This window comes from Bacillus sp. HMA207 (assembly GCF_003402455.1).
Taxonomy (GTDB): domain Bacteria; phylum Bacillota; class Bacilli; order Bacillales; family Bacillaceae_G; genus Bacillus_A; species Bacillus_A cereus.
In genome coordinates, this window is the sequence record NZ_BEZT01000001.1 from 677,433 (window position 1) to 791,346 (window position 113,914).

A 113,914-nucleotide genomic window follows, 5' to 3' on the forward strand; every position below is an offset into this window, starting at 1 on the left:
AGGGGAATGAAAAGAATGAACTTAGATTTTTCAGCGATTACGCCTTCGATACCATATATACTAAAAGGTTTAGAAGTTACTTTGAAAATTGTAGCAGTATCAGCTTTAGCAGGATTTATTTTAGGAACGCTATTAGCACTTTGTAAAATTGCTAGAATACGAGCATTAAATATAGCAGCAGATTTTTATACATCAATTTTTCGTGGTACACCCCTTGTATTGCAATTAATGATTATTTATTTCGGCGTCCCACAAATAATTGGTTATGAAATACCAGCATTCTTAGCTGCTGTACTTGCATTTAGCTTGAATTCAGGTGCATACATGTCAGAAGTAATTCGTGCTGGTATTCAAGCGGTTGATAAAGGACAAACAGAAGCAGCAATGGCTTTAGGGGTACCATACGGAAAAATGATGAGAAATATTATTTTCCCTCAAGCATTAAAAAATATATTACCAGCGCTTGTGAATGAATTTGCGACACTTACAAAAGAATCGGCTGTAGTAACGGTAATAGGCGCGACTGATTTAATGCGTCGTGCTTACATTGTAGGCGGTGAGACATTTAAATATCTTGAACCATTACTTTTTGTTGGACTGATTTATTATATGTTAGTCATTATTCTTACATTAGTCGGGAAGGCAATTGAAGGGAGAATGAAGAAAAGTGATTAAAATTGAAAACCTTCATAAATCATTTGGTAAAAACGAAGTATTAAAAGGAATTACAACAACGATTGAAAAAGGGGAAGTAGTTGCAATTATAGGACCTTCTGGATCAGGAAAATCAACATTTTTACGTTGTATGAATATGTTAGAAGCATCAACGGATGGTCACATTTGGATTGGAACGGAAGAAGTAACGAATCCGAAAACGAATGTTATGCATGTTCGTGAAAATGTCGGTATGGTATTTCAACATTTTCACTTATTTCCTCATATGACTGTATTAGAAAATATTACGTATGCTCCTATCAATGTAAAAGGGATAACGAAGCAAGAAGCTGAAAAGAAAGCTGAGAAACTTTTAGAAAAGGTTGGATTAGTAGATAAAAAAGATACGTATCCAAATCGTCTTTCGGGAGGACAAAAGCAACGTGTAGCAATTGCAAGAGCGTTAGCAATGGAACCGGAAGTTATGTTATTTGATGAACCGACATCGGCGCTAGATCCAGAGATGGTGAAAGAAGTGTTAGAAGTTATGAAATCGTTAGTTACGACAGGAATGACGATGGCTATCGTTACACATGAAATGGGCTTTGCAAAAGAAGTGGCAGATCGTGTTCTTTTCTTGGACGGAGGAAAGCTTGTAGAAGATAGTGCACCAGAAGAATTTTTTGCAGCGCCGAAAAGTGAACGTGCGCAACAATTTTTACAAAAAATATTGTAATATGAAAAGGTTATGTGAATAATAAGTAGAAAAGGATGACATTGTGTCATCCTTTTTTTATACTAGCTGTAAATACGTTTATACATATAGGAGTAATGATATGTTTAAAATTGGATATCGTACAGTAAAAACAGCAATAGGGACAGGTGCGGCAGTTTTTATTGCTCAGTTATTAGGGTTGGAATTTTATAGTTCAGCAGGTATTTTAGTTATTTTATGTGTACAAAATACGAAGCGCAAATCGCTTCAAGTGTCGTTACATCGTTTTCTAGCTTGTGTATTATCAATGGTATTCGCGTTTTGTATTTTTGAAACGATCGGCTATACACCACTTGCAATTAGCATATTGTTACTTACATTTATTCCGACTGCAGTAATGCTTAAAATTCAAGAAGGTATTGTCACGAGTTCAGTTATTGTTATGCATCTATATTCATTGAAGCAAATTACATGGCTTATAGTTGGAAATGAAATTGCTATATTAACGATAGGGATTAGTGTGGCGTTATTAGTAAATATGTATATGCCGAGTAGTGAAAATAAGCTAAAAGAGTATCAGGATAAAATAGAGAGTAATTTTAAAACGATTTTGTTTGAAATGGTTGTGTATTTACGAAATCGAGAAAGTAGTTGGAGTGGAGCAGAACTCATTGAAACCGAGAATATGTTAAATGAAGCAAGAGATTTATCGTTTAAAAAACTTGAGAATGCATTTATGCGAGAAGATGATTATTACTACCGTTATTTTAATATGCGTATGCAACAATTCGAAATTTTAGAGCGAATGATACCACTAGCAGCTTCTTTATCGTGGACATATGAACAAGCTGATATGATTGCAGATGTTGTTGAAAACATTGGTAATGCTATTAGCCCTGAGAGTACTGGCGTTATTTCCTTAAGGCAGCTTCAAGAAATGAGGGAATTATTTAGAGACATGCCATTGCCAGCTACACGCGAAGAATTTGAGATACGTGCGAAACTTGTTCAACTTGTGTATGAAATGGAACAATATTTACTCATTAAAAGTCGCTTTAAGGGAAAGGATAATATAAAAGAACTTATATAGAAGGTAGGAATTATCTATGCCGTATCTTCTCTCTATCATATTATGTCTTTCTTTATCGCCGATTTGGCCTCTTGGGGATAATCCACGTGCCGGAGATCCTTTTATTATTGTAAATAAAGCAACGAATAAATTAGCTTACATTGACGATGGAAAGATTCAAAAGGTTTTTCCAGTAGCGACAGGGAAAACGAATGAATTAACTCCAGAAGGAACTTTTGATGTTGTAATGAAAGCGAAGGATCCGTATTATATTGCGAAGGATATTCCAGGTGGGTCGCCAAAAAATCCACTTGGGTCAAGGTGGATTGGATTTAATGCAAGAGGAACTGATGGAAGTAAATATGGAATACATGGAACAAACCAACCGAGTTCAATTGGAAAGTATATTTCACAAGGGTGTATAAGAATGAAGAAAAACGATGTGGAATATTTGTTTGATCGCATTCCAATTGGAACGAAAGTATGGATTGTGAAATCGAAAAAATCATTTCAGCAATTGGCAAAAGAAAAAGGAGCCGTTGCATATGAAAAAGCCAACGAAAAGGTTGGCTTTTTCTATTATAATAAGTTGTCTTGACATGTGTACATAACCGTGCGTTAATGAGAATATAGAAAGATAAAATTAGATAAAGGGGTTGCTCATATGTACTTGAATCCAAAACTTTCGTATATGCAGTTTTTTATGGGATTTCTATTTGTTATTACATTCATATTGGCAACTTTTAATATATGTTCTTATCTTGTAGCGATTGTATGTATGGCATTACTTAATCTAACTTTTGTTATTGGAGCATTTCAGCAGAAACAATATACAAGTTTTGTAATAGCACTTGTAATGTCATTTTCCTTTAGTATTGTAGCGATTGTGTTTTATATAAAATAAACCATCTCGATGTCGAGATGGTTTATTTTGTCATGTGTAAAAAGTAAAAAAAGGACGAACACATCGCCCTTTTTACCAAAACATACTCGCGCCAGCAAGTAATGTTGTTACAAGCATAGAAATCAGCATCACATAAACCATAACTTTTTGAGCTTTTTTATGCATCGTTATACCTCCTTGCAAATCAGTACAATTTCATTGTAACGAGAAATGAAATTATGGACAAGGGGAGAGTGAGGACAAAATTCGGGAGGGGATTGCAAAATATAACAGGAAATTTGAGTGTGTATAGAGAATATAGTAAAAGGGTATATTGTTAATTTTTAGTTGGGCAAGCTGAAGAATGGAGATACGATGATGAAAATATACGAAACAGATCGTTTATACTTAAGGGAAATTGATGAGTCGTATGCTGAAACAGTTCTTCAATATTACGACAGAAATCGTGAATTTTTAAAAGCTTGGGAAGAGTATAGACCGGATGATTTTTTTACGCTAGATTATCAAAAGAAAAAGTTGCAAAAGGATAGAAAAGAGTTCGAAGAAGGGAAAATCATCAGACTATGGATTTTTAAAAAGGGTGATGATACGAAAGTAATTGGGTGTATTTCATTTAATTTAATCGTTCGTGGCATTTATCAATCTTGTGTACTCAGTTATAAATTAGATAAAGCAGAGTTAAACAAAGGGTATACGACAGAAGCGCTTAGAAAAGCAATTCAAGTTGCTTTTGGGGAATTTCAGTTACATCGTATAGAAGCTCCGATTATGCCTCGTAATTTAGCATCTATACAAGTAGTAACGAAGATAGGTTTTCAATATGAAGGCGTGTCTAGGAAGATGTTAATGGTAAATGGCGTGTGGGAAGATCATATGCGCTGGGTATTGTTAAATGAGTAATAGAAAGCAGATGGTTATCTAGACATGTAAACCATCTGTTTTTTGTCTTGTATTTCGAAACTTTTGCGAAATTCTGTTATAATTAATAGTGTTACATACATAATGGTAGTGCAGGAGGCGCAGTCTTATGATTAATCAAGAACGTTTAGTAAATGAATTTATGGAATTAGTACAAGTAGATTCTGAAACGAAATTTGAAGCAGAAATCTGCAAAGTATTAACGAAGAAATTTACAGATTTAGGTGTAGAAGTATTTGAAGATGACACAATGGCTGTAACTGGTCATGGTGCAGGTAACTTAATTTGTACTTTACCAGCAACAAAAGATGGTGTTGATACAATTTATTTTACTTCTCATATGGATACAGTAGTTCCTGGTAATGGAATTAAGCCTTCTATTAAAGATGGATATATCGTATCAGATGGTACAACAATTTTAGGTGCGGATGATAAAGCTGGATTAGCATCAATGTTCGAAGCAATCCGTGTTTTAAAAGAGAAAAATATCCCTCATGGTAAAATAGAATTTATTATTACAGTCGGAGAAGAATCAGGTCTTGTTGGTGCAAAAGCATTAGACCGTGAGCGTATTACAGCGAAATATGGCTACGCATTAGATAGCGATGGAAAAGTTGGTGAAATCGTTGTTGCAGCTCCAACACAAGCGAAAGTGAACGCAATTATTCGCGGGAAAACAGCTCACGCTGGTGTAGCGCCGGAGAAAGGTGTATCTGCAATTACTATCGCAGCGAAAGCAATTGCGAAGATGCCACTTGGTCGCATTGACTCTGAAACGACTGCAAATATTGGACGTTTTGAAGGTGGTACACAAACGAATATCGTTTGCGATCATGTACAAATCTTTGCAGAAGCTCGTTCTTTAATTAATGAGAAAATGGAAGCACAAGTTGCGAAAATGAAAGAAGCATTTGAAACAACTGCAAAAGAAATGGGAGGTCATGCAGACGTTGAAGTAAACGTTATGTACCCAGGATTTAAATTTGCTGATGGCGATCACGTTGTAGAAGTTGCAAAACGTGCAGCTGAAAAAATTGGTCGTACACCTTCTCTTCACCAAAGTGGTGGCGGAAGTGATGCAAACGTAATTGCAGGACATGGTATCCCAACAGTTAACTTAGCGGTTGGTTATGAAGAAATTCATACAACAAACGAGAAGATTCCTGTTGAAGAATTAGCAAAAACAGCAGAATTAGTTGTTGCAATTATTGAAGAAGTAGCGAAGTAATGGAAAATAAAAAGCGTGTAAATCAATTATGATTTACACGCTTTTTATTTTGATTCGATTGCTTTGACAAGACGTATAAGCGAATATAAGAAAAACTATGGAAGTATATACGTTGTTGCTACATGTACTAGACGAGGGAATAACCCTAACGTATTCATATTGAAAATCGGAAGTAGTAAATAATTAATTGCAATGATTAATATAACTACAAGGAATGTATAGTTGAGTTTATCCCGCTATTTGCCGGACAGTAAGACCCCTACCTCAAAATTCAGCGAAAGTAAAGAAGTTAGGTGGGGGCCCTGCTGCCCGTAAAAGTCCGATTAGTGAGAGTTGATTAAAGTTTCGATTTATATCGATTATAAAAAAGAACAAGTAATTATTATAACTATTGTGCAAAATTTGATATAATAAAAGAACGAACGTTCTGATTAGGGAGTGAGTACTATGCGAGAAATGTATCCGAAAAATGGTCGCGTTATTTTACATGTAGATATGAATTGCTTTTTCGCATCTGTTGAAATTGCTCATGATCCATCATTACAAGGAAAGCCATTAGCGGTTGCTGGAAATGAAAAAGAGAGAAAAGGAATTATTATAACATGTAGTTATGAGGCGAGGGAATACGGAATACGTACGACGATGCCCCTTTGGGAAGCGAAAAGGTTATGCCCGCAATTAGTTGTAAGGCGTCCTAATTTCACATTATATCGCGAAGCTTCATTTCAAATGTTTCAAGTCCTTTCTCGTTTTACAGAAAAGATACAACCAGTCTCAATAGATGAAGGATATTTAGATATTACAGATTGCTACGCACTTGGTTCGCCTCTTGAAATAGCAAAGATGATTCAACAAGCACTATTAACAGAGTTGCAGCTTCCGTGTAGTATCGGAATCGCTCCAAATCTTTTCCTAGCAAAAACAGCTTCTGATATGAAAAAACCTCTCGGTATTACCGTACTTCGAAAACGTGATATTCCAGAAATGATTTGGCCACTTTCAGTTGAAGCAATGCATGGGATTGGAGAAAAAACAGCTGAAAAATTAAATGAAATTCATATACATACAATTGAACAGTTAGCGAAGGGAGACGAGCATATCATTCGCGCTAAAATTGGCAAGCACGGTATTGATTTACAAAAGCGTGCAAAAGGTACGGATGATAGGGAAGTGGATCCGAGTCAAATGGGCCAACATAAAAGTGTCGGTAACTCGATGACTTTTTCAAAGGATATGGATGAAGAGAAAGAATTACTTGATATGTTAGAACGGTTATCAAAATCAGTGAGTAAAAGATTACAAAAGCGAACCCTTGTTAGTTATAATATTCAAATTATGATTAAATACCATGATAGGCGAACAGTAACACGGAGTAAGCAATTGAAAAATGCAATTTGGGAAGAACGCGATATTTTTCAAGCAGCATCCCGTTTATGGAAGCAACATTGGGATGGTGATTCCGTTCGTTTACTAGGTGTTACAGCTACTGAAATAGAGTGGAAGACAGAATCGGTGAAACAATTAGATTTATTTTCATTTGAAGAGGATGCGAAAAAAGAACCACTACTTGCTGTCATTGATCAAATTAACGATAAGTATGGAACACCGATTTTACAACGAGGTAGTCAACTACTACGTAAGCAAGAGAAGTCGTTTCAACAAAAGTTAGAAAATAAGTTTATGTAGAAGGTGTCATGAAGTAGTAAAATCATGACACCTTTCCTAGTTAACTCGCTTCTAAATTTAAAGAAGTCTTCCATCCAGCTCCAGTAACGCCAGATTCTAATAGCATTCTACTTACTATTTTTTCAATTAAGATAGCCGCATTTGTCTTGCAATGTAATGTAGCCTGTATACACACCTTTTGATTAGAATCTACGTCTTCACTATACAACTCTTTTAAACCGATTCCTTCTGTACTTACCATATGCATAAGTAAAAAACGAATATGTGCTTCATTTTCTTCTGAACAAGTAAGGGAAAGTAAGTAGTTCGTTTGTTCTGGTGATTCTTCTTTTGATTTTTTATTCATAAAAAGAGCAATTGGGCGAAGAAGTATATTTGCTAGTAACACGCCGGCTGCACCTAATATAGCTGCAACGAGGAAACCGGCGCCTGTAAGAGTACCGACAGCAGCTGCACACCATAAAGTAGCTGCTGTATTTAGCCCTCTAATACTAAAACCATCGCGGATAATAACGCCACCCCCTAAAAATCCAATACCACTAACGACTTGAGCAGCAATGCGGGATGGGCTAGCATCATGATCAAGCATGACGGATAATAAAACAAATATACAGGCACCAAGTGATACGAGAGCATTTGTCCGTAACCCAGCCATTCGGTGTCTCCATTGTCTTTCCATTCCAATGCAAGCTCCTACAATAATTGCTATAACTAACCTGAATACAATGTCGTACCATACCATCATGGTCACCTCCATATATAATATGTGTTATGTTTTTTAGAATGAGCGGGGGATACTCATTCTTATTTTTACAACCAGCTATGAAACTTTTTAATATAAAGCTTTTTCAGGAATTGTGTTAAAAAAGCGTAGCCTAATAGTATTCCTACTAACCAAGGGAAATAGTTAAGTGGCAATGCTTGTAAACCAACGGCTGCACCAAGTGGTGAGAATGGAATATAAATCCCGATTGCCATAATAAGAGCGGTTAATAAAACGACTGGTGTTGATGCAGTGCTTTGAATAAATGGAATATTTTGTGTTCTTATCATGTGAACAATTAAAGTTTGTGTTAACAATCCAACGACAAACCAACCGGACTGGAATAATGATTGCTCGCTCGATGTATTTGCACCAAATACATTCCACATGACTACGTATGTGATAATATCAAATATAGAACTAATTGGGCCGATACAAATAATGAAGTTTCGTAAGTTTGCAGTATCCCATTTTCGTGGTTTTTCTAGAAACTCTTTATCCATTTTGTCCCATGGAATAGAAAGTTGTGAAATATCATAAAGTAAGTTTTGAATTAAAAGATGAATGGCAAGCATCGGTAAAAAAGGAATGAAAGCACTTGCTACTAACATGCTAAACACATTACCGAAGTTAGAGCTAGCTGTCATCTTAATATATTTTAAAATATTTCCGAATGTAGTACGTCCTTCTAAAATCCCTGCTTCTAATATAGTTAAACTTTTTTCGAGTAGAATAATATCGGAAGCTTCTTTCGCAATATCAGTAGCAGTATCAACAGATATTCCGACATCAGCTTCACGTAATGCTACAGCATCGTTAATGCCGTCTCCCATGTAACCTACAGTGTGTCCATTTCCTTGTAATGCGTGTATAATACGAGATTTTTGCATTGGATTAAGCTTCGCAAATACAGTCGTTTCTTCGGCAAGTCTTGCTAATGCTTTATCTGGTAAAGAATCAATCTCGTAACCGAGGATTGGTTCGCAGATATCTAATCCAACTTCTTTACAAACCTTTCTTGTAACAATTTCGTTATCGCCAGTTAAAATTTTCACTTGTACACCATGTTTTTGTAATGCTTGAATTGCAGCTGCTGCAGATGGTTTCGGTGGATCTAAAAAGCCGATATATCCAGCGAGAATCATATCAGTTTCGTCTTTTACTGCGTACTCTGTATCATTTATTCTTCTATCTTTTTTATAAGCCACAGCAATAACCCGCATACCCTCACTATTTAGTGTCTCACTTAGTTTTTTGACATTTGAACGTATTTCCTCGGTGAGTGGAACGATTTTTTCATCCACTTCAGTGTAGTTACAAATTGATAAAATTTCTTCTACGGCACCTTTACAAACCATTGTATGTTCACCTGAAATATCCTTTACGATGACTGACATACGCCGGCGGGCGAAATCGAATGGAATTTCATCTAGCTTTTGAAAAGCTGATGGATTAAATGTATTGTTTTCCTCTGTATGCTTAATAACAGCTTTATCTATTAAATTTTTCAATCCAGTTTGATAGAAACTATTTAAATAGGCAAATTGCAAGACGCGATTGCATTCATTTCCCTTGGGATCTAAGTGACGAACAAGGACAACTTTATCTTCTGTTAAAGTTCCGGTTTTATCTGTACAAAGAATGTTCATAGCACCTAAGTTTTGAATAGAATTTAGCTGTTTTACAATTACTTTTTGTTTAGACATGTTAACGGCACCTTTAGCTAAATTAGCAGTTACAATCATCGGTAACATTTCAGGTGTAAGGCCGACAGCGACGGCAATAGCGAAGAAGAAAGCTTCTTGCCAATCACCTTTTGTGAATCCATTAATGAGAAGGACAATAGGTGCCATAATAAGCATGAATGTAATTAAGAGCCAGCTTACTTTGTTTACACCTTTATCAAAGCTTGTTTCTACACGCTTTCCAATTACCTTATTGGCTAAAGAGCCGAAATACGTATCGGTACTTGTTGAGATGACAACAGCTTTTGCGCTACCACTTACAATATTTGTTCCCATGAAACAAAGGTTTTCCATATCGAGTGGATTGTAATTTTTTTTCATGTTTGTCGGTAAGATATGCTTATTTTCTGTATGGTAGCAGTGTTCGTATTTTTCTACAGGAAGTGCTTCCCCTGTTAAAGAAGATTGATTAACAAATAAATCTTTAGCGGATACAATACGCACATCAGCTGGAACGATATCACCGGCTGAAAGGGAAATGATATCGCCAGGTACAAGTTCCTCAATTGGAATTTCTGTTGTGTAATTTCGATTTAAATTCGTTACATTTTTTGTTTCATGTACAAATCCATTTATTCTAAATACGCTCGCAGTTGTTCGAACCATAGCCTTTAACTTATCGGCAGCTTTTTGAGAACGAAATTCTTGGGAAAACCGAATTGTTGCACTAAGTAGTACCATTGCAGATACGACAATTGTTCCTTGCATATCATCCGTGAAAAAGGAGAGTGCTCCAAGAGCTAATAAAACGAAAATAAATGGATTTTTAAATGCCGACAGAAATTGAATGTACCACGGCGCCATTTTATTATGAGCTATTTCGTTCGGACCACATAAAGAAAGTCTACGAGACGCTTCTTGTTTAGATAATCCATCTTGTGTTGTTTCTAAAAGTTTTAACGCAGAGCTTACATCTTGTGTTGCAACCTCCACTAATAATTCGTTATTTGTTTTCATGCTATCTTGCTCATAAGCATGCTTTGTTTCTTGTCTTTGTAAATTAAACATCGGTAGTTCCTCCTCTGTCATGAAGGAGGAAACAATCTGTTACCTAACTATTTGAAATGGTGAGGAACAGTTTCTTTCCTACCTACATGATGAAATATGAATGTAAAACGTATGGGTATATGGGCCGAATCATCAATTGCCAACTGTTCCTCACCTCCGTACAATTTAGTAGTTTCTGAATATGCTATGTTTGTTTCATAGTAAGGTGCATATAGACGTAAAAAGACCTTTACTCAAAACGAGTAAAGGTCTGAATTCGCAGTTAAAAGAGTCCACAACAAAGACTGTTAGTAGACATAAATAAAAACAGTTTTTGTGTATGACAAAATACATGCACCTCTCCCTCGTTGAGTTTTAGCACTGTATAGCATAGGTACTGAAACCAGCTACATTAAAAAAGGCCTTCATTCCGACCTTTCCTGTTGACCCATTGGCGTCTCTCGACATTTTTGGGCAGCAGCGTTTCTCTATACAGGAGCCTCACCTAACAGAGACCATATTCAATTACATGTTGAATGTTAGCACTGTAAAATTGTAGTGTCAATATCTTTTTTATCTGTGTTTTTAAAATATTAAACGGATTTATAATAGATATGTGGGATGAAATGTATGATATTGATTATAAATAATATGAAAAATAAATATTTTTATAAAAGGGGAATTTGTAATGGTACCACAAAATTTTATTATAAATATTGAGAATCAAAAGTGGTTGTTTAATGAGCAGGAAGATTTATGTTCTCACGGGGAAATTTATTTAAATGTGGATGGAACGATTATTACACAAACAGGTATGGATGAGGAATGGGGAATAAGTGAATCAGCTTTAGCTCTGTTACGAACTTTAGATAAAGAATATATTTGTGATATTGAAAATGAAGAGGGGCTTATTTTGCACGGATGTGGCACTATGCTCATGTTAGGATGCCCAATTTCAATTCATTGGACTATAAACCATATAGGTGAAAATGTGGTTTTAAAGGATTTTGTCAAAGTTATTTCTACTGATCAAAAGGCTATATACTATGAAGGGCTTCATATAGAAGTAAATGAAAATGAATATAGAAAACAAATTGTTTCTTTTGCGCTACAGGCAAAAGAATTATTCAATAAATCAAGTGAAAAGATAATTTTAAATGAGTTTGAGCGAAGTATGTATACCGACTTTTGGATGGAATATGATCATTTGTTAAATAAGTATAAATAAAAAAGCACTGTAACCAGTGCTTTTTTATTATAGATTACGAGATTGTAGGGTTTTCAAAAATAACAATCTCTGAACTGTTTGTAGTTGAAACGCGTTGGGCGTAATATGTTAAAGCTGAAGAAATATATGCTGGTAACGTATCATTTGTATGTGATGTTGTATATTCATGGATTAATTCCTTTAAAGTTGTCCATTCTAATTGTGCTGGGTGATCAGACACGAAAGAACTTACCCAGCGATCAAATGAAGATGAAAAATCAGTTTGTAAACGAAATACTTCTTTCATAATAAAACGCTCCCTTAAAATGTAGTATAATTATTTTAACACAAAACACGAACGATAGCTAAATTTTTTGAGTATAACGTTCGTGTTATATAGTTGTCTAGATGTTTGGTTATGTAAATTCAATTTGCCATTTGAAATAACATTCCGTAAGATGAGAGATAGAGTATATTTAGAGCTGGAGGAAAGAAAGTGGAATTTGTATTTTTAGGAACTGGTGCAGGTGTTCCTTCAAAAGGAAGGAACGTTTCAGCAATTGCTTTACAATTGTTAGAAGAACGAGGACAAACTTGGTTATTTGATTGTGGTGAGGCCACGCAACATCAAATATTACATACATCTGTACGTCCGCGCCGCATTGAAAAAATATTTATTACGCATTTACATGGCGATCATATTTTTGGATTGCCTGGTTTATTAGGTAGCCGTTCATTTCAAGGAGGAACTACGCCTTTAAAGGTGTATGGACCGAAAGGAATTAAACAATTTATTGAAGTGGCATTATCGGTAAGTACGACACATGTGAAATATCCACTTGAAGTTGTGGAGATAACAGAAGAAGGTACCGTATTTGAAGATAATGAATTTTATGTAGAAACGAAAAGATTGTCACACGGTATAGAATGCTTTGGATATCGTATTGTAGAGAAAGATATACAAGGTGCTCTTTTAGTTGATAAGTTGCTTGAGATGGGTGTGAAACCAGGTCCAATCTTTAAACGTTTAAAAGATGGTGAAGTAGTTGAATTAGAGGATGGCACGATATTAAATGGAAATGAGTTTATCGGCCCACCTCAAAAAGGAAGAATTATTACTATCTTAGGTGATACGCGATATTGCGAAGCGAGTAGGGAGCTTGCGCAAGATGCAGATGTACTTGTCCATGAAGCGACTTTCGCAGCAGAAGATGAGCAACAAGCGTATGATTATTTTCATTCTACATCTAAGCAAGCTGCGAGCATTGCACTTCAGGCAAATGCGAAGCGACTAATATTAACTCACATTAGTTCTCGCTATCAAGGAGATACATATAAGGAATTATTGAAAGAGGCTAGAGAGTTGTTTTCTAATACAGAAATAGCGACAGATTTGAAATCATTCCCAGTAGAAAAATAATTATTTTGTAAAAAATGGTAACAGCGGGTTACCATTTTTTTATGTCTAAAAAAATTTAAAAATAAAACTGTTATTATTTTATACTTATACTTGGATGATACAGAAAATTAGGATGGTTTGAATATATAGGATAAAAATACGAAATAATGATTATTTAGAAAAACTGTTATATAAGTCAGATGACATACAAGTGATACAAATAGCAGAAATGGACTTTTATTCAGAACTTTTAAAATTCAACAAAAGTAAGCGTTTTATAAAAAACAAGCTATAATGAGGGCAGATTATAATTTATGATAAGCCGCATGTATTTTAGTCATTATCGTAACAAGTGAAGTTGACTAAATCATGAGAGAGTAACACGAGAATTATAATAGGAAAGATATTACTATTATTTGTCATAAGTCTTTTTCACTTTTTAGCTAAACGATATGATTAGCAAGTGTAGCTATTGCGAGTTCCTTAGTAGAAGCTTTTTATTAATAAGGTAGTGGAGATTTAATTGGTACACCACTCTTTAAAAGAGTTCAGAACATCAGCAGGTAGTCTAGGCGGAATAGCGGGTGCAAATTTAGTTGCATTAGCAATGGTTATATCACTTGTTTATGCTATGCTTGCAATGGCTTCTGTGTTAAACTTTGGATTGCTACCAGACTTTATTCTGGATTATCTTGTATCATTTTTAAATGAAAATAATGCTAAGATTCTTATGTATTATGATAACTGGTATTATTTCAGGTTATATTGGATTACTTTTATTCAAAAACTATCCAATTCGTACAGCAGAACAAATTCGTGGTACAACTGGAAAAGCGACAGATGTAGCAGCTTAATAGAATAGTAGAACAAATTTTTTCATAGAGGTTTAGGGGGAGTTATGATGAAGTATCGCTCAGTATTTGATATTATCGGTCCAGTTATGATTGGACCATCAAGTTCACATACAGCAGGCGCAGCAAGAATGGGGCAAGTTGCTCGCCAGCTGTTTCGTCATGAACCAGAAAGAGTAAGCATTTCGTTATATGGATCATTTGCAAAGACGTATCGAGGGCATGGTACGGATGTAGCACTAATCGGTGGAATATTAGGATTTGAAACAGATGACTTACGTATTCCAGAGGCGCTAGAAATAGCAAAAGAGCGCGAAATTGAAGTGGAATTCATTGAAGAAGATGCCAATGCACCTCACCCAAATACAGCGAGAATTCGTTTGTATAAAGGTGAAGATGAAATTGAAGTTGTTGCTTGCTCAATTGGTGGCGGTAAAATTGAAGTTGTAGAATTAAACGGATTCGATCTTCAATTATCAGGCACGAGCCCAGCACTACTTATTGTAAATAACGATCGCTTCGGTGCTATTGCAGCGGTAGCTTCAATCCTTGCGAAACATGAGATTAACATTAGCACAATGAGTGTTTCTCGTAAAGAAAAAGGAAGAAGAGCGCTTATGGTCATTGAAACAGATGAATTATTAGCAGATGAAGTAATTGAAGAAATAAAAGCGCAACAAAATATTTGTCAAGTAACTATTATGGAATAATTGCAGGGGGGACACACCATGTTTCGGAACGCAGCGGAACTAGTGGCGCAAGCTAAAGAACAAAATGTAAAAATCGCAGAAATTATGATTCAATGTGAAATGGAAACAAGAAGTATTTCACGTGAAGAAGTAATTGCTGGTATGGAAAAGAACTTAGTCGTGATGGAGCAAGCAGTAGAACGTGGTATTCGCGGCGTGAAATCACCAACTGGTTTAACTGGTGGAGATGCTGTAAAAGTTCAAGCGTATATGAAGAGTGGAAAAGGCTTATCTGGAGATACGATTTTGGATGCAGTAAGCAAAGCTGTTGCAACAAATGAAGTAAACGCAGCGATGGGAATTATTTGTGCAACACCAACAGCAGGTTCTGCTGGAACAGTGCCAGGTGTACTATTTGCACTAAGAGAAAAATTGCAGCCTACACGTGAAGAAATGATTGAATTCTTATTTACAGCAGGAGCTTTCGGTATGGTTGTTGCGAATAACGCTTGTATTTCTGGTGCAGCGGGAGGATGCCAAGCTGAAGTTGGTTCAGCAAGTGGAATGGCGGCTGCAGCTGCAGTTGAGATGGCTGGTGGAACACAAGATCAAGCAGCTACAGCGATGGCAATTTCATTAAAGAACATGCTTGGTTTAGTGTGTGATCCTGTTGCAGGACTTGTAGAAGTACCTTGTGTAAAACGTAATGCAGCAGGAGCTGCGAATGCGATGATTTCAGCAGATTTAGCATTAGCTGGTGTAACGAGTACAATTCCATGTGATGAAGTAATTGAGGCAATGTTTAGAATCGGACAAACGATGCCAGTAGCACTTCGTGAAACAGCAGAAGGTGGACTTGCAGCAACGCCGACTGGTCGTCGCCTGCAAGAAGAGATTTTTGGGAAGAACAATAACTAAGTGTAATTATAGAAAAAGGAGCTCAAATAAACTTGAGCTCCTTTTTCTATTTTTCTTTTGTTAGTTGTTCTAATGTTTTTCCAAGATTATGTGATCGTTTCGTTGCCTGTGTAATACAAGAAATAAGTGCTTGTTGAAATTTATGTTCTTGTAATACTTCAATACCTGCTTCGGTAGTTCCACCAGGAGAAGTAATTTCCTTTCTCAAAATAGAAGGGTGTTTGTCACTTACTTTTAGCATTTCAGCAGCACCAATCATCGTTTGAAGAATAAGTGATTTTGCAACATCTTCTTTTAAACCAATTTTTTTTGCAGCTTCTTCCATAGCTTCCACTACGTAATAAATATAAGCAGGTCCACTTCCGGATAATGCAGTGACAGCATGCATGTCTTCTTCCTCTACAACAGAGACGAGACCAATCGTTTCAAATAAAGATGTTGCAGTGCGAATATGCTCCGCTGTTGCATGTTTTGAAGGGGAGATAGCGGTAGCTGATTTTAAAATGGCTGCGGAGGTATTTGGCATTGCACGAATAATTGGAACGTCTTTTTGAAGTAGTTTTCTAATTGAGTCAGTAGAAACACCTGCTAGTAATGAAATAATAAGCACGTTATTATTTATGTATTCTTTAAAAGGGGTAAGCGCCTCTGCAACATCCTTTGGTTTCATTGCTAGAAAAAGAATATTTGCATCAGTAAGTAATTCTTTTTTATTATGAGTACCTTTGACACCGTATTTTTTATGTAGCTCTTGTAATCTTGTCTCGTTAGAACGATTACTTACAGTAATTTGTTCACCTTTAACGACATTTGCATGTAACAAGCCACCAATAATAGCTTCGGCAATAGAGCCTGCACCGAGAAAGGAAATGTTTTGAATAGACATGATGTTCCTCCTTTAATTTTGGTTAGAAATTCTTATAAATGTACATACATTCGTTTTTTTATAGGAAACACCTCTTTTTATCTGAAAATAATGACAAATATATATAGAAGTTGTAAACTGAAGAAGTATTCATTTTTGAACCGGAAAGAGACAGGGGGGCTAAGCATGACGGCGATTCACCGAATGGAGATTCCTGTACCATTTGCAGTGGAAACTGTGAATGTGTTTTTAGTTGAGGGGGAGACATTAACATTAATTGATACAGGGACGAATACAGAAGAGGCAAGGAATGCGTTAGAAAGTCAATTAGGTGCATTAGGACATACGATAGAAGATATTGAAACAGTAGTCATTACGCATCATCATGCAGATCATTGTGGACTTTTAAATATATTTTCTGAGAAGACGAATATTATTGGACATCCTTGGAATGAGCCTTGGATTACACAAAATCCAGAATTTTTAAAGCGGTATCATGAATTTTTTAGAGAGACGGCCTTACAGTTTGGTGTGCCAGCAGCATTTTTGAAAGACGAGTCGTTATTGACGACGAGGACACTTAAATATTCTTGTAATAGATCGTTAACGCATACTGTGAGAGAAGGAGATCGTATTGATTCTTTGCCTGGATTTACAGTACTTGAAACACCAGGTCATGCTTCTACTCATATTTCTTTATATAGAGAATCTGATGGAATATTAATTGGTGGAGATGCTCTCATTAGTCATATTTCTTCGAATCCAATACTAGAACCGCCATATGAAGGGCAAACAGAGCGGGCACGCCCATTACTACAATATAATCAAACATTACAGCGTTTAAGCGAAATGAATATTTCACGCATTTTATCAGGGCATGGGGAAGATGTTCTAAATGTGAAACAACTTATTGAAACGAGATTACAAAAGCAAGAAACACGTGCTTTTAAAGTGCTTGAGTTATTAAAGGAAAAACCAATGACAGCATTTGAAGTATGTGTAAAACTATTTCCGGTATTATATAAAGAACAATTACCACTTACTATTTCAGAAACGGTTGGACAATTGGACTATTTAGCATATAATCAACAAGTGATGATTGATGAGTCATCGCAACAATTGATTTATTATGCAAAGTAGGTGACAGCAATGACAGGACGTTTACAAAATAAAGTAATCGTCATTACAGGTGCTTCTAGTGGGATTGGTGAGCAAGTTGCAATGCAAGTTGCAGCACAGGGAGCGACTCCAGTATTAATGGCTCGAACAGAAGAGAAACTACAAGCGTTAGTAGACAAAATTAAAGAAACTTATAATACGCCTTGCTATTATTATGTATTAGATGTAAGTGAAGAGATGGAAGTACAGTCTGTTTTTTCAAAGGTATTACAAGAAGTGGGACGTATTGATATATTAGTAAACAATGCGGGATTTGGTATTTTTAAAACGTTTGAAGATGCGTCAATGGGTGAAGTAAAAGATATGTTCCAAGTAAATGTATTTGGATTAGTAGCATGTACGAAAGCGGTACTACCTTATATGGTAAACAAGAACGAAGGACATATTATTAATATTGCTTCACTTGCCGGAAAAATTGCAACTCCGAAATCAAGTGCGTATGCAGCAACGAAACATGCTGTATTAGGATTTACGAATAGTTTACGCATGGAATTAGCGAATACAGATATTTATGTTACAGCAATTAATCCAGGTCCGATAGATACAAACTTTTTTGAAATAGCGGATCAATCTGGTACATATGTAAAGAATATGGGACGTTACATGTTAAAACCAACATACGTAGCAGAACAAATCGTAAAGTCGATGCACACGAAAAAACGTGAAGTAAACTTACCGAAGTGGATGGGAATTGGTCCAAAACTTTATGCTTTATTCCCAGGTTTATTTGAACGTGTAGCAGGTAAATCATTAAGTAAAAAATAGGAGATTTCCACATGGAAATCTCCTATTTTTTATTGTTTTCCAGTCACATAATCATAAACAATATCCTCAATCTCCTCGTATAAATCAATTTCAATATTTGAATGAGTCACCGTTTGAATATGTTTCACTAGCATTTCCTGATCTTCTTTTGATATTGGACTGCATTGATATTGCTGAAAACTTTTTATAATCATTTTCTCAATTAATTTTTCGTTCATATTTTTTCCCGCCTGTATGTACGTATGTATTGTTTTATTGTACTTGAAGTGAAATAAAAAAACTACTATGCACTATTTTTGTATAAAAATTCGGTTGAGTATATTATTTTTCTAATAAAATTAAGTTTTTTTAGATTTAAAAATTTATAAATATTTAATTGACTCTATAAATATACAATATTATAATCATACTTAATTTAAAGAATCGATTTGAGGAGGAACTTATGAAAGTCGCAATTATTGGAGCCACTGGATATGGGGGCATTGAATTAATTCGTTTATTAGAACAACATCCATATTTTTCTATAGCATCTCTTCATTCTTTTTCGCAAGTTGGTGAGTGTATAACAAATGTATATCCGCATCTTCGAAATGTCCTTTTTCATACGTTACAAGAAATTGATGTGAAGACAATAGGGAAAGAAGCAGAAATCGTATTTCTAGCAACACCAGCAGGAGTATCAGCGGAGTTAACTCCCAAGTTAGTAGCAGAAGGTTTAAAAGTAATTGACCTATCTGGAGACTTTCGTATGATAGATCCTTCGTCATATGAACTGTGGTATAAAAGGCCAGCAGCGAAAGAAGAAATTCTTAGAAAAGCAGTGTATGGGTTAAGTGAATGGAAAAGGACTGAGATTCAAAAGGCAAATTTAATTGCAAACCCAGGATGTTTTGCTACAGCCACATTGCTAGCGATAGCGCCGTTAATACGTAGCGGCATGATTGAAGAAGATTCGATTATTATTGATGCGAAATCTGGGGTATCAGGAGCAGGAAAAACACCAACAACAATGACTCATTTTCCTGAGCTATACGATAACTTACATATCTATAAAGTAAACCAGCATCAGCACGTTCCAGAGATTGAGCAAATGCTTACAGAATGGAATAGTGAATCACAGCCAATTACATTTAGCACACATTTAATACCGATATCACGAGGAATTATGATTACACTTTATGCAAAAGTAAAACAAAAGATGGAAATAAAGCAACTTCAAAAATTGTATGAAGAAACGTATGAACAATCTCCTTTCATCCGAATTTGTACGCAAGGGAAATTTCCAAGTCCAAAAGAAGTGAGAGGCTCAAATTATTGTGATATTGGCATAGCTTACGATGAAAGAACTGAAAGAGTTACGGTCGTTTCTGTTATAGACAATATGATGAAAGGTGCGGCTGGGCAAGCGATTCAAAATGCAAACATAATAGCGGGACTAGAAGAGACAACAGGTTTACAACATATGCCGCTTTATCTATAAGGGGGACATGATGATTAAAGTAGCGTCTATTACAAAATTAGAAAATGGTTCAATTGTAACGCCAAAAGGCTTTTCGGCAATTGGTACTGTAAATGGTCTGAAAAAGGAGAAAAAGGATTTAGGGGCAATCGTTTGTGACGTACCAGCATCATGTGCCGCTGTGTATACAACGAATCAAATACAAGCAGCCCCTTTGCAAGTAACGAAGGATAGTATAACGGCAGAAGGGAAGTTACAAGCAATTATCGTTAATAGTGGAAATGCAAATGCTTGTACTGGAATGCAAGGATTACAAGACGCATACGAGATGCGCGCGTTAGGGGCGGAACATTTTGGAGTGAAAGAAAATTACGTTGCAGTAGCTTCAACAGGTGTAATTGGTGTTCCACTGCCGATGGATATAATCCGAAAGGGGATTGCAACTCTTATACCGACGAAGGAAGAAAGTGAAGCATATTCTTTTTCTGAAGCAATTTTAACGACAGATCTTATCACGAAAGAAACTTGCTATGAAATGATTATTGATGGGAAGAAAGTGGCGATTGCGGGTGTTGCAAAGGGTTCAGGGATGATTCATCCGAATATGGCAACGATGCTTAGTTTTATTACGACAGATGCTCATATAGAGCATGACGTATTGCAAACAGCATTATCCCAAATTACGAATCATACATTTAATCAAATTACGGTAGATGGAGATACTTCTACGAATGATATGGTCATCGTTATGGCAAGTGGATTATCAGAAACAAGCCCGATAAATATGGAACATACAGATTGGGAAACTTTCGTATGTACTTTACAGAAGGTATGTGAAGATTTAGCAAAAAAAATTGCGCAAGATGGTGAAGGCGCTACGAAGTTAATAGAAGTAAATGTGCTAGGAGCTCAAACGAATGAAGAGGCAAAAAAAATTGCAAAGCAAATAGTCGGTTCGAGTCTTGTGAAAACAGCAATACATGGTGAAGACCCAAACTGGGGGCGAATTATTAGCAGTATTGGACAAAGTGAAGTAGCTATTAATCCGAACACAATTGACATTACTCTTCAATCTATATCGGTATTAAAAAATAGTGAGCCTCAAATATTTTCTGAAGAAAAAATGAAAGAGAGATTACAAGAAGATGAAATAGTCATTAATGTGTACTTACACTTAGGTGAAGAGACAGGATCAGCTTGGGGCTGTGACTTAAGCTATGAATATGTGAAAATAAACGCTTGTTATCGTACATAAGGAGAGAGAAGATGAGCGATTATATTGTAGTGAAATGCGGCGGTAGTATGTTGAATCAATTAAATGATGTGTTTTTTGATTGTATAAAGAAATTACAGCACAAGTATAAAGTAGTGATTGTCCATGGTGGTGGACCAGAAATTGATGCCAAATTAAAAGATTGTAACATCAACGTAGAAAAAAGAGATGGATTACGGATAACACCAAAAGAAGTTATGGATGTTGTTCAAATGGTGCTATGCGGAAGTACGAATAAAAAACTCGTAATGAATTTACAAAAGCATAATTTACTTGCGGTAGGTTGTTCAGGGTGTGACGGCAATTTACTTCAAGTTCAACCTGTCAGCGAGGAGATAGGATATGTAGGGGAAGTAAGTTATGTAGAAACAGCCTTATTAAAAGGATTAATAAATATGGGGTATATTCCTGTTATTGCTCCAATCGGGGTAAATGGTAATGAAATTTATAACATAAATGCGGACAATGCTGCAGCTGGGATTGCGGCCGCGTTAGGGGCAAAAGAGCTGATTTTTATTACGGATGTAGATGGAATATTACATGAAGGGAATTTGGTAAAGGAAACGGATGAGTCTGAAATTGCTACTTTTATAGAAACAGGTGTTATTACAGGTGGGATGATTCCGAAAGTACAGGCGGCACTAGCATCATTAAAAATGGGAGTGCAAAAGATAAGTATTGTGAATGGTACAAAAGATTTTACTGAGGTTACGGGAGAGTGTATTGGAACGACGGTAACGAAAGGCGTGAGTATTGCATGACGAGTCATCTTTTTCAAACGTATGGCAGAAGAACTATTGAGTTTGTAAAAGGAACTGGAACGAAAGTTATTGATAATAACGGTAAGGAATATTTAGATTTCACATCAGGAATTGGCGTATGTAATTTAGGACATTGTCACCCTACTGTTCTCAAAGGTGTACAAGAGCAACTTGATGATATATGGCATATATCTAACCTGTTTACAAACAGCTTACAAGAAGAAGTTGCGTCATTATTAACAGAAAATAGAGCATTAGATTATGTGTTTTTCTGTAATAGTGGGGCAGAGGCAAATGAAGCGGCTTTAAAGTTAGCACGTAAGCATACTGGAAAATCTCTCGTCGTAACATGCCAGCAGTCTTTTCACGGTAGAACATTTGGAACGATGAGTGCAACGGGCCAAGATAAGGTGAAAGAAGGATTTGGTCCATTACTTCCATCTTTTTTACATATCCCTTTTAACGATATTAAAGCATTAGAGGAAGTAATGAATGAAGAAGTTGCGGCGGTAATGGTAGAAGTTGTTCAAGGAGAGGGAGGAGTAATACCTGCTGATCTATCTTTTTTGAAAGAGATTGAAACATTATGTAATAAGTTCGGTTCCTTATTTATTATAGACGAAGTACAAACGGGGATAGGAAGAACTGGAACACTATTCGCTTATGAACAAGTGCGAATAGAGCCTGATATCGTTACCGTTGCAAAGGCACTTGGGAATGGAGTTCCTGTCGGAGCGATGCTTGGCCGGAAAGAGCTAGGAACATCGTTTACTGCAGGATCACACGGTTCAACTTTTGGCGGGAATTACATCGCGATGGCTGCAGCGAAAGAAGTATTGCAAGTGAGTAAAAAAACATCGTTTTTAAAAGAAGTACAAGAAAAAGGCGAGTACGTATTAGAGAAGTTGCAAGAGGAATTACAGCATGTCGAATGTATTCAAAATATACGTGGTAAGGGGCTTATGATTGGGATTGAGTGTAAGCATGAAGTTGCAAGTTTTATAGAACAACTAGAAAACGAAGGACTTCTCGTATTACAAGCAGGTCCTAATGTGATAAGACTATTACCGCCACTCATTGTCATGAATGAAGAGTTAGAACAGGCAGTATATATAATAAAAAAAGTAGTTTGTACAAAAAACGTATCAATCATATAAGGGGGAAGTTTCATGTCAACTGTACAAGTACCGAAATTAAATACGAAAGATCTTTTAACACTAGAAGAATTAACGAAAGAAGAAATTATTTCTTTAATTGAGTTCGCTATATATTTAAAAAAGAATAAGCAAGAGCCTTTATTACAAGGCAAAATATTAGGGCTTATTTTTGATAAGCATTCAACTCGTACTCGTGTATCTTTTGAAGCAGGAATGGTACAGCTCGGGGGACATGGTATGTTTTTAAGTGGGAAAGAGATGCAAATGGGAAGAGGAGAAAGCGTTTCAGATACTGCGAAAGTATTATCGCAGTATATTGACGGGATCATGATACGTACATTCTCACACGCGGATGTAGAAGAGCTTGCAAAAGAATCGAGTATTCCTGTTATTAACGGTTTAACGGATGATCATCATCCTTGTCAAGCATTGGCAGACCTTATGACGATATACGAAGAAACAAATACATTTAAAGGAATAAAATTGGCTTACGTAGGTGACGGAAATAATGTATGTCATTCATTGTTGCTAGCGAGTGCAAAAGTTGGAATGCATATGACTGTGGCAACGCCTGTAGGGTATGAACCGAATGAAGAGATTGTAAAAAAAGCGTTAGCAATTGCCAAGGAAACAGGAGCTGAAATTGAAGTTTTGCATGATCCTGAATTAGCGGTGAATGAAGCAGATTTCATTTATACTGACGTTTGGATGAGCATGGGGCAAGAGGGCGAAGAAGAGAAGTATACTTTATTTCAACCTTACCAAATCAATAACGAACTTGTTAAGCATGCGAAGCAAACATATCGTTTCTTACACTGTTTACCTGCCCATCGTGAAGAAGAAGTAACAGGAGAAATTATAGATGGACCGCAGTCTATCGTCTTTGAGCAAGCTGGTAATCGATTGCATGCTCAAAAAGCGTTATTAGTGAGTTTATTTAGAAATGTAGAAGAGCCTTCCTAAAAGGGAGGTTTTTTTATATTAAAATGTCGGATGTATATTTGGTTAACCATTTCGATATCATTTATAATAAAAGAGAAAACTAAATTTGTTTTTCAGAGTGTGTAAGGACATACTACATATAAAAATATAGTTAAAGAGATGATGAGGGTGAAAACAACTAAGAAAACATATTCGTTTTTTCAGCGGATGTGGAGAATATTAAAGTTTCAATATTATAAGTTGCTTCGATCGCCAGAAGGCGCAAAGAAAGTATCGTTAGGGTTTGCTATAGGATTCGGCTTAGAAATGTTAGTCATTTATACGGCATCGCTCGTATATGTAATATTTTATCCAATCGTCAGGTTAGCAAAGGGATCTTTTCCTGCGGCAGTTATTGGCAATATTATTGGGAAAATATCGTTTCTCCCAGTATTTTTATTTCCGCTTGCGTATGCGCTAGGAAAAATGATTTATCCATTTCATGTACAGAAAATTCATCATGAACCATTTAAGATATCGGACTTGTTTTCAAGTCACATCTTTACGATATTAAAGAGCTTATTACAAAGTGAAGTGTATGTATTAATTGGAATGACGATTTTAGGAGTTGTGTTTGGTCTCATTTCATATTTCGTTGTGCATTATTTATACGAAAAGAACCGTAAGTTACGCTTGAAGAAAAGGAAGAAACGAGTGAGAGAACCACTTGTACAATTATAAACAATGTCACATTCATTTTCTCCTTTGAATATGTTTAAGAAAAAGGAGGAGAGGATAATGTATTATTATTACGTACCTCAAGTATATCCATATGTAAATTATTATCCGGTTTATGATACGAGTAGACAATACGAATTATATCGGCAACAACAATTACAGCAATTATCACAAATACCACAAATACCACAACAACAGCCTACACAGGAAAAAAAACCATATTTAACAACATGGCCATATTCCAATGTATACTATGGTAACTATTACGAATCATAAAGCTGCTTCTATTTAGAAGCAGCTTTATACGTTTGTTTTCAAAATTAAATTTTGAATGGTTTGAAGAGAATGAATGAGCTTTTCGCGCTCTTCCTCAGATAATGTTTGGAAATTTTCTTTTAGTTTGTCTAAAATGAATTGCTGATACTGATTTACTAATAATTTCCCTTCAGCTGTTAGGGAAATTAAAATGACCCGTCGATCTTTTTCGCTATAATGACGCTCTATTAGTTCTTCTTGAATAAGTTTGTTTAATAGAGGTGTCATGTTAGGCCGTGAAATCGCTAGCCGCTTGCCGATTTCGGAAACTGCTAATGTGCCGTTTTCATGCAAAAGCAGTAATACTTGTGTATGTGATGGCGGCATATGTCTTTGAGAAGAAAATTCTCCAGGAAGCATAAATTTGCGATAAAAAAGAGGCACTAGCGAAAGAAGATGATCAACAATACGTTCCCACTCGCGTGATTCCATATAAAGGCCCCCTTCCACTATCATTGTAACAAAAAAGACATGTTATAAAAATAGAATTGTTTCATGGTCGCTTTAATATTTGTAGGATAACACTTGCTTTGTAAATGTATTGGCAATAATTGCATAGCCGTTATCATTTGGGTGTACTTGGTCAAATAATAACTCTTTTTTATCATTCGATATTAATTTGCGAATTGGTAAAACGATAGATGGTTGATTTGCTTTGGAAATGGAATAAACAGATTCATTCCAGCCATCTAAAAACATATCTGCATAACTTGCGATGGAGTCATCGAGTTGTAACGGGTTATAGAGTTCTGAGAGAATGAGTAAAGCGTCCGGATTTTGATCTCGAACTGTCTTTACAATACTTTTTATATCCGCTTCAAAATGGGCTTTTTCTTTATTTAACATTTTTATACCATCTATAACACCAACATCACGATTTAAACGAAATAAATTATTTCCTCCAATATTAATTGTAATTATATTTGCTGCTCTAATTTTTTCCTTTACATCTTCTGATTGAACTTTTTTAGCGAGACGATCTGTTGTAAGACCGTTTACCCCAAGGTTTTCTACTGTAATTGGTTTATGAATTTGTGCTTCTATTTGCTTAGAAGCTAATTCGGCAAATCCACCTTGTGTCGATCCATATCCTTTAGCGAGTGAATCACCTAATACAAGATGATAAAAAGATTCGTTTGTTTGCTTATCAATCCAATTTGGGGCAGATGTTTTTTCTGTTTTTTCTTCAGATTCATTTTGTTTTGTCTCGTCGTTCTTTTCAAAATAAGAATAAGAAATGATCAGAAGGAGGAGACAAACAATTGTTAAGATGACTTTTTTCATAAATTCATCCTCCTTGTAATTGGTAATTGTATCATATTCAGCAGTATTAGCAATGTAAGGGCATATTATATGTTTATGAAAAGTTTATAATAACTTTACAGAAAATTTGTTGAAGTTTGTCAAAAAATATTGACGATAGGAAAGAACTTTATATATGATAATGTCAGATAAGGTGAAACTTTAATGAGTGGGAGCTTTATTTCCTATTAATTAATAGTCTTCATCAATCGGGCGTTTAAGGGGACTACTCGTTAGCGCAGGGTGAAATGAAAATTGTGTCTCTAATAGAAGAAAAAAGGTATGTGGTTAGAGACAGATAGGGATTCATTTCATTATTTCTGGTAATTGTATAAGGGGGATTTTTTGTGAAAAAGTCAAAAAAAATGCTAGCTGGAGCAACTCTTGCGATTGGTGTTATAGCACCGCAAGTAATGCCAACAACAGCTCATGCAGATGAGAACACTGGGGAGAGTACAGTTAACTTACGAATTCTAGAAACATCAGATATTCACGTTAACTTAATGAATTACGATTATTATCAAACGAAAACAGATAATAAAGTAGGTCTCGTGCAAACTGCAACACTCGTTAATAAAGCGCGTGAAGAAGCGAAAAACTCTGTCCTATTTGATGATGGAGATGCATTACAAGGGACACCGCTTGGAGATTATGTAGCAAATAAAATAAAAGATCCGAAGAATCCTGTGGATCCTAGTTATACACATCCATTATATCGTGTAATGAATTTAATGAAGTATGACGTCATCTCTCTTGGGAATCATGAATTTAACTACGGCTTAGATTATTTAAACAAAGTGATTGAAAAAACGGATTTCCCGGTTATTAACTCGAATGTATATAAAGATGACCATGATGATAAGGAAGAGAACGATGAAAATTATTTTAAACCATATCATATTTTAAAGAAAGAAGTAGTGGATGAAGCAGGCCAAAAACAAATAGTGAAAATTGGTGTAATGGGATTTGTTCCACCACAAATCATGAACTGGGATAAAGCGAACTTAGAAGGAAAAGTAAAAGCGAAAGACATCGTCGCAACAGCAAGAATAATGGTGAAGAAAATGCAAGATGAGGGTGCAGATATTATCGTTGCATTGGCTCATTCAGGGGTCGATAAGAGCGAATATAAAGAAGCGAATAAAATGGAAAATGCATCATATCATTTAGCAACACAAGTTCCTGGCGTAGATGCAGTATTAATGGGACATTCACATACTGAAGTGAAGGACGTATTTAATGGTGTTCCGGTTGTAATGCCTGGTGTTTTTGGTAGTAACTTAGGTATTATTGATATGCAATTGAAAAAGGTAAACGGAAAATGGGAAGTACAAAAAGATCAATCTAAGCCGCAACTTCGTCCGATTGCTAATAGTAAAGGTACCCCATTAGTAGAATCTGATCAAAAATTAGTTAATGAAATTAAAGATGAGCATCAAGCGACAATCGACTATGTAAATACACCTGTAGGTGAAACGAAAGCACCAATTAATAGTTATTTTTCATTAGTACAAGATGATCCTTCCGTACAAATTGTGACAAATGCGCAAAAATGGTATGTAGAACAAGAACTTAAAAAACCAGAGTACGAAAAGATTAAAGATATTCCGGTTTTATCTGCAGGTGCACCATTTAAAGCAGGTGGCCGAAACGGTGCTACATATTATACGGATATTCCAGCTGGAACGTTAGCAATTAAAAACGTTGCAGATTTATACGTGTATCCAAATACGTTATATGCTGTAAAAGTAAATGGGGCACAAGTGAAAGAATGGCTTGAAATGTCTGCAGGTCAGTTTAATCAAATTGATCCAACGAAAACAGAAGAACAGCCGTTAGTAAATATAGGCTATCCTACATATAACTTCGATATTTTAGATGGCTTAAAATACGAAATTGATGTAACACAACCGGCGAAATACGATAAAGATGGAAAAGTTGTAAATGCAAATGCTAATCGTATTGTAAATATGACATATGAAGGTAAGCCAGTAGCTGACAATCAAGAGTTCATCGTTGCTACAAATAATTATCGCGGTAGCAGTAAAACGTTCCCTGGTGTAAGTGAAGGAGAAGTTATTTACCAATCACAAGATGAAACACGTCAAATCATAGTGAAATATATGCAAGAAACACCGGTTATTAATCCGACAGCAGATAAAAATTGGACATTTAAACCGATTGTTGCAGATAAGTTAATTACAACATTTGATTCTTCACCAAATGCACAAAATTATATAAAGAAAGATGGGAAGATATCATATGTTGGACCATCTGAAAATGAATTTGCTAAATATGCAATTGATATAACGAAGAAGAATGATGATAAAGAAACTGGTGGAGAAAATCCAACGACACCGCCAACAGGTGGTGGAGAAAATCCGACGACACCGCCAACAGGTAATGGAGAAAACCCAACACCACCAACAGAAGAAGGTAATAATGGTAATGAACCAAAGCAAGATGGAAACAATACTGGATCTGGACAAACTACAACAGATGATCAAAATACAAAAGAAACAACAACAACTGTAAGTGAAAATAAAGAAGCTGAAAAAGATGAACGTGATTTACCGAAAACAGGTGCAAGTATTGCTTCTACAATTGGAGCTGGTCTTGCGTTTGTTGGAGCGGGATTACTTATGTTATTTAGAAGAAAGAAAGCGAATAGATAGTCGAGAAATATAAAAAGGATTACCGATTTGGTAATCCTTTTTGTTATATTATGAAACTGGTACTGCTTTTTCTTTTTTCCATGAAAGACCGAATCCAGTAAAGCCGACGATAATGGTTACGACTGGACACGCTAAACAGAAGATTGCGTATGGCAAGTAATCGAATGTTGGAACGCTAAGAACGTTTGTTAAGAATACGCCACTGACACCCCATGGTACGAGTGGATTAATTACTGTACCAGCATCTTCTAATACTCGTGATAAATTACGACGTTCTAAACCGACTTCATCGTATTTATTAGCGAATGCTTGTCCTGTTAAAACGATAGATAAGTATTGCTCACCAAGTAAGAAGTTTACACCAATTGCAGTTGAAGCAGTAGAAATAATTAAGCGTGTACTAGTTTTTACGAAGCTAGAGATAATATTCATCAGCTGCGCTATAATACCCATTCCTTGTAATAATCCTCCCATACAAAGAGCTAGGAAAATAAGAGCAATTGACATCATCATACTTTGCAGGCCACCGCGAGATAATAAGCTGTCAATGTCTTTGATACCAGTTTTAGAAACGTAACCGTCTTGCATAATTTTTATTAAATCAGCTAAAGAAGTGCTAGGTTTAAAAATAAAGAGAATAATAATCCCTACCACAATTCCTGCAAGTAATGTTGGAACTGCGGGTACCTTTTTAAATGCGAATAGGAACAGTAATAAAATAGGAATCAGTGTAACGATAGAAATCGTTGCATTTTTTTCTAGTGTGTTAATAAATGCTGAGAAATCAACGTTTCCACCAGATCCGCTTCCTAAAATGAAAAATGCGATAAAAGCAATAATGAAAGCTGGCACTGTTGTCCAAAGCATGTTACGAATATGTTCAAATAAATCTACACCTGTTACAGCAGGCGCTAAGTTTGTTGTATCAGATAAAGGAGACATTTTATCTCCGAAGAATGCACCAGAAATAATTGCACCAGCAATAAGAGCTGGATCGTATCCAAGGGCAGTACCCATTCCCATAAAGGCAAGTCCTACAGTTGCAGCAGTTGTAAATGCACTACCGATACTCGTTCCAACAATTGCACAAACAACAAAAACAGTTGGAACGAAAATTTTTGGAGATACAAGTTGGAAGCCGTATACCATTAAAGTGGGAATAGTTCCAGCTGCGATCCAAACGCTAATTAATACGCCTACAAGTAAGAAAATAAATATAGATGGAATGCCAGCTGAAATACTACTAATCATCCCTTTCTCCATAGTAGACCAAGAGATTTTCTTCAAGAATCCAAATGCTAATAAAAGAACGATACCAAATAAAATTGGGATGTGTGGTGAAACTTCTAATTGAATAACACTAAAACCAATACAGAAAAAGATAAAAATTGTTAAAAGAACAGACTCAATTTTTGAAACCATTGTTTTCCCCTCCTAAGTAATGTGAAATAGCTCTTTTTTATATAAAATTCGCCAATATTGTATATTTCCTTCTAAAATTTAGAATTTTGTGACAAATTACCGGTAATTGTTAGTCCTTCTATATGATACGGAAATGATTGGATAAAAAAACGTCCCTGCATATAATTATGCAGGGACGAAGAAATCGCGGTACCACCCTAGCTTGTGAAATGAATGTATCACAAAATAAAGGGTCATATGATATGCGCTTATAAAATAAAAACGCCCCTGCAATATATGCAGGGACGAAAAATTCGCGGTACCACCCTAAATTGTGAAACAGTTTCGTTTCACCACTCTTTAGACATAACGGTCTATAACCGTCTTTCACTACTCCTTACGTTTCGTAAAAGAAGCTCCAGGGGGTAATTCATAATTCGCTCTGTACTGGTTCGCACCGACCACCAGCTCTCTGAAATCAGAAATCGAAATACTACTAAATCCTATCAACGCCGATTCATATGATGTTAGTTAAATTTTTATCATATATTCATCATACATGTCAATAAAAATATGTGATATTTTTTTAGGGAAATAAAGGAGATAGGTTTTAACACTAAAAAATGTGCGTTATAATGAATTTGAAAGGGGAGGAAAGAGTGAAGAAAAAAATAATTCTTTTTACCACCTTACTAGTCATTGGCGGAAGTGCTGGCATTTACACAGCTTTTGCAGCTGAATCAGAGCAAGCGAAGCAAAAGCAAGTACAGCAGTCAGAAGTGAAGAAAGCGAAAGAAGCGGAAGAGAAGAAGTCGATGGAGAAAGCAGCTACGAAACTAGGGGTTTCTAGTGATGGAAAAACAAAAGAAGAAATTACGAAAGAAGTAAATAAGGCTAGATTTGAGCAGCGTCATGATTTATTAATTGAGCATGCGAAGCAGCTTGGAATTAATACAGAGGGAAAAAAAGATGAAGAAATTATTTTAGAAATTGGAAAGATACAGCATGGAAAGTAGAACAACTTATCGTATGATAAGTTGTTCTTTTTTAAGAACTATTTGATTTTAAAATAATTGACAGTCATTCAGATTTAATGTTAACTTTATTTGTAAACAAGTTAACATTAGGGGTGACAATTGTGACAATAAATAGTAAAACGATTGAAAAATCATCTTATACATATGAAGAATTAGCAGAGAAAAATAAAGCTTACGTATGGCACCCATTTACACAAATGAAAGATTATTTAGAAGAAGATCCTGTCATTATTGAACGTGGAGAGGGAAGAAAGCTATACGATGTAAATGGTAATGAATATTGGGATGGTGTTTCATCTATATGGTTAAATGTTCACGGACATCAAGTACCGGAATTAGATGAAGCAATTCGTGAGCAATTAAATAAAATTGCTCATTCTACTATGCTAGGACTTGCTAACGTTCCATCTATTTTATTAGCAGAAAAAATTATTGAGGTTGTACCAGATGGATTGAAGAAGGTATTCTATTCTGATTCAGGTTCTACCGCTGTTGAAATTGCAATTAAGATGGCTTTCCAATATTGGCAGCATAAAGGGAAACCAAAGAAACAAAGATTCGTTACATTAAAAGAAGCATATCACGGTGATACAATTGGAGCTGTTTCAGTAGGAGCAATAGACTTGTTTCACCAAGTGTATAGTTCGCTCTTATTTGATGCGATTAAAATGCCGTATCCATATACATATCGTTCTCCTTACGGAAATAATAAGGAGGAAATTGTAAAAAGCCATTTAGAAGAAATGGAAGAATTGTTGAAAGAAAAGCATGAAGAAGTAGCTGCCATCATTGTAGAGCCATTAATGCAAGGTGCTGGCGGGATGATTACAATGCCAAAAGGATATTTAAAAGGACTGCGCGATTTATGTACTAAGTACAATGTATTATTTATTACAGATGAGGTAGCAACTGGATTTGGGCGTACAGGGAAAATGTTTGCTTGTGAACATGAAAATGTGACGCCAGACATTTTAACTGCTGGGAAAGGTTTAACAGGTGGATATTTACCAATTGCAGTTACGGTAACGACAGATGAAATATATAATGCCTTCTTAGGAGAATATGAAGAACAAAAAACATTTTTCCATGGACATAGCTACACAGGCAATCCGTTAGGGTGTGCCGTAGCAATCGCGAATCTAGAACTATATGAAAAAACAAATTTAATAGAAGAAGTGGCACGTAAAACGGATTATGTGGCAGCGCAATTAGAAAAGCTCTTTGCTTATAAACATGTAGGTGATATTCGTCAGTGCGGATTAATGGTTGGTATTGAGCTTGTGAAGAATAAGGAAACGAAAGAAGCGTTTGACTGGACAGAGAGAGTCGGTGTTCAAGTATGTAAACGCTCAAGAGAGCTGGGTATGATTTTACGACCGCTAGGTAACACGATTGTATTTATGCCGCCACTTGCTTCTACTTTTGAAGAGATTGATGATATGTTACGCATTTTATATAAGGCAATCTCGGATGTTACGGAGGGAGAATAATGAGTGGTTTTTTCATAACAGCAACTGATACTGAAGTTGGAAAAACAGTAGTTGCAGGTGCTATAGCAGGTGTATTTAGAGAATTAGGATATAACGTAGGGGTATATAAACCGTTGCAAAGTGGGCATGTTGCATCAAACCCTGAGGGAGATGCGGCAAGGTTAAAATCATTATCAGGTGTACCGACACAAGAAAATGAAATTTGCCCTTATTCTATTGAAGAACCACTTGCTCCGAGACTTGCCATGAAAAGAGCTGGAAGAGTAGTAAAGTTAAAAGAAATTACTGATTACTATAATGGACTATTAAAAGAGTTTAATAGCTTATTTGTAGAAGGAGCAGGTGGGCTTGCTGTCCCATATACAGAAGATGCTTTAGTAATTGATTTTGCAAAAGAATTACAGTTGCCTCTTATTGTAGTAGCTCGTCCTACATTAGGAACAGTAAATCATACAGTGTTAACGATTGCTTACGCAAAGGCGCATGGCTTAACCGTAGCGGGTGTCATTTTATCAGGTTGCAAAGAATGTGAAATGGAAAGAGTGCAAGAAAATAAAGAGATGATTGAAGAGCTGAGCGGGGTACCAGTTTTAGGATTATTACCATTCTTTGCAGGTGAGTTTACGAAAGAAGAAGTATTAGAATCTGCAAAAGAACATATTATGATTTCAAAATTAGAGGAGTTTATCCAAAATGAATCAAACGTGGCGGGCGCACCTTCAATGTAAATTACAACAATTACATGAGCAAGGGCAGTATCGTGATTTGCATGTAACAGAGAAGGCAGAAGAGACTTGGCTTATTCGAGATAAAAAAAGGATGTTAAATTTAGCGTCAAATAATTATTTAGGGTTAGCTGGAGATGAAAGGTTAAAAGAAGCTGCTATTGCCTGTACAAAAAGATATGGAACTGGAGCGACTGCCTCTCGTCTCGTTGTAGGAAATCATCTATTATATGAAGAGGTTGAGAGAAGCATATGTGACTGGAAAGGTACTGAAAGAGCTTTAATTGTAAATAGTGGGTATACGGCAAATATAGGTGCCATATCTTCTTTAGCCTCTCGGCACGATATTGTTTTTAGTGATAAGTTAAATCACGCAAGTATTGTTGATGGAATCATATTAAGCGGGGCAGAGCATAAAAGGTATCGTCATAATGATTTGGATCATTTAGAGAAGTTGTTGAAAATGGCTTCGCCTGAAAAAAGGAAATTAATCGTAACAGATACCGTTTTTAGTATGGACGGTGATACTGCGTATTTGAGAGATTTAGTACAGCTGAAAGAGAAATACGGGGCAATCATTATAGTCGATGAAGCACATGCGAGTGGAATATATGGAATCGGCGGAGCTGGGTTATCTCATATAGAAAAAAATCTTTCTCAAAAAATTGATATACATATGGGGACGTTTAGCAAGGCTTTAGGGTGTTATGGTGCGTATTTGACAGGTGATGAAATTTATATAGAGTATTTACAAAATATGATGAGAAGCTTTATTTTTACTACAGCCTTACCACCAAGTACGTTAGGAGCAGTGCAAAAAGCAATTGAAATTGTAAAAGAAGATAACGAAAGAAGAGAGAACCTTATAGCAAACGGAGAATACTTCAGAACTAAATTAAGGGATGCTGGTTTTGATATTGGAAATAGTTCAACTCATATTGTACCGATTGTAGTCGGTTCAAATGAACATGCTTTACGGTTTAGTAAAAGGTTGCAAGGGGCAGGGATTGCGGCTATTGCAATTCGTCCGCCAACTGTGCCGGTTCATAGTTCTCGAATTCGCTTTGCAGTTACATCGCAACATACAATAGCTGATTTAAAATGGGCTATTGACCGAATTATCCACATTGCGAAAGAAGAGGAGCTTTTCGTATGAATGAGCTAAAGATTATTTTTATCCCCGGATGGGGAATGGAAGAGAATATTTGGGATTTAGTACTTCCGTATTTTAAAGGATATTCTGTTCAATGCATAGATTGGCGTAATGTGAAAGAACGAAGTGAATTTGCGGAACGAATTATAGATGTAGCGCATAATGACAACGTAATATTGGTTGGATGGTCACTAGGAGCGTTAGCAGCAGTTGAAGCTTATAAAAAGATTCAGGCAAAAGGCATCGTATTAATTGGTGGTACTGCTAAATTTACAAATACGAGCGATTACAGTAACGGATGGAATGCTTTGCATGTAGAACGGCTGAAAAGGAATTTGGCGAGAAGGAAAGAAGATACGCTCAAGCGGTTTTATGAAAATATGTTTACGAAAGATGAGCTAAAAGAGAATAAAAACTTTGAAGACATTGTAGACCGTTTTAAAGGTGATTCTATTCAGTCTTTACAACTAGGTTTAGATTATTTAATAGAAACAGATATGAGAGAAGAACTAAAAGAAATTAAAGTACCTATACTACTTATTCACGGAGAACAGGATGTAATATGCCCATTGTCTGCGGCACGTAGTATGACGGAAAATAGCAGCAGCGAGCTGAAAGTAGTAAGTGAAGCAGGGCATGCATTATGTGTGACGAATTTTGAATATTGCGCAAATGAAATAATTCAATTTGTAGAGGGGATACGACATGATCAACAAAACGTTACTACAAAAACGGTTTAATGGGGCAGCCGTATCTTACGATCGATATGCAAATGTACAAAAAAAGATGGCACATTCATTACTTTCAATCTTAAAGGAACGATATAGTGAAACGGCATCAATACGTATTTTAGAACTAGGATGCGGGACGGGGTATGTAACAGAGCAATTATCAAAGTTATTTCCGAAATCACATATTACAGCAGTTGATTTTGCTGAAAGTATGATTGCGATTGCGCAAACTAGACAAAATGTAAAAAATGTAACGTTTCACTGTGAAGATATTGAGCGATTACGATTAAAAGAATCATATGATGTCATTATTTCAAATGCTACATTTCAATGGTTAAATAATTTACAACAAGTGTTAAGAAATTTATTTCAACATTTGTCTATAGATGGGATATTACTCTTTTCAACGTTTGGACATGAAACATTTCAAGAATTGCATGCTTCGTTCCAACGTGCGAAAGAAGAAAGAAATATAAAAAATGAAACATCGATTGGTCAACGTTTTTATTCAAAAGATCAGTTGCTTCATATATGTAAGATAGAAACAGGAGATGTGCATGTTTCTGAAACATGTTACATAGAGAGTTTTACAGAAGTTAAGGAGTTTCTGCATTCTATTCGAAAAGTAGGAGCAACTAATAGCAATGAAGGATCATATTGTCAAAGTCCCTCACTCTTTCGTGCGATGCTACGCATATACGAAAGAGACTTCACGGGAAATGAAGGGATAATGGCAACGTATCATGCTTTATTTATACATATAACAAAAGAGGGGAAGAGATGAAATGAAACAAGTACAAACAAAAAGGGATTGGAAAAAACTTGCATACGACGTAGTGGAAGAGAAAATGATTACGAAAGAAGATGCAATAGCGATATTAGAAGCTGATGATACAGAAGTTTTAGAAATTATGAATGCAGCTTACATTATTCGCCATCATCACTTTGGTAAGAAAGTAAAATTGAATATGATTATTAATACGAAATCTGGATTATGTCCTGAAGATTGTGGATATTGCTCACAGTCTATTATTTCAGAAGCACCGATTGATAAATATGCATGGTTAACGCAGGAGAAGATTGTAGAAGGGGCACATGAAGCAATACGCCGTAAAGCAGGTACATATTGTATTGTAGCGTCTGGTCGTCGTCCGACGGATAAAGAGGTAAATCACGTAATTGGAGCAGTTAAGGAAATTCGTGAAACGACAGACTTGAAGATTTGTTGTTGTTTAGGTTTCTTAAATGAAGATCAAGCAGGACGTTTAGCGGAAGCAGGCGTGCACCGTTATAACCACAACTTAAATACACATGCAAATAATTACGATAGTATTTGTTCAACTCATACGTATGATGATCGTGTTGATACAGTTCAAAAAGCAAAACAAGCGGGCATTTCCCCATGCTCTGGAGCGATTTTTGGCATGGGAGAAACAATTGAAGAGCGTGCTGAAATTGCATTTGAATTACAACGTATAGATGCAGATTCTATCCCTTGTAATTTCCTTGTTGCTGTAAAGGGGACACCTCTTGAAGGGCAAAAAGAGTTAACGCCAGTAGAATGTTTAAAAGTACTGGCAATGATGCGTTTTGTAAACCCAACAAAAGAAATTCGTATTTCAGGAGGGCGTGAAATCAATTTACGTTCTGTACAGCCAATCGGTTTATTTGCAGCAAATTCTATTTTTGTCGGGGACTACTTAACGACAGCTGGACAAGAGCCGACTGCAGACTGGGGTATGATTGCAGATTTAGGATTTGAGATTGAAGAGTGTGCATTATAAGATAGATGAAAAAGCAAACTTGTAAAAGGGTTTGCTTTTTTTGTAAATAAAATGTAATAAATAGTTGTGAACGCCTGTTACTATTGGTTTTTGAACGAAAAAAAGAATTTTTGTGGACGAATTTTCCAAGCCCTAGTTGTACATAGTAAATATGTAATTTATATTGGGTTGGAGGATTTTACATGTACAAATACATATTAGCGATTATGACTTGTTTAATTTTAATAAAAGCAATAAGTTCTGATCCAGTTAAGGCTGCTGAAAATCCTGAACAAAAAGAGATGCAACAAAGAATCGAACAACACTTTCGAACGAAAGCTGAACATTTTGGATTGAAAACGGAAGGAAAAGATTTAAAGGAAGTTAGAAAAGAAATTACTATTATAGAAGAAGCAAAAAAAAGAGAGAATGTATGGAGAACAGCACAAGCTCTTCATATAAAAACAGAAGGAAAAACGATGAATGAATTAATAAAAGATGTACAAAAAAAGGTGAAAAAATAAAAAGAGGCCGTAGCCTCTTTTTTTATGCCCATTGTTTTGATAAGTGAGCCATTTCAATTGCAGCAACAGCTGATTCATATCCTTTATTACCAGCTTTCGTACCTGCGCGTTCAATCGCTTGTTCAATTGTTTCTGTCGTTAATACGCCGAAAATAACTGGGATGTCCATTTGTAGTGATAAAGACGCAACACCTTTTGCTACTTCATTACAAACGTAATCGTAGTGAGTTGTAGCACCTCGGATTACAGTACCTAATGTAATAACAGCATCATACTTTCCGCTACTAGCCATCTTTTTAGCGATTAAAGGAATTTCAAATGCACCAGGAACCCAAGCAACATCAATATCACTTTCTTCTACACCGTGACGCTTTAATCCGTCTAAAGCGCCGCCAAGTAACTTACTTGTAATAAATTCGTTAAAACGTCCAACAACAACTCCAACTTTTAATCCTGTACCAACTAAATGACCTTCGAATACCATAATAAATCTCTCCTTTAATTATAAGTTTAGTAAGTGTCCTAATTTGTTTACTTTCGTTTGTAAATACGATTTATTCTCTTCTTTTGCTGGCATTTGCAACGGTACACGCTCGATTACTTCTAAATCGTAACCTTGTAAGCCAGCAATTTTTCTTGGGTTATTCGTTAATAATCGTAAACTCTGTAAACCTAAATCTTTTAATATTTGAGCACCGATACCGTAATCACGAAGATCAGCAGGGAAGCCGAGTTTTTCATTTGCTTCTACAGTATCGAATCCTTCTTCTTGTAATTTATAAGCACGAAGCTTATTAAGAAGCCCAATGCCTCTTCCTTCTTGCCTCATATAAAGAAGAACACCTTTTCCTTCACGCTCAATTTGAGCAAGTGCTGCATGGAGTTGTGGTCCGCAATCGCAGCGATGTGAACCGAATACATCTCCTGTTAAGCATTCAGAATGAACACGCACAAGTACCGGTTCACCTGTTGAAATATCACCTTTTACAAGTGCGATATGTTCTTTCGTATCTAATGAGTTAGAATAGCCAATTGCGTGGAAAGTACCGAAATCTGTAGGTAATGTAATTTCCACTTCTCTCGTCACAAGTGTTTCATGATGGCGGCGGTAAGCAATTAAATCTTCTATTGTAATCATTTTTATATCAAATTGTTTTGCGCATTCTATTAAATCAGGTACACGTGCCATCGTGCCGTCCTCATTTATAATCTCGCAAATAACTCCAGCTGGTTCGGCACCGCATAGCTTTGCTAAATCAACAGCAGCTTCTGTATGACCTGCACGACGCAGGACACCGCCTTCTTTCGCAATTAATGGAAAGATATGTCCAGGTCGATTGAAATCAGCGCCTTTTGATGCGGGGTTTAACAATTCTTGTATCGTAGTTGCACGTTCGTGAGCGCTAATCCCTGTTGTTGTAGAGACATGGTCAATGCTCACTGTAAACGCAGTATGATGTGAATCTGTATTATGAGATACCATTGGTTCTAATTGTAGACGTTCTGCGTACCCTTCCGTAATCGGTACACAAACGAGACCACGGCCATGTGTAATCATAAAATTAATTGTTTCTGGTGTAATGTACTCTGCTAAAGCAATAAAATCGCCTTCATTTTCTCGGTTTTCATCATCACATACGATAACGACTTTACCTTTTTTTAAATCTTCTAGAGCTTCTTCAATACGATGAAACATTGTGCTTCCCCCTTATAGAAATCCGTTTTCTTGTAAAAAGCTTTCGGTCATTGAACCTACTCGTTTTGTAGGTTTAGTAATAAAGCGTTCGATATATTTACCAATCATGTCACACTCAATGTTTACGATATCTCCGGCATTTTTTTCTCCAATGACAGATTCGCTTACTGTGTGCGGGATGAGTGAAATCGTTATGGAAGATTCGTCTATATCAAATATCGTTAAACTCGTTCCATCAACAGCAATGGACCCTTTCTGCAAACAATAGCGCAGCAGGTCATCAGAAATTGCTATTTTGTAATAGACGGCATTGTAATGTTGTTTTTTATTTAAAATCGTTCCGATTCCATCAATATGTCCTGAAACGAAATGTCCACCGAATCGTCCGTTTGCAGCCATTGCTCGCTCTAAATTTACTTTAGAGTGCGGTTTAAGCATGCGAAGTGATGTCGACTGCATCGTTTCAGGCATTGCATCAACTGTAAATGAAGTAGTTGTAAAGTTTGTTACAGTTAAGCAAATACCGTTAACCGCGATACTATCACCTAAGTGAACATCTGATAAAATTTTCTTTGCATGAATCGTTAATTTCATCGCTTCTCCGCTTTGTTGCATGTTTGCTATCGTTCCTAATTCTTCTACAATTCCTGTAAACATTTCGTCACCTCGTTTCGGGCATTCGCAACGATTTTTATATCATCACCAATTTGTTTCATCTCTTGAATTTTCAAGGAAAGCGCATCTTGTAATTTTGAAAAACCATTTCCTCCAAATAAAGTAGGAGCATCTTTCCCACCAATTAATTTCGGGCTTATATAGGTTACAATTTCATTAAAATTGTTTGTTTTTAAGAAACTTGCATGAATCGATTGGCCACCTTCAACGAATAGAGAAAGAATTTGTTTCTCTCCAAGAAAGGAAAGAAGGTCCTCGATTTCTATATGCTTCGTTTCCATTTGGAATATAGCTATATTTTTAGATTCATAAGAAGATATCTTCTCTTTCTTTACATCCTTACCGACAATAATCCATGTCGGTGCTAAACCATCTGTTATAACATGAGAAGATGGTGGCGTTCGTAAATGGGTATCTAAAACAACGCGAATAGGATGTTTCCCACCATTTGGAATTCTTGTTGTTAAATGAGGATTATCAGCTATAACTGTATTCACTCCAACAAGAATTGCATCATGTGTATGGCGATATTGGTGAACATCAGCACGTGCTTCTTCACCTGTAATCCACTTACTTTCACCAGTTACAGTTGCTGTTTTTCCATCTAAGCTCATCGCTGTTTTGATTGTTACAAAAGGGCGCTTCGTTTTCATGTAGTGAAAAAAGTAGCGATTTAATAAAACTGCTTCTGCTTCAAGAACACCGGTAGTTACTTCAATTCTAGCTTCCTCTAATCTTCTTTTTCCGTTACCAGAAACGAGCGGATTACAATCGAGAGTAGCAATTACAACACGCTTAACTCCTTTTTCGATGAGCAATTCACAACAAGGTGGTGTTTTTCCAAAGTGGCTACACGGTTCCAGTGTTACATAAACGGTAGCGTCTTTGGCGTTCTGACCAGCCATTTGAAGGGCATGAACTTCTGCGTGTTCTTCACCAGCTCGTAAATGAGCCCCCATACCAACGATGTTTCCATCTTTTACAACAACAGCACCAACCATAGGATTTGGACTTGTTTGTCCTGATGTCCCTTCTGCTAACTGCAGGGCAATCCTCATATATTCTTGATCTGTCATTTTCTTCACCTCTCCTAAAAAAATCAAAAAACCCCAAGGATTTAATATCCTTGGGGTTTGGGAGACGTGATTTCTAGAAATATAGTTTGAATACGAAAGCATAGGAAAGAAACCTAACGATAATTGATATTTCTGCATAAGGAAAAAACCTAGCAAAATATCGAATTTTTAAACGCTAGTTGTCTCTTTTTATTTCAGTATAAAAAATAAGTATAGAAAATTAAACATATATAAAGAATCAAAATGAATCTTTAAAAATATGCATACTGAAATAAAAGTGTATTCACTATATAAAAAACTAGAAACATATCCTTCTCCCATCCAGACTATACTGTCGGCCCTAGAGTTTCACTAGATCCACCGTTTTCGAGTTGAAAACGGGTCACGGACTTAGAAGTTTTCACTTCATCACCGCCGGTTGGGAATTTCACCCGACCCCGAAGGATGCTGTTTGCTCAAATTATAGCACAAAAAAAATAAAAGGCTAGTAAAAAATATTCGAATGTGAAGAATTGTGTGAAAATATATGCAGGCTGGAATGGAAATAAAAGTATTAGAAATGTTGTAAGGAGAAGGGATATAACGGAGTTGCTAAAAAGAAAAAACATGCACAAAAAAATGTGCATGTCACATGTAAAATTATTCTGCCTCTGGTGCTCTAACAACAGACTCGAATTTACCTTTATGCGAAGCGTCGCAATAAGGCATATTTTTTGATAAACCACAACGGCATAAAGAAAATGCCGGTTTTGCTGGGAATACATTCCCTTGTGAGTCGACTAATTCCACGTCCCCTGTAACGCGAAAAGAGCCATTATCATTTACTTTAATTTGTACTTTTGCCAACGTTATCCCTCCTTCCCAAACGCTTAATTTCATCATATAATCAAGGGAAGTGCTTGACAATATAAAAAGAGCACTTTGTTTGAGAAAGAAGAGAGTGTTATAATAGTTTTCATAACTGACTAGAGTAAGGTGACGAGAGATGGATAAACAATTACATACATTACGAAACATTGCAAATGAGCGCACGTGGGCATCATTTTTGAATGATAATCATCCATATAGTTTGTTACATTGGTCCATTGCAGGTGTAGGGCAAGAGGCAAAGGATGTTTGGTTACTTCAAGATGAAGTAACATTTCAAACGACAGAATTCCCAACGTTAGATGATGCAATGCAATGGATTTCTGAAAATATGGAACAAGTTACAGACGTTTTAGCGCAATAAAAAACAGGCTTATGCAAGCCTGTTTTTTGTTTCTTTCACATATGTGTTTAAAAATTGATCGACGGCTGCTTCGTACTCTTCTTTATTTTCGTTATAAGAGCAAGCGTGTGCACCGTGTTCTGCAATATAAAGCTGCTTATTATTTTCTTTCGCTTCATATAACGCTTTTGTCATATCAGCTAAAATATAGTCGTCATCTTTACTATGAATAAAGAGAACGGGATTGTTAATGTTTTTTATACAGTCGATTGGTGAAACTTCACGAATTGTATAACCGTCACGAACTTTTAAAAATGCGTTTGCTAAAGGTAATAAAGGCCATTTTGGTAGATGGAATTCAACCTTTAAACGGTGCTGTAATTGTCCGTGAAAATCAGAGAAAGGACAATCTGCAATATAGAAATCAGCACCATCTTCTACAAGTCCTGCGTATTGAAGAAGTGTTGCAGCTCCCATAGATTCACCATGAATACCAAGTGTAATATTGGTGCCAAAACGGTTTTTTAGCCAGTCAACTACGGATTTTAAATCATGTTTTTCATAGTATCCATAGCTTGTTGTTTTTCCGCCAGTTTTACCATGACGACGATGATCGTAAATGAGGACGTTATATCCCCTTTTTAAGAATAAGTTTGCATATTTTACAGAGTTTATTTTATTTACAGTTACACCGTGGCAAAAAACCATAAACTTATTGGTGGAATGACCAGCAGGAATGTAATATCCGTGAAGGTCGTATCCGAATTGTGAAGGGATATGAATTTCTTCTTTATGAAGAGCATCAAAATCCTCTATACGAAAATGTTTTTTCGTTTCTCTTTCGAGTACTTCTTCCTCTGTTTTTTTCTTTAAGTACATCACTTTATTTGTAAAGAAAATCCCAAGGGCAGTTATTGCACCTAGTATAGTAAACAATGCTGCAAAAAAACGTTTCATACTTTACCTCATCCTCCAAATACCGTTACATGTGATACACTTATATTGTATCACAATGATATAAAAGGGGAGAAATAGGAAATGCTGCATATACAAAAAATTACGCCAGCGATGAAAGAAACAATCCGAATGTTTATGTGTGAGAACTGGGGAAGTTCATTGATGGTTTCACGTGGTAAGGGACATCAGTTAGAAGAGTTGCCAGGATTTGTTGCGCTCTCAGATGACAGAATAATCGGAATTATAACGTATGAAGTGACCGGAAATATATGCGAAATTGTATCGCTAGATAGCTTTGAAGAAAGAAAAGGAATAGGGACGAAACTTGTGGATTGTGTATTACAAGTTGCAGAAGAAGAACGGTGCAGACAGGTTTTGCTTATTACAACAAATGATAATATGAATGCGTTACGATTTTACCAAAAACGTAATTTTGTAATGACTAATTTATATGTGAATGCGGTAGAGGAGGCACGAAAAATAAAGAAAGAAATTCCACGTATGGGATATGATAATATCCCAATTTTACATGAAATTCAGTTGGAGTATCGTTTAGTGAAATGATGTAACAATTTTCAGAAATGTGAGTTATTAATCTTGACGGATAGTGTAATTTAGGTTACCGTAAAATTGTAATCTATTACCATATTAAGGGGTGACGATGTGGCAACTATACGTGATGTTGCAAAATTGGCAGGTGTTTCAGTCGCAACCGTTTCACGAGTTATTAATGAAAAAGGATACGTTCATGAGGACACAGTAAAACAAGTAAAGGAAGCAATTGAAGAATTACGTTATAGGCCAAACAGTGCAGCGAAGCCACTATTTAAAGAGAATTCAACGATAATTGCATTACTTGTAGATAATTTATGTAACCAATCAAACATCACTTTGCTACATTGTATTGAGGAAATAGCATATAAAGAAGGCTATCAAATCATTATTTGTAATATAGAGAATAAAGATAGATACATACATATGCTGAAGCAAAATAACATTGCAGGTGTTATTTTGACGAGAGCAGTTTTTAAAAGTGTAGGAGAAATTCCATTTCCGTTTGTTGTGATCGATGAGCAACAATCACATGGAAATTATTATGAAAGTGGACAGAGAGCTGTTTCTTTATTAAAAGAGAAAGGGTGTCATTTTCTTGCATATTTCGGTGAGGGAGAAGAAAGTGAAGAAATGGAAGATCATATAGCAGGGTTTTTAGACGCTGTTTGGGATGAAGGAATCTCTTATCGAGAAGAATGTGTACAAGGGTATACAAATAAACAATTTATTACATTATTGCAAAACAATCCGTATATAGATGGAATTGTAGCCTCAAGTGATCAGATTGCTATTGAGTTAATTCGGTCAGCGAGATTTCTAAATATACATATACCAGATAAATTAAAAATTGTTGGACCGAATGGGAGTATAGAGTGTGAATGGATAGGTTCATCACTACCGACAATTGAAAGCTATGTCAAAGATAACGGAAAAGTAGCTTTTCAACAATTAAAAGGAAAAATAAAAAAGTAAAAGGTGCGTTTTATACGCACCTTTTTATAATGTAATTGCGGCAATAAAGCCAAATATAAGTAACGGTATATTGTAATGTAGAAAAGTGGGTACACATGTATCCCATATATGATGGTGCTGACCATCAGCATTTAAACCGGATGTTGGTCCAAGGGTACTATCCGATGCTGGAGATCCTGCGTCACCTAGTGCTCCGGCTGTACCGATAATTGCAATTGTGGCCATTGGACTAAATCCAAGCTGAATGCAAAGAGGTACAAAAATGGTTGTTAAGATAGGGATGGTTGAAAAGGATGAACCAATTCCCATCGTAACGAGAAGTCCAATAACGAGCATAAGAAATGCAGCGAGTGGTTTGTTATTTCCAATTATATGTGCACTCGTTTGCACCAGAGATTCAACATGTCCTGTTTTTCGAAGAACAGCGCCGAATCCAGCGGCAGCAATCATAACAAAGCCAATAAAGGACATCATACGCATTCCGCTTGTTAATATCGCATCTGCTTCTTTAAGTGGTAGACTGCCACTAACTGATAAGACGATAATACCTGCTAAAGCACCGAAAATCATTGATTCTGTTGTTAATTGAACAGTTAATGTAGCAATGATAGATAATAACCCGAAAGTAATGCTACGTTTTGTATAGGGAACGATTTCATTTTCGGTAGTATGAATTTGTTCTGTTTCATACGTACGAGGTTTTCGGTACGTAATGAATACCGCTACACATAATCCAATAATCATACCAATTGCTGGAATAGTCATTGCTTTTGGAATAAGTGTGACATCAAATGTAAGGCCGCTTTGCGCAGCGTTGGTTTGTAATACGTCATGATAAATTTTTCCGAATCCTGCAGGGATCCACATATAAGGAGTAATCAATCCAAATGTAATAATACATGTGACAAGTCTGCGATCCACTTTCAGCTCATTTAATACTTTTAAAAGTGCTGGAATTAAGATGGGGATGAAAGCAATGTGAACAGGAATCACATTTTGTGAGAAACAAGCCATCGTTAAAATAATGAATAAAATAAGTATTTTAGAATAAACTTGTTTTTTCGTGTCTTGTTCATGGCCAATCCATTTTAATGCAGTTTGAATCATAGCATCTGGAAGTCCTGTTTTGGAAAGGGAAATAGCGAAACCACCAAGCATTGCATAACTTAAAGCGATTGGAGCACTGTTTCCAAGACCAGTTGTAAAAGTGTTAATCGTTTCTGAAATACCGAGTCCGCCGATAAGTCCGCCTGTTAAAGCTCCAACAATGATGGCGACAATGACCTGGACACGTAACAAACTAAGCAATAGCATAATTGCTACTGCGACGAGTACAGCGTTCATAATAAATGTAATCTCCCTAAATTTTTATTCTGTTAAGACAAGTAAATATGAAACATTTTGCTATGTTTATACATGCTTGCGACATATTATTATAAAATGTTTTCTATGAAATGTAAAAGAGCCTTTTGTTACTAATGCTGAAAAGCTAGCTCTTGTTTAATTGATTGTAAAGAATTAGCGAATAATTCTGGTTCTTCTAAATCAGGAGAATGTGCTGAATTTGGGAACCAAATCATCTTTTTTATAGGCGCTTCAATAATATCGCAATATTCCTGAACGAGTGCATAAGGAGTTTGATAATCATAGCGACCAGAACAAAAATAAACTGGAATAGATAAACTTGAAATAGAAGAAAAGAAATCGATTGTCAGCATTTCTTCCCATAAAACACCAGATTTTAAATTTCCTGCGAGAAACTTGAACCAATCTAATAGCGTATATTCAGGAGAAAAGAAACCTTTTCGTATGAAAGAAAAGGAAGATCCGTTTTGGATTGCGCCTCCAAATGTGCCAAGCCACTTTCTTTGAATAATGAGACGTCTCGTATCTAAAAATGGTGGTTTGCCTAATTTTAAAAGGGAAGCTAATGCTTTTTTATGATCATGTTTTTTTGCAGAATGAATTAAATGTTGATATAGCAATTCTTCATTTTGTTTCATATGTACAATTTGCCCAATACCGATGTAAGCCTCGATATACTTTGGATATTGATGTGCTATGTTAAGCCCAATAATACTTCCCCAAGAATGACCAGCGAGAAATAGTTTTTGTTTGTTGAACTTTTTAAGTACATATTGAATCACTTCTTTTGCATCGGAAACGAATTGTTCGATTGTGAAATTTGCTCCGAAATCTTTCATTGAAAAGGATTTACCAGCCCCGCGCTGATCCCAATTAATAACAATAAATTGCTTCTCTAATTCTTTTTGAAAATGGCGAATAAATCCGATTTGTGCCATCCCAGGTCCGCCGTGACAGCATAATAAAATAGGTTGCTCTACGTTTTGTCCACGCATAAGGAGAGTTTGTTTTCGATTATTAATCATAACGCTTTCTATCGTAGCGATACTATTAGGAATGAGTTGTTTGTTTTCGTTATAGAACTGAGGGGTGTAGCTACGAAAAAGCATATTGAAAACCTCCTTTTGTGAAATCGTATGAATCGCACAGGCTATTCATTTTGCATATACTGTTAGAAAATCATTGTAACATACCATACTAGTGTCATTTCAACACGGGAGGAGGGAAATTGTGACGATTGGAGAAATTATAGATGGTTTAAATAGACGTGAATCCATCGCTATTATAGCAAAACGTCTTGAAATAAGCCCGTATACATTATCGAAGAAATTAAGATTGATTGGATACGAATATGATGGAGAGCAGAAGAAACGTATTTTTGTAGGAGATGGAGAAGAACCACGTCACTTACAACTCCAAGAAGCGACCGCCCTTCAATATGAGAAAACAGATTATCAATTATTAATTTATGAGCAATTACAAAGCATTTATGAGTTATTAAGAAAAAGAGAAGAAGTAATTGCACCAATTGTGAGTAAAAGTACAGAGAAAAAGAGACGGACCTTTTCTATTAATACAGAAATATTAGCAAGATTGGACCTTATATCAGAATCGAAAGGAATTCAAAAATCTAAACTTGTAGAAGAGGCGTTGCAACAATTTTTACAGCAATATGAAGTTGACAAAACATCACATTTTGATAACTAAAGAAAAGGATACTGTGTTCATTAGAAGAACGAGTATCCTTTTTATGATGTATATTACGTATAAAATAGAGGATCAGTACAAATCCTTTATGCGTGAAAAATGAAATTTATTATTAGAGAAACACTTAATTTACTTTTTGAATTCTTCCATCAATAACTGGCTGAATTGGTTCTTTTAATTGTTTTACGTAATTGACTAACGCTTCAAAGTCGTTTGGCCCAGTTTCTGCATTTTTACCATTTTTAAATGATACGAATCCATCACCGCCAGAAGCTAAGAAGGCATTTGCAACTACGCTATACGTTGTAGATGGAGATAATTCTTCTCCGTTTGTTAAACGTATATTTGTAACTTTTTCACCGTTTGGTTTATTTGCATCCCACGTATATTGAATACCTGAAATTTGAAGCATTCTTGTTGTTCCCTTTTGCCATTGCTGATTTAAAATATCGCGAATGTCTTGACCTGTTAAATTTACTTTAATCAATTGATTTCCAAAAGGTTGAATGCCGTATAACTCACCCCACGTAATATCACCAGCATCTAAGTCATTACGAATGCCACCAGGATTCATGAGGGAGATTTGAGTTTGCATCGTTTGACGCTGAGCATCGGCAACTAAATTTCCAAGAGTGGACTCACCAGCATCATTTTGTTTACGGTCGATAGGTGCTGTAGATTTTCCGACCACTTCATTTACAAGTGGTGCGATTTTTTCTTTATATTGATCTAGTTTTTTCTTTACTTGTTTATCAGGTTCTACACCTTCATGATACGTTGTAACAACTTCAGCTTTTTTCTTTACAATATCCTTTGTTTTACGATCAATTGTTACATCGACGTCTGAGAAAGCCATTCCGTATGAATTTGCTTGGACAATTAGTTTATTATTTACTGTACCATTTACATACGTATGACTATGTCCACCGAAGATAACATCAACTTCTGGGTCTGTTTCATTTGCAATTCGAGTAAGGTCGCCATTTGTTACCCCAGACTCATCGGTTGTTCCACCGACATGAGCAAGAACGACGATAGATTTAACGCCGAGGCGTTTTAATTGTTGTGTTGATTTATTAATTGCTTCTACTTCATCAGTAATTTGTACATTGTTAAGCATCGTAGGCATAACAACATTTGGTGTATCAGTTGTAACAACCCCAATGAATCCTACAGGAACACCATCTACCATTTTTACAGTAAATGGTGGTAAAAATAAGCGGCCAGTTGATTTGTTATAGAAATTAGCAGCTACATAGGGGAAGTTAGCCCCTTTGAAATTTCCTGTTTTTTCATGATATCCACCGTAAATGAGGCGTTTCATTTCATCAATGCCTTCATCAAATTCATGGTTCCCGATTGTACCGACATCAAATTTTAAGTCATTTAAAAATTCAATCGTCGGTTCATCTTGTAATAATGCTGAAACTGGTGGACTAGCTCCGACGATATCACCAGCATGTACGAGAAGTGTATTAGGGTTTTGTTTTTTATGTTCTTTTAAATAAGTAGCTAAGTAATCAGCGCCACCAGCTTCTTTATTATTGATTTTTTTAACAGTATCTAGTTGTCCATGGAGATCATTAATACCAAGCATTTGTACGTCTATGTAGCGGTTTTGTTCAGCTGGATTCTGAGATGGGGGAGCGGCAAATACGCTTGAAAAAGTAATGGTGCTTAAAACAGCAACGGCAGGAATAATTTTTTTCCACATAATATAATTCTCCTTTTTTATAATCTGACATCATACGACATAATTTTAATAGATTCATAGGATTATAGCTACATAAAAATTTAGTCTTTTCGAAAAATTAACATATTTACAAAAAGTGAATAATAGAGTAAAGACCCTTTTTTATTGTCGATTTCATTGTGTATCTACTATAATGGAGAAAAAAGTAAAAGGTGAGTAGCATGAAGAAAAAGAAACAAAGACAAATGCAAAGACAATCACAAGTGAATCAACCAAAGAAAGAAACACTTACATTAGGCGATCAATTAAATGATTCACTCATGCAACAATTAAAGAGTAAGAAGAAAGAGTTGCAAGTGAGGGAAGAGGAAAAAGAGGCAGCTGAACTGGAAAGAAAGCGCCAAGAACAAAAAGAACGTGAAAAGAATAAATCATTTGAAGAACTGCTAAGTGAAAGTAACCTTACTTGGAAAGACTTTAAATAATAAAAAAATGATCAGTGAAATACCACTGATCATTTTTTGACGAGCTTGTAAGAAAAGGGGAGTTAGAATGAGAAAAATTGTCGTTGTTCCACATGAAAACCATTGGAGTGAAAAATTTCAAATGGAGGCTAAAAGATTAAAATCAGCGATGCCAGAAACGGTAAAAATTCATCATATTGGAAGTACGTCAGTTCCCGGACTGGCAGCTAAACCTATCATTGATATGATCATGGAAGTAGAAAATATCGAAAGAGTAGATGGGTGGAATGAACGATTTATAGAGCTTGGTTACATCGTAAAAGGGGAAAATGGTATTTCAAGACGCCGATATTTTATTCATGGAACTGAAGAAAAACGCTCGTATCATTTACACGTGTTTGAAAAAGGAAATCCAGAGATAGTAAGGCATTTAGCATTTCGTGATTATATGATGGCTCATTGTGAAGAAGCAGAGGCATATGCAACCTTAAAGAAAGAATTAGCCGAAAAGTATACATATGATGGCGCGTTATATACGGAAGGAAAAAATGAGTTTGTGCGCAATGTGGATGAAAAAGCGAAAGAATGGAGAAAAAATAACGTGAATGAATGAGTTCACGCTATTTTTTAGCTATATAAAAGTGTTATGTAAACTGTACGTATGTTTTGACTTTTGGGATGAATCTTGTTGAAATAAAATTGTGGCTTATAAAAAATGTAACAATGAAAGGGAGACGACTGTGCATATTCCAACAACTACACTTCATAATGGCGTGAAAATGCCGATGATTGGTCTAGGCGTATATAAAGCGAAAGAAGGAGACGAAGTAAAGCAAGCAGTAAAAACAGCGTTAGAAGTTGGATACCGTTCGATTGATACAGCAACTGTATATGAAAATGAAAGCGGTGTCGGAGAGGCGATACGTGAATCAGGAATTCCAAGAGAAGATATATTTATTACAACAAAAGTATGGAACGACGATCAAGGATATGAGGAGACACTCGAGGCGTTTGAAAAGAGCTTGAAAAAATTACAAATGGACTATGTAGATTTATATTTAATACATTGGCCGGTAAGAGGGAAGTATGTTGATACGTACCGAGCTTTAGAGAAATTGTATGAAGAAGGTAAAGTGCGTGCGATTGGTGTTTCTAATTTTCATAAACATCATTTAGAACTATTATTACCAAATTGCAAAGTGAAGCCGATGGTAAACCAAGTGGAACTTCATCCGATGTTGACGCAATTTGAGTTGCGAAATTATTGTCAAGATGAGCAAATTCAAATGGAAGCATGGAGTCCGTTAATGAGGGGCGGAGAAGTATTCCAGCATCCAATCATTCAGGCTATTGCTAACAAATATGAAAAAACACCTGCACAAGTTATATTAAGGTGGGATATTCAAAGCGGGATTGTTACAATTCCTAAATCTGTTACACCATCTCGTATTAAAGAAAACTTTACTATTTTTGATTTTGCACTAACTGAAGAAGAGATACGTCAAATTAACACGTTGAATCGTGATTTACATGTAGGAACGAATCCTGATAAATATGATACGTTATAAAAAAGACTGTCTCCTAATACTGGAGACAGTCTTCTGTTTTATCGGTAATTCGATATTTTTAACGATGCAAAGCATATGTGTCATATTTAACAATCTTTTGAAGTTGTATATATTCTTCTTTCGTTAAAGGTAACTGTTGACTAGCTCGTATATTTTCCTGTAATTGTTGAAGAGAGCTTGCACCAGGTATAATAGCTGCAACAGTCTTATTATGTAAGCAATATTGAATAGCTGTTCCTGTTAAAGAGCGTTCTCCAATTATTTCTTTTACACTTGCTAGAGTTGCATGTAATTCATCGTAAGAATAAGAGAGATAATCCTTTTCCTTTACTCTTTCTATCTTTCTTGCATTATTGTCAGTTAAAATTCCTTTTGCAAGTGGCCCGCGGGCAATGACGCTAATTTGGTGTTCATTTAGAAGGGGGAACCATTCTTCTGGACGACGATTTAAAAGGTTATATTCCATTAGTACACTAACGATGTTTGAGCGTTTTGCATATTCACGAACGACATTTGGGCGTATAGAAGAAATACCGTAATGGCGAATAATACCTTCCTTTTTCAATTCTTCAAAAGCTTCAATTGTTTCATCTATTGGATCTTCAATTGTTCCGCCATGAAGTTGGTAAAGGTCAATATAATCAGTTTGAAGTCTACGTAAACTTTCCTTTACTTCAGTCTTTATGTAAGCTTTAGAAGGATCCCAAGACCAGCCATTTTTTTCTTCTGTCCAACGATTTCCAACCTTCGTTGTAAGTACAATTTGGTCTCTTCTTCCCTTCAAGGCTTTTCCAACAAATTCTTCATTTAATCCGTAATCATATAAATCTGCTGTATCAAAAAAATTAATTCCTAAATCGATCGCTTCATCGATAATATGCATAGCTTCTGTTTCAGATGTACCGAGAGACATACAGCCAAGGCCCATTTCTGTAACAAACAAATCTGAGTTTCCTAATTGACGTTTTTTCATAGGTCAACCTCCTTACCTTTATTGTACGAGAGGGAAAAGAGGTTGACAAACGTTTACTTTCCGCTTCGCATTAACTGCCCGTAAAAGCATGATTAATGTTTCACTTTATTTGCTGTAATCCACTCTTGTACAGTTGTATACTCTTTGCTATATTGCTTTAGCTTATGGCGAATTTGCCATGCTTTTCCGACTAAAGTGACGCGATTTGGTAAAATATAAACTTTCATTTCTATCACGCTCCTTTCAATGTGGTAAAATGTATGAGGAAAGAATAGGAAATAGAACAGGGAGATGAAGTAGTATGAGTAATCTTGCAGAGAGAACAGTAAAAACTGAGCCAATTTTTGATGGTAGAGTTATAAAAGTTCGTGTTGATGATGTAGTATTACCAAATGGAGCAATGAGTAAACGTGAAATTGTAAATCACCCTGGTGCAGTTGCTATTATTGCTATTACTGATGAGGGGAAAATTGTGCTTGTTGAGCAGTATCGTAAAGCACTTGAAAAGGCGATTATAGAAATTCCGGCTGGCAAGTTAGAACCTGGTGAAAAACCTGAGGTAACAGCAGTTCGTGAATTAGAAGAGGAAACAGGATATGTATGTGAAAATATGGAGCTCATTACTTCTTTCTATACATCTCCAGGATTCGCAGATGAAATTTTATATGTATATAAAGCGACAGGTTTGACAAGAAAAGAAAATAAAGCTGAGTTAGATGAAGATGAGTTTGTGGAATTAATGGAAGTATCGTTAGAAGAAGCGATTACTCTTATGAAAGATCTTCGTATTCATGATGCGAAGACGATGTTTGCAGTACAATATTTACAACTACAAAAATAAACACTCGCCAAAGGCGAGTGTTTTTTAATTGATTTTTGCATATACACGTGCATCACGTAAGCTACCATCTGGTGCTAGGAAATCATTTTCCATTGTCCCTTCTAGAATGAATTCTAGACGTTCTGCTAAGCTACATGCATTTATATTTGTTGCATCAGTACGAATTTCAATTCTTCTAGCGCCTAGTTTATCAAAGGCGAACTGAATTGCACCTTTAACAGCTTCGGTCATATAGCCTTGTTTTGTATAGGCACTATGTAGCCAGAAGTGAAGTGAAAACTTTGGAATATCCCAGTTTTCAGGCTTTAGTGTAATTGCTCCGATGAATGTACCAGATACTTTATCGTATAAGTGAAAATCAAGTGTTTCACGAAGTAAAAACTGTCCGTGAGCTTCGCGAACAATTTCTTCAGCACTCTCTTCTGTTTCAGCGTTAATTGGTATCCACGGTACTAAGTCTTCTAGAGAAGCTTGGATTGCTTCATATACTTCTGCACCATCACCTGGAAATGGTTTACGAACTTGCAAGCGTTCAGTTTGAAATAATGTTGGAAAATCTAATAATAATGGTTTCAAGAGAAATCCCTCCTATTCTCTACTTTTTAGTTTAGCAAAGTAGAGCGGAATTTCAATGTTAATTCGTCATACTTTTTTCTTTCTTTCATACATTTTTAATAAGAGTGTGAACGGAGGGAAGAAAAATGTGGCGAAAAAATTGGCAAGACCGTGTAATGTCTCACATACAGGAAAACTCTTCATTATATATATTTAACGCTGTTTTATTATTGATGGGAGTAATATTCGGAGCCATTCTCGTGAATAGTTTACAAATCAATCAAAAACAAGATTTATCATTTTATTTACAACGTTTTTTTGGACAAGTCTCTAAAGGAGAATTTGCCATTGCGGGCGAAATGTTTCGAGAAAGTTACTTTTCGCAATTAAAATACATCGGATTTATTTGGATTTTAGGAATTTCAATTATTGGATTACCACTTATTTTTATTTTATTATTTGTAAAAGGAGTTGTCGTTGGATTTACAGTTGGTTTTTTAGTAAGTCAGCATGGATGGAATGGACTATTATTAGCATTTGTATCTGTTTTGCCACAAAATTTAATTATCATTCCAGTCTTTCTCGTTATGACAACCATTGCTGCAAGTTTTTCTTTACGGATGATTAGGCATCAATTTATTAGAAAAATAACCGAGCCACTATTACCATTATTAATCCGTTATACATGCTTCTTTCTCGTAATTGGAGTGGTGTTAGCACTTGCTTCTAGTGTGGAGGCTTACGCATCACCAGTTTTAATGAAAGAAGTCGTTGAGGCTATTAATAAAAAATAAATACTTTTTGAGAATAATTATCAATTTGTTTTTATTGTTTTTTCTTTTGACAGAAGCCCTTCTTCTGATATAATGGTGTAAGAGTGGCGAGGAGGGAGTAGTACCGAATGGAAGAAAGAATTGAACGAATTAAGAAGCAATTACATGCAGCGAGCTACAAATTAACACCGCAACGTGAAGCAACAGTTCGTGTGCTGCTAGAAAATGAAGAAGATCATTTAAGCGCAGAAGATGTTTACCTCCTTGTAAAAGAAAAGTCGCCAGAGATCGGATTAGCAACCGTCTATCGAACTTTAGAACTATTATCTGAGTTAAAAGTTGTCGATAAGATTAACTTCGGAGACGGTGTTTCACGCTATGACTTACGCCAAGAAGGTGCGCAGCGTTTCCACCATCATTTGATTTGTACACAATGTGGTGCTGTACAAGAAATACAAGAAGATTTACTTGGTGAAGTGGAAAGGAAAGTAGAACGAGACTGGAGCTTTAAGGTGAAAGATCATCGTTTAACATTCCATGGGATTTGTAAAAATTGTCAAGAAAATGAAACGGATGAAAAATAACCTTTTCCTATTTATCTAGGAAGAGGTTTTTTATTTGAATAAGGTATAAATTGGTGAAAGCTTGGCATATGTTGTAATAACTTATATTTTGGAGGAATTTACAATGCGCCGAGCTTTAAAATTAACTTTTGATGGAATAAAAGTATTTTTATTATTTACAAGTTGTACGATTTTGTTTTATTTCGCTATACTATGGATAAATGAAGAATATGAAAGCTATCATCGTTATGAAAAACCTAAAGAAGAGACTGTAGAAAAAGTATCAGGGAATGAAGAACCGGCAAAGGATGCTTTCGTAAATAGAATGATGTTTTTCTATGAAAATGGGGAGTAGTGTAGAGTGGAAGATCAATTAAAAGATTTTATTCATTATATGGTTGTCGAAAAAGGATTAGCAAAGAATACAGTAGTATCGTATGAACGGGATTTAAAAAGCTACGTAAAGTATTTGCAAAATGTGGAACAGACGAAAACTTTTCATGAAGTGACCCGTTTACACATTGTTAACTTTTTGCAGTATTTAAAAGAGAACGGAAAATCTTCGAAAACATTGGCGCGTCATATCGCATCAATTCGTTCGTTCCACCAATTTTTACTTCGTGAACGAGCGGTAGAACACGACCCATCCGTACATATTGAAACGCCACAAGGGGAACGGAAATTACCAAAAGTATTATCAGTTGATGAAGTAGAGGCGTTACTTCAAACACCAAAAATGACAAGTGCTTTTGGTATTCGTGATAAGGCGATGCTAGAGTTACTGTATGCGACAGGACTTCGTGTTTCAGAATTGATTGCACTCAATTTAGAAGATGTACATTTAACGATGGGATTTGTTCGTTGCATAGGGAAAGGGAATAAAGAAAGAATTATTCCACTAGGAAGTTTAGCAACGGAAGCGATTCAAAAGTATATTGAAAAAGGAAGAAGAGAATTAATGGGGAAAAAAGTAGTAGATGCACTCTTTTTAAACCATCATGGTAATCGATTATCAAGACAAGGATTTTGGAAAATATTAAAACGATTAGCGAAAGAAGCAAACATTGAAAAAGAGCTTACACCTCATACGTTGCGTCATTCGTTTGCTACGCACTTATTAGAAAATGGAGCAGATTTACGTGCTGTACAAGAAATGCTTGGACATGCAGATATTTCAACGACGCAAATCTATACGCACGTTTCAAAAACTAGATTAAAAGATGTATATAAACAGTTTCATCCGAGAGCATAGTTACTATGCTCTTTTTTTCATAGATTAAGAGGGAAAGACAGTTTCACAGAAACTTCACAAACATTTCGTATATTGTTTTCAGCAGAAGACTGGAATATTACAATGTATTTCCTCTATACTAAATAAAGTATAAAGGAGGAAATGATGATGAAAAAACTGATTATAACTTTATTTATCGCGATGCTAGCGTTGACTGGCTGTAATACAAACAAAGAAGAACCGAAAAAAGAACAGAAACTTGAAGCTGTAAAAGTAGCAGTCCAAACAAATCCGAAAGAAATTAAACCAGGTGAAAAAACAGAAGTACAAGCACTTGTTACACAAGGGAAAGAAAAAGTAACGGATGCCGATGATGTAAAGTTTGAAATTTGGAAAGATGGCGACGAAAAGCACGAGATGTTAGATGGTAAGCATAAAGGAAAAGGTGTTTATGCAGTAGAGAAAACATTCGAAACGGATGGAGTATACCATATTATCGCTCACACAAATGCACGTGAAATGCACGTTATGCCAGAAGTGAAAGTTGCTGTAGGAAATGCGAAAGTAGAAGATGCGAAAAAAGAAAATAGTGATCACAGTGCAGGACATGGAGATCATAAAAGTGACACAATGATCCATCTTATGGCTGGAGACATAAAGGCAAATGCTGAATCTACAATGAAAGTTCATTTAAAACAAAAAGAAGAAGCCCTAACTGGTGCTGAAGTACAACTAGAGATTTGGAAAGATGGTGTTGAAAAACACGAATTTATTCCAGCGAAAGAAGGGAATAAAGGAGAGTATGAAACGAAACATACTTTCAAAGAGAACGGTGCTTACAAAGTGAAAGTACATGTAAGAAAAGGCGAATTGCATGAACATAAAGAGGAAACAATAGAAGTAAAATAAAAAGTAGCTCTTTAGAGCTACTTTTTATTTTTTATGAAGAAATAAATCATAAAAAAATTAGCACTTCGTTGCAGAATGGATTACAATAGAAGTGTGAAGAAAATGAGAAATTCTACGAAAATGTATTAAAAAGAAAGCGTAAACATGTTATGATATCAGTATCAGATGTCTGACATCTGACTTAGAAAAAACTAGAAATGTTTTTGAATCGTTTCAAGTAAACGAAATAGGTTAGAAAATGATTTAAAGAAGTACTGTTTGACAATGAGAATTCTTTTGGATAACAGTTTCACTTTATAGCGTTTTGAACATACTACAAGAAGTAGAACTGAACTTATAGGAGGTCGCAGTTATGAATAAATATAAACGTATATTCCTAGTCGTAATGGACTCTGTGGGAATCGGTGAAGCACCAGATGCTGAGCAATTTGGTGATTTAGGATCTGACACAATTGGTCACATTGCTGAACATATGAATGGGTTACAAATGCCTAACATGGTGAAATTAGGTCTTGGTAACATTCGAGAAATGAAAGGTATCTCTAAAGTAGAGAAACCACTTGGATATTACACAAAAATGCAAGAGAAATCTACTGGTAAAGATACAATGACAGGTCACTGGGAAATCATGGGCCTTTACATTGATACACCATTCCAAGTGTTCCCGGAAGGATTCCCGAAAGAATTACTTGATGAATTAGAAGAAAAAACAGGCCGTAAAATTATCGGTAATAAGCCAGCTTCTGGAACTGAGATTCTTGATGAACTTGGTCAAGAGCAAATGGAAACAGGTTCTTTAATCGTTTATACTTCTGCTGATAGCGTATTGCAAATTGCAGCACACGAAGAAGTAGTGCCACTTGATGAGTTATATAAAATCTGTAAAATTGCACGTGAATTAACATTAGATGAGAAATACATGGTAGGTCGTGTTATTGCTCGTCCATTCGTTGGTGAACCTGGAAACTTTACACGTACACCAAATCGTCATGACTATGCATTAAAACCATTCGGCCGTACAGTAATGAACGAATTAAAAGATAGTGACTACGATGTAATTGCTATCGGTAAAATCTCTGATATTTATGATGGCGAAGGGGTAACGGAATCACTTCGTACGAAGTCTAACATGGATGGAATGGATAAGCTTGTAGATACATTAAATATGGACTTTACAGGTCTTAGCTTCTTAAACTTAGTTGACTTTGATGCATTATTCGGCCACCGCCGTGATCCACAAGGATACGGAGAAGCTCTGCAAGAATATGATGCACGTCTTCCAGAAGTATTCGCAAAACTAAAAGAAGATGATCTATTATTAATTACAGCAGACCACGGTAATGATCCAATTCACCCTGGTACTGACCATACACGTGAATATGTACCATTATTAGCATATAGCCCAAGCATGAAAGAAGGCGGACAAGAGTTACCACTTCGTCAAACATTTGCTGATATTGGTGCAACAGTAGCAGAAAACTTCGGTGTGAAAATGCCAGAATACGGAACAAGCTTCTTAAATGAGCTAAAGAAATAGGGGGATAAACAAATGAATCGTGAACTTATTACAAAATCAGCTTCATACTTAAAAGAGAAATTTCAAGAGACACCACAAGTAGGACTAATCCTTGGATCAGGACTAGGTGTATTAGCAGACGAAATTGAGAACGCAGTAACAGTACCGTACAGTGAAATCCCTGAATTCCCAGTATCAACTGTAGAAGGCCATGCAGGTCAACTAGTATTTGGTACACTTCAAGGTGTAACAGTAGTAGCAATGCAAGGACGTTTCCACTTCTATGAAGGATACGACATGCAAAAAGTAACATTCCCAGTTCGTGTTATGAAAGAACTAGGTGTAGAAACAGTAGTTGTAACAAACGCAGCTGGTGGTGTAAATACATCATTTGAGCCAGGCGATCTTATGTTAATTTCAGACCACATTAACTTCATGGGTACGAATCCATTAATCGGACCGAATGATTCTGAAATGGGCGTACGTTTCCCTGATATGTCTACATCATATACAGTAGAACTTCGCGAAATGGCGAAACAAGTTGCAGCAGACTTAAATATTAAAGTACAAGAAGGTGTATACGTGGGAATGACAGGTCCTGTATATGAAACACCTGCTGAAATTCGTATGCTTCGTACACTTGGCGGAGATGCAGTTGGTATGTCAACAGTACCTGAAGTAATTGTAGCGCGTCATGCTGGTATGAAAGTATTAGGTATTTCTTGTATTTCAAATATGGCAGCTGGTATTTTAGATCAACCACTTCATCACGATGAAGTAATTGAAACGACAGAACGTGTTAAAGCTAACTTCTTAGCATTAGTAAAAGCAATCGTAAAACAAATGAAGGGGTGACTTCACAATGAGAATGGTGGACCTAATTGCAAAAAAACGTGACGGACATGCATTAACGACAGAAGAAATTAACTTTATTGTTGAAGGATATACGAATGGTGATATTCCTGATTATCAAGTAAGTTCACTTGCAATGGCAATTTTCTTCCAAGATATGAACGATCAAGAGCGTGCTGATTTAACGATGGCAATGGTAAATAGCGGTGATACAATCGACTTATCGGCTATTGAAGGTGTAAAAGTAGATAAGCATTCAACAGGTGGTGTTGGTGATACAACGACACTTGTATTAGGTCCATTAGTAGCTGCTTTAGATGTACCAGTAGCGAAAATGTCTGGACGCGGTTTAGGACATACTGGTGGTACAATAGATAAATTAGAAGCAGTCCCAGGATTCCATGTGGAAATTGAAAACGATGAATTCATGCGTCTTGTAAATGAAAACAAAATCGCTGTTATCGGCCAAAGTGGTAACTTAACACCTGCTGATAAAAAGCTATATGCACTTCGTGATGTAACAGCAACAGTAAACTCAATTCCGCTTATTGCAAGTTCGATTATGAGTAAAAAAATTGCTGCTGGTGCAGATGCAATTGTTCTTGATGTAAAAACTGGAGCAGGTGCATTTATGAAAACGGATGAAGATGCAAAACGTTTAGCAGAAGCAATGGTACGTATCGGTAATAACGTTGGTCGTAATACGATGGCAGTTATTTCTGATATGAGTCAACCACTCGGTGAAGCTATCGGTAACGCATTAGAAGTTCAAGAAGCAATTGATACATTACAAGGTAAAGGGCCGAAAGATTTAGAAGAGCTATGTTTAACACTTGGAAGTCAAATGGTGTACCTTGCTGGACAAGCTTCATCTTTAGAAGATGCACGTGAAAAGCTAATTGAAGTAATGAACAACGGAAAAGCGCTAGAATCATTTAAAACGTTCTTATCAGCGCAAGGCGGTGACGCATCTGTTGTTGATGACCCTTCTAAATTGCCACAAGCACAATTTAAAATTGAAGTGGAAGCGAAAGAAGACGGATATGTATCAGAAATCGTTGCAGACGAAATCGGAACAGCAGCAATGCTTTTAGGAGCAGGACGTGCAACGAAAGAGTCTGAAATTGATTTAGCAGTTGGTCTAATGCTGCGCAAAAAAGTAGGCGATAGCGTGAAGCAAGGTGAATCTCTCGTTACAATTTACGCAAACCGCGAAAATGTTGAAGATGTAAAAGCGAAAATTTATGAGAACATGAAGATCTCTAAAGAACACGTAGATGCACCAACTTTAGTACACGGTATCGTAACGAAGTAATAAAAAAAGCTGAGGAGGTTTCTCCTTGGCTTTTTTTACTATTTTTTGTTTATAATAATAATGGGTGAAATTATGATTAGAATTTGTGCAGTAACAAAAACAGATGAAGTATTATATGATGTTTCTCTAGAAGAAACAAAGAAAGACCATATTGTATGGTATTGGCTAGATTTATATAAGCCAACGAAAGAAGAGTATACATATATTCTGCAAGACCATTTTAAGTTCCATCCCCTTGCAATTGAAGACTGTATAGAATACGTACAGAGGCCAAAAGTTGATTTTTATGATGGATATAACTTTTTAGTTCTTCATGCATTTGGGGAAGATGGACTAGAACCGCACGAAATCGATTTATTTATTAGTGATCGTTATATTGTTTCTTTCCACTTTTCTCATAACAATGCAATCGAAAGAGTATGGAAAACACTTGGAGAAAAGAAGCGTATTAAAAATAGTCCTTTACACGTAGCTCATACAATTATTGACCAAATTGTAGATGACTATTTTGCGCCTGTATATTACATTGAGGATCATTTAAATGCAATTGATGATAATTTAACCGGGGAGACAGCAGGAAGCGTATTAGAAGAGGTATTTGATATACGTGCAGATTTATCAAAGCTAAGGCGTACAATCATTCCAATGCGTGATTTATTATATCGTATTTTAAATTCGACTCGTTTTTATGGTATAAGCGATCATGAAATTTACTTTAAAGATATACATGATCATTTGCTTAAACTAACAGAAATGATTGAGGCAAGTCGGGAGTTAACAGCAGATATTCGGGATAGTTATTTTTCATTAAACTCACATCATATGAATAACATTATGAAAACATTAACTGTATTCTCGACTATTTTCATGCCATTAACATTTATTGCGGGAGTATATGGAATGAACTTTACGCATATGCCAGAGCTTGGTGGACAATATAGTTATTTTATTTGTCTACTTATCATGGCACTAATTGGCGGCGGAATGATGGCCTGGTTTTATAAAAAAGGATGGTTTAAGTAAAAAAACACCGAGGATTTCCTCGGTGTTTTTTTAACCAATAGCATGTAATACAAACATAGCTAAGAATAAGCATGTAATGATATACATAGATGGTGCGACTTCTTTACGCTTTCCAAGAGCAACTTTTAAGATAGGGTAAGCGATAAATCCGAACGCAATGCCATCAGCGATACTATATGTGAGCGGGATCATAACGATAATTAAGAATGCTGGAAATCCTTCTGAAAAGTCATTCAGAGGAATTTGTTGGATGCTTGTAATCATCAGCCCGCCAATAATAATTAAGATTGGTGCAATGGCACTATCAGGAATTAATTTGACAAATGGAAGAGCAAACAGTGATGCAAAGAATAGCAACCCAGTAACGATAGACGTCAGACCTGTCTTTCCGCCTGCAGTAATACCTGCGGCACTTTCTACTGTTGATACGGTAGGGCTTGTGCCAAATAGACCACATGTCATTGCTGAAATTGCATTGGCTTGGTAAGCACGTGGGAATTTACGGTCATCTTCTAATAAACCGTGCAGAAGTCCCATGTTCTCAAAAATAAGCACCATGCTTAAGGAGAATGTTGCAATCCAAAACGGTAAGGAAGAAAGTTTCCCAAATGACATAGCTCCAAACACATCACCGTAATTAGCGAATGAGAATGAACTATTTCCCACTTGACTCGTATCCACAAGACCAAATAACCATGCGATACCAGTTCCTATTGCAATCGTCCATAAAAAGTTTCCACGTACGTTACGAATAAATAATACAAGTGCAATGATAAGAGTAAGTAATGTCGCAAGAACGACAGAATTACTTAATTTCCCCATTGCCACAGCAGTATTTGGGTTCGAAACGACTAAACCACCTTTTTGCAATCCGATAAACGCTAAAAATAATCCGATGCCGACAGTAATCGCTTCCTTTAATGACTTTGGAATTGATACTGATAGCACGCGAGCGATTGGTGTAAAAGCGGCAATTGCAAAAATAATACCAGAGATAAAGACAGCAGCCAATGCTTCTTGCCAAGTTAGTCCAAGCGTATGCACAGCTGTGTACGTGAAGAATGCATTTACACCCATACCTGGGACAAGAATAGCAGGTGCATTTGCCCAAAATGCCATGAGTAGACATCCGACAAATGAACTAAAAACAGTTGCTAAAATTCCAGCTTCAAGAGGAATGCCAGCATCTGATAAGATTGACGCATTTACAATCATAATATATACGATTGTGAAAAATGACGTAACTCCAGCTAAAACTTCTTGTTTTGGTGATGTTTCGTGTAAACCTAATTTAAATGTTCTTTCAAGTATTCCTTTCATGTTAAACCTTCTTTTTCATATCCCTCTCCCACCCGTGATATCTCTTTTGTAAGAGCTCACCGTTCTTTATTATATCAGAACATCATGTTTTTACAACAAGTAAAATGATAACGTTTACTTGTAAAGAGAATTCGTTATAAATACGTAAAAATAGCCCGTATGGATGAAATGATTTCTAATTCACCCGATTGAATAGGCGGGGCTGCTTGTGCATGTAAAGTAGCATAAGACGTAACCTCCCTTGGTAATTGGGCAGATTCTTCAACGAATGAGAGGGGAACAGGATTAATATTTAAATTATATGTACTCGCAATAGCACGAGCTTTTTCTACTGCTTGGTGCAGAGCTTGAATGAGAGCTTGCTCATAATATTTATTTGGATGAGATACTCGGAAACGTAAACCTTTTGCTACATTTGCACCATTTGAAACGGCTATATCATATACTTCCCCAGCTTTTTGTACATTTAAAACGGTAATTTCATACAAATGCTCCACGCGGTATCCTTGTAGCAATGCTTTATCATTTACATATTCGTATTGAGGAGTGATCGTATAAGAAATCGTTTCTATATCTTTATCGGCAATACCAAGCTGTTTAAGTGCATCCAGCAATTGTTTGGATTGCACTGCGTTTTCTTCTTGAGCCTGTTTTACATTTTTATCATCTGTTCGAATGCCAAGCGTTAATATAACAACATTCGGTTTTGCTTTAACGACGCCTTCCCCTTGTACAGTAATAGTAGCTTCTTTACCAGTATTAGCTGTGCGTACGTTGTGTAAATAAGGATTCATTCCACCCTGCATTTTCCATCACCATCCTTTTTATATGTATATGTGTGAACAAAAAAGAAATTTATATGAAAAAAGTTACATAAATGAGAATGTTGAGGAAAGAAAGCATATACAACATAGGTATTTATAGATTATAATATGTGTAAATATGATAAAAAAGGGACGAGGCTATTGAACGAAAAAAGAGAAACACTGATTTTAGATTTATCTGCATCATTTCGAAAAATGATACGTTTATTACAAAATGATATTAATACACGTTTTGCAGAACATATGCCATATAATGAATTTTCTGTATTACGTGCGTTATTTTTAAAGAGTCCACAGATGGCTTCGCAAATTGCGAGTGAAGTAAACGTAACCTCCAGTCATATTACAGCTGTTACAGATCGTCTCGTACGAAAAGGATTAGTAGAAAGAAAACGTTCTAATTCAGATCGTCGAATCGTGTACTTAGAAATTACAGAGCACGGAAGAGAAGTAACTGAAAAACTTGAAGCTGTGCGTAAAGAATATTATAAAGAGAGATTTAAAGGTTGGAGCGACCAAGAAATAGAAATGGTCTTAGAACTATTTGGCCGCGTATTATAATAAATGAGGATAGGAAGCGAAAGCATTCCTATCCTTTTTCTTTTGAATAAAAATATTTTGAAACTCCGATACTTTAATTAAAAGATCGGAGGAAAGATTATGAAATATATTGCTGCACTTACCATTTTATTTGGTGGTTTTTTCTGTTTTCAAACATTCACGTACGCAAATACGCCTATCCAAGTGGTGCGAAAAGAAGTGAAGTACATTGAAAATGATAATACAGTCTTATATTCGAAATTATGGGTTCGTTCTATGCAAAACGCAGTATTATTCCACCATAGCGATAATATTCGTAATCAGGACACATTACGTAATGTAACAAGTTCATCGCTTGTTAAAGCGAAGCAACTATCTTTTCAGAAAGCAGCACTCTATATACCGAGACTATCGCAATACGTATCAAAAATAGGAAAAGAAAATATTCAAGTGTACTACATTGCGATTCACTATAATGTAAAAAAAGAAAATGCATATCAATTAGATGGCATGAACTATTTTCTACAAGTATTCGTAAAAGAGCGTGGGGAATGGAAAATTGCTGAAAGTGTAGTTGCACCGACAGAGCAAATTGTGCAAAATGGTGATGGATTTGGGATGAAAGAAGAGATGGTGTATGGGGATAGGAGAGAGAATGTGAAATAACCTCCTTTAAAAGGAGGTTATTTCACACGCCAAGAAAATTTGAATTTTAATAAGCGAGATAATAGTAGGTAGACTATCGTACTGGTCCCTATAAAACCAATATAATAATTTACGATAGAATGACTTCCTCCCGCTGCCATTCCTCCAAACATTCCAATAAAGATTACACAACATATCATACATAGTGTTTTGAGTTTTGGATATAATAGGAAGTTTCCGTTTTGTTCATTAGGTGATCTTGTATATAAGTACATTCCTAAAGGTAATAAAATAAGTATATTTGCGATTGGACCAATAAGTTTTGTTGCTGAAGGAATGTACGTAAAATTAGGTTCATTATGACGTACGCCTTGTTGATCAGTATAAGCACGTTGAGGATCGTAATTAAAATTAATATTGAATCCGCGAACAGGCGCTAAAATACTCACTTTTTCTATTACTGAACCGTAACGATCTACATTTTCCTCCGTATAGACGGGATGATTGGAAATAAGTCCAACCGTATGAATAGAAATAGTCCCGGCAATTAGAGTCGGCAAAATAAAAGGGAATCCAAGTATAGCAACACTGAAAAATCCTTGTGAAATCATATTACCAGCAATTGTTCCTATGCATAATGCAAGTGTATATATAGCAATTAAGATAATAACCATGTATAAGAAGTAAGTATGAAATGGTGAAAATATTTGATACTTATTATGAAAGGTTGTCTTTTTCATAATAGCAAAAAGTCCCCAATTTAGTATAACGATAGCTACAATATTACACACACCAAAAAGCCATTTCGTTATGAAGAGATGTGTTCGTTTAAATGGCATAGACCATAAAATGTCACTTGATTGATTTTGACGTTCCCATCCAATAAGAATACAGGCTAATATAATAAGGAGTCCTCCTTGAACCATAATAGCATCGGGAAGTGAAAGTTGATAATTATATCGGTATATATATTTCCATTCATTATGTTTATGAAAATATTTTAATTGCTCGGCAGCTGCTAAATAGTATTTATATGATAGTACATAAAAACTTACTAACCAAAATAGCCAAACAATATATTTACTTTGTTTGTAGGTATGCACCCATAATGCTTTTTGAAACATAGGATCTCTCCTTTAAAAAACTTTATAGTTTGTAAGACGTGATAATATAAAATAAGTGACGATTCCAAATAAAAAGAATCCAACATAGTAACTAAATAATAAATCAAAACGTTTTAACATTTGCCCACCTATTAATGCAAAATAAAAGGTAGTACCCCACATCCAGAGTGAGTTGTATTTTGGAAAAAGGAAAATTTTCTTATTATGTTCATTAGGTGATCGTGCATAAAGAAACATACCAATTAGTAAGCTGGAAATAGTATAGAAGATAGGAACAAGTATTACTTTTGCAGAGTAGTAACTATGAAAAGTGGGTCCCCTTTGTATTACTTTTCCATGATCTTCATCTGATTGGACAGTAGGGTGGTAATTATAACTAATTGAAAAGTCTAATATAGCGCTTGAAATGTTGGTCTTTTTATTGAATTTATAAATGTTTTCGAAATTCGTATAACTTTTATTCCCCTGTATTGCCTCAGCGTGAGCTGTAAAGAAAAGGAGTAAGAGTGAAAAGATTCCCATTCCCATTATGCAAAAAGTAATGCTGAAGATGCTTTGTGAAATAATACTGCCAGTAAATGTACCTATACATAAAGAGACAGTATAGATAGCGATATATGTGAAAATTGCGTACAGGAAATATCGATGAAATGGTTCGAAAGATTGATATTCAAAGTGAATCGTAGATTTATAAATAAAATACATAAGACCCCAATTGATTAGAAATGATAGTAAAATGAAAAATCCACCGAAAACCCATTTCGATAAGAACATATCACGTCTTTTAAATGGAAATGTCATAAGTGAATCTCCATTTTGATTACTTCGCTCCCAGCCAATTAATATACAGGATAGGATAATTGTAATAATACCTAACCAAAAGCTATTAGAAGAATAAAAAGAATAATGATAGTAGAACTTTTCTTCACCTATTTTTTCTGGATGGAGAAAGAGAGACTGTTGAGTTTCTGCTGCTTGATAGTATTCGAAAGATAAAAAATAAAGTGAACTGAAGAGAAAAAGTAACGCAGCATATTTCCCACGCTTCCAATTCCACATCCACAACGCTTTATGAAACATACCCATCCTCCTCCAGTGTCGTAACGAAGACATCTTCAAGTGACATTGTTAATTCTTCAATAAGTATAGGTTGCTCTTTGTAAAACTTCTCCAGTGTTGTAGCCACATTTCCTTCGATTAAGATTGTATATACTTTTCCTGTTTGATTTAATATTTTAATATTGCTTAAGTTTTCTAGTTTTTGAGGTAGTGAACGTTCATAAGCAACTTGTATTTTAACAAATCGTGATTTTGCATCGTCTAGTGATGTAATAGACGAGATAGTACGGCCTTTTAATATAATAATTGTATCTGCAATTTGTTCTACTTCATCTAAATGGTGAGTGGAGATGAAAATGGTAATCTCTTTTTCTGCAACTTCTCCAACGAGAAACTGTAAAATTTTCCTTTTCACGATAGGATCAAGTCCATTTGTCGGTTCATCTAAAATGATATATTCTGCCTTTGTAGAAACGGCTAAAATGATGGCGAGCAGTGCTTTCATTCCTTTTGAATAACTACGAATTCGTTTATTTGGTAAGTTGAAATGTTCTAGTAGTTCATAGAAATATGGTTCATCAAATGCTGTATAAACTGATTTATAAAACTTCACGATTTCTTTTACTGTATAACCGTTCAGCATGTTAGTAGAATCCGGAACATATACGATTTTTTGTTTCGTTTCAGGATTTTTATGGATGTCGATATCCTCATATGTAACAGTTCCCTCGTCTGGGTCTAAAATACCGACCATCGTTCGCAATAAAGTTGTTTTTCCCGCGCCATTTCTTCCGAGTAATCCGATGATACTCCCTCTTTGCAATGTGAAAGAAACATCGTCTAAAATTGTTTGATTATCAATTGTTTTCTTCAAGCTTGTCACTTTCAACATCCGTATTCCCTCCAATCTCTTTATAGTATGAATCTATCCAATCATGAATTTTATCTTTCGTAATACCAAGATAAGAGGCTTCTAATAGTAATTGATGAAATTGCTTTTCAACCATAGCGATTTTCCTTTCGTCTAATGTTGGGGTAATCGATTGGGATACAAATGTTCCTTTTCCTCGTAACGTTTCAATAATTCCTTGTCGCTCTAACTCTTGATACGCTTTACTCACTGTATTTGGATTTATAACGAGTAAAGAAGCGAGTTCGCGTACAGAAGGAAGTTTATCACTTGGAGCCAACATGTTTTTCAATACGAGTTCTTTTATATTTTGAACAATTTGTTCCCATATCGGAGTGTTGCTTCTTGGATCAAGTTGAATATGCAAGAGCAATGTCTCCTTCCTCATATGTATTAAGTGTACTACTGTGTGTAATACACTTAATACAATATAGGGGACGAATGTATTTGTCAACTGAAAATGTTAGAAAAATTTGGTATTAAAAAAAGGTGAATTGGAAAAAATAGGTCTGATATAGAATGGAGGGTTAGTCATGAAGCGAGTTTTTGGAATACTTGTTTGTTTCATGTTATTGCTTTCTGGAACTTCAGTGAGTTTCGCACAATCTGAGAAAACGAAGCAGGAGAAAACAGAAGAAACAACGCCGAAGTTAGCGGAACAAGCGTCGTCAGCAATCGTAATTGAGCAAGATACAGGTAAAGTTTTATTTGATAAAAACCCAAATGAAAAATTACCACCTGCTAGTATGACAAAGATTATGACAATGCTTTTAATTATGGAACAAGTTGAAAAAGGAAAATTAAAGCTGACCGACAAAGTTAGAGCGAGCGAACATGCAGCTTCAATGGGTGGATCGCAAATCTTTTTAGAACCTGGGGAAGAGATGACTGTAAATGAGATGTTAAAGGGTATTGCAATTGCATCTGGAAATGACGCATCTGTTGCAGTAGCCGAGCATATCGCAGGTTCAGAAGAAGGATTTGTAAATATGATGAACAAAAAGGCGAAAGATCTAGGGCTGAAAAATACACATTTTCAAAACCCAACAGGTCTTCCGGCCAAAGACCATTATTCGACAGCAAATGATATGGCTATAATGGCGAGAGAATTGATGAAGTATCCACTTATTCGTAAATATACAGGTAAGTACGAAGATTATTTACGTGAAGATACGGATAAAAAGTTTTGGCTCGTTAATACGAATAAGCTAGTACGTTTTTATCCTGGCGTAGATGGAGTAAAAACAGGTTTTACGACAGAAGCGAAATATTGTTTAACAGCATCGGCTGAAAAAAATGGCATGCGTGTCATTTCAGTTGTCATGGGAGCACCAACATCAAAAGAACGGAACAACCAAGTGACGAAGCTTCTTGACTATGCATTTGGTCAATATATGACAAAGAAATTGTATACGCGCGGCGAAAAAATTAAGACAGTTCAAGTAGGGAAAGGGAAAAAAGAAAAAGTAGATTTAGTTGCATCAGATAATGTTTCTCTTCTTATGAAGAAGGGCGAGAATATGGACAAGGTAAAACAAGAAGTAATTGCTGAAAAGAAAGTAAAAGCACCGATTAAAAAAGGTGACGCGCTTGGTACACTTGTTATTAAAAAAGATAAAGATGTTTTATTAAAACAAACAATTGTAGCAAAAGAAGATGTTGCTGCAGCGAGCTGGTGGGAGTTATTTAAAAGAAGTTTTGGGATGTTTTCAACATCAAAATAGCGGCAAATATTTTGCCGCTTTTCTATTCGTATGTAAGTGAATAATGCTGAAAGGTTTCACTTTATGACGAAATAGTTCTTCTTTTGTCAGCAGGAAGGATTCTTATTTTGTATCACGAAAATCTTTATGTATGTGAATAAGTAAAGTTTGAGCATAAGGAGGAAATCGTGTGAGTCTTTCCATGCAATTAGAAGTAAAACGTGACGTCCTATGTGTGAGACTAGAGGGTGAATTAGATCATCATACGGCTGAAGAGTTGCGAACGAAAGTAACAGATATGATTGAGACACATGGTGTTCATCATATTGTTTTGAGCCTAGAGAACTTATCTTTTATGGATAGTTCTGGTCTAGGTGTTATATTAGGCCGATATAAACACGTAAAGGGATTAGGTGGAGAAATGGTTGTTTGTGCAATTTCACCGCCTGTTAAGCGTTTATTTGAAATGTCGGGCTTATTCAAAATCGTTCGCTTAGAAGAAAGTGAAGCGCACGCGCTCGCGACGTTGGGGGTGGCATAGATGAGAAATGAAATGAACCTTCAATTTTCAGCATTAAGTCAAAATGAATCGTTCGCTCGCGTTACTGTGGCGGCTTTCATTGCACAACTAGATCCAACGATGGAAGAATTAACGGAGATTAAAACAGTTGTGTCAGAAGCGGTTACAAATGCAATTATTCATGGATACGAAGGAAATGCAGAAGGTATTGTTTATATTTCTGTAATTTTGGAAGAAGCAATGGTGAAACTCACGATTCGAGATGAAGGGATTGGAATCTTTAACTTAGATGAAGCGAGACAACCCCTTTTTACAACTAAACCTGAATTAGAGCGTTCCGGAATGGGATTTACTATCATGGAAAATTTTATGGATGAAGTAGAAGTTATTTCAAACGAATCTTTCGGGACAACAATCCATTTGACAAAATACTTATCAAATAGTAACGCTCTATGCAATTAAGGAGAATAGCCTATGGACATAGAGGTCAAAAATGAGAAGAAGAAACCTCAGTTAAAGGACCACGAGCTAAAAGCGTTAATTCAAAAAAGTCAAGATGGAGATCAACAAGCGAGAGATACAATCGTTCAAAGTAATATGCGCCTCGTTTGGTCGGTTGTACAGCGGTTTCTTAATCGAGGATACGAACCAGACGACCTATTTCAAATTGGATGTATTGGGCTCTTGAAATCGGTAGATAAATTTGATTTATCTTTCGACGTGAAATTTTCAACATATGCAGTTCCAATGATTATTGGTGAAATACAACGTTTCTTACGTGATGATGGATCAGTGAAAGTTAGTAGGTCTTTAAAAGAAACAGGAAACAAAATTCGAAAGATGAGAGATGAGCTTTCGAAAGAATTCGGAAGGGCTCCAACGATTAATGAAGTGGCAGAGGCACTAGAACTAACGCCAGAGGAAGTTGTTCTAGCACAAGAAGCGAGCCGGGCCCCTTCATCTATACATGAAACTGTATATGAAAACGATGGAGATCCAATCACTATTTTAGATCAAATTGCAGATCAATCTGAAACGAAATGGTTCGATAAAATTGCTTTAAAAGAAGCGATTAGAGAACTAGATGAACGAGAGCGCTTAATTGTATACTTGCGTTACTATAAAGATCAAACACAGTCAGAAGTAGCCGAGCGCATAGGCATTTCGCAAGTACAAGTTTCAAGACTTGAAAAGAAAATATTAAAACAGATGAAAGATCGAATAGACGAATAATTGTCTATTCGATTTTTTTATGCCGTTAATAGGAGAGAGATGTTAATTTTCGCAAAAATTAACAGAATTTATTGATAATTTAGTAAATTTAAAATATAATCCAAGTATGAACTTGTCATAAAGGGGGAAGGAAACATGGAAACGAGGCAACAGTGGGGAACGAGAGCTGGATTTATTTTCGCAGCGGTCGGATCTGCCGTTGGATTAGGAAACATATGGCGTTTTCCTTATACAGCGTATGAAAATGGAGGAGGAGCATTCTTTTTACCGTATTTATTTGCATTATTAACGACTGGTATTTCATTGTTAGCGTTTGAGTTTGCCCTTGGTCATCGTCATCGTGGCTCAGCACCACTTACATTTTTCCGTATTAGCCCGCGTGCAGAATTTATTGGATGGTGGCAAATGTGCGTAACATTTATTGTTTCAACATATTATGCAGTGATTATTGCTTGGTCTATATCGTATACATACTTTGCAATTACTGGAGCATGGGGAAAAGACACGCAATCATTTTTATTTAAAGAGTACTTACATGTTGCAGATAAGCCAGGACAATTTGGAGGACTTGTACCAGAAGTATTAATTCCGTTAGCTCTCGTTTGGATTATTGTGCTTGGCGTTGCATTTAAAGGAGTTAAAAAAGGAATCGAAGTTGTTAACCGTATATTTATTCCTTTATTAGTTGTTATGTTCCTTATTATCGTTGTTCGTGCAGTGACGATGGAAGGTGCTATGCAAGGACTAGATGCATTCTTTAAACCAGATTGGAGTCGTATTTTTGATGGGAAAGTATGGCTTGCTGCTTACGGTCAAATATTCTTTAGTTTATCTTTAGCATTTGGAATTATGATTACGTATTCTAGTTATTTACCGAAAAACTCGGATACAACAAATAATGCCTTTATTACTGGATTTGCAAACTCAGGATTTGAATTATTAGCAGGTATTGGGGTCTTTGCAGCTCTTGGATTTATGGCAAATAATATGGGAGTACCGGTTGATAAAGTAGCAAGTGCTGGCGTTGGGCTTGCGTTCGTAGTATTTCCCCAAATTATTAATGAATTGCCGATGTCACCGTTGTTTGGTGTTTTATTTTTCTTATCGTTAACGGTTGCTGGAATTACATCACTTATTTCACTCGCGGAAGTATGTTTTGCCGCTGTATCTGAAAAATTCAGTTTAAGTCGGGAAAAAACCATTGGAATTATGGGAACCCTTCTCGTGTTAGTTTCTCTTGTATTTGCAACACGTGGTGGGCTTATGTTCTTAGATGTTGTCGACTATTTCGCTAATAATTTCGGATTAATTACAATTGCACTTGCGGAAGTAGTGACGATAGGGCTCATTTTACGTCGTTTACCAGTTTATCAAAATCATGCAAACTTTGTATCTGATATTAAATTAGGAACGTTTTGGAGAGTGAGTTTACTCGTTATTACTCCGCTTATGTTAGGGTATATGCTAATTGATGGTACAATCCAAAATATTAAAAAGAATTATGGAGATTATCCGACTGAGTTTGTTGTAACGTATGGTTGGTCGATAGCAGCAGCCTTCCTTATCGTTGCGCTAATTATTAGTCTAAAGAAATGGAATGCACAAATACATTCGGATTCTGCCAAGCTTGAAAAAGAATGGAAAGATCGAGGTGTTTCATAATGAGTGGATCAGCAATTATGATGATGGTTATTGGAATAGTAGTCATTTGGGGAGGGCTTGCATTAAGTATTGCAAACTTATTTAAGAAAAAGGCATAAGTAAAAAACATCTGTACCGAAATGGTGCAGATGTTTTTTTATGAAAAAATTGTATTAGAAAAAAATTCAATAACCATACTACAACTACGAGGAAGAGTGAAGGGGTGAATGAAAGTTGGAACAAACGATTTATATTAAAATGCGCAATCGTTTAAAAGTTTCTCCTACTTATGAAGTAAAGCTGGGCGATGTTGCTCAACTTGCCGGAGATTCTTCCGTAGTTGAGTTGTTACAAAATGAGATAGTTTACAAAATAACAGCGCATGATAAGACGCATGTTGTAATTGATGTTATGAAAGTAATTGAGATTATTCAACAGAAAGCATCTCATCTACAAATTAATTTACTCGGTTCTGGACAAACTCTTGTTGAAATTATATACGAAAAAAAGAAGACACACCCAATTTTTTTCGGGCTTGTATGGCTGTTACTTTTCATTGGAGCGGCCCTTGCGATCATTTATTTCCATGAAGATGTAAGTATGCAACAAGTACATCAACGGTTATATTACATGATTACTGGAGAATTTAATGCGCAACCACTTTTATTTCAAATTCCTTATTCTTTAGGTCTTGGCTTAGGGATGGTTTTATTCTTTAATCATGTATTTCAAAAGCGAATTAATGAAGAGCCGAGTCCGCTAGAAGTTGAGATGTTTCAATACCAACAGTCACTTGATCAGTATGTAATCGTTAATGAAAACAAGGATAATATGAAACAACTTACCGATGATTGAGTCTGGATTTGTTATTTTAATTGGTTTAGCTGGAGGGATTGCGGTAGGTAGCGGATATGTCGCATTTTTAGCTGTACTTGGTATAATCCCCCGTTTAGCCCAATTAACGAGAAGTGGAAAGCATATTCAATATTTTGAGTGGGCAGTCATTGCAGGTACTTTAACAGGGGCTTGGTGCAGTTTGAAAAACATTACATTTCAAACGTCGCAATATTGGCTCGTTATATTAGGGATATTTTGTGGCACGTTCATTGGAATGCTTGCTGCGGCATTAACAGAGGTGTTAAATGTTCTGCCTATTTTAGCGAAACGAGTAGGGGTAGAGGGGAAGATTATTGTTTTACTCGTTGCCCTTGTACTTGGGAAAGTAATAGGATCGTTGTTTCACTGGATTTATTTCGTAAAGTAGGAGGCAGTATATAAATGACAAGTCAGAAATTGAAGGATGATTACATAAATAAAGTGAAGGAGTATCATCCAAAGCCAAACTATTTACTAAATTGTATCAAAGCATTTCTTGTAGGTGGACTCATTTGCACAGTTGGAGAAGTATTGATGAAATTTTATATACATTATTTTCACTTCAGTGAACAAGAGGCAGGAAACCCAACTGTTGCAACCCTTGTTTTATTATCCGCGATTTTAACAGGGTGTGGTGTATATGATAAAATCGGTCAATTTGCTGGAGCAGGATCAGCGGTACCGGTAACGGGATTTGCAAATTCTATGGCGAGCGCTGCCTTAGAACATAAGAGCGAAGGGGTTGTTCTAGGGATTGCTACAAATATGTTTAAACTGGCAGGAAGTGTGATTGTATTTGGGGTTGTTGGTGCATATATCATTGGGTTAATAAGGTATACCTTTAAAATTTTTATGTCTTAAAGGAGGGGCTAGTATGAGGTTGACCGGAAAACAAACGTGGGTATTTCAAAATGATATATATGTGAATGCAACGGGTACTGCTGTCGGTCCGAAAGAAGCTGAGGGCCCTCTTGGGAAAAAATTTGATATTTCATATGATGACTTGCATTGTGGAGAAGAAAATTGGGAGCTCGCCGAACGAAGATTAATGTCAGACTCAATTCAACAAGCAGTGCAAAAAGGGAATATAAAAACATCGCAAATTGATTTCTTTTTAGCGGGAGATTTATTAAATCAAACAGTGACAGCAAATTATGTTGCGCGTAAGTGGGGCATTCCTTTTTTAGGAATGTTTAGCGCTTGTGCAACGTCTATGGAGACTTTAGCAGTTGGCTCAGCTTTTATAGACGGTGGATTTGCAAATCGTGTCTTAGCTACAGTAAGCAGTCATAATGCAACGGCTGAAAGACAATTTCGTTATCCAACAGAGTACGGTGGGCAAAAACCAGGGACAGCAAATTCAACTGTGACTGGTGCAGGATCTATATTAATTAGCAATGAAAAAAGTGCAATTAAAATTACGTCAGCTACTATCGGAAAAGTGCAAGATTTAGGAATTACAAATCCTTTGGATATGGGGGCAGCGATGGCTCCAGCAGCAGCTCATACAATTCAACAACATTTTGAAGATTTAAGAAGAAGTGCCGATGATTATGATTTGATTGTTACGGGTGATTTATCAGCTGTTGGGACGCCGATTGCGAAACAACTTTTACTTGAGGAAGGTTATGATCTTGGGCATATATACAATGATTGTGGATTGATGATTTATGAATCAAGTCAAGAAGAAGTGTTTGCAGGTGGTAGTGGTTGCGCTTGTTCAGCAGTTGTTACGTATGGCCATTTATTACACGAGATGCAAAAAGGGAATTTACAACGAATTTTTGTCGTTGCGACTGGTGCATTATTAAGCCCGATGATGATGCAACAGAAGGAAACGATTCCAACAATTGCACATGGTGTCGTATTTGAGAGAGTTAAAGGAGAGTGAATTGTGGATTTTATATATGCATTTCTTGTAGGTGGAGCTATTTGTTTAATTGGGCAACTATTGTTAGATTTCGTAAAGTTAACACCAGCTCATTTAATGGCAACTTTTGTAGTCATCGGAGCAATTTTAGATGGATTTGGATTGTACGATAAACTAATAAAATTTGCAGGTGCTGGAGCGACAGTCCCTATCACAAGTTTTGGACATTCACTATTGCACGGAGCAATGCATGCAGCAGAAAAACATGGATATTTAGGAATTGGTATTGGCATGTTTAGTTTAACGTCTGCGGGCATTTCCGCAGCGATATTGTTTTCATTTTTTATAGCACTTATATGTAAACCGAAAGGATAAATCAAATGAGACGAAGGGTTGTTTTGGTCACAGATGGAGATGAATATGCAAAGCGGACAATTGAGCTTTTAACGAAGGAATTTGGGGGAAGGTGTATTTCAGCATCACAAAGTAATCCAACCAAATTGACAGGGAAAAAAGTTGTTGAGCTTATTATGCAAACGCCATATGACCCTGTATTTGTCATGTTTGATGACAGTGGATTTATTGGAGAAGGATCTGGTGAAAAGGCATTAAAATATGTGGCTACCCATAAACAAATTGATGTGCTCGGTATTTTAGCAGTAGCGTCTAATACGCATCATTGGGAATGGGCACGTGTAGATGTAAGTGTAGATCGGAACGGGAATTTAACCGAATACGGTGTTGATAAATTTGGACTTCCAGATGGTGAAATTGGCAGGATTAGCGGAGATACAATATATTGTTTAGATGACTTGAATGTTCCTGTCATCGTTGGAGTCGGTGACATTGGTAAGATGTGTGGAAATGATGAATGGGAGAGGGGATCACCTATTACGAAGAAAGCAATTCAATTAATTTTGGAAAGGAGTGGTTTTTATGACGAAGCCTAAAAAAGTGGATATCCCTATATCAACTTTCATAAGTGACAATGAAAATTATTTAAAGCAGACAGTTGGACTAGGCGTTACATACGATGTCGGCATTCGTAAATTTCAAATTTTGAATAAAGAAATTGGTGTGTTATTTGTAAACGGACTTTGTGATACAAATTATATTATCCCTATTTTAGAAGAAGCGGTGGATACAAATGAGATAAGGGATGTAGAAGAAGATACAGTGAAGCTTTTAGAGAATCGCTTAATCCATCAACAAGTAAGTAAAGTGAAAACGATGGATGAGGTAATGCTCCAAGTATTATCAGGACTGATCGTGATATTTGTGGAAGGTGAAACGGAAGCGTTCGCGATCGATGTTCGTAGTTATCCAGGGCGAACACCGACAGAACCGGATACCGAAAAGGTAGTACGAGGTGCGAGGGATGGATTTGTTGAAAATATCGTTGTAAATACAGCGTTAATTCGTAGGAGAATTCGAGATCCACGTCTTCGAAATGAAATGGTTCGAGTAGGAGATAGATCGCAAACGGATATTTGTATTACATACGTTCAAGATGTTGCAAATCCAGATTTAGTAAAGATTATAAAACAAGAATTAAATAACATCGATGTAGATGGAATTACGATGGCGGATAAAACAGTAGAAGAATTTGTTGTAAAGCAAAGCTATAACCCATTCCCACTTATTCGATATACAGAAAGGCCAGATGTAGCAGCAAATCATCTACTAGAAGGTCATGTGTTAGTACTTGTTGACACATCGCCAAGTGCTATGATTACACCGACAACATATTTTCATCATTTACAGCACGCGGAAGAGTTTAGACAAAATCCAGCTGTCGGTACATTTTTACGCTGGGTGCGCTTTTTAGGTGTTATATTCTCGTTATTTTTATTACCATTTTGGTTAGTGTTTGTATTTGATCCAACTCTTTTGCCAGCAAATCTTGCTTTTATTGGACCGACTAAGATGACGCATTTACCAATTTTATTACAGGTGTTAATGGCAGAGGTCGGACTTGAGTTTTTAAGGATGGCAGCCATTCATACTCCAACGCCGTTATCGTCTGCAGCAGGGTTGATTTCCGCTATATTAATTGGTCAAATTGCAATTGATGTAGGTTTGTTTGTGCCAGAAGTGATTTTGTATGTAGCAGTTTCGATGATTGGTGCATATGCAACACCGAGTTATGAATTAGGATTAGGGAATAAGGTTGGGAAATTATTTGTTATTATTTTAACAGGCCTCTTCCATGAGATGGGATTTGTAATTGGTATGACGATATTAATTTTATTTTTAACGTCTATAAAAAGTTTACAAACACCTTATTTATGGCCGTTTTTACCATTTGATTGGGGCGCATTAACAAAAATTTTACTCCGTCCAACGATGTCTAGTTTAAAAGTACGACCAAGTATTGTAAGACCTCAAAATGTAAAAAGACAAAAATAAACGGGATTATACACCCGTTTATTTTTTTTTAGCAAAAATTTATTATTTTTTAACAAAAATCAAACATTTTTTGTGTACACTTAGAGTAGATATTGTGTATGGAAGGGGAAGAGGACATGATTAAATTATTTGTAAGTGATTTAGATGACACGCTCGTTTACGATGTGAATCATATGCAAAAAGAAGATGAACGTGCGCTGTGTTGGTTAGCTGAGAAAGGGACAAATATTTGTTTTGCCTCTGGCCGCTTTACACACAGAATTGATGAAGTTGTAAAAAGGTTTTCATTCCCATATTACACAACTGGCTTAAATGGAGCGACAATGTTGCTTCCGGATGGAAATTTATTTCATGAATCGAGTTTTGAAAATGTGGTTGCCCAGGAAATATATCGATATATACATAAAAAAGGACTAGCGGATATTGTTTGTGCAAATGAGCAGCGATATACAAAAAGGAAGAATGAACATCACCATAATTTTGAAGCGTATATGGGCGTGCATATCGCTGAAATTGAAGCGTTAGAAGAAGAGTTTGGTAAGACTGTACACCCTGCAAAATTGTTTGTTTTTGGAGAAGAAGAGAAAATTGTGACGTTAGATCAAGAGCTACGAGATATGTTTCAAGGCGAAGCGGAAGTTTTTATATCAGGTAAACGCTATGTTGATATTATGCCAAGAGGCGTGAGTAAGGGGAGTGCTCTAAAGCGACTAATGGACCATTTGCAAATTGAAGCAAATGAAGTTGCTTGTATTGGAGATTCTTTCAATGATATTTCTATGTTTGAAGTAACCCCGCATTCATTTACTCTTCATCATGCCCATCCATATGTAAAGGAGAAAGCAAATCATATAGTGCGTTCGGTTGAAGAGGCTGTTATGAAATTACCGTTACTTGTATAAAAAAAGAAGCCCGTCACTGGCGGGCTTCTTTTTTACTTGAATAAAGATTTAACAAAATCAATGATACTTGAGAAGAAATCTTTCACTTTATCTAGAAAACTTTGTCCTTCTTCAGAACCTAAGAAGGCAGAAACGTGTTCTTTTGCTTTGTTTAATTGACTACCAACTTGATTCCAATCGATATTAAGATTTTTCATTTTATCAAATAACGATACTAAGTTATCTAACTGTTCATCTGTCAATGTAATGCCGAGTTGATCAGCAATTTTTTTAATTAATGAACGTAAATCTTCTGTTGTTTTTGGCTGTTCTTTTGCAATTTCTTCTTTAATTTTTGCAACAAGTTGAACTGCTTTTTCTTCACCAATTTTATCACCAAGCTGGGCTGTTTGTACCATTTCTTCATTCGCTACTTTTTTAACTTCTTCAGGAATTTGTTTATTGGACGCAGTTTCGTATGCTTTCATTAATCCAGTTAAAGCTGCAGTTCCTGAAACTTTAAAAGGTGCAGTAATTTGAATTTCTGCATCTTTTACACCTGCTGTAATCAAAGCGTTAGTGTACATTGCATCTGTTACCCAGTTAATGTTCTTTGATCGTACAATAAGACCAGATCCTGGTTTTGTGTATGTAATCATAGAAGAAGAAATTGCTCTCGTACCAATTTGTGCTTTTGGAACAATGCCTTCTAGAAATTTATGTTCTTCCGCATTAGATACAGTAATAATTGTAGCATCTTTCGGTGCTTTCATTTCTTTTAACAGATCTTGTTTTTGTTGTTCAGATAAGTTCTCTCCTAATGTAACAATTGATTCTCCCTCGATGATGTCTGCAAACGAAGCTGTTGGCATCATAAATACCGTTACAGCTAATAGCAGAGCTAGTAATTTCGTTTTCACGAAAAATCGCTCCCTTTCTCTTTCTAAAATTTTCGGGCAACAAAGTTATTATAGTATATATTTCTTATTTGTCACCTAGCTTTTTCCACATTTCAAAAAAGAAGTATCTAGATTGTCGGATTCTTTTTGTTTCTAGTCATGAATGTGGTAATATAGTGCTGAGATACTTGAAAGGAGACATATACGTATGAAAACTTTAGGATACATATTAATGGAAAACGGTGAAAAAATCGACTTGGAATTTTTTCCAGAAGAAGCACCGAAAACAGTAGAAAACTTTAAAAAATTAGCAGAGCAAGGATTTTATGACGGTGTTACATTCCACCGTGTTATTCCTGGCTTCGTAAGCCAAGGTGGAGACCCAACAGGTACAGGTGCAGGTGGCCCAGGATACTCTATTCCATGTGAAACTGATGGAAACCCTCATAGACACCTTGTAGGATCACTTTCTATGGCTCACGCTGGCCGTAACACAGGCGGTAGCCAATTCTTTATCGTTCATGAGCCACAGCCGCATTTAGATGGTGTTCATACTGTATTCGGTAAAGCAACAAGCGGTATTGAAACAGTATTAAAAATGCGTCAAGGCGATGTAATGAAAGAAGTTAAAGTTTGGGAAGAATAAGGTAAGGAAAAAGAGAGCTTTTGCTCTCTTTTTTATTTTTAATGAGATTGAGTACTACTTCTACAGCTCATCATACAAGTAGTATTGTTGCTAAAACATATTGCTTGTGAGAACAAACCTTTAACCAATTACATAGAATACATTACATTATATGTTTCAATAAATATTTTTTGTTATATTAATTTTGCTAGAATTGTGCTGCTTTAGAGTAACTATAAATGAAGTGCTGTTGAATGATATGTTTCTTTCCATTCCATATAAAATTTTCTTTTTTTAACTCTATTTATTAAAGGAATAGTGCTGAAACATAGATTTGACTTTCTTCTTTTCGCTTTGTATGATTATCAAGTTGTTTTAGACTCTTCTCACTCTGTTGAAAATATTGTAAAATGAATGTGATATGAAAAGAGTGATTGAGGGGATTACTAGTTTGTAACTTTTGTAAGAAGGGATAAGGGTTATGTTAATTCGTTTTAAAAAAAGTTATGAAAAAATTGCAATGGGGCTTCTTTCGTTTATGCCAACTGAAAAAGATGTGAAAACATTACAATTGACAATGAAAGAATATGAAGCAAAAGATGATTGGCAATTGTATTTGTGGAAAGAAAATGAAGATTTTGTTGGAATAATGGGGATTGTAAAAAAAGAGAATCAAGTATTAGAAATTCAGCATTTGAGTGTGAACCCGTCTCACCGTCATGTGGGGATTGGGACGAAGATGGTTCAAGAGTTAAAGAGTAAATTTCTTGAGTTTACAATTTGCGGAAATGAGCAAACAGCAAGTTTTTGCGAAAAATGTAAAGGGCTAGAACAAAATATACATTCGTGAAAGCAGAGATAAGTAGTTTATTATCTCTGCTTTCTTTTTTGTAATTGTTCGTTTCGTTCAGTAATGACCTCTGTGCGATCACGCAAAGTGTGCTTGTTTATAATATATTCACCTGGGATAGCATTCAAGTCTTTCCAAGGGAGGTTTTGTTTTTGACATAACTCTATGCACTGCTTCTCTAACGATGAATCTGATAAGGGTAAAAATAAAGGTACAAAACGTTCTTTTTTATGGATAGATTGCAATCTTTCATTGAGCAAGGAAAGAAGTTGTACTTGATTAATTCCTAAACGTTGTAAAGGCACACCGCTTTTTTCTAAAATTGTAATTGCGCTTTTCATCATTTTTGTAGAACCATTCCAATTAGCACGTCTTTGGTGGTATAAAGAAACTGCAATTTGAATGAGACCAACTAAGTAATGATCACGATTACCTCTTGGTTTTGTCTTCCAATACTCTTCTAGTATTTCGTGGCATTCAAAATAGTCATAATCTCCATGGAAATGAATTAAAAATTGTATGTATTCGGTAGGATACATGTTTTCTCGCTCCTATCTAACGGTTATACATATAAGTGTATCATAGAAATATGAACAATAAACGACTAGGAGGTTTCCCCCTAGCCGTTATTGTTCATATTAGCAGAAGCAAGCTGCTCCTACAATAATTAGTAAAATAAACAGTACAACAAGTAATGCGAACCCACCGCTAAAACCACAATCAACGTGACCCATAGTTTTTTGACCTCCTACATTGTTCTTACTACACTGTTATCATATGAAGTGGTGGGCATGATGACATAGGCATCGGTCTATTTTTAATTAAATTTCTTAAAAAGGTTGGATAGAACATGAGTATGCTCTATACTTATGTTGTTATAGAAAAAATGTGGTGGGATGCTTTGTGCAATATAATTTTAAAGTAGAGGCTTTTGAAGGGCCGTTAGATCTATTGTTACATTTAATACATCGTTATGAAATTGATATATATAATATTCCTGTAGCAGATATTACAGAGCAATATTTATCTTATGTGCATACGATGAAAGAACTTCAATTAGATGTTGCAAGTGAGTATTTAGTAATGGCTGCAACGTTATTACAAATTAAAAGTAAGATGTTGTTGCCGAAACATGAAGAAGATGTACTTGATAACGGTGATGATTTTATAGATGATCCTCGTCAAGAATTGATGGAGAGGTTAATTGAATATAAGAAATATAAGCAAGTTGCTACTGAGTTAAAAGAAAGAGAACAAGAAAGAGCACAGCTATATACACGTCCACCAATTGACTTTACATCGTTGCAACAAGAAGAGGAGACAAGCTTACCTCTTGATGTTACGTTATATGATATGCTAGCAGCATTTCAAAAATTAATGCGCCGTAAAAAGGCAAAAAAACCTGTAACAACACGTATTACTCGTCAAGAAATACCAATTGAACAGCGAATGACTGATATTTTAAAACAGTTAAAAATAAAGGGTGGTCGCCAAAGTTTTTATGATTTGTTTGTTGATGATGAACGTGAAATAATGGTTGTAACATTTTTAGCAGTTCTGGAACTTATGAAAAATCAACAAATCATAATTGAGCAAGAACATAATTTTGATGAAATTTTCGTATCAAGCTCTAATAAATCTGCATAGAGCAAGTATGTGAAAATGGGATAGCAACATTTTATCTCATGCTATGTTTTAATGTATCGTTTGGAACAAGAGAAAAAATATTGAACCGAACGCATTAATTGTGATTCGGTTTTTTGATGTGTATTTTTATGAGAAAATAGAAGGAAGGAGCTCGTGAAATGGATAGGAAAGAACAAAAGTCAATTATTGAAGGCCTTTTATTTGTTTCTGGTGATGAAGGGATTTATCCAGAACAAATAGCGAAAGTTCTTGAAATTGAAATGAATGAAGCAATTAATATTTTAGAAGAAATGCAACAAGAATGTGAAGGTGCAAACCGTGGTTTGCAAATTGTACAGTATGCAAAAGTATATCGTTTTGCTACAAAGAAAGAACATGCTTCATATTATCAAAAATTAATAGATACACCAACAGCTGCTTCACTCTCACAAGCTGCCCTCGAAACGTTAGCGATTGTTGCATATCGCCAACCAATCACAAGGACTGAAATGGAAGAGATTAGAGGAGTTAAAACTGATAAGGCGTTACAAACGTTGGTTTCACATTTACTTATAAAAGAAATGGGAAGAGCAGAAGGACCAGGGCGTCCTATTTTATACGGAACAACAAAAGAATTTTTAGACACATTTGGATTGAAAACATTAGATGATTTACCACCGCTTTCTGAAGAGAATGAACAAATGAATGAAGCAGATTTATTCTTCGGTTCCTTACAAGAGATATCGAAATAAAAGCTTAGCATTTTGCTAAGCTTTTTTTGTATATCAATTATTTACAGTGCCATACTAAATGAAAAAAGGAGACGAGTTATGAGAGGTATGCGGATTATTTTATTATTAGTTTCTGTTTTATTATGTTTTTCTTTAAATAGCGCATCAGCTAAAAGGTATATGATGTCCATTCATACTACGTCTCCTTTACATATGCATCGGCAACATCTTAGTAAAATGAAAGTGAGCTTTTTAAAAGTGGGGCAAGGTGACGCAACACTTATTATAATGCCAAATGGACAAACAATGTTAATTGATGGAGGACCTTATGAAGCAGGAGAGGTTATTATTCAGAAATTAATTGAGAAAGGGATTAATCATTTAGATGTAATTGTCAGTACGCATCCCGATATGGATCATATAGGGGGGTTAATTCCAATTGTAGAGCAAATGCCGGTATCGCTTATATTAGATAGCGGAAAAACATATAGTTCTCTTACTTATCATACGTATCGGAATAATATAAAAAAAAGAGGGATACCTTTCGTTTCAGTAAAGGAAGGACAATATATACCGCTGGATCCACATGTTTCTATACAAGTATTAAACAACGGGAAATCAAAAGATGAAAATAATGAATCCTCAATTGTTTTAAAGGTGCGATATGGAAAAGCGGATTTTTTATTAATGGGTGACGCGGATGTACGGACAGAACATGAAATATTAAAACAATTTGATGTCCATGCAGATGTGCTAAAAGTGGGGCATCACGGCTCATATACTTCAACAAGTGAAACGTTTATAAAAAAAGTGGAACCGCAGTTTGCTATTTTGTCGTACGGGAGTAGTAATCCGTATGGACATCCTCACCAAAGTGTAGTGAAACGCTTAAAAAGGCACGGTATAATGGTATATAGAACGAATAAAAGTACAGTAGAAATGGAAACAGATGGTGAACATATTATGTTAGAGTCTAGCGGGTTAATGCCATTATTGAAGTGATTTCTATATTAGGGGGGCGATACTGTCCCTTTTTGGAAAAATGAATAATATATATTATAATTATAAGAGACGTAAGAAATTTCCTTTTCTGTTGAATAAAAAGGAAATTTTATTAGAATGTATAGACAACTACTCGTGTGTATATTAAGATGGAACTAGGCGAATAAGGTAATAATAACAAGTAGGTAATTCATGGGAAAGGATCGATGAAAATGAAAACGCAAATTGTCATCAATGCCAAAATTTACACAGGTCAAGAAATAGTGGAAAACGGATTTATTCGTTACGCAGAAACCATTAAAGAAATTGGTTTGATGGCTCAATATGTACCACAAGAAAATGAAACTGTTTTTGATGCTACAGGGAAGATTGTAATTCCAGGTATGATCGATGTTCATATTCATGGTGGATACGATATTGATGCGATGGATGCAAATAGCGATGGGTTAGTAACTCTAGGTAAAGAAATGTTAAAAGAAGGGGTTACAACTTACTTCCCAACAACAATGACACAAGCTCCAGAGGCAATTGAAGCAGCGTTAACTGCTGCAAAAGAAGCAAAAGAAAAAGGAGCGCATTTCGAATATATTCACTTAGAAGGACCTTATGTTTCAAAGAAACGTGCAGGTGCACAACCACTTGAACATATCGTTCCTGCAAATATTGAGCAATTTAAACAATGGCAAGAAGCAAGTGGGAATTTAATTAAATTAGTAACATATGCACCAGAAGAAGAGGGAGCATTAGAGTTTGAACAATATCTTGCTGAAACTGGTGTAGTTGGCACAATGGGGCATACAGATGCAATTGATGGGCAACTAAAAAATAGAAAAATTACACATGCAACACATTTATACAATCAAATGCGTGGATTACATCACCGTGAACCAGGAGTTGTTGGTCATGTGTTATTAAATCCAGATGTAATGGTTGAAGTAATTACAGATGGTATTCATATTCACCCTGATATGGTGAAATTAGCATATAAGTTAAAAGGACCAAAAAAAGTAAGTGTTATTACTGACGCAATGCGTGCAAAAGGTCTTGAAGATGGATTATATGAGCTTGGCGGACAGCCAGTACATGTAAAAGATGGTAGTGCTCGATTAGAAGATGGAACGTTAGCTGGTAGTATTCTAAAAATGGATCAAGCTTTCCGAAATGTAATTGAATTTACAGGTTGTTCAATCGAAGATGCAGTACTGATGACATCAGTTAACCAAGCAGAAGAGTTTGGATTAAATAATAAAGGTGCATTAGCGGTAGGAAAAGATGCAGACTTTGTTGTGATGAATGAAGATTTACATGTATATGATACGGTTCGTTTAGGAATTCATATGAAGGAAGGGAAGTAATTAAATGAATATTCTTGTTGTAAAAACTCCAGAAGAACTAGCAGAAGCAGGTTATAAATTAATTGAAGAAGTTGTAAAAACAAAAGAAAATCCAACATTAGGAATGGCTACAGGAAGCTCTCCATTAGGTATTTATGCAGAAATGCGAAAAAATAAACTTGATACAAGCCGTGTAACCACTGTAAACTTAGATGAGTACGTAAATTTACCACATGAAGATAAAAACAGCTATCACTATTTCATGCAAGAACAGTTGTTTGATCATCTTCCATTTAAACAAACTTATGTACCAAACGGGATGGCAAGTGATTTAGAGGAAGAGTGCAAACGTTACGAGAGCATTCTAGCTGCTAACCCAGTTGACCTACAGATTCTTGGAATCGGTGAAAACGGTCACATCGGATTTAATGAGCCAGGAACACCGTTTAATTCTCCAACAAACATTGTTGAATTAACAGAATCTACACGCCAAGCAAACCTTCGCTTCTTCGAAAAAGAAGAAGATGTGCCAACTCATGCGATTACAATGGGAATTGGAAGCATTATGAAAGCGAAACAAGTTCTACTTGTTGCTATGGGTTCTAAAAAGGCAGAAGCTGTTAAAGAATTATTGCAAGGTGAATATAGTGAAGAGTGTCCGGCTACAGTTTTACAACGTCATCCGAATGTAACCGTAATCGCTGATCAAGAAGCTCTATCTTTATGCAGTGAGGCGATTGCTGATGAACATCGACAAGTATTCACCATTTCCGATCTATTATCAGATTCAAGAGTGGGTGAAACAGCTAATTGAGGACGGCGAATGGAAGCCGGGAGATAAAATCCCATCTGAGAATGAACTTTGTGATAAGTTCGAAGTGAGTCGAATGACAATCAGACAGGCGATTAATAATTTAGTGGAACAAGGCTATTTATATCGGAAGCGTGGAATTGGAACATTTGTCCAACTTCCGAAAGTGGAACAAAAATTGCAAGGAATGACGGGATTCACAGAAGACATGATTTCTCGTGGGATGAACCCAAGTAGTCAATTACTTAGTTTCCGCCTAGTTCCAGCTACTGCTAAAATAGCAGACCGGTTGAGAATACAGGAGGGGGAATCGGTTTATGAAGTGAGGCGTATTCGCTTAGCTGATGATGAACCGATTGCTTTTGAGACGACATATTTGTCGCCAGCTCTTGTAAAAGATATTAACGAAGAGATATTGCAACAATCTTTATATGAACATTTAGAGAAAAAACTGGGCTTTAAACTTGTTAGCGCTACTCAGTCAATTGAAGCTTCCGTTGCGACGGAAAATGAAGCTGAACATCTGCATATTCCTAAAAAGGCGCCTGTACTTGTAATGCGTCAATGGTCATATTCAGAAGGTGAGGTACCGCTAGAGTACGTGAAATGTATTTATCGTGGAGATCGTTATAAATTTATTACGAATATCGCACGTAACAAATAGTATATTTCAGTTTGTGAAGTACAGTGGAATTGAAAATGGTTAACATGTAAAGAAATAAAAATACGACTCATCCTTATAAGGAATGAGTCGTATTTTTATTATGAGCAATTACGTGGTTAACAGCATCTTTGACGTGATTTACTACATAGTGAGCGTGATTTTTTACTGCATCATCTGCTTGTGACATAGCAAAACTGTGAGGAGTTAAAGAAAACATAGGAATGTCATTGTAAGAATCCCCTATACAAGCAATTTCCTCAGGTTTTATTTGAAACTCATTTAATAAAACAGAAATGGCAGAGCCTTTACTAACATTCGGTGGCATTACATCTAAACATTGTTCTGCTGAGATGAAAGTACTAACTTTCCCGTGGAATTTTTCATCAATTTTTTTCTGAAGGAGTTGTAAGCTCTCCTTTGTTCCGCCGACAGAAATTTTATTTGGGAAAATTGTATCATCAATCTTCTGTAGTAAGTTTGGTTCTTCAACAGAAGTCATAGTTACTTGTTGTTCAAGTTCTTGAATAAAAGGTGTTTTCTCTTCAATGTAATAATTATGCTCATCACTTACATAACGGAAATAAGGCTCTTCATTCGTCATAGCTAACAAATCGGGAAGTATGCTGGAATCAAAAGTTGCAGATAATAGTTGTTTATTTTCATGTGTATATACAAAAACACCATTTACACTAATACGATGAAAATTTGTATTCACAGCTTTCATTAAGTCTGCAATTTCATTATCAAGTCTTCCGGAAGCGAAGCAAAGAATAACATTTTGTTCGGCAAGGCTGCGCAGTGCCGCAACATCTTGTTCATCAATAAGACCTCCGTGTTGCATCATTGTACCATCGATATCACTTACAAACATTTTAATCATGCTGTTATCTCCTTTCTATGTACAGTTGCTCTTACATTATACGCATCATATATAAACATGTCTAAAAAATGAATTTTTATTAAATGGCAGATGTTTTACATTGACGACAAAGAAGAATATTCTGTAACATAAAAGTAGGCTATTTAAGTACGAGGGTGGTGTTATATGAGTAATTATCTAGAAATTAAAAAAGTTTTAAATAATAATGTCATCATTGCTAGCCATCCGGAACACGAGGAAGTAGTAGTGATTGGTAAAGGAATTGGATTTGGGAAAAAAGCGAAAGATGTATTGGAGCAAGAACAAATCGAAAAAATGTTTGTCTTAAAAAATGAACGTGATCGTGAACAATACAAATTATTAGTGCCGCATATTAGTGAAAAATTAATTGAATTGATGAACGATATTATGCTGTACATTCAAGGAAAAGCGAAATCTCCACTAAATGAACATATTCATATTGCGTTAACAGATCATATTTCATTTGCGATTAAAAGGTTAAAACAAGGACTTACAATTGATAACCCTTTTTTAGTTGAAACAAAAATGCTCTATCCAGAGGAATATGAAATTGCGGAAGGTGTTGTAGAACTTTTAAATTCTCGTTTGCAAATTACATTGCCTGAAGGAGAAATTGGTTTTATTGCACTGCACATTTACAGTTCGCTTACAAATTCTGATTTATCTTCAGTTAATCAAAACTCCCGTCTTATTGCACAACTTGTATCTTTAATTGAGACAAACTTACAAATTACATTAGATCAAGAGAGCATTCATTATTTACGTCTTATTCGTCATCTTCAATATGCTATTGAGAGGGTGAAAAAAGGAGAAAAAGTAGAGGAATCGCAAAGTTTTGCTGATTTATTAAAGGCGGAGTATCCAGTTTGCTATAACTTGGCTTGGAAGCTAGTTAAGGTCATGCAAAAAGAGTTGCAACTACCTGTATATGAAGCTGAAAGTATTTATTTAACGATGCACTTGCAACGCTTAGTAAAGGCAGAGCATGTGTAAAAAGTCATATATTTTTGTCTAAAATGAAAACGTTAAAAAAAATGATTGAATCGCTTACAATAGTTATGTATAATAACTATTGCAAAGTTATACAAATTTCGACAAACACATTAAGGTGAGTAACGAAAACGTTTGCCTTAATTATAGTGAACTTATACGTAAACCTATTTTTGACACGTGTTACTGATTCGATCAGGCATGAGTGGAGAAAAGTAAGGAATGTAAGCTAGAGAAAGGGATATACTACCCTTTGTATAGCTATCGTTCTATCTTTTTTTCCTCATGTCTTTTTGGCGTTTGTCGGAAGGTATCAATATAGATAAGAGAGGAAGGGTTTCCATGTTTAAGAATATCTTTGGTGTTCTTCAAAAAGTCGGAAAAGCGTTAATGCTTCCAGTAGCGATTTTACCGGCGGCAGGTATTTTACTTGGATTTGGTAATGCATTTCAAAATCCACAGTTAACAAATGTTATTCCTGCTTTAAAAGCAGATTGGTTCGTAATGGTTGCAAAAATTATGGAACAATCTGGTGATATTATTTTCGCTAACCTTGCATTATTATTCGCAGTTGGGGTAGCAATTGGTTTAGCTGGTGGAGACGGAGTAGCTGGTTTAGCAGCATTCGTCGGCTACTTAATTATGAACAAAACGATGAGTGTGTTCTTAGAAGTAGATAAGCTAGTGAAAGTAACAAGTTCTGGAGCAGACCCAGTAAAAATTGGATTTGCAGATCCAGCGTATGCGAACGTATTAGGTATTCCAACGCTACAAACAGGGGTATTTGGTGGTATTATCGTCGGTATAGTAGCGGCATATTGCTATAATAAATACTTCAACATTGAATTACCATCATACTTAGGTTTCTTTGCAGGTAAGCGTTTCGTACCGATCGCAACTGCAACATTCTCTTTAATAGTAGGTATTATCATGTGCTTCGTTTGGCCATACATTCAAGGTGGCTTAAATACGTTCTCACATCAAATGATTGATGCAAATAGAACAATCGCAGCATTTATATTCGGTTTAATTGAACGTTCATTAATTCCATTTGGATTACATCACATTTTCTATTCACCGTTCTGGTTCGAATTCGGTCAGTATACAAATGCAGCTGGCGAATTAATCCGTGGTGACCAAAAAATCTTTATGGCACAGTTAAAAGACGGTGTAGAATTAACAGCAGGTACATTTACAACTGGTAAGTATCCGTTCATGATGTTCGGTCTTCCAGCAGCAGCTTTAGCAATGTACCATGAAGCACGTCCAGAAAATAAAAAATTAGCAGCAGGTATTTTAGGTTCTGCAGCATTAACATCTTTCTTAACAGGTATTACAGAGCCACTTGAATTTTCATTCTTATTCGTAGCGCCAGTATTATTCGGAATTCACGCTGTATTTGCTGGTCTATCATTTATGACAATGCAAATTTTAGGTGTTAAAATTGGTATGACATTCTCTGGTGGTTTAATTGACTTCCTATTATTCGGTGTACTACCAGGCCGTACAGCATGGTGGTGGGTAATTATTGTTGGTCTTGTACTAGCAGTTATTTACTACTTCGGATTCCGCTTTGCAATTCGTAAATGGAATCTAAAAACACCTGGTCGTGAAGTGGCAAATGCAAATGACGGCGCAGGAAAAGCAGAAGCAGGCGAACTTCCTCGTGAAGTATTAGTAGCACTTGGTGGTAAAGAAAACATTGCTTCTTTAGATGCTTGTATTACTCGTTTACGTGTTCAAGTTAACGAACAAAAGAATGTAAACAAAGACCGCTTAAAAGAACTTGGAGCAGCTGGTGTACTTGAAGTTGGAAATAACATTCAAGCTATTTTCGGACCGAAATCTGACACATTAAAATCACAAATTCATGATATTATGTCAGGTCGTACACCTCATGTTGAAAAAGAAGAACCTGTAAAAGTGGAAGAAACTCCTCAAAAAGTTGATGAAAATGAAACAATTGTATCACCAATCGAAGGGAAAATCTTACCAATTACAGAAGTGCCTGACCAAGTATTCTCAGGAAAAATGATGGGAGACGGATTTGCAATTGAGCCAACTGAAGGAACAGTAGTTTCTCCAGTGAACGGTGAGATTGTCAATGTATTCCCTACAAAACATGCGATTGGTATTCAATCTGAAGGCGGAAAAGAAATTTTAATCCACTTCGGTATTGATACTGTAAAATTAAATGGTGAAGGTTTTGAAGCGCTTGTAGCACAAGGCGACAAGGTGAAACAAGGCCAACCATTATTAAAAGTAGATCTTGCATTTGTAAAAGAAAATGCACCATCTATCATTACACCAATTGTCTTTACAAACTTACAACAAGGGCAACAAGTCGAATTGAAAAAAGATGGAAATGTTAAGAAGGGCGAAACCGCTATTATTGACATTCAGTAGGAATTTGACGCAAAATGTTTATAATTATAATAGGCGATGTGGTTGACCGAACATCGCCTATTATATACAATAGATGATGTAGTACTCACGTCTATACAACTAAAAAATACTGTAATTTAAAGGAGATAAATTATCATGGAAAAAATCTTTAAAGTAACTAGCGACTCAGGAATTCATGCTCGTCCAGCAACTCTACTTGTAAACACTGCAAGCAAATTCGGTTCTGACATTAACTTAGAGTATAACGGAAAGAACGTTAACTTAAAATCAATCATGGGCGTTATGTCTTTAGGCATTCAACAAAACGCAGAAATTAAAATCACTGCAAATGGTGATGATGCAGCTCAAGCACTAGCAGCTATCGAAGAAACTATGAAAAACGAAGGATTAGGAGAATAATGACTCTTAACATTCAAGGGATCGCTGCATCAAGTGGGATTGCTATTGCAAAGGCTTTCAGACTTGAAAATCCTGAATTTAACATCGAAAAGAAATCAATTACAAACGAAGCTGCAGAAATTGCACGCTTAGACGCTGCGCTTGAGAAAGCAAAAACTGAATTAGAAGCTATTAAGGACCACGCATTTGCTGAGCTAGGTGCTGACAAAGCTGCGATCTTTGAAGCACATTTATTAGTGTTAAATGATCCAGAACTAGTAAATCCAGTAAAAGATAAAGTAAATAGCGAAAAAGTAAATGCTGAATTTGCAATGGATGAAGTTGCATCAATGTTTATTTCTATGTTTGAAAACATGGATAACGAATATATGAAAGAACGTGCTGCGGACATTCGTGACGTAACAAAACGCGTTCTTGCACATTTACTAGGAATTAACTTCTCAAATCCTGGTACAATTTCTGAAGAGGTAATCATCATTGCTGAAGATTTAACACCATCTGATACAGCTCAATTAAACCGTAAGTATGCAAAAGGTTTCACTACTGATATCGGTGGACGTACATCTCACTCTGCAATTATGGCTCGTTCTATGGAAATTCCAGCTGTTGTTGGTACGAAAGTTGTTATGGAGAAAATCCAAAACGGCGATATCGTTATCATTGACGGTTTAGATGGAGAAGTAATTGTAAACCCATCAGAAGAAACTCTTCGTTCGTTTGAAGAAAAGAAAGCGAAATTTGAAGAGCAAAAAGCTGAATGGGCTAAATTAAAAGACCAAGCTACTGTAACAAGTGACGGACATCACGTTGAGCTTGTTGCAAATATCGGAACACCAAATGATGTACAAGGTATTATCGATAATGGCGGAGAAGGCGTTGGCTTATACCGTACAGAATTCTTATACATGGGCCGTGACAATCTTCCAACAGAAGAAGAGCAGTTCGAAGCGTATAAAGCAGTTCTTGAAGGTGTAAAAGAAGGTCAGCCAGTCGTTGTTCGTACACTTGACATCGGTGGAGATAAAGAGCTTCCATACTTACATTTACCAAAAGAAATGAACCCATTCTTAGGATACCGTGCAATTCGCTTATGTCTTGATGAGCAAGATGTGTTCCGTACACAACTTCGTGCATTACTTCGTGCTAGCGTATACGGTAACTTAAAAATTATGTTCCCAATGATTGCAACTCTTGATGAGTTCCGTCAAGCGAAAGCGATTTTATTAGAAGAGAAAGCGAAACTTGTAGAAGCGGGTACAACTGTTTCTGATTCTATTGAAGTTGGTATGATGGTTGAAATTCCAGCTTCAGCAGTATTAGCAGATCAATTCGCGAAAGAAGTTGACTTCTTCTCTATCGGAACAAATGATTTAATCCAATACACAATGGCTGCAGACCGTATGAACGAACAAGTATCATACTTATACCAACCATATAACCCATCTATTTTACGTCTTGTAAAAATGGTTATCGATGCTGCTCATAAAGAAGGCAAATGGGCTGGTATGTGTGGTGAGATGGCGGGCGATTCACTTGCTATCCCATTATTATTAGGATTAGGTTTAGATGAGTTCAGTATGAGTGCAACATCTATTCTTCCTGCAAGAACACAGCTAAGCAAGTTGTCAAAAGCAGAAATGGAAACATTAGCAGAAAAAGCATTAATGATGTCAACTGCTGAAGAAGTTGTTGAACTAGTTAAAAGCATATAATTAATAAAAAAACCTGAGTCGATTTGAAATCGGTCTCAGGTTTTTTCTATGAGAAAAGTAAATCTTATTTGCTTACTATCGAGGATAAGAGACAGAATTAGATAGCGATTGCAACGATATCAGTTGGGCATACACGTAAAATACCAGTAAAAGTATTTCGATTTTGATTGTTCTTATCGTCTTTATTGTTATCTTTGTTGTCTTTGTCATTACGAGCTAAAGCAGAGAAAAGAGCAACACCGTTAGCGAAACCTTCAAAAATAACATTGTTGAATGTGCCGTTACCTCTAATGCTTAAAAGAGAAAGTTCTGTTCCAACTGAAATGTTAGCAAGTACGTTACATACAGCTGGTTGTTGTGGTCTAACCTCTCTCTCTCTCTCTTTCTCGCGATGGTCGCGCTCTCTTTCATGATGATGACATTCTCTAAAGTTATCACAGCATCCAAATGATCCAAACATAATCCTCATCACCCCCTTCACACTTATAATCTATGTAAGTTCGGTAGTTAGTGACTGGACAGAGAGTGGAATTTTTTCTAGGGGATTTTCTCATTTTAAATGACTAGCTGGGTGTTTAGTATGGAATGATGTTTAAAATAGGGGGAATATAACAAAAAAATGTAAAAACCACCGAAATAAATGAAATGGGTAGCCTTTACACTTTTTTACTTTTATATAAAACGATGATATATACAGGAAGAGCTAGGAGTAGTGGTACAATGGATCGTGCAGTATGTTTTTCTGATTCTAATTGGAATGCTTCTTCTTTTGGAAATTGTAAAATGGAGATGTTTGCGGCATCACCAATAAAATATAGAAGCAGTACAGTTACTATGTAACATAAAAGTGCGATAAAGCTTCCGTATGAACTCAATGAAAATCCCTCTCTTGTTATCTATTTGTTATCATTGTATCACAATTGTAACAAAAATACACGGGTATATTTCAACGCCTTAACAAAATTCGACACGAAACGTCACGTTTATTTATGAGAAGGGAATAGAATATACTTTTCCATAAGTATAAATGTCGAATGATTTGTAGTAATATTACAAAAGTATGACAGGGAATAAAAAAACGAAGGCAATGTAGTTGCCTTCGTTTTTTATTATTTTGCCCACTCGCTCACTTGCTCTACGCTCATGCGAGGTGCAGGGTGGCCTTTTAAAGTTGATTCACCAATTGTAATAAGCATAATTGGAACGTAACGAGATGAAACGTTAAATTCGTCTGTCAGTGCTTGTGGATTGAAGCCACCAATAGCACAAGTATCCCAACCAGTTGCTTTAGCTGCAAGCATAAGTTGCATTGCTGCTAAAGATGCATTTGAAAAGGCAGCATCTCTTGGGAATTGTTCACGAGCATATGCAGATTCAATATTTTTAGCTAAGCGTTCTTTTGCTTCTTCTTTCATAAATCCTTGTTCTACAATTGGACCATATACTGGCTCAACATTTTTATAAGCTTCTAAATCACCTAAAATAGCGACTACTGCAGAAGCATCAAGAATTTGTTGTTGGTTATAAGCTATTGGATGTAATCGTTTTTGTACATCTTCACCTTGAAAAACAAGGAATTTCCAGTGTTGTAAGTTCCAAGCGGAAGGTGCTTGTGCTGCTGCTTTTAAAATCTCATGTAATTCTGTAGATGAGATTTCTTTATTTGGGTTGAATGCACGTGTAGATGTGCGTTCATATAGAACGTTAAAAAAGTTGTCGTTTGTCATAATATATCCTCCAAATTGTATATAAAATTATCAGGAAAACGCAATGTATATTACTTACATTTTGTAAGTTATCGAATTTAAGAATATAATATCTTTATTTTAATTGTCAAGTTTTAAGAAATAAGCTAGGGCATTCATACAAACGATATAATTCCTATAATCATACACTAAAAAAGGAATTTATAGAGTGAAAAGGGAAGATAACATTCTCAATTAGCTTGTTAATATGTATTTCTCACAAATTAAAGTTTATTGGAGAACAGTCTTTTAAAAATATTTGTGAGGAATTCAGTAGAACAAGATATATGAAGTGAGTGAAGACTAGTGATGAACATACTACATTTTTTATTAGAGAATACGGTTTTCCAAAATGTGTTACAAGATCTGCAGTTAAATGTCCTTTATATAGAAAATGGATGTAAACATCAACAAACGATAGAAAATATCCATCCAAAATGTATGTTTATAGCAAATAGTTTTGAAGAGGGTGAACTATTATTTCAAAGAACGAAACCGCACATTATAATTATGTATGTAACAGATTATTCTCAAATAAAATATATAAAGAATATGTATACCTCGCAAAGTACATTCATTGTCATTTGGGATCAACAAATAACAAAAGAATTTACAGATGTACTTGCATTAGGAATACGTAATATTGTAATAGCCCCTGTAACTCCGCAAGCAGTGTTAGAAGAAGTGAATAAGAGTTTGTATCAACTTTCTTTGGTAAGGCAAGTTAGTTTACAACAGGAACTGCTTCAAACGATGTTTGATTTTCAAAATGATTTATTATTTATAGTAGAAGATGATGAAATTGTTGATTGTAATACAAATTTTTTAACGTTTTTCGGATATGAAAATTTGTTTGCCTATCGCGAGCAACATTTAGTATTTGCTGAACATTTTATTAGAGAAAATGGATACTACTCGACGACGCATGATATAACATGGCTAGACGATACTTTATCAAGCGGTAGAAGAATTAAGATGTCAAATTATGAAGGGGCAGTATCTACTTTTCTATTACGTGCGACACCATTGCCAGAAGATTTATCAAGATTTATTGTAAAGTGCACGGAAATTACAGAATTAGATGAAATCTATCAAGAACAAGAAAGACTTGCTATGATAGATTCATTGACAGAGATTTATAATCGTTTAAAGTTTCAACAAATACTAGAGGTAGAATGGGAAAAGGTAATACGTAATGATGAGAAAATAGCAATTATTTTATTTGATATAGATAATTTTAAAACAGTTAATGACACATATGGTCATGATTTTGGCGATTTGGCATTAATACAACTTGCAGAGCTTATGAAATCTAAAGTGGAGCAGCAACATGTATTTGCAAGATGGGGAGGGGAAGAATTCATTATATTAGTGACAAATACAGTAGAAAAGGAAGCATTTCAAGTTGCGGAATCATTACGATTCTTCATTGAAACAAAGCAATTCACTGGAATTTCGAAGTTAACAGCTAGCTTTGGAGTTGCGTTATATGAACAAGGAACTACAAGAGAAGAATTAATGCAACGAGCGGATATTGCATTATATGAAGCGAAAAAAAATGGAAAGAATCAAGTATGTGTGTATAGAAAAGAAAAAATGTGATTTTTCGCAACAAATTGTTGCGATTTTTTTTTATTGTTTGATAATAGAATAGGGGGACAATTTTTAGCGAAGGAATTATGGAGGATTAATATGATAAAAAAAGTAATGGTGGTGGCTTCACTGTCTGCTATAGTTGGCGGCGGAGTATACTATTTTCTTGTTAGCCCCAATATAAAGGAAAACACTGTATTAACAACGAAAGTGAATCCTACTATTGAATCGGAAGTACAAGGGAATATAGAAGAAAAAGAAGAGCAACAAATTGATTATGCTAGCATATCTCAAAAATTAGATCAATATTTAGTCGGAAAGCAATTCAATGGAACAGTTTTGGTAACAGATAAAGAGCATGTTATATTGAATAAAGGATATGGGTATGCTGATGTTCAAAATAAAATAGAAAATACGCCTCAAACAAAATATCGTATCGGTTCTATTACGAAAACAGTCGTTGCCACATCTATTTTACAGCTGCAAGAACAAGGGAAATTGAATATTCAAGATAATGTAAATAAATATATTCCTTCATTTCCGGAGAATAAAAATATTACGCTATATCATTTATTAACGCATACCTCTGGTTTACCTGAACACGCAAAAGGCAATATTAATGCGGCTTCCCGCTTACAATTAATTAATTGGATTGGACGTCAAAATTTAGAATTTCCTGCAGGAACAGGTTGGAGATATACAGATTATAATTATATGGTGCTTGCTTATATAATAGAACATATATCGAAAAAACCTTTAGGAGATTACATAAAAGAAAACATATTTGTAAAAGCAGATATGCATGAATCCGGTATGGGAAATATGGTACCTGGAGATAAAAATTTTACAAAGGGTTATGTGAAAAAAGATCAAGAGCTTGTACCAGCGCAGAAGTTAGGCATGGATTGGCTATATGGTTGTGGTGAGATGTATACGACAGTTGGAGATATGAAGAAATTAGACGAAGCAATTATAAATGGAAAACTTCTTTCTGAACAAAGTATACAGGCAATGTTTTCACCTTCAGCAGAACGGAAATATGCATTTAGTTTATATATATATCCAGATTATTTTCATAATCATGGTGTATTATCTGGTTGGAACACTTTCAATAATTTTAATAAAGAAAAAGGAACTTTTGTTATTTTATTTTCAAATGTGAAAAATAGTATGGATGATGACTTTAATAAAGAGTTCCGAAAGATGGTAAATGATTTATTAGAACAAAGGGGATGAGAAAATGGAACATAAAACTTTATCAATAGGTTTCATTGGGATTGGCGTAATGGGAAAAAGTATGGTTTATCACTTAATGCAAGATGGTCATAAAGTATATGTATATAATAGAACGAAAGCAAAAACAGATTCTTTAGTGCAAGATGGTGCAAATTGGTGTAATACGCCAAAAGAGTTAGTGAAGCAAGTTGATATTGTAATGACAATGGTTGGATATCCACATGATGTAGAAGAAGTGTATTTTGGTATAGAAGGAATTATAGAACATGCAAAAGAAGGTACGATAGCAATTGACTTTACGACATCTACACCTACTTTAGCAAAACGGATTAATGAAGTTGCAAAAAGCAAAAATATATATACGTTAGATGCACCTGTCTCAGGAGGAGATGTTGGTGCGAAAGAGGCAAAACTCGCAATTATGGTAGGTGGGGAGAAAGAAATATATGATAGATGCTTACCTTTACTTGAAAAGTTAGGAACAAACATTCAATTACAAGGACCAGCTGGGAGTGGACAACATACAAAAATGTGCAATCAAATTGCGATTGCTTCCAATATGATTGGAGTATGTGAAGCTGTTGCTTACGCGAAGAAGGCTGGACTGAATCCAGATAAAGTGTTAGAGAGTATTTCAACAGGGGCAGCAGGTAGCTGGTCATTAAGTAATTTAGCTCCTCGAATGTTAAAAGGAGACTTTGAGCCAGGATTTTATGTAAAGCATTTTATGAAAGATATGAAAATTGCTTTAGAGGAAGCAGAAAAATTACAATTACCAGTCCCAGGCTTAAGTTTGGCGAAAGAATTGTATGAAGAGTTAATTAAGGATGGCGAAGAAAATAGTGGAACACAAGTACTATATAAAAAATATATAAGGGGGTAAACGAGGTGGACCTTCAAAAGTTTGATGAGATGATTGATACTGTACAGCGAGCTACTTGTATGCAAATTAATGAAAAACAAAAAGAAGCTTTTAAACAAAAATATGATTTTGAACCAGAATTTGAATATGGAAGAGATGAGAAGGGGCATTATGTAATTCGAACCTCAAAAAAGATGTTAGAAGAAATGGAGTTTTATTTAGCATTGAAATATGATCGTGATGGAGTGGATCTTTATATGCAAGCTGAGATTGACGGCATATTTTATGTATCTATTAGCTATGGTGAAGATGCCCTACATCTACAAGAATTGTTTCAATTTCTAGAAGAAAATAAATAAAAGTCCTCAAATGAGGACTTTTATTTATTTAGTCATCTTTAATTTTTATAATTATAAGTTAGAAGCCCGGCGGCATCGTTCAACCGGGAACGGGATAATTTGTGCGATATGATTAGGACCAAATTGTTTTGTACGAGCATGGCGTATTATATAAAAAGCACACAGAATTGAAACAGGAATAGCGCCGAATAAACCAAATAATAAAGCGCTTACACAAGATGCGACAAATCCTAAAACACCAATTTCTAACTCTTCCATAATAGCTCCTAAAATAACAGGAAATGCTCCACATGTAACTCCAAGTATAAGTGCGATAAGTAAGCTCATGATTATCCCCCTCTGTTTGCGATATTATTTTCCTTCTTAGTTAATTGTAGTATATCACACATAAAACAGAATTTTCAGAAAAAATTCAATGAATGTTCAAAAAATGTTCGAAAAATGCACTTGAAAAATCAAGGTGTTAAATTTGTGATGAAATGGTACTTTCAAGTAAATAAAAAATCAGGCTTATTTCAAAATGAAATAAGCCTGTTCCATAGGAGGATGTATATATGTAGAGTGAATAAAAGTTTGGAAAAGGGGGTCCAAGTCCTTTTATTCAACTAACTACCTTAATAGATTGGAACCCAGCCTTCAGTTGTCACAAAAATACGAATAGCTACAACTTGGCGATCATCTTGCAAGGTAAAATAATGTCTTGCATTTTCAGGAACAGATATTAAATCGCCTGGCTCAAGTTCAACATCAAAGAATTTCCCATCTTTACCTTCAATAGCGAAAATGCCATGACCACTGACGATAAAGCGAACTTCGTCATCTGTATGATGGTGTTCCTTTTGGAAATTAATTAATAATTCGTCAAGGTTAGGGGTGCTATTTGAAAGTGAAATTACATCATGTGCTTTATAACCACGGCGTGCTGAAACATCAGCGATTTCTTTTGAAAAAATAGCTAATATTTCAGCTTTGTTTTCATCTGTTAACGAATAATTTTCATTTAAATGAGTAGGAAGTTTAGAAATATTCCATTTCTCATATAAAACGCCTTCCTCTTGTAGAAATTTAGATACTTCCACTTCATTTTCAATACGAGTATTTACTTCATGAATACGAATTTGCGCCATTAGAAACGCCTCCCTGAATTGATAATAGTTTTATATGAAATTGGAATAAAAACTCATAAGCTTCTAATCTCTTCTTTGCATCAAAGCTATCTCGGCCCCATACAGTAATACCGTGGTTACGGATTAATACTGCACCCGAATCTCCTTGTATATGCTTTCGGAAGTTTTCTCCAAGCGTTGGGATATGGGCATGGTTTTCGATAATAGGAATGTGAATTGTTGCACCTTCTTCCCAAATATCGAGTGCTTTAATAATTTCTTGATTTTGAAGGGTGACTGCATCACTATATAAATTTGTGATGACATTATTATCGGTTGTATGAACATGAAGTACGCAACCGGCATTCGTATTGTTATAAATGTGTGTATGCAATATTGTTTCTGCTGAAGGACGTAATTCAGTCTCTAAAACGGGAACTCCTACATGATCTACTAATAGAAAATCATCTGGAGTGGTTTTTGTTTTATCTTTACCGCTTGCCGTAATAAGAAAAGTAAGTGGTTCATGACTAACCTTTATAGAAATATTACCACTTGTTGCTGGGAACCAATTTCGTGTTGTTAACTCTTTTTTTATCTCGCTTAAGTCATACCATTGACGAAAAAGTTGTTTCATGCCTTCACCTCCAACAAAAGTTTTAATTCAGCTTGCACATCTTGAAATGTTTCAAACGGTGTATAAGCAATATGATTTTCTGCACACTTTGTAATAAGAAAATCGCGAGCGAATACTTTATCAGCTTGTTTCGCGGCTTGTAAATCAGTAATAGAATCTCCAATTACAATATGAAAGTCATCTGTATCACTTAATTTACGGATTAATGATGATTTACATAATCCGCAATGATTTTGACAATGATCATCACAAGAATGAGGCCATTTAACTGTAATAAACTCTGCTGAAAAGTCTGTTTCATTACAATAAATTTGCTCTTTTGGAATGATTCCTTGTAAGAGTGGATAGACGAAGAAATCCATTCCACCTGATATCACGTAAAAAGAAATGTTATTTTCCTTTACGAATTGTATAAACTCATGAAAACCACTACGGATTTCAGCAGTTTCTATTAAAAATTGAATAATATCATCGTGCAGATTAGTAGGTATTAATTGAAATAATTGAGAAACACCTTCTTGAATGGATAGTTCTTGTGATAAAATTTTATTCTTTACTTCTTCGGCTTCTGGTGGTGCGAATTTTTCCATAATGGACATAATGTTATCATTATTTGTAATCGTGCCATCGAAATCACAAAATACTTGAATACTCATAATTTCACCTCATAAGAGGGATTTCCCCATATTTGTAGTGCACTATGCAAATTTATGTCGTCTACTTCATGGAGTGGTTTATTTTGCAAAGTAGCATCAATTGCAGTACGAAAAGCTTTACCGCCGCCTTGCGCTCCATTTGGATGTCCGTGTATCCCGCCGCCAGCATTAATAACAACATCTTTACCGAAATCTCGTACAATAAAGGGAACGAAACCAGGATGAATACCAGCAGACGGAACAGAAAAGCTCTTCTTGAAAAATGCATCGTCTTCAGTTAAATATTTTGAGATAGCAAGAGCCTCCTCTTTTTCTAGCGCAACACTTCCGTATGGAGATGGGAATAATGAAAAGTCAGCCCCAGCATAACGTAGTAGCTTTCCAAGTAATAATGGAGATGAAACTCCATATAACTTGGATGCTGAATAAGCACCACTTACAGCAGGATGTGCCATAATAGGAACTGGGATTTCATCATCTTCTGCAAGTGATTGTAGTACATCTAGTCCGTAAGCAAATACGTTAAATAATAGAATATCAGCTCCAGCTTGCACTGCACGTTTAGCATTTTCTTTTAAATCAAAAGTTCGCCCTGTTAAATTTACGGCATATAACGTTTTATGACCGTATGTTTCGTAGACAGATTGTAAAACTTCTTTTCCAGATACAATGCGTTTCGTAAGGGGTGTTAATGCATTTTCAAATAATATTTCATCATCTTTTACTATATCTACACCACCAATTGCTTGATCGCGTAATTGCGTTTTTAAATACCCAATGTTTCGTCCAATCATTCCTTTAAAAATACTCATTAAAAGGGGACGATCATGCACTTGTAAAAGATTTCGAATACCATCTATCCCGAATTTTGGACCAGGAAAATGTTTTTTTAACTCGTCTGAAAAAGTTAAGTCAATTAGTTTTACTTCGCCATCAAGTGATAGCTTTCCAAATGTAGTCGTTAAAATCGCTGGTAAATCTGGACTGAAGTTTAATAGCGGATATTCGATTTTAATAATTCCGCGTTTTACTTTTTTACGTAAATACGAATTGGTATGTTCATGTTCAGCTAATTCCTCAACATGAATGACGTTGCCTTTATGCTGCTTTAATTGTTCTTGCAATAAGTGTGGCAAATGAGTCCAAGAGCCAATTGTTAAACCGAGTGCAATTTGCTCAGCTTTTTTTTCTAAGTTATGTGAATCATCATGGATTAAATACGTCGCTATAATTCCGCTCATTGTTATAACCTCCTAGTTAAATAAAAAAACCTCTCAGCTAAGGAGAGGTTTTTTTACAACCAGCTCCTTATCTGTCAGCGTAATGCTGCGAGAATTAGCACCGTGTCTACAATTGTAGATCGGTTGCCGGGTTTCGTCGGGCTCGTCCCTCCACCTGCTCTTGATAAGAAGTATTTAGAAATGTTTAAATTTTTAAGATAACTGAATTTTGTCAGATATTTTTCGTGTTGTCAATTACTTTTTGAAAAAATTTAATTTATCAATTCGATTAATGGCTTCTCGTAATCTATCTTCTGTATGCAAGAGACCAACACGGACATACCCTTCCCCATGCTCACCAAATCCAACACCAGGAGCAACTGCGACATGTGCTTTTTCTAGTAAAATATTAGAAAATTGCTCAGAGGTATATCCTGTTGGAACGGGAAGCCATGCAAAGAATGATCCTGTTGGAATGTCTACATTCCAACCAATTGAGTGACAGGCTGAAATAAGAGCGTTTCTTCGAGATTCGTAACTATTTACAAGGTCTATTACACAAGACTGTGAACTTAATAGCGCTTCTCGAGCAGCATCTTGAACTGCACCGAATATACTAACATACATATGATCTTGTAATAGGTTAATTGTTTCAATCACACTTTCATTCCCTACAGCAAAAGCGATGCGCCAGCCAGCCATATTGAAAGTTTTTGATAATGTGTAAATTTCAATTCCTATATCTTTCGCACCATCTGCTTGCAAGAAACTAACAGGTTTTTGACCATCAAATCCGATAGCGCCATAAGCAAAATCGTGAACAACTAATATATTATGTTTATTAGCAAAGTGAATGGTTGCATCAAAAAAATCTTTTGATGCAGTAGCACCGGTAGGATTATTTGGATAGTTTAAAAACATTAATTTTGCACGCTCTGCAATAGAGTCATCAATGTTCGTATAATCTGGCAAAAAGTTATTTTCTGCAATAAGCGGCATTGTTTCAAAGTGTGCTTTTGCTAAAGCAACCCCGGATAAATAATCTGGATAACCTGGATCCGGAACGAGAATCGTATCACCGGGATTTGTAAAACAAATCGGTAATTCTACTAGTCCAGCCTTCCCTCCAAACAAAATAGCAACTTCAGTTTTTGGGTTTAATTCCACGCCGTATTCATGTTTATAGAATGTAGCCACGGCTTCCTTTAAGCTTTCATGTCCGCGAAATGGCGGATATTTATGATGAATGGTCTTTTCGGCAGCATCTTGTAAAGCTTTTACGATATGCTGCGGTGTTGGTTGATCTGGATTACCTTGACCTAGATTAATAACATCGTGACCAGCTGCAACGACTTTGTTAACTTTTGCAACAAGTGAAGCGAAAAATTGTGTTGGCAATGATGTTACTATCTCAGAAGGTTGAAATAATTTCATACTTTCCACCTCTTTTGAAAGTTGTTACAATTCTAGTGACAAATGATATAATCTTTCCAGTATTTTGTAAAGAGAAAAATAAGAATGGGGCTGAAAAAATGAAAGTCGCATGTATTCAAATGGATATTGTTTTTGGAGATGTAGAAAAAAATATTGAGAATGCTAAAAATAAAATAAGTGAAGCTATGAAGGAAAGGCCAGATGTTATCGTCTTACCAGAACTATGGACAACAGGATATGATTTAACGAGACTTTCTGAAATTGCAGATAGGGATGGAGTGGAAACGAAAGAAAAGTTAATAGAATGGGCGAAGCAATATGATGTACATATTGTTGGTGGGTCCATAGCAAAGCAAACAGAGCAAGGCGTTACAAATACGATGTATGTTGTAAATAATGAAGGACAGTTAGTCAACGAATATAGTAAAGTACATTTATTTCAGCTTATGGATGAACATAAATATTTAATAGCTGGTAATGGTACGGGCGAATTTAAGCTAGATGATGTTGAATGCGCTGGAACAATTTGTTATGATATTCGTTTTCCAGAGTGGATGCGTGTTCATACTGCTAAAGGGGCAAAAGTATTATTTGTTGTAGCAGAATGGCCATTAGTTCGTTTAGCACATTGGCGTTTGCTATTGCAAGCAAGAGCAGTTGAAAATCAGTGTTATGTTGTTGCGTGTAATAGAGCAGGAAAGGATCCGAATAATGTGTTTGCAGGTCATTCTTTAATTGTGGATCCTTGGGGTGAAGTTGTAGTAGAGGCGAATGAAGAGGAATCAATTTTATTTGGAGAGCTTGTATTCGAGAAAATTAGAGAAGTACGAAAAGGAATTCCAGTTTTTGCGGATCGTCGTCCAGAATTATACAAATAAAATGTTGACAAGTGATTTTTATTCTTGGTATAGTCATCAACATAAAGTTAAAAATTCAAAAAATTATACAACTCTTATCAAGAGCAGGTGGAGGGATTTGGCCCGATGAAGCCCAGCAACCGACCGTAATACCATTGTGAAATGGGGCGTTTATTACGCCAAAAGGCACGGTGCTAATTCCAGCAGAAAGTAAAACTTTCTGGCAGATAAGAGGGGAGAAGATAAACTTCAAACCTCTTTCTTAGTGGAAAGAGGTTTTTCTGTGTTAGAAAAACCTCTGAATTTAAAAAGGGGGAGAAGACGATGGGATATTATTCATTAACAGAAATAACAGCTGTACAATATGCGAAAGATCATGGTTATTTTGAAGAGAAGGCAAATGTCATTTGTCATGAAATTGGAGATGGAAACTTAAATTACGTGTTCAAATTAGATGATGGAGAGAAATCCATTATAATAAAACAAGCACTGCCTTATGCTAAAGTAGTTGGTGAAAGCTGGCCATTGTCTATAAAAAGAGCAACGATTGAAAGCAAGGCATTACAAATTTTTGCGCAGTATGTACCGGATTATGTTCCAGTAGTGTACAGTCATGATGAAGAGTTAGCGATAACGGTAATAGAAGACTTATCAAGACTAACAATTACAAGAAAAGGATTAATAGACGGAGAAGAATATCCGCTTTTATCCCAGCATATTGGTCGTTTTCTAGCACATGTTTTATTTTACACTTCAGATTTTGGTTTACAGTCAGAAGAGAAGAGGATACTAGAAGGTACCTTTGTAAATCCGGACCTATGTAAAATTACAGAGGATTTAGTGTTTACAGATCCTTTTGGGCATTATGATACAAATGATTATGAGCCAGATTTACAGCTCGTGGTTGATGAACTTTGGAGTGATAAAACTTTAAAACTAAAAGTAGCACAATATAAATATAAGTTCTTAACAAGAAAAGAAACTCTTATTCATGGTGATTTACATACTGGTAGTATTTTTTCGTCACCTTCTGAAACGAAAGTGATTGATCCAGAATTTGCGACATATGGCCCATTTGGATTTGATATAGGTCAATTTATTGCAAATCTATTATTAAATGCTTTATCTAGAGAAGAAGAAAAGAGAAGTGTACTATTTTTTCATATAGAAAAGACGTGGAGTTATTTTGTAGAGACTTTTACAAAGTTATGGATTGGGGAAGGTGTAGAAGCATATACGAAAGAAAAACAATGGTTACCAATTATTTTGCAAAATATCTTTACTGATGCTGTTGGATTTGCCGGATGTGAACTAATTCGTAGAACAATTGGTTTAGCTCATGTAGCAGATTTAGATGAAATAGAAAATAAAGAAACAAGAATTCAAGCTAAGAAACAAGCGCTATCCTTAGGAAAAGAACTAATAAAATATGAATCTAAAAGTGCTGATATTCAACTGTTTCGAACATTATTTCAACAGACAGTTTCAAGGGGTGTAAAAGCATGAGTACAATTGTTACTGTTCCGAGATCTGTAAGTTGGAAAGGTGATGCAATTGCAGTATTAAATCAAACGAAATTGCCACATAGCACAGAATACAAAACATTAACGACTATTGAAGGGGTTTGGAAAAGTATCATAATGTTAGAAGTACGTGGAGCGCCTGCAATTGGAATTGTAGCTGCATTTGGCTTGGCGCTTGCAGCGAAAAAATATAATACTTTACATATCGAAGAATTTCAAAAGAAGTTTAATAGAGACTGTAACTATTTAGGGACATCACGCCCAACGGCAGTAAATTTATTTTGGGCAATTGATCGTATGAGAGAATCTATTCGAGAGATTACTACAATAAAAGAAGCACAAAAAATATTAGAAGAAGAAGCGCTTCGCATTCAACAGGAAGATGAAGAGGTGTGTCGAAATATTGGGGAATATGCGTTAACATGTTTTAAAGATGGCGATAATATTTTAACAATCTGTAACGCTGGAAGTATCGCAACTGCCAGATATGGAACTGCATTAGCTCCCTTTTATATTGGAAAAGAGAAAGGTGTGCGTTTACATGCATATGCGTGTGAAACGAGACCAGTTTTACAAGGTGGTCGCTTAACGACGTGGGAATTGAAGCAAGCAAATATTGATGTGACCCTTATAACAGATAATACTGCAGCTCATGCTATTCAAACGAAAGAAATAAACGCAATTATTGTGGGGGCGGATCGAATTGTCGCAAATGGAGATACAGCCAATAAAATAGGGACAATGAATTTAGCTATTTTAGCAAAGTACTTTAATATCCCATTTTACGTTGCTGCGCCACTGTCAACATTTGATGTTACGAAAGAAACTGGAGCCGAAATTATTATTGAAGAAAGAGATGAAACAGAAGTTACGAAAATCTTTGGAAAACAAGTAGCACCAATTGGAACGGATGTTTATAATCCAGCATTTGACATAACGCCGAATGAATTAATTACAGGAATTATTACTGAGAAAGGTATTATACGCGGGGACTATAAACGAGAAATTGCATCATTATTTGAAAAACAAGCTAATACATAATAGCTTGTTTTTTTATGCCTAAATGCAGTGTTTTCTCTTACTTATATAATGAAAGGAGGGGAAGAGGGTGGAAGAGTGGATCAAGATGATAGGTAATGTAGGGTTTCCAATTGTTGTAACATTATATTTACTCCACCGTATTGAAAGTAAATTAGAGGGGGTAATTGTTGCAATTGAGAAGCTCCCGCGGCAATTACTAAAGTACGAAGATCCTCGGGATAAAAAATAAAGTTTGCTCTTCTTGAGCAAACTTTATTTTTATTGAGCGGTATAACCACCATCGATAACGACAGCTTGACCAGTTATACCTTTAGCTTTTTCACTCGCTAAAAACATCGCATAATCTGCAATTTCTTGTACTTGTAATAAGCGCTTTTGTGGAACGAGTGGATAAATAACATCTTCTAAAACATTTTCAAGTGGTACATTTCGTGTAGTAGCTAAGTCTTGTAGTTGATTACGTACAAGGGGGGTATCAACATAACCAGGGCAAAGGGCATTAACAGTAATACCATGCGTAGCACCTTCTAAAGCGGCAACTTTTGTTAATCCAATTACGCCATGTTTTGCACTATTGTAGGCAGCTTTTCCAGCAAACCCGACAAGGCCGTTAATAGAAGCGATATTAATAATACGACCATATTTTTGTTGTTTCATAATCGGAAAGGCATGCTTAATTGCAATAAACGGAGCAATTTGCATAATTTGAATTAGTAGCTCGAACTTTTCAGTTGGAAAGTCTTCAATGGGTGAAACGTGTTGCATTCCTGCGTTGTTAATTAATATATGTAATGAACCGAAATGATCAACTGTTTGAGAAATTGCTGCTGTAATTTCCTCTTCAGATGTAACGTCACATTTTAAACCGATAGCTTGAAAACCTTCATTTTGTAATTGTTCAGCAGCTTCTTTTGCGCGTTCTTCAAGCCGATCGGTAATCACAACTTTTGCACCTTCTTTTGCAAAAGCCTTTCCCATTTCATAACCAATGCCACTTGCAGCACCTGTTAAAAAGACAACTCGATTTGTAACCATGATGAAAAACATCCCTTCATAATAAAGTTTTCATAGTGCTCTATTTAGAGAAGCTATAATGAAATTCCTGCAAACATTTGGAAAAAATATCGTTAGCTATCTTGTTTTGCAAAATAGTCTTTGCTATACTATTTTGTAAAGCAAGATACTTACGCTTATCTATCTTGTAAAGCAAGATAGTAGGAGGATTTGAATTATGTCGACAAGTCAAATGCTGAAAGGGATTTTAGAAGGATGCTTACTTGCTATTATTTCTGAAGGCGAAATATACGGTTATGAAATGAGTGAAAAGCTAGCGAAGTATGGTTTTACAATGGCGAGTGAGGGAAGTATTTATCCGTTATTAATACGAATGCAAAAAGAAGGACTAATAACAAGCGTAATGAAGGAATCTCCATCTGGTCCAAAGAGAAAATATTATACATTAACAGAAAAAGGCGAGGAAGCACTTGATGAATTTATGGATCGCTGGGAAACGATGCAAAGTAGTGTAGAACGTCTACTTGAAGGGAAGGGAAGGAGAAAATAATGCTATCAAGTGAAGCGCGAAAGTTTTTGTTAGATATGAGATTATTTTTGACGGCAAAGAGTGTGAAAGAAAGCGATATTGAAAATTTTATAGAAGATGCGGAACTCCATTTAATTGAGGGGGAGAGTGATGGGAAAAGTGTAGAAGATATTTTCGGAAGCTCACCGAAAGAATATGCAAATGAACTTGTCAAAGTAATGGAAAGAGATAGACAGGAAACGTGGAAGCAAATTGGTTTTACAGTAATGAATATCGTATCGTTTTGGATTATTGCTTCTATCTTAATAGTGAATCATGGAATGTTACAGATTTCACTTATTCAGTGTATCGGTTACAGTTTTTCATTGATTTTAGTTGTTATAGGTCCTAATTTTCTACTTCGCAAAATGACCTTCGTCACAAGCTTTACAAAAACATGGTTTTCCATGTGGTCTTTAGTTATGATTGCTCCATTGTTTTTATTAGGAGCTGTTACGATATTAGATGTGATATATCCTACAAAAATGCTCACATTCACCGAAGTCCAAAGTTATATAGTAGCTGGTGGGATTTTTATGATCACAGTAGCGATAAATATATATTTTGAAGGATGGTTTAAAAACTTATATTTAATCATTCCACTTTCTATTATGTTACTGTTTAAAACATTTACATCGGAAGATCTTATGCCAATGCTATTTCAAATTATATGTTTATACGGAAGTTTGTTTATTTTAATTTTCCTTGAAATTATGATGAAGACGAATAGAAGAGAAATGGTTAAATAAGGGAGGGGTTATAATGAATGTTTCTAAAGAAGGAGAAAAGTTTTTAATCGATACGAAAGTATATTTAATAACAAAAGGGATTAAAGAAGAAGAGGTGAACGCCTTTCTAGAAGATGCAGAACTTCATTTAATAGAAGGTGAAAAAAAGGGAAAGACGGTAAGGGACATATTTGGTGACTCACCAAAAGAGTATGCGGAAGAATTAGCGAAAGAGATGGAGAAGGATAAAAGCGGAAGTATAAAGAGTGTTTTAGGAATGATTATTGGTATTGGTGGGTATTGGTTACTAACCAATATTTTATTTGGAAATTCGAATCAACAATTTACGTTAACAAATGTACAGTTAATTGGTTATCCTATCGTTTTAATTATTACAATTATTGGAACGGTTTTTGCGTTTAGAATGTCTTCTTTTAAAAGTAAATTAGTAGAGTTTGGAATTATTTATGTAATAGTAATGATACCTATTTTATTATTAGTGTTATTAATGTTTATGAATAAATGGTACGGGACACCTGTATTGCAATTAACTACAATGCAAAGTTATATACTAGCTGGAATAATCTTATTAGTACTGCTAATTGGTGAAGCGTACATACTTGGATGGATTGGAATATTAGCTGTTATCATACCGTTATTAATTATGTTTGTATTTAAAGAATTAGGGAAGCAAAACCCATATTGGGGAATGTTAGAGCCTTTACTTCTGTACGGAAGTTTATATGTATTAATGAGATGGTCTTTTAAAAATGAAGAGGAAAAAACTATAAGCTAGTTTTATACTAATAGTGAAGTGAACGAACTGAATTTTTTATCAAGGGGGGAACGAATATGCAAAGTATATTTCTAGGTATATTGTCTATTGTGTTTTTAGGTTTAACGATTTTTGGGCTCTATACTACCTTTGTGAAAAAGGTACATGATGACTATTTCGATACTTTATTAGATGACACATCGGGTTATATTCTGTTCTTCGGTTTTATTGGAAAAGGGCTGCTCTGGATACACCAAAAATTATTTCCAAAGAAATATTATATAGGGATTTTTAGAGGGATTACATTTACATTTAGTTGTCTATTTTTATTTCTAGCAGCCGGGATTTGGTTTGTTGATTGGAATAAGTCGTTTTAAACAGTAACATGAGGGTTACTGTTTTTTTCTTTGTAATAAAGAGCTTTGTAAAGAGAGCGCTTTTTGTTCTGCTGTTAATAAGGAATGAATATGAACGTTTTCTGGACGAGGGACTATCGGATACATAAGATTGGTTGGAGAAGGATGGTGCTCCGAGCCAGTTGGGGAATGAGGATCTGCATGAGTAAGTTTTCCGTGAATACGTCTTGTAAATAAGATATGACCGATTTCGTGAGCGAGCGTATATATATTTTTCATAGGAGCAGCTGAGTTTGTTAAAACGATATATCCTGTAAGTTGTTGCTGTTTTGCTAAAGAGTAAGCGCAGGCAATTACTGCTGTTTCTTTGAAATAATCACTGCCAATATAACAAATATAAAGGTCGCATTCAGGAGCTTCATTTACACATGTTTGGAAAAAGGATGCCAGCTTTTCTTGACTTTGAATGGAATTTTTATAACTGATTTCACGGTCAAAAAAACGGAAAAGTTCATTTAATACAATTACTTCTTGAATTTGAAATGTAATGGGGTGCCAAATTGATTCTGCAACAGCTAAATCTTTTGCGATGCGGTCATCAGAAATATCGGCGCCGGGAGTAATACAAATACATATATTGACGTATGGATCCATAAGGAACACCTCAAATGAAAAAAGTTCTTCCTATAATATATGTGGGAAAAAGATGTCATGTATGGATAAACGCCTTCTTTATTGAATATATAGATGACAAGTCGAAAAAATTTCATAGTTCTATAACGTAGTGTGATCATCTTTTTGATATAGTAAAGGAAAGGGGGAGAATATATGTATACATTAAAAATCGTTTCAGACAGAGAAGCACTTTATCAATTTGCGAGTTATGTAAGAGTTGTACAAGGGGTGGAAGATGTATATGTAGAGGTGGGAGAACCTTTATATGAACATCCGTTAATGAAGTTTTATGTACATATTAAGCTGAAAGAAACATATGAGCAGCATAAAGCGTTACAGGAAATAGCAAGATTAGTAGAATTGGGGCGTTTTACATATGTCCATTATCGTAATGATGAAATTGAGGAAGCTTTTGAAGCTGTAAAATATGAAAGTTTTAAGAAATAAAGGTGAAAAAAAGGAGGCGAAAGCTTCTTTTTTTCTTTAAAATTACATGAACAAAAAGAGCAAAATTTTGTTATGATAAGGGAGGTTAGGGAAAGGGGAATTTACATATGGGGTATATTGA

The 113,914-nt window shown here is 35.6% G+C and carries 131 protein-coding genes, 4 riboswitches and 1 other annotated feature (1 of these 136 running past the window's edge); of the genes, 89 read left to right on the forward strand and 42 right to left on the reverse strand.

Annotated features, from left to right (window positions below):
- Positions 1–15: 15 nt before the first annotated feature.
- The 5 genes from HMAS_RS03740 (at position 16) to HMAS_RS03760 (ending at position 3,342) form a co-directional block, all read left to right on the forward strand.
- The gene (locus HMAS_RS03740) at positions 16–675 is read left to right on the forward strand and encodes an amino acid ABC transporter permease (protein WP_001046916.1); all 660 of its coding nucleotides are present in this window, start codon (positions 16–18) and stop codon (positions 673–675) included.
- Entirely contained in the window at positions 668–1,390 is a 723-nt protein-coding gene (locus HMAS_RS03745; protein WP_000590211.1) for an amino acid ABC transporter ATP-binding protein, read from the forward strand. Before HMAS_RS03740 ends, HMAS_RS03745 begins: the two co-directional genes overlap by 8 nt.
- 100 nt (positions 1,391–1,490) lie before the next feature.
- Positions 1,491–2,459 carry an aromatic acid exporter family protein gene (locus HMAS_RS03750; protein WP_000472671.1) on the forward strand — a complete coding sequence of 323 codons (969 nt, stop codon included), beginning with the start codon at positions 1,491–1,493 and terminating at the stop codon, positions 2,457–2,459.
- Between the two features lie 16 nt (positions 2,460–2,475).
- Positions 2,476–3,036 (forward strand): L,D-transpeptidase, encoded by a 561-nt coding sequence (locus tag HMAS_RS03755; protein WP_001146566.1) that lies wholly within the window; start codon positions 2,476–2,478, stop codon positions 3,034–3,036.
- Positions 3,037–3,102: 66 nt separating this feature from the next.
- The gene (locus HMAS_RS03760; protein WP_000281167.1) at positions 3,103–3,342 is read left to right on the forward strand and encodes a DUF3894 domain-containing protein; all 240 of its coding nucleotides are present in this window, start codon (positions 3,103–3,105) and stop codon (positions 3,340–3,342) included.
- 72 nt (positions 3,343–3,414) lie between these two features.
- On the opposite strand, the gene prli42 is transcribed toward HMAS_RS03760, so the two are convergent.
- Positions 3,415–3,507 (reverse strand): stressosome-associated protein Prli42, encoded by a 93-nt coding sequence (prli42, locus tag HMAS_RS27605; RefSeq protein ID WP_000549040.1) that lies wholly within the window; start codon positions 3,505–3,507, stop codon positions 3,415–3,417.
- A 189-nt stretch (positions 3,508–3,696) separates the two neighbouring features.
- Here prli42 and HMAS_RS03765 point away from each other — a divergent pair, with 189 nt between their 5' ends.
- From HMAS_RS03765 to HMAS_RS03775, 3 genes are all read left to right on the forward strand, one after another.
- A complete protein-coding gene (locus tag HMAS_RS03765; RefSeq protein ID WP_012593329.1) occupies positions 3,697–4,242 on the forward strand; it encodes a GNAT family N-acetyltransferase in 546 nt (181 codons plus the stop codon).
- A 127-nt stretch (positions 4,243–4,369) separates the two neighbouring features.
- Positions 4,370–5,488, forward strand: a complete 1,119-nt coding sequence (locus tag HMAS_RS03770) for a tripeptidase T (RefSeq protein WP_000609803.1) — start codon at positions 4,370–4,372, stop codon at positions 5,486–5,488.
- 447 nt (positions 5,489–5,935) lie between these two features.
- Positions 5,936–7,174 (forward strand): DNA polymerase IV, encoded by a 1,239-nt coding sequence (locus HMAS_RS03775; RefSeq protein WP_001208858.1) that lies wholly within the window; start codon positions 5,936–5,938, stop codon positions 7,172–7,174.
- Positions 7,175–7,214: 40 nt separating this feature from the next.
- On the opposite strand, the gene HMAS_RS03780 is transcribed toward HMAS_RS03775, so the two are convergent.
- Both HMAS_RS03780 and mgtA read right to left on the reverse strand, forming a co-directional pair.
- A complete protein-coding gene (locus tag HMAS_RS03780) occupies positions 7,215–7,916 on the reverse strand; it encodes an MgtC/SapB family protein (protein ID WP_000262342.1) in 702 nt (233 codons plus the stop codon).
- A gap of 68 nt (positions 7,917–7,984) precedes the next feature.
- Positions 7,985–10,690, reverse strand: a complete 2,706-nt coding sequence (gene mgtA, locus HMAS_RS03785) for a magnesium-translocating P-type ATPase (protein WP_000482685.1) — start codon at positions 10,688–10,690, stop codon at positions 7,985–7,987.
- Positions 10,691–11,021: 331 nt separating this feature from the next.
- A riboswitch (M-box (ykoK) riboswitch) is annotated at positions 11,022–11,189 on the reverse strand.
- 168 nt (positions 11,190–11,357) lie between these two features.
- On the opposite strand from mgtA, the gene HMAS_RS03790 reads away from it, so the two are divergent.
- Complete coding sequence (locus tag HMAS_RS03790; protein WP_000249063.1) at positions 11,358–11,897, forward strand: hypothetical protein; 540 nt, start codon at positions 11,358–11,360, stop codon at positions 11,895–11,897.
- A 34-nt stretch (positions 11,898–11,931) separates the two neighbouring features.
- Here HMAS_RS03790 and HMAS_RS03795 read toward each other — a convergent pair whose 3' ends face one another.
- On the reverse strand, positions 11,932–12,183 hold the full coding sequence (locus tag HMAS_RS03795; RefSeq protein WP_000665709.1) for a DUF3932 family protein: 252 nt from the start codon (positions 12,181–12,183) through the stop codon (positions 11,932–11,934).
- Positions 12,184–12,372: 189 nt separating this feature from the next.
- Between HMAS_RS03795 and rnz the strand changes: the two genes are divergently transcribed.
- From rnz to sdaAA, 3 genes are all read left to right on the forward strand, one after another.
- Positions 12,373–13,296 (forward strand): ribonuclease Z, encoded by a 924-nt coding sequence (rnz, locus tag HMAS_RS03800; protein WP_000397437.1) that lies wholly within the window; start codon positions 12,373–12,375, stop codon positions 13,294–13,296.
- A gap of 880 nt (positions 13,297–14,176) precedes the next feature.
- The gene (sdaAB, locus tag HMAS_RS03810; protein ID WP_000877445.1) at positions 14,177–14,836 is read left to right on the forward strand and encodes an L-serine ammonia-lyase, iron-sulfur-dependent subunit beta; all 660 of its coding nucleotides are present in this window, start codon (positions 14,177–14,179) and stop codon (positions 14,834–14,836) included.
- 18 nt (positions 14,837–14,854) lie between these two features.
- A complete protein-coding gene (gene sdaAA, locus HMAS_RS03815) occupies positions 14,855–15,733 on the forward strand; it encodes an L-serine ammonia-lyase, iron-sulfur-dependent, subunit alpha (protein ID WP_000489461.1) in 879 nt (292 codons plus the stop codon).
- A gap of 46 nt (positions 15,734–15,779) precedes the next feature.
- Here sdaAA and proI read toward each other — a convergent pair whose 3' ends face one another.
- Positions 15,780–16,619 (reverse strand): pyrroline-5-carboxylate reductase ProI, encoded by an 840-nt coding sequence (gene proI / locus HMAS_RS03820; RefSeq protein WP_000027250.1) that lies wholly within the window; start codon positions 16,617–16,619, stop codon positions 15,780–15,782.
- 165 nt (positions 16,620–16,784) lie between these two features.
- Here proI and HMAS_RS03825 point away from each other — a divergent pair, with 165 nt between their 5' ends.
- Positions 16,785–17,738 (forward strand): MBL fold metallo-hydrolase, encoded by a 954-nt coding sequence (locus HMAS_RS03825; RefSeq protein ID WP_000125119.1) that lies wholly within the window; start codon positions 16,785–16,787, stop codon positions 17,736–17,738.
- A 9-nt stretch (positions 17,739–17,747) separates the two neighbouring features.
- Positions 17,748–18,542: an SDR family NAD(P)-dependent oxidoreductase gene (locus tag HMAS_RS03830; protein ID WP_000147794.1), complete on the forward strand. Its 795-nt coding sequence runs from the start codon at positions 17,748–17,750 to the stop codon at positions 18,540–18,542.
- A 29-nt stretch (positions 18,543–18,571) separates the two neighbouring features.
- Here the strand turns inward: HMAS_RS03830 and HMAS_RS03835 are convergent, their stop codons facing one another.
- Entirely contained in the window at positions 18,572–18,760 is a 189-nt protein-coding gene (locus HMAS_RS03835; protein WP_001003222.1) for a YqzH family protein, read from the reverse strand.
- A 224-nt stretch (positions 18,761–18,984) separates the two neighbouring features.
- On the opposite strand from HMAS_RS03835, the gene argC reads away from it, so the two are divergent.
- The 7 genes from argC to HMAS_RS03870 all read left to right on the forward strand — a co-directional run bounded on the left by argC (position 18,985) and on the right by HMAS_RS03870 (position 25,127).
- On the forward strand, positions 18,985–20,022 hold the full coding sequence (argC, locus tag HMAS_RS03840) for an N-acetyl-gamma-glutamyl-phosphate reductase (protein WP_000861244.1): 1,038 nt from the start codon (positions 18,985–18,987) through the stop codon (positions 20,020–20,022).
- 10 nt (positions 20,023–20,032) lie between these two features.
- Positions 20,033–21,256 carry a bifunctional glutamate N-acetyltransferase/amino-acid acetyltransferase ArgJ gene (argJ, locus tag HMAS_RS03845; RefSeq protein WP_000598394.1) on the forward strand — a complete coding sequence of 408 codons (1,224 nt, stop codon included), beginning with the start codon at positions 20,033–20,035 and terminating at the stop codon, positions 21,254–21,256.
- 11 nt (positions 21,257–21,267) lie between these two features.
- A complete protein-coding gene (gene argB, locus HMAS_RS03850; RefSeq protein ID WP_116344703.1) occupies positions 21,268–22,035 on the forward strand; it encodes an acetylglutamate kinase in 768 nt (255 codons plus the stop codon).
- Positions 22,032–23,192 (forward strand): acetylornithine transaminase, encoded by a 1,161-nt coding sequence (locus HMAS_RS03855; RefSeq protein WP_000200555.1) that lies wholly within the window; start codon positions 22,032–22,034, stop codon positions 23,190–23,192. The genes argB and HMAS_RS03855 overlap by 4 nt, the downstream gene beginning before the upstream one ends.
- Positions 23,193–23,204: 12 nt before the next feature.
- On the forward strand, positions 23,205–24,155 hold the full coding sequence (gene argF / locus HMAS_RS03860; protein ID WP_000108853.1) for an ornithine carbamoyltransferase: 951 nt from the start codon (positions 23,205–23,207) through the stop codon (positions 24,153–24,155).
- Positions 24,156–24,293: 138 nt separating this feature from the next.
- On the forward strand, positions 24,294–24,854 hold the full coding sequence (locus tag HMAS_RS03865) for a DUF2062 domain-containing protein (protein ID WP_002026296.1): 561 nt from the start codon (positions 24,294–24,296) through the stop codon (positions 24,852–24,854).
- A gap of 57 nt (positions 24,855–24,911) precedes the next feature.
- Entirely contained in the window at positions 24,912–25,127 is a 216-nt protein-coding gene (locus HMAS_RS03870) for a hypothetical protein (protein WP_000291955.1), read from the forward strand.
- A 24-nt stretch (positions 25,128–25,151) separates the two neighbouring features.
- Here HMAS_RS03870 and HMAS_RS03875 read toward each other — a convergent pair whose 3' ends face one another.
- Both HMAS_RS03875 and HMAS_RS03880 read right to left on the reverse strand, forming a co-directional pair.
- Complete coding sequence (locus HMAS_RS03875) at positions 25,152–25,598, reverse strand: MarR family winged helix-turn-helix transcriptional regulator (protein ID WP_000445819.1); 447 nt, start codon at positions 25,596–25,598, stop codon at positions 25,152–25,154.
- Positions 25,599–25,670: 72 nt separating this feature from the next.
- Positions 25,671–26,450: a GDSL-type esterase/lipase family protein gene (locus tag HMAS_RS03880; protein ID WP_000755850.1), complete on the reverse strand. Its 780-nt coding sequence runs from the start codon at positions 26,448–26,450 to the stop codon at positions 25,671–25,673.
- Between the two features lie 365 nt (positions 26,451–26,815).
- On the opposite strand from HMAS_RS03880, the gene cpdB reads away from it, so the two are divergent.
- Entirely contained in the window at positions 26,816–29,143 is a 2,328-nt protein-coding gene (cpdB, locus tag HMAS_RS03885) for a bifunctional 2',3'-cyclic-nucleotide 2'-phosphodiesterase/3'-nucleotidase (RefSeq protein ID WP_025709123.1), read from the forward strand.
- Positions 29,144–29,191: 48 nt separating this feature from the next.
- Here cpdB and nhaC read toward each other — a convergent pair whose 3' ends face one another.
- The gene (nhaC, locus tag HMAS_RS03890; RefSeq protein ID WP_000253730.1) at positions 29,192–30,565 is read right to left on the reverse strand and encodes a Na+/H+ antiporter NhaC; all 1,374 of its coding nucleotides are present in this window, start codon (positions 30,563–30,565) and stop codon (positions 29,192–29,194) included.
- Positions 30,566–30,842: 277 nt separating this feature from the next.
- Positions 30,843–31,063 (reverse strand) — a binding site (T-box leader).
- Between the two features lie 140 nt (positions 31,064–31,203).
- Here nhaC and HMAS_RS03900 point away from each other — a divergent pair.
- From HMAS_RS03900 to HMAS_RS03935, 8 genes are all read left to right on the forward strand, one after another.
- On the forward strand, positions 31,204–31,560 hold the full coding sequence (locus HMAS_RS03900) for a hypothetical protein (protein ID WP_000726896.1): 357 nt from the start codon (positions 31,204–31,206) through the stop codon (positions 31,558–31,560).
- Positions 31,561–31,637: 77 nt separating this feature from the next.
- Complete coding sequence (gene bioA, locus HMAS_RS03905; protein WP_044307303.1) at positions 31,638–33,071, forward strand: adenosylmethionine--8-amino-7-oxononanoate transaminase; 1,434 nt, start codon at positions 31,638–31,640, stop codon at positions 33,069–33,071.
- Positions 33,071–33,799 (forward strand): dethiobiotin synthase, encoded by a 729-nt coding sequence (gene bioD, locus HMAS_RS03910; RefSeq protein WP_000012476.1) that lies wholly within the window; start codon positions 33,071–33,073, stop codon positions 33,797–33,799. Before bioA ends, bioD begins: the two co-directional genes overlap by 1 nt.
- A complete protein-coding gene (gene bioF, locus HMAS_RS03915) occupies positions 33,765–34,952 on the forward strand; it encodes an 8-amino-7-oxononanoate synthase (protein ID WP_001077286.1) in 1,188 nt (395 codons plus the stop codon). The genes bioD and bioF overlap by 35 nt, the downstream gene beginning before the upstream one ends.
- Positions 34,949–35,689, forward strand: a complete 741-nt coding sequence (locus tag HMAS_RS03920; RefSeq protein WP_001004172.1) for an alpha/beta fold hydrolase — start codon at positions 34,949–34,951, stop codon at positions 35,687–35,689. The genes bioF and HMAS_RS03920 overlap by 4 nt, the downstream gene beginning before the upstream one ends.
- Positions 35,655–36,464 carry a malonyl-ACP O-methyltransferase BioC gene (gene bioC / locus HMAS_RS03925; protein ID WP_098955563.1) on the forward strand — a complete coding sequence of 270 codons (810 nt, stop codon included), beginning with the start codon at positions 35,655–35,657 and terminating at the stop codon, positions 36,462–36,464. The genes HMAS_RS03920 and bioC overlap by 35 nt, the downstream gene beginning before the upstream one ends.
- Before the next feature lies 1 nt (position 36,465).
- Positions 36,466–37,464 carry a biotin synthase gene (gene bioB / locus HMAS_RS03930; protein WP_000815856.1) on the forward strand — a complete coding sequence of 333 codons (999 nt, stop codon included), beginning with the start codon at positions 36,466–36,468 and terminating at the stop codon, positions 37,462–37,464.
- A 182-nt stretch (positions 37,465–37,646) separates the two neighbouring features.
- Positions 37,647–37,967 (forward strand): hypothetical protein, encoded by a 321-nt coding sequence (locus tag HMAS_RS03935; RefSeq protein WP_000280032.1) that lies wholly within the window; start codon positions 37,647–37,649, stop codon positions 37,965–37,967.
- A gap of 22 nt (positions 37,968–37,989) precedes the next feature.
- Here the strand turns inward: HMAS_RS03935 and ribH are convergent, their stop codons facing one another.
- The 5 genes from ribH to HMAS_RS03960 all read right to left on the reverse strand — a co-directional run bounded on the left by ribH (position 37,990) and on the right by HMAS_RS03960 (position 42,260).
- Positions 37,990–38,451, reverse strand: a complete 462-nt coding sequence (gene ribH / locus HMAS_RS03940; RefSeq protein ID WP_000230899.1) for a 6,7-dimethyl-8-ribityllumazine synthase — start codon at positions 38,449–38,451, stop codon at positions 37,990–37,992.
- Between the two features lie 18 nt (positions 38,452–38,469).
- A complete protein-coding gene (gene ribBA / locus HMAS_RS03945; RefSeq protein ID WP_000468975.1) occupies positions 38,470–39,663 on the reverse strand; it encodes a bifunctional 3,4-dihydroxy-2-butanone 4-phosphate synthase/GTP cyclohydrolase II in 1,194 nt (397 codons plus the stop codon).
- A 12-nt stretch (positions 39,664–39,675) separates the two neighbouring features.
- Complete coding sequence (ribE, locus tag HMAS_RS03950; protein WP_000493900.1) at positions 39,676–40,320, reverse strand: riboflavin synthase subunit alpha; 645 nt, start codon at positions 40,318–40,320, stop codon at positions 39,676–39,678.
- The gene (ribD, locus tag HMAS_RS03955; protein ID WP_000131988.1) at positions 40,302–41,414 is read right to left on the reverse strand and encodes a bifunctional diaminohydroxyphosphoribosylaminopyrimidine deaminase/5-amino-6-(5-phosphoribosylamino)uracil reductase RibD; all 1,113 of its coding nucleotides are present in this window, start codon (positions 41,412–41,414) and stop codon (positions 40,302–40,304) included. The genes ribE and ribD overlap by 19 nt, the downstream gene beginning before the upstream one ends.
- A gap of 305 nt (positions 41,415–41,719) precedes the next feature.
- A riboswitch (FMN riboswitch) is annotated at positions 41,720–41,863 on the reverse strand.
- 190 nt (positions 41,864–42,053) lie between these two features.
- Entirely contained in the window at positions 42,054–42,260 is a 207-nt protein-coding gene (locus tag HMAS_RS03960) for a CDGSH iron-sulfur domain-containing protein (RefSeq protein ID WP_001151582.1), read from the reverse strand.
- Between the two features lie 139 nt (positions 42,261–42,399).
- On the opposite strand from HMAS_RS03960, the gene HMAS_RS03965 reads away from it, so the two are divergent.
- Positions 42,400–42,645 (forward strand): DUF2552 family protein, encoded by a 246-nt coding sequence (locus HMAS_RS03965; RefSeq protein WP_000360793.1) that lies wholly within the window; start codon positions 42,400–42,402, stop codon positions 42,643–42,645.
- A 9-nt stretch (positions 42,646–42,654) separates the two neighbouring features.
- On the opposite strand, the gene HMAS_RS03970 is transcribed toward HMAS_RS03965, so the two are convergent.
- Positions 42,655–43,581, reverse strand: a complete 927-nt coding sequence (locus tag HMAS_RS03970) for an alpha/beta hydrolase (protein WP_000819234.1) — start codon at positions 43,579–43,581, stop codon at positions 42,655–42,657.
- Between the two features lie 81 nt (positions 43,582–43,662).
- Between HMAS_RS03970 and HMAS_RS03975 the strand changes: the two genes are divergently transcribed.
- Positions 43,663–44,145 (forward strand): GNAT family N-acetyltransferase, encoded by a 483-nt coding sequence (locus tag HMAS_RS03975; protein ID WP_070179483.1) that lies wholly within the window; start codon positions 43,663–43,665, stop codon positions 44,143–44,145.
- Positions 44,146–44,244: 99 nt separating this feature from the next.
- The gene (locus HMAS_RS03980; RefSeq protein WP_000201346.1) at positions 44,245–45,108 is read left to right on the forward strand and encodes a LacI family DNA-binding transcriptional regulator; all 864 of its coding nucleotides are present in this window, start codon (positions 44,245–44,247) and stop codon (positions 45,106–45,108) included.
- 24 nt (positions 45,109–45,132) lie between these two features.
- On the opposite strand, the gene HMAS_RS03985 is transcribed toward HMAS_RS03980, so the two are convergent.
- Together HMAS_RS03985 and HMAS_RS03990 are read right to left on the reverse strand one after the other, a co-directional pair.
- Positions 45,133–46,452 (reverse strand): Na+/H+ antiporter family protein, encoded by a 1,320-nt coding sequence (locus HMAS_RS03985; protein WP_025709122.1) that lies wholly within the window; start codon positions 46,450–46,452, stop codon positions 45,133–45,135.
- Between the two features lie 131 nt (positions 46,453–46,583).
- A complete protein-coding gene (locus HMAS_RS03990; protein WP_000898970.1) occupies positions 46,584–47,582 on the reverse strand; it encodes an alpha/beta fold hydrolase in 999 nt (332 codons plus the stop codon).
- 121 nt (positions 47,583–47,703) lie between these two features.
- Here HMAS_RS03990 and HMAS_RS03995 point away from each other — a divergent pair, with 121 nt between their 5' ends.
- Entirely contained in the window at positions 47,704–48,180 is a 477-nt protein-coding gene (locus HMAS_RS03995; protein ID WP_000151931.1) for a ribbon-helix-helix domain-containing protein, read from the forward strand.
- 124 nt (positions 48,181–48,304) lie between these two features.
- Here HMAS_RS03995 and HMAS_RS04000 read toward each other — a convergent pair whose 3' ends face one another.
- Positions 48,305–49,894: a bifunctional metallophosphatase/5'-nucleotidase gene (locus HMAS_RS04000; protein WP_000265553.1), complete on the reverse strand. Its 1,590-nt coding sequence runs from the start codon at positions 49,892–49,894 to the stop codon at positions 48,305–48,307.
- Positions 49,895–50,094: 200 nt separating this feature from the next.
- Here HMAS_RS04000 and HMAS_RS04005 point away from each other — a divergent pair, with 200 nt between their 5' ends.
- The 3 genes from HMAS_RS04005 to HMAS_RS04015 all read left to right on the forward strand — a co-directional run bounded on the left by HMAS_RS04005 (position 50,095) and on the right by HMAS_RS04015 (position 51,905).
- The gene (locus HMAS_RS04005) at positions 50,095–50,358 is read left to right on the forward strand and encodes a YqkE family protein (RefSeq protein ID WP_000727561.1); all 264 of its coding nucleotides are present in this window, start codon (positions 50,095–50,097) and stop codon (positions 50,356–50,358) included.
- Positions 50,359–50,425: 67 nt separating this feature from the next.
- Entirely contained in the window at positions 50,426–50,950 is a 525-nt protein-coding gene (locus HMAS_RS04010; protein WP_001227186.1) for a GrpB family protein, read from the forward strand.
- 127 nt (positions 50,951–51,077) lie between these two features.
- Entirely contained in the window at positions 51,078–51,905 is an 828-nt protein-coding gene (locus HMAS_RS04015; RefSeq protein ID WP_000547992.1) for an aldo/keto reductase, read from the forward strand.
- A 58-nt stretch (positions 51,906–51,963) separates the two neighbouring features.
- Here the strand turns inward: HMAS_RS04015 and HMAS_RS04020 are convergent, their stop codons facing one another.
- Both HMAS_RS04020 and mciZ read right to left on the reverse strand, forming a co-directional pair.
- The gene (locus HMAS_RS04020) at positions 51,964–52,878 is read right to left on the reverse strand and encodes an aldo/keto reductase (RefSeq protein WP_044307304.1); all 915 of its coding nucleotides are present in this window, start codon (positions 52,876–52,878) and stop codon (positions 51,964–51,966) included.
- A 92-nt stretch (positions 52,879–52,970) separates the two neighbouring features.
- Positions 52,971–53,105 (reverse strand): Z-ring formation inhibitor MciZ, encoded by a 135-nt coding sequence (mciZ, locus tag HMAS_RS04025; protein ID WP_000870302.1) that lies wholly within the window; start codon positions 53,103–53,105, stop codon positions 52,971–52,973.
- A gap of 74 nt (positions 53,106–53,179) precedes the next feature.
- On the opposite strand from mciZ, the gene HMAS_RS04030 reads away from it, so the two are divergent.
- Positions 53,180–53,719 carry an NUDIX hydrolase gene (locus tag HMAS_RS04030; RefSeq protein ID WP_000067042.1) on the forward strand — a complete coding sequence of 180 codons (540 nt, stop codon included), beginning with the start codon at positions 53,180–53,182 and terminating at the stop codon, positions 53,717–53,719.
- A 24-nt stretch (positions 53,720–53,743) separates the two neighbouring features.
- Here the strand turns inward: HMAS_RS04030 and HMAS_RS04035 are convergent, their stop codons facing one another.
- Positions 53,744–54,295, reverse strand: coding sequence for a GNAT family N-acetyltransferase (locus tag HMAS_RS04035; RefSeq protein WP_000803479.1), 552 nt, complete (start codon positions 54,293–54,295; stop codon positions 53,744–53,746).
- Positions 54,296–54,450: 155 nt separating this feature from the next.
- Here HMAS_RS04035 and spoIIM point away from each other — a divergent pair, with 155 nt between their 5' ends.
- The 9 genes from spoIIM (at position 54,451) to corA (ending at position 62,456) form a co-directional block, all read left to right on the forward strand.
- Positions 54,451–55,068 (forward strand): stage II sporulation protein M, encoded by a 618-nt coding sequence (gene spoIIM, locus HMAS_RS04040; protein WP_013142149.1) that lies wholly within the window; start codon positions 54,451–54,453, stop codon positions 55,066–55,068.
- A gap of 107 nt (positions 55,069–55,175) precedes the next feature.
- On the forward strand, positions 55,176–55,631 hold the full coding sequence (locus tag HMAS_RS04045) for a Fur family transcriptional regulator (RefSeq protein WP_000392657.1): 456 nt from the start codon (positions 55,176–55,178) through the stop codon (positions 55,629–55,631).
- A gap of 103 nt (positions 55,632–55,734) precedes the next feature.
- Positions 55,735–55,965, forward strand: coding sequence for a YqzK family protein (locus HMAS_RS04050; RefSeq protein WP_001250432.1), 231 nt, complete (start codon positions 55,735–55,737; stop codon positions 55,963–55,965).
- A 6-nt stretch (positions 55,966–55,971) separates the two neighbouring features.
- Positions 55,972–56,862, forward strand: a complete 891-nt coding sequence (xerD, locus tag HMAS_RS04055; RefSeq protein WP_000390088.1) for a site-specific tyrosine recombinase XerD — start codon at positions 55,972–55,974, stop codon at positions 56,860–56,862.
- A 147-nt stretch (positions 56,863–57,009) separates the two neighbouring features.
- A complete protein-coding gene (locus HMAS_RS04060) occupies positions 57,010–57,750 on the forward strand; it encodes a FixH family protein (RefSeq protein ID WP_000733461.1) in 741 nt (246 codons plus the stop codon).
- A 352-nt stretch (positions 57,751–58,102) separates the two neighbouring features.
- Complete coding sequence (gene deoB / locus HMAS_RS04065) at positions 58,103–59,287, forward strand: phosphopentomutase (RefSeq protein WP_001046079.1); 1,185 nt, start codon at positions 58,103–58,105, stop codon at positions 59,285–59,287.
- 12 nt (positions 59,288–59,299) lie between these two features.
- Positions 59,300–60,121 carry a purine-nucleoside phosphorylase gene (locus HMAS_RS04070; protein ID WP_001078446.1) on the forward strand — a complete coding sequence of 274 codons (822 nt, stop codon included), beginning with the start codon at positions 59,300–59,302 and terminating at the stop codon, positions 60,119–60,121.
- A 7-nt stretch (positions 60,122–60,128) separates the two neighbouring features.
- Positions 60,129–61,433: a pyrimidine-nucleoside phosphorylase gene (locus HMAS_RS04075; RefSeq protein ID WP_001243069.1), complete on the forward strand. Its 1,305-nt coding sequence runs from the start codon at positions 60,129–60,131 to the stop codon at positions 61,431–61,433.
- A gap of 60 nt (positions 61,434–61,493) precedes the next feature.
- Complete coding sequence (gene corA / locus HMAS_RS04080) at positions 61,494–62,456, forward strand: magnesium/cobalt transporter CorA (RefSeq protein WP_002000765.1); 963 nt, start codon at positions 61,494–61,496, stop codon at positions 62,454–62,456.
- Between the two features lie 30 nt (positions 62,457–62,486).
- Here the strand turns inward: corA and HMAS_RS04085 are convergent, their stop codons facing one another.
- Both HMAS_RS04085 and HMAS_RS04090 read right to left on the reverse strand, forming a co-directional pair.
- The gene (locus HMAS_RS04085; RefSeq protein ID WP_116344704.1) at positions 62,487–63,776 is read right to left on the reverse strand and encodes an NCS2 family permease; all 1,290 of its coding nucleotides are present in this window, start codon (positions 63,774–63,776) and stop codon (positions 62,487–62,489) included.
- A 134-nt stretch (positions 63,777–63,910) separates the two neighbouring features.
- Positions 63,911–64,582: an SIMPL domain-containing protein gene (locus tag HMAS_RS04090; RefSeq protein ID WP_001161448.1), complete on the reverse strand. Its 672-nt coding sequence runs from the start codon at positions 64,580–64,582 to the stop codon at positions 63,911–63,913.
- 159 nt (positions 64,583–64,741) lie between these two features.
- On the opposite strand from HMAS_RS04090, the gene HMAS_RS04095 reads away from it, so the two are divergent.
- A complete protein-coding gene (locus tag HMAS_RS04095) occupies positions 64,742–65,161 on the forward strand; it encodes a MarR family winged helix-turn-helix transcriptional regulator (RefSeq protein WP_001003305.1) in 420 nt (139 codons plus the stop codon).
- Between the two features lie 99 nt (positions 65,162–65,260).
- Complete coding sequence (locus HMAS_RS04100; protein ID WP_025709110.1) at positions 65,261–65,806, forward strand: hypothetical protein; 546 nt, start codon at positions 65,261–65,263, stop codon at positions 65,804–65,806.
- A 17-nt stretch (positions 65,807–65,823) separates the two neighbouring features.
- On the opposite strand, the gene HMAS_RS04105 is transcribed toward HMAS_RS04100, so the two are convergent.
- From HMAS_RS04105 to HMAS_RS04120, 4 genes are read right to left on the reverse strand one after another with little or no spacing between them, the layout of a single operon-like run.
- Positions 65,824–66,909 carry an acetoin ABC transporter permease gene (locus tag HMAS_RS04105; RefSeq protein WP_088867905.1) on the reverse strand — a complete coding sequence of 362 codons (1,086 nt, stop codon included), beginning with the start codon at positions 66,907–66,909 and terminating at the stop codon, positions 65,824–65,826.
- A 12-nt stretch (positions 66,910–66,921) separates the two neighbouring features.
- Entirely contained in the window at positions 66,922–67,989 is a 1,068-nt protein-coding gene (locus HMAS_RS04110; protein WP_116344705.1) for an ABC transporter permease, read from the reverse strand.
- Complete coding sequence (locus HMAS_RS04115) at positions 67,979–68,860, reverse strand: ABC transporter ATP-binding protein (protein ID WP_088867903.1); 882 nt, start codon at positions 68,858–68,860, stop codon at positions 67,979–67,981. The genes HMAS_RS04110 and HMAS_RS04115 overlap by 11 nt, the downstream gene beginning before the upstream one ends.
- Entirely contained in the window at positions 68,826–69,245 is a 420-nt protein-coding gene (locus HMAS_RS04120; RefSeq protein ID WP_000548027.1) for a GntR family transcriptional regulator, read from the reverse strand. Before HMAS_RS04120 ends, HMAS_RS04115 begins: the two co-directional genes overlap by 35 nt.
- 166 nt (positions 69,246–69,411) lie before the next feature.
- On the opposite strand from HMAS_RS04120, the gene dacF reads away from it, so the two are divergent.
- The 14 genes from dacF (at position 69,412) to HMAS_RS04195 (ending at position 80,032) form a co-directional block, all read left to right on the forward strand.
- Positions 69,412–70,602, forward strand: a complete 1,191-nt coding sequence (gene dacF / locus HMAS_RS04130) for a serine-type D-Ala-D-Ala carboxypeptidase DacF (protein ID WP_000831998.1) — start codon at positions 69,412–69,414, stop codon at positions 70,600–70,602.
- A 169-nt stretch (positions 70,603–70,771) separates the two neighbouring features.
- Positions 70,772–71,122 (forward strand): anti-sigma F factor antagonist, encoded by a 351-nt coding sequence (spoIIAA, locus tag HMAS_RS04135; RefSeq protein WP_000059135.1) that lies wholly within the window; start codon positions 70,772–70,774, stop codon positions 71,120–71,122.
- Entirely contained in the window at positions 71,123–71,563 is a 441-nt protein-coding gene (gene spoIIAB, locus HMAS_RS04140) for an anti-sigma F factor (protein WP_001243398.1), read from the forward strand.
- Positions 71,564–71,575: 12 nt separating this feature from the next.
- Positions 71,576–72,334: an RNA polymerase sporulation sigma factor SigF gene (gene sigF / locus HMAS_RS04145; protein WP_000350729.1), complete on the forward strand. Its 759-nt coding sequence runs from the start codon at positions 71,576–71,578 to the stop codon at positions 72,332–72,334.
- Positions 72,335–72,469: 135 nt separating this feature from the next.
- Entirely contained in the window at positions 72,470–73,996 is a 1,527-nt protein-coding gene (locus tag HMAS_RS04150) for a sodium-dependent transporter (protein WP_000450089.1), read from the forward strand.
- Complete coding sequence (locus HMAS_RS04155) at positions 73,996–74,094, forward strand: methionine/alanine import family NSS transporter small subunit (RefSeq protein WP_000016826.1); 99 nt, start codon at positions 73,996–73,998, stop codon at positions 74,092–74,094. The genes HMAS_RS04150 and HMAS_RS04155 overlap by 1 nt, the downstream gene beginning before the upstream one ends.
- Before the next feature lie 115 nt (positions 74,095–74,209).
- Positions 74,210–74,830, forward strand: a complete 621-nt coding sequence (locus HMAS_RS04160; RefSeq protein WP_000438366.1) for a stage V sporulation protein AA — start codon at positions 74,210–74,212, stop codon at positions 74,828–74,830.
- Entirely contained in the window at positions 74,823–75,239 is a 417-nt protein-coding gene (gene spoVAB / locus HMAS_RS04165; RefSeq protein ID WP_000572936.1) for a stage V sporulation protein SpoVAB, read from the forward strand. The genes HMAS_RS04160 and spoVAB overlap by 8 nt, the downstream gene beginning before the upstream one ends.
- A gap of 14 nt (positions 75,240–75,253) precedes the next feature.
- A complete protein-coding gene (spoVAC, locus tag HMAS_RS04170) occupies positions 75,254–75,712 on the forward strand; it encodes a stage V sporulation protein AC (protein WP_000203810.1) in 459 nt (152 codons plus the stop codon).
- Positions 75,713–75,725: 13 nt separating this feature from the next.
- Positions 75,726–76,742 (forward strand): stage V sporulation protein AD, encoded by a 1,017-nt coding sequence (gene spoVAD / locus HMAS_RS04175; RefSeq protein ID WP_001241163.1) that lies wholly within the window; start codon positions 75,726–75,728, stop codon positions 76,740–76,742.
- A gap of 3 nt (positions 76,743–76,745) precedes the next feature.
- A complete protein-coding gene (gene spoVAE / locus HMAS_RS04180; protein WP_000345904.1) occupies positions 76,746–77,096 on the forward strand; it encodes a stage V sporulation protein AE in 351 nt (116 codons plus the stop codon).
- Between the two features lie 5 nt (positions 77,097–77,101).
- On the forward strand, positions 77,102–77,671 hold the full coding sequence (locus tag HMAS_RS04185; protein WP_001254415.1) for a stage V sporulation protein AE: 570 nt from the start codon (positions 77,102–77,104) through the stop codon (positions 77,669–77,671).
- Positions 77,658–79,130: a spore germination protein SpoVAF gene (spoVAF, locus tag HMAS_RS04190; RefSeq protein ID WP_000165595.1), complete on the forward strand. Its 1,473-nt coding sequence runs from the start codon at positions 77,658–77,660 to the stop codon at positions 79,128–79,130. Before HMAS_RS04185 ends, spoVAF begins: the two co-directional genes overlap by 14 nt.
- A gap of 98 nt (positions 79,131–79,228) precedes the next feature.
- The gene (locus HMAS_RS04195; RefSeq protein ID WP_002024734.1) at positions 79,229–80,032 is read left to right on the forward strand and encodes a Cof-type HAD-IIB family hydrolase; all 804 of its coding nucleotides are present in this window, start codon (positions 79,229–79,231) and stop codon (positions 80,030–80,032) included.
- Between the two features lie 32 nt (positions 80,033–80,064).
- On the opposite strand, the gene HMAS_RS04200 is transcribed toward HMAS_RS04195, so the two are convergent.
- Entirely contained in the window at positions 80,065–80,931 is an 867-nt protein-coding gene (locus HMAS_RS04200; RefSeq protein ID WP_000850515.1) for a DUF1002 domain-containing protein, read from the reverse strand.
- Positions 80,932–81,118: 187 nt separating this feature from the next.
- On the opposite strand from HMAS_RS04200, the gene HMAS_RS04205 reads away from it, so the two are divergent.
- Together HMAS_RS04205 and ribT are read left to right on the forward strand one after the other, a co-directional pair.
- On the forward strand, positions 81,119–81,556 hold the full coding sequence (locus HMAS_RS04205) for a peptidylprolyl isomerase (protein WP_000853782.1): 438 nt from the start codon (positions 81,119–81,121) through the stop codon (positions 81,554–81,556).
- 460 nt (positions 81,557–82,016) lie between these two features.
- A complete protein-coding gene (gene ribT, locus HMAS_RS04210; protein ID WP_000908401.1) occupies positions 82,017–82,385 on the forward strand; it encodes a GNAT family N-acetyltransferase RibT in 369 nt (122 codons plus the stop codon).
- Positions 82,386–82,405: 20 nt separating this feature from the next.
- Here ribT and HMAS_RS04215 read toward each other — a convergent pair whose 3' ends face one another.
- Both HMAS_RS04215 and HMAS_RS04220 read right to left on the reverse strand, forming a co-directional pair.
- Complete coding sequence (locus HMAS_RS04215; RefSeq protein ID WP_000283596.1) at positions 82,406–82,924, reverse strand: DUF309 domain-containing protein; 519 nt, start codon at positions 82,922–82,924, stop codon at positions 82,406–82,408.
- Positions 82,925–83,023: 99 nt separating this feature from the next.
- Entirely contained in the window at positions 83,024–83,119 is a 96-nt protein-coding gene (locus HMAS_RS04220; protein ID WP_000510194.1) for a YjcZ family sporulation protein, read from the reverse strand.
- A 169-nt stretch (positions 83,120–83,288) separates the two neighbouring features.
- Between HMAS_RS04220 and scpA the strand changes: the two genes are divergently transcribed.
- The 6 genes from scpA to phnF all read left to right on the forward strand — a co-directional run bounded on the left by scpA (position 83,289) and on the right by phnF (position 88,553).
- Positions 83,289–84,032: a segregation/condensation protein A gene (gene scpA, locus HMAS_RS04225; RefSeq protein WP_001199753.1), complete on the forward strand. Its 744-nt coding sequence runs from the start codon at positions 83,289–83,291 to the stop codon at positions 84,030–84,032.
- A gap of 158 nt (positions 84,033–84,190) precedes the next feature.
- The gene (gene scpB, locus HMAS_RS04235) at positions 84,191–84,763 is read left to right on the forward strand and encodes a segregation/condensation protein ScpB (RefSeq protein WP_000375168.1); all 573 of its coding nucleotides are present in this window, start codon (positions 84,191–84,193) and stop codon (positions 84,761–84,763) included.
- Between the two features lie 78 nt (positions 84,764–84,841).
- Positions 84,842–85,744 (forward strand): ComEC/Rec2 family competence protein, encoded by a 903-nt coding sequence (locus HMAS_RS04240; protein WP_001214830.1) that lies wholly within the window; start codon positions 84,842–84,844, stop codon positions 85,742–85,744.
- Positions 85,745–85,956: 212 nt separating this feature from the next.
- Positions 85,957–87,099 (forward strand): N-acetylglucosamine-6-phosphate deacetylase, encoded by a 1,143-nt coding sequence (nagA, locus tag HMAS_RS04245; RefSeq protein ID WP_006928115.1) that lies wholly within the window; start codon positions 85,957–85,959, stop codon positions 87,097–87,099.
- Between the two features lie 4 nt (positions 87,100–87,103).
- Positions 87,104–87,892 carry a glucosamine-6-phosphate deaminase gene (gene nagB / locus HMAS_RS04250; RefSeq protein ID WP_001024210.1) on the forward strand — a complete coding sequence of 263 codons (789 nt, stop codon included), beginning with the start codon at positions 87,104–87,106 and terminating at the stop codon, positions 87,890–87,892.
- Entirely contained in the window at positions 87,822–88,553 is a 732-nt protein-coding gene (gene phnF / locus HMAS_RS04255) for a phosphonate metabolism transcriptional regulator PhnF (protein WP_021727649.1), read from the forward strand. Before nagB ends, phnF begins: the two co-directional genes overlap by 71 nt.
- Positions 88,554–88,626: 73 nt before the next feature.
- Here the strand turns inward: phnF and HMAS_RS04260 are convergent, their stop codons facing one another.
- The gene (locus HMAS_RS04260; protein WP_000594248.1) at positions 88,627–89,433 is read right to left on the reverse strand and encodes a Cof-type HAD-IIB family hydrolase; all 807 of its coding nucleotides are present in this window, start codon (positions 89,431–89,433) and stop codon (positions 88,627–88,629) included.
- A gap of 165 nt (positions 89,434–89,598) precedes the next feature.
- On the opposite strand from HMAS_RS04260, the gene glcT reads away from it, so the two are divergent.
- The 4 genes from glcT (at position 89,599) to ptsP (ending at position 94,961) form a co-directional block, all read left to right on the forward strand.
- Complete coding sequence (gene glcT, locus HMAS_RS04265) at positions 89,599–90,447, forward strand: glucose PTS transporter transcription antiterminator GlcT (protein ID WP_000073858.1); 849 nt, start codon at positions 89,599–89,601, stop codon at positions 90,445–90,447.
- 339 nt (positions 90,448–90,786) lie between these two features.
- A complete protein-coding gene (gene ptsG / locus HMAS_RS04270; protein WP_000475799.1) occupies positions 90,787–92,850 on the forward strand; it encodes a PTS glucose transporter subunit IIABC in 2,064 nt (687 codons plus the stop codon).
- A gap of 135 nt (positions 92,851–92,985) precedes the next feature.
- Positions 92,986–93,249 carry a phosphocarrier protein HPr gene (gene ptsH, locus HMAS_RS04275; RefSeq protein ID WP_000411080.1) on the forward strand — a complete coding sequence of 88 codons (264 nt, stop codon included), beginning with the start codon at positions 92,986–92,988 and terminating at the stop codon, positions 93,247–93,249.
- Positions 93,249–94,961 carry a phosphoenolpyruvate--protein phosphotransferase gene (gene ptsP / locus HMAS_RS04280; protein WP_000174207.1) on the forward strand — a complete coding sequence of 571 codons (1,713 nt, stop codon included), beginning with the start codon at positions 93,249–93,251 and terminating at the stop codon, positions 94,959–94,961. The genes ptsH and ptsP overlap by 1 nt, the downstream gene beginning before the upstream one ends.
- Before the next feature lie 97 nt (positions 94,962–95,058).
- Here the strand turns inward: ptsP and HMAS_RS04285 are convergent, their stop codons facing one another.
- The 3 genes from HMAS_RS04285 to HMAS_RS04295 form a co-directional block, all read right to left on the reverse strand.
- Positions 95,059–95,421: a DUF3915 domain-containing protein gene (locus HMAS_RS04285; RefSeq protein WP_000468040.1), complete on the reverse strand. Its 363-nt coding sequence runs from the start codon at positions 95,419–95,421 to the stop codon at positions 95,059–95,061.
- Between the two features lie 196 nt (positions 95,422–95,617).
- Complete coding sequence (locus tag HMAS_RS04290; protein ID WP_000100485.1) at positions 95,618–95,836, reverse strand: hypothetical protein; 219 nt, start codon at positions 95,834–95,836, stop codon at positions 95,618–95,620.
- 234 nt (positions 95,837–96,070) lie between these two features.
- Positions 96,071–96,688 (reverse strand): nitroreductase family protein, encoded by a 618-nt coding sequence (locus HMAS_RS04295; protein ID WP_000180387.1) that lies wholly within the window; start codon positions 96,686–96,688, stop codon positions 96,071–96,073.
- 327 nt (positions 96,689–97,015) lie between these two features.
- Between HMAS_RS04295 and HMAS_RS04300 the strand changes: the two genes are divergently transcribed.
- From HMAS_RS04300 to HMAS_RS04315, 4 genes are all read left to right on the forward strand, one after another.
- Complete coding sequence (locus HMAS_RS04300; protein ID WP_001023185.1) at positions 97,016–98,308, forward strand: GGDEF domain-containing protein; 1,293 nt, start codon at positions 97,016–97,018, stop codon at positions 98,306–98,308.
- 90 nt (positions 98,309–98,398) lie between these two features.
- The gene (locus tag HMAS_RS04305; RefSeq protein ID WP_025709089.1) at positions 98,399–99,535 is read left to right on the forward strand and encodes a serine hydrolase; all 1,137 of its coding nucleotides are present in this window, start codon (positions 98,399–98,401) and stop codon (positions 99,533–99,535) included.
- Positions 99,536–99,539: 4 nt separating this feature from the next.
- Positions 99,540–100,418: an NAD(P)-dependent oxidoreductase gene (locus HMAS_RS04310; protein ID WP_000400431.1), complete on the forward strand. Its 879-nt coding sequence runs from the start codon at positions 99,540–99,542 to the stop codon at positions 100,416–100,418.
- A gap of 5 nt (positions 100,419–100,423) precedes the next feature.
- Positions 100,424–100,756, forward strand: coding sequence for a DUF3909 family protein (locus tag HMAS_RS04315; RefSeq protein WP_000365620.1), 333 nt, complete (start codon positions 100,424–100,426; stop codon positions 100,754–100,756).
- Between the two features lie 51 nt (positions 100,757–100,807).
- Here HMAS_RS04315 and HMAS_RS04320 read toward each other — a convergent pair whose 3' ends face one another.
- From HMAS_RS04320 to HMAS_RS04345, 6 genes are all read right to left on the reverse strand, one after another.
- Positions 100,808–101,083 (reverse strand): hypothetical protein, encoded by a 276-nt coding sequence (locus tag HMAS_RS04320; RefSeq protein ID WP_000054659.1) that lies wholly within the window; start codon positions 101,081–101,083, stop codon positions 100,808–100,810.
- A gap of 287 nt (positions 101,084–101,370) precedes the next feature.
- Positions 101,371–101,883 (reverse strand): 1,2-dihydroxy-3-keto-5-methylthiopentene dioxygenase, encoded by a 513-nt coding sequence (locus HMAS_RS04325; protein WP_000057313.1) that lies wholly within the window; start codon positions 101,881–101,883, stop codon positions 101,371–101,373.
- Positions 101,861–102,499, reverse strand: coding sequence for a methylthioribulose 1-phosphate dehydratase (locus tag HMAS_RS04330; RefSeq protein WP_000811341.1), 639 nt, complete (start codon positions 102,497–102,499; stop codon positions 101,861–101,863). Before HMAS_RS04330 ends, HMAS_RS04325 begins: the two co-directional genes overlap by 23 nt.
- A complete protein-coding gene (locus HMAS_RS04335) occupies positions 102,496–103,155 on the reverse strand; it encodes a 2-hydroxy-3-keto-5-methylthiopentenyl-1-phosphate phosphatase (protein ID WP_025709088.1) in 660 nt (219 codons plus the stop codon). Before HMAS_RS04335 ends, HMAS_RS04330 begins: the two co-directional genes overlap by 4 nt.
- A complete protein-coding gene (mtnW, locus tag HMAS_RS04340; protein ID WP_000014180.1) occupies positions 103,152–104,396 on the reverse strand; it encodes a 2,3-diketo-5-methylthiopentyl-1-phosphate enolase in 1,245 nt (414 codons plus the stop codon). Before mtnW ends, HMAS_RS04335 begins: the two co-directional genes overlap by 4 nt.
- Before the next feature lie 64 nt (positions 104,397–104,460).
- Positions 104,461–104,566: riboswitch (SAM riboswitch) on the reverse strand.
- A gap of 64 nt (positions 104,567–104,630) precedes the next feature.
- On the reverse strand, positions 104,631–105,809 hold the full coding sequence (locus tag HMAS_RS04345) for a pyridoxal phosphate-dependent aminotransferase (RefSeq protein ID WP_000765508.1): 1,179 nt from the start codon (positions 105,807–105,809) through the stop codon (positions 104,631–104,633).
- Positions 105,810–105,823: 14 nt separating this feature from the next.
- Here HMAS_RS04345 and HMAS_RS04350 point away from each other — a divergent pair, with 14 nt between their 5' ends.
- The 4 genes from HMAS_RS04350 (at position 105,824) to HMAS_RS04365 (ending at position 109,459) form a co-directional block, all read left to right on the forward strand.
- Positions 105,824–106,687 (forward strand): carbon-nitrogen family hydrolase, encoded by an 864-nt coding sequence (locus HMAS_RS04350; RefSeq protein ID WP_016123295.1) that lies wholly within the window; start codon positions 105,824–105,826, stop codon positions 106,685–106,687.
- Positions 106,688–106,758: 71 nt separating this feature from the next.
- Positions 106,759–106,900, forward strand: a riboswitch (SAM riboswitch).
- Between the two features lie 90 nt (positions 106,901–106,990).
- The gene (mtnK, locus tag HMAS_RS04355; protein ID WP_000542682.1) at positions 106,991–108,172 is read left to right on the forward strand and encodes an S-methyl-5-thioribose kinase; all 1,182 of its coding nucleotides are present in this window, start codon (positions 106,991–106,993) and stop codon (positions 108,170–108,172) included.
- Positions 108,169–109,230, forward strand: a complete 1,062-nt coding sequence (gene mtnA, locus HMAS_RS04360; protein ID WP_000104624.1) for an S-methyl-5-thioribose-1-phosphate isomerase — start codon at positions 108,169–108,171, stop codon at positions 109,228–109,230. Before mtnK ends, mtnA begins: the two co-directional genes overlap by 4 nt.
- 67 nt (positions 109,231–109,297) lie before the next feature.
- Positions 109,298–109,459, forward strand: coding sequence for a YvrJ family protein (locus HMAS_RS04365; protein ID WP_000393336.1), 162 nt, complete (start codon positions 109,298–109,300; stop codon positions 109,457–109,459).
- Between the two features lie 29 nt (positions 109,460–109,488).
- Here the strand turns inward: HMAS_RS04365 and HMAS_RS04370 are convergent, their stop codons facing one another.
- On the reverse strand, positions 109,489–110,265 hold the full coding sequence (locus HMAS_RS04370; RefSeq protein WP_000258427.1) for a 3-hydroxybutyrate dehydrogenase: 777 nt from the start codon (positions 110,263–110,265) through the stop codon (positions 109,489–109,491).
- A gap of 196 nt (positions 110,266–110,461) precedes the next feature.
- On the opposite strand from HMAS_RS04370, the gene HMAS_RS04375 reads away from it, so the two are divergent.
- Genes HMAS_RS04375 through HMAS_RS04390 form a run of 4 tightly spaced genes read left to right on the forward strand, consistent with a single transcriptional unit; the run spans position 110,462 to position 112,692 of the window.
- The gene (locus tag HMAS_RS04375; RefSeq protein WP_000107982.1) at positions 110,462–110,794 is read left to right on the forward strand and encodes a PadR family transcriptional regulator; all 333 of its coding nucleotides are present in this window, start codon (positions 110,462–110,464) and stop codon (positions 110,792–110,794) included.
- Positions 110,794–111,561 (forward strand): DUF1129 domain-containing protein, encoded by a 768-nt coding sequence (locus HMAS_RS04380; RefSeq protein WP_000952889.1) that lies wholly within the window; start codon positions 110,794–110,796, stop codon positions 111,559–111,561. Before HMAS_RS04375 ends, HMAS_RS04380 begins: the two co-directional genes overlap by 1 nt.
- A gap of 13 nt (positions 111,562–111,574) precedes the next feature.
- A complete protein-coding gene (locus tag HMAS_RS04385) occupies positions 111,575–112,336 on the forward strand; it encodes a DUF1129 domain-containing protein (protein WP_025709087.1) in 762 nt (253 codons plus the stop codon).
- A 56-nt stretch (positions 112,337–112,392) separates the two neighbouring features.
- Complete coding sequence (locus tag HMAS_RS04390) at positions 112,393–112,692, forward strand: hypothetical protein (RefSeq protein ID WP_001190643.1); 300 nt, start codon at positions 112,393–112,395, stop codon at positions 112,690–112,692.
- 15 nt (positions 112,693–112,707) lie between these two features.
- Here the strand turns inward: HMAS_RS04390 and HMAS_RS04395 are convergent, their stop codons facing one another.
- Positions 112,708–113,325, reverse strand: coding sequence for an ImmA/IrrE family metallo-endopeptidase (locus HMAS_RS04395; protein WP_000371605.1), 618 nt, complete (start codon positions 113,323–113,325; stop codon positions 112,708–112,710).
- 174 nt (positions 113,326–113,499) lie between these two features.
- Here HMAS_RS04395 and HMAS_RS04400 point away from each other — a divergent pair, with 174 nt between their 5' ends.
- Both HMAS_RS04400 and HMAS_RS04405 read left to right on the forward strand, forming a co-directional pair.
- Entirely contained in the window at positions 113,500–113,793 is a 294-nt protein-coding gene (locus tag HMAS_RS04400; protein WP_000288330.1) for a DUF3928 family protein, read from the forward strand.
- Positions 113,794–113,900: 107 nt separating this feature from the next.
- Positions 113,901–113,914, forward strand: partial view of an NUDIX hydrolase gene (locus tag HMAS_RS04405; protein ID WP_000540529.1) — the beginning only. Its footprint extends 436 nt past the window's final position; only the first 14 of its 450 coding nucleotides appear in the window; the start codon lies at positions 113,901–113,903; its stop codon lies beyond the right edge, outside the window.

Excerpts from the sequence above, each read along its gene's own strand:
- HMAS_RS03740 (WP_001046916.1), top strand. The coding sequence starts at position 16 with ATGAACTTAGATTTTTCAGCGATTACGCCTTCGATACCATATATACTA.
- HMAS_RS03750 (WP_000472671.1), top strand. The coding sequence starts at position 1,491 with ATGTTTAAAATTGGATATCGTACAGTAAAAACAGCAATAGGGACAGGT.
- HMAS_RS03755 (WP_001146566.1), top strand. The coding sequence starts at position 2,476 with ATGCCGTATCTTCTCTCTATCATATTATGTCTTTCTTTATCGCCGATT.
- HMAS_RS03760 (WP_000281167.1), top strand. The coding sequence starts at position 3,103 with ATGTACTTGAATCCAAAACTTTCGTATATGCAGTTTTTTATGGGATTT.
- prli42 (WP_000549040.1), bottom strand. The coding sequence starts at position 3,507 with ATGCATAAAAAAGCTCAAAAAGTTATGGTTTATGTGATGCTGATTTCT.
- HMAS_RS03765 (WP_012593329.1), top strand. The coding sequence starts at position 3,697 with ATGATGAAAATATACGAAACAGATCGTTTATACTTAAGGGAAATTGAT.
- HMAS_RS03770 (WP_000609803.1), top strand. The coding sequence starts at position 4,370 with ATGATTAATCAAGAACGTTTAGTAAATGAATTTATGGAATTAGTACAA.
- HMAS_RS03775 (WP_001208858.1), top strand. The coding sequence starts at position 5,936 with ATGCGAGAAATGTATCCGAAAAATGGTCGCGTTATTTTACATGTAGAT.
- HMAS_RS03780 (WP_000262342.1), bottom strand. The coding sequence starts at position 7,916 with ATGGTATGGTACGACATTGTATTCAGGTTAGTTATAGCAATTATTGTA.
- mgtA (WP_000482685.1), bottom strand. The coding sequence starts at position 10,690 with ATGTTTAATTTACAAAGACAAGAAACAAAGCATGCTTATGAGCAAGAT.
- HMAS_RS03790 (WP_000249063.1), top strand. The coding sequence starts at position 11,358 with ATGGTACCACAAAATTTTATTATAAATATTGAGAATCAAAAGTGGTTG.
- HMAS_RS03795 (WP_000665709.1), bottom strand. The coding sequence starts at position 12,183 with ATGAAAGAAGTATTTCGTTTACAAACTGATTTTTCATCTTCATTTGAT.
- sdaAB (WP_000877445.1), top strand. The coding sequence starts at position 14,177 with ATGAAGTATCGCTCAGTATTTGATATTATCGGTCCAGTTATGATTGGA.
- sdaAA (WP_000489461.1), top strand. The coding sequence starts at position 14,855 with ATGTTTCGGAACGCAGCGGAACTAGTGGCGCAAGCTAAAGAACAAAAT.
- proI (WP_000027250.1), bottom strand. The coding sequence starts at position 16,619 with ATGTCTATTCAAAACATTTCCTTTCTCGGTGCAGGCTCTATTGCCGAA.
- HMAS_RS03825 (WP_000125119.1), top strand. The coding sequence starts at position 16,785 with ATGACGGCGATTCACCGAATGGAGATTCCTGTACCATTTGCAGTGGAA.
- HMAS_RS03830 (WP_000147794.1), top strand. The coding sequence starts at position 17,748 with ATGACAGGACGTTTACAAAATAAAGTAATCGTCATTACAGGTGCTTCT.
- HMAS_RS03835 (WP_001003222.1), bottom strand. The coding sequence starts at position 18,760 with ATGAACGAAAAATTAATTGAGAAAATGATTATAAAAAGTTTTCAGCAA.
- argC (WP_000861244.1), top strand. The coding sequence starts at position 18,985 with ATGAAAGTCGCAATTATTGGAGCCACTGGATATGGGGGCATTGAATTA.
- argJ (WP_000598394.1), top strand. The coding sequence starts at position 20,033 with ATGATTAAAGTAGCGTCTATTACAAAATTAGAAAATGGTTCAATTGTA.
- argB (WP_116344703.1), top strand. The coding sequence starts at position 21,268 with ATGAGCGATTATATTGTAGTGAAATGCGGCGGTAGTATGTTGAATCAA.
- HMAS_RS03855 (WP_000200555.1), top strand. The coding sequence starts at position 22,032 with ATGACGAGTCATCTTTTTCAAACGTATGGCAGAAGAACTATTGAGTTT.
- argF (WP_000108853.1), top strand. The coding sequence starts at position 23,205 with ATGTCAACTGTACAAGTACCGAAATTAAATACGAAAGATCTTTTAACA.
- HMAS_RS03865 (WP_002026296.1), top strand. The coding sequence starts at position 24,294 with ATGATGAGGGTGAAAACAACTAAGAAAACATATTCGTTTTTTCAGCGG.
- HMAS_RS03870 (WP_000291955.1), top strand. The coding sequence starts at position 24,912 with ATGTATTATTATTACGTACCTCAAGTATATCCATATGTAAATTATTAT.
- HMAS_RS03875 (WP_000445819.1), bottom strand. The coding sequence starts at position 25,598 with ATGGAATCACGCGAGTGGGAACGTATTGTTGATCATCTTCTTTCGCTA.
- HMAS_RS03880 (WP_000755850.1), bottom strand. The coding sequence starts at position 26,450 with ATGAAAAAAGTCATCTTAACAATTGTTTGTCTCCTCCTTCTGATCATT.
- nhaC (WP_000253730.1), bottom strand. The coding sequence starts at position 30,565 with ATGGTTTCAAAAATTGAGTCTGTTCTTTTAACAATTTTTATCTTTTTC.
- bioA (WP_044307303.1), top strand. The coding sequence starts at position 31,638 with ATGTTAACTTTATTTGTAAACAAGTTAACATTAGGGGTGACAATTGTG.
- bioD (WP_000012476.1), top strand. The coding sequence starts at position 33,071 with ATGAGTGGTTTTTTCATAACAGCAACTGATACTGAAGTTGGAAAAACA.
- bioF (WP_001077286.1), top strand. The coding sequence starts at position 33,765 with ATGAATCAAACGTGGCGGGCGCACCTTCAATGTAAATTACAACAATTA.
- HMAS_RS03920 (WP_001004172.1), top strand. The coding sequence starts at position 34,949 with ATGAATGAGCTAAAGATTATTTTTATCCCCGGATGGGGAATGGAAGAG.
- bioC (WP_098955563.1), top strand. The coding sequence starts at position 35,655 with ATGATCAACAAAACGTTACTACAAAAACGGTTTAATGGGGCAGCCGTA.
- bioB (WP_000815856.1), top strand. The coding sequence starts at position 36,466 with ATGAAACAAGTACAAACAAAAAGGGATTGGAAAAAACTTGCATACGAC.
- HMAS_RS03935 (WP_000280032.1), top strand. The coding sequence starts at position 37,647 with ATGTACAAATACATATTAGCGATTATGACTTGTTTAATTTTAATAAAA.
- ribH (WP_000230899.1), bottom strand. The coding sequence starts at position 38,451 with ATGGTATTCGAAGGTCATTTAGTTGGTACAGGATTAAAAGTTGGAGTT.
- ribBA (WP_000468975.1), bottom strand. The coding sequence starts at position 39,663 with ATGTTTCATCGTATTGAAGAAGCTCTAGAAGATTTAAAAAAAGGTAAA.
- ribE (WP_000493900.1), bottom strand. The coding sequence starts at position 40,320 with ATGTTTACAGGAATTGTAGAAGAATTAGGAACGATAGCAAACATGCAA.
- ribD (WP_000131988.1), bottom strand. The coding sequence starts at position 41,414 with ATGACAGATCAAGAATATATGAGGATTGCCCTGCAGTTAGCAGAAGGG.
- HMAS_RS03965 (WP_000360793.1), top strand. The coding sequence starts at position 42,400 with ATGGATAAACAATTACATACATTACGAAACATTGCAAATGAGCGCACG.
- HMAS_RS03970 (WP_000819234.1), bottom strand. The coding sequence starts at position 43,581 with ATGAAACGTTTTTTTGCAGCATTGTTTACTATACTAGGTGCAATAACT.
- HMAS_RS03975 (WP_070179483.1), top strand. The coding sequence starts at position 43,663 with ATGCTGCATATACAAAAAATTACGCCAGCGATGAAAGAAACAATCCGA.
- HMAS_RS03985 (WP_025709122.1), bottom strand. The coding sequence starts at position 46,452 with ATGAACGCTGTACTCGTCGCAGTAGCAATTATGCTATTGCTTAGTTTG.
- HMAS_RS03990 (WP_000898970.1), bottom strand. The coding sequence starts at position 47,582 with ATGCTTTTTCGTAGCTACACCCCTCAGTTCTATAACGAAAACAAACAA.
- HMAS_RS04000 (WP_000265553.1), bottom strand. The coding sequence starts at position 49,894 with ATGTGGAAAAAAATTATTCCTGCCGTTGCTGTTTTAAGCACCATTACT.
- HMAS_RS04005 (WP_000727561.1), top strand. The coding sequence starts at position 50,095 with ATGAAGAAAAAGAAACAAAGACAAATGCAAAGACAATCACAAGTGAAT.
- HMAS_RS04010 (WP_001227186.1), top strand. The coding sequence starts at position 50,426 with ATGAGAAAAATTGTCGTTGTTCCACATGAAAACCATTGGAGTGAAAAA.
- HMAS_RS04020 (WP_044307304.1), bottom strand. The coding sequence starts at position 52,878 with ATGAAAAAACGTCAATTAGGAAACTCAGATTTGTTTGTTACAGAAATG.
- mciZ (WP_000870302.1), bottom strand. The coding sequence starts at position 53,105 with ATGAAAGTTTATATTTTACCAAATCGCGTCACTTTAGTCGGAAAAGCA.
- HMAS_RS04030 (WP_000067042.1), top strand. The coding sequence starts at position 53,180 with ATGAGTAATCTTGCAGAGAGAACAGTAAAAACTGAGCCAATTTTTGAT.
- spoIIM (WP_013142149.1), top strand. The coding sequence starts at position 54,451 with ATGTCTCACATACAGGAAAACTCTTCATTATATATATTTAACGCTGTT.
- HMAS_RS04045 (WP_000392657.1), top strand. The coding sequence starts at position 55,176 with ATGGAAGAAAGAATTGAACGAATTAAGAAGCAATTACATGCAGCGAGC.
- HMAS_RS04050 (WP_001250432.1), top strand. The coding sequence starts at position 55,735 with ATGCGCCGAGCTTTAAAATTAACTTTTGATGGAATAAAAGTATTTTTA.
- HMAS_RS04060 (WP_000733461.1), top strand. The coding sequence starts at position 57,010 with ATGAAAAAACTGATTATAACTTTATTTATCGCGATGCTAGCGTTGACT.
- deoB (WP_001046079.1), top strand. The coding sequence starts at position 58,103 with ATGAATAAATATAAACGTATATTCCTAGTCGTAATGGACTCTGTGGGA.
- HMAS_RS04070 (WP_001078446.1), top strand. The coding sequence starts at position 59,300 with ATGAATCGTGAACTTATTACAAAATCAGCTTCATACTTAAAAGAGAAA.
- HMAS_RS04075 (WP_001243069.1), top strand. The coding sequence starts at position 60,129 with ATGAGAATGGTGGACCTAATTGCAAAAAAACGTGACGGACATGCATTA.
- corA (WP_002000765.1), top strand. The coding sequence starts at position 61,494 with ATGGGTGAAATTATGATTAGAATTTGTGCAGTAACAAAAACAGATGAA.
- HMAS_RS04085 (WP_116344704.1), bottom strand. The coding sequence starts at position 63,776 with ATGAAAGGAATACTTGAAAGAACATTTAAATTAGGTTTACACGAAACA.
- HMAS_RS04090 (WP_001161448.1), bottom strand. The coding sequence starts at position 64,582 with ATGCAGGGTGGAATGAATCCTTATTTACACAACGTACGCACAGCTAAT.
- HMAS_RS04100 (WP_025709110.1), top strand. The coding sequence starts at position 65,261 with ATGAAATATATTGCTGCACTTACCATTTTATTTGGTGGTTTTTTCTGT.
- HMAS_RS04105 (WP_088867905.1), bottom strand. The coding sequence starts at position 66,909 with ATGTTTCAAAAAGCATTATGGGTGCATACCTACAAACAAAGTAAATAT.
- HMAS_RS04110 (WP_116344705.1), bottom strand. The coding sequence starts at position 67,989 with ATGTTTCATAAAGCGTTGTGGATGTGGAATTGGAAGCGTGGGAAATAT.
- HMAS_RS04115 (WP_088867903.1), bottom strand. The coding sequence starts at position 68,860 with ATGTTGAAAGTGACAAGCTTGAAGAAAACAATTGATAATCAAACAATT.
- dacF (WP_000831998.1), top strand. The coding sequence starts at position 69,412 with ATGAAGCGAGTTTTTGGAATACTTGTTTGTTTCATGTTATTGCTTTCT.
- spoIIAB (WP_001243398.1), top strand. The coding sequence starts at position 71,123 with ATGAGAAATGAAATGAACCTTCAATTTTCAGCATTAAGTCAAAATGAA.
- sigF (WP_000350729.1), top strand. The coding sequence starts at position 71,576 with ATGGACATAGAGGTCAAAAATGAGAAGAAGAAACCTCAGTTAAAGGAC.
- HMAS_RS04150 (WP_000450089.1), top strand. The coding sequence starts at position 72,470 with ATGGAAACGAGGCAACAGTGGGGAACGAGAGCTGGATTTATTTTCGCA.
- HMAS_RS04155 (WP_000016826.1), top strand. The coding sequence starts at position 73,996 with ATGAGTGGATCAGCAATTATGATGATGGTTATTGGAATAGTAGTCATT.
- spoVAB (WP_000572936.1), top strand. The coding sequence starts at position 74,823 with ATGATTGAGTCTGGATTTGTTATTTTAATTGGTTTAGCTGGAGGGATT.
- spoVAC (WP_000203810.1), top strand. The coding sequence starts at position 75,254 with ATGACAAGTCAGAAATTGAAGGATGATTACATAAATAAAGTGAAGGAG.
- spoVAD (WP_001241163.1), top strand. The coding sequence starts at position 75,726 with ATGAGGTTGACCGGAAAACAAACGTGGGTATTTCAAAATGATATATAT.
- HMAS_RS04185 (WP_001254415.1), top strand. The coding sequence starts at position 77,102 with ATGAGACGAAGGGTTGTTTTGGTCACAGATGGAGATGAATATGCAAAG.
- spoVAF (WP_000165595.1), top strand. The coding sequence starts at position 77,658 with ATGACGAAGCCTAAAAAAGTGGATATCCCTATATCAACTTTCATAAGT.
- HMAS_RS04195 (WP_002024734.1), top strand. The coding sequence starts at position 79,229 with ATGGAAGGGGAAGAGGACATGATTAAATTATTTGTAAGTGATTTAGAT.
- HMAS_RS04205 (WP_000853782.1), top strand. The coding sequence starts at position 81,119 with ATGAAAACTTTAGGATACATATTAATGGAAAACGGTGAAAAAATCGAC.
- ribT (WP_000908401.1), top strand. The coding sequence starts at position 82,017 with ATGTTAATTCGTTTTAAAAAAAGTTATGAAAAAATTGCAATGGGGCTT.
- HMAS_RS04215 (WP_000283596.1), bottom strand. The coding sequence starts at position 82,924 with ATGTATCCTACCGAATACATACAATTTTTAATTCATTTCCATGGAGAT.
- HMAS_RS04220 (WP_000510194.1), bottom strand. The coding sequence starts at position 83,119 with ATGGGTCACGTTGATTGTGGTTTTAGCGGTGGGTTCGCATTACTTGTT.
- scpB (WP_000375168.1), top strand. The coding sequence starts at position 84,191 with ATGGATAGGAAAGAACAAAAGTCAATTATTGAAGGCCTTTTATTTGTT.
- HMAS_RS04240 (WP_001214830.1), top strand. The coding sequence starts at position 84,842 with ATGAGAGGTATGCGGATTATTTTATTATTAGTTTCTGTTTTATTATGT.
- nagA (WP_006928115.1), top strand. The coding sequence starts at position 85,957 with ATGAAAACGCAAATTGTCATCAATGCCAAAATTTACACAGGTCAAGAA.
- nagB (WP_001024210.1), top strand. The coding sequence starts at position 87,104 with ATGAATATTCTTGTTGTAAAAACTCCAGAAGAACTAGCAGAAGCAGGT.
- phnF (WP_021727649.1), top strand. The coding sequence starts at position 87,822 with ATGAACATCGACAAGTATTCACCATTTCCGATCTATTATCAGATTCAA.
- HMAS_RS04260 (WP_000594248.1), bottom strand. The coding sequence starts at position 89,433 with ATGATTAAAATGTTTGTAAGTGATATCGATGGTACAATGATGCAACAC.
- glcT (WP_000073858.1), top strand. The coding sequence starts at position 89,599 with ATGAGTAATTATCTAGAAATTAAAAAAGTTTTAAATAATAATGTCATC.
- ptsG (WP_000475799.1), top strand. The coding sequence starts at position 90,787 with ATGTTTAAGAATATCTTTGGTGTTCTTCAAAAAGTCGGAAAAGCGTTA.
- ptsH (WP_000411080.1), top strand. The coding sequence starts at position 92,986 with ATGGAAAAAATCTTTAAAGTAACTAGCGACTCAGGAATTCATGCTCGT.
- ptsP (WP_000174207.1), top strand. The coding sequence starts at position 93,249 with ATGACTCTTAACATTCAAGGGATCGCTGCATCAAGTGGGATTGCTATT.
- HMAS_RS04285 (WP_000468040.1), bottom strand. The coding sequence starts at position 95,421 with ATGTTTGGATCATTTGGATGCTGTGATAACTTTAGAGAATGTCATCAT.
- HMAS_RS04295 (WP_000180387.1), bottom strand. The coding sequence starts at position 96,688 with ATGACAAACGACAACTTTTTTAACGTTCTATATGAACGCACATCTACA.
- HMAS_RS04300 (WP_001023185.1), top strand. The coding sequence starts at position 97,016 with ATGAACATACTACATTTTTTATTAGAGAATACGGTTTTCCAAAATGTG.
- HMAS_RS04305 (WP_025709089.1), top strand. The coding sequence starts at position 98,399 with ATGATAAAAAAAGTAATGGTGGTGGCTTCACTGTCTGCTATAGTTGGC.
- HMAS_RS04310 (WP_000400431.1), top strand. The coding sequence starts at position 99,540 with ATGGAACATAAAACTTTATCAATAGGTTTCATTGGGATTGGCGTAATG.
- HMAS_RS04320 (WP_000054659.1), bottom strand. The coding sequence starts at position 101,083 with ATGAGCTTACTTATCGCACTTATACTTGGAGTTACATGTGGAGCATTT.
- HMAS_RS04325 (WP_000057313.1), bottom strand. The coding sequence starts at position 101,883 with ATGGCGCAAATTCGTATTCATGAAGTAAATACTCGTATTGAAAATGAA.
- HMAS_RS04330 (WP_000811341.1), bottom strand. The coding sequence starts at position 102,499 with ATGAAACAACTTTTTCGTCAATGGTATGACTTAAGCGAGATAAAAAAA.
- HMAS_RS04335 (WP_025709088.1), bottom strand. The coding sequence starts at position 103,155 with ATGAGTATTCAAGTATTTTGTGATTTCGATGGCACGATTACAAATAAT.
- mtnW (WP_000014180.1), bottom strand. The coding sequence starts at position 104,396 with ATGAGCGGAATTATAGCGACGTATTTAATCCATGATGATTCACATAAC.
- HMAS_RS04345 (WP_000765508.1), bottom strand. The coding sequence starts at position 105,809 with ATGAAATTATTTCAACCTTCTGAGATAGTAACATCATTGCCAACACAA.
- mtnK (WP_000542682.1), top strand. The coding sequence starts at position 106,991 with ATGGGATATTATTCATTAACAGAAATAACAGCTGTACAATATGCGAAA.
- mtnA (WP_000104624.1), top strand. The coding sequence starts at position 108,169 with ATGAGTACAATTGTTACTGTTCCGAGATCTGTAAGTTGGAAAGGTGAT.
- HMAS_RS04370 (WP_000258427.1), bottom strand. The coding sequence starts at position 110,265 with ATGGTTACAAATCGAGTTGTCTTTTTAACAGGTGCTGCAAGTGGCATT.
- HMAS_RS04375 (WP_000107982.1), top strand. The coding sequence starts at position 110,462 with ATGTCGACAAGTCAAATGCTGAAAGGGATTTTAGAAGGATGCTTACTT.
- HMAS_RS04380 (WP_000952889.1), top strand. The coding sequence starts at position 110,794 with ATGCTATCAAGTGAAGCGCGAAAGTTTTTGTTAGATATGAGATTATTT.
- HMAS_RS04385 (WP_025709087.1), top strand. The coding sequence starts at position 111,575 with ATGAATGTTTCTAAAGAAGGAGAAAAGTTTTTAATCGATACGAAAGTA.
- HMAS_RS04390 (WP_001190643.1), top strand. The coding sequence starts at position 112,393 with ATGCAAAGTATATTTCTAGGTATATTGTCTATTGTGTTTTTAGGTTTA.
- HMAS_RS04395 (WP_000371605.1), bottom strand. The coding sequence starts at position 113,325 with ATGGATCCATACGTCAATATATGTATTTGTATTACTCCCGGCGCCGAT.
- HMAS_RS04400 (WP_000288330.1), top strand. The coding sequence starts at position 113,500 with ATGTATACATTAAAAATCGTTTCAGACAGAGAAGCACTTTATCAATTT.